Source organism: Pseudomonas sp. CFII68 (genome assembly GCF_000416195.1).
GTDB classification, from domain to species: Bacteria; Pseudomonadota; Gammaproteobacteria; order Pseudomonadales; family Pseudomonadaceae; genus Aquipseudomonas; species Aquipseudomonas kilonensis.
This window is the reverse complement of sequence record NZ_ATLN01000117.1, coordinates 1-104,978: the sequence shown is the minus strand read 5'-3', so window position 1 is coordinate 104,978 and position 104,978 is coordinate 1. Positions and strand designations below refer to the sequence as shown.

General features: G+C 58.7%; 87 protein-coding genes and 2 pseudogenes. 78 read left to right on the top strand and 11 right to left on the bottom strand.

The features are described from left to right. The 54 genes and pseudogenes from flgJ to CFII68_RS05710 all read left to right on the top strand — a co-directional run. The coding region (gene flgJ, locus CFII68_RS05455; protein WP_018611842.1) for a flagellar assembly peptidoglycan hydrolase FlgJ at positions 1–708 on the top strand (708 nt) is incomplete at its 5' end. Between the two features lie 10 nt (positions 709–718). After that, positions 719–2,785: a flagellar hook-associated protein FlgK gene (gene flgK / locus CFII68_RS05460; RefSeq protein WP_033062845.1), complete on the top strand. Its 2,067-nt coding sequence runs from the start codon at positions 719–721 to the stop codon at positions 2,783–2,785. 13 nt (positions 2,786–2,798) lie between these two features. Then, positions 2,799–4,364 (top strand): flagellar hook-associated protein 3, encoded by a 1,566-nt coding sequence (locus CFII68_RS05465; RefSeq protein WP_018611838.1) that lies wholly within the window; start codon positions 2,799–2,801, stop codon positions 4,362–4,364. A gap of 95 nt (positions 4,365–4,459) precedes the next feature. Further along, complete coding sequence (locus CFII68_RS05470; protein ID WP_018611835.1) at positions 4,460–8,032, top strand: glycosyltransferase; 3,573 nt, start codon at positions 4,460–4,462, stop codon at positions 8,030–8,032. Between the two features lie 235 nt (positions 8,033–8,267). After that, entirely contained in the window at positions 8,268–9,041 is a 774-nt protein-coding gene (rfbF, locus tag CFII68_RS05475; RefSeq protein ID WP_018611833.1) for a glucose-1-phosphate cytidylyltransferase, read from the top strand. Beyond that, complete coding sequence (gene rfbG, locus CFII68_RS05480; RefSeq protein WP_018611831.1) at positions 9,032–10,105, top strand: CDP-glucose 4,6-dehydratase; 1,074 nt, start codon at positions 9,032–9,034, stop codon at positions 10,103–10,105. Before rfbF ends, rfbG begins: the two co-directional genes overlap by 10 nt. Beyond that, positions 10,102–10,662: a dTDP-4-dehydrorhamnose 3,5-epimerase family protein gene (locus CFII68_RS05485; protein ID WP_018611829.1), complete on the top strand. Its 561-nt coding sequence runs from the start codon at positions 10,102–10,104 to the stop codon at positions 10,660–10,662. Before rfbG ends, CFII68_RS05485 begins: the two co-directional genes overlap by 4 nt. Beyond that, on the top strand, positions 10,659–11,885 hold the full coding sequence (locus CFII68_RS05490; protein WP_018611826.1) for a class I SAM-dependent methyltransferase: 1,227 nt from the start codon (positions 10,659–10,661) through the stop codon (positions 11,883–11,885). The genes CFII68_RS05485 and CFII68_RS05490 overlap by 4 nt, the downstream gene beginning before the upstream one ends. Then, positions 11,882–12,739, top strand: coding sequence for an NAD(P)-dependent oxidoreductase (locus tag CFII68_RS0126185; RefSeq protein WP_033062842.1), 858 nt, complete (start codon positions 11,882–11,884; stop codon positions 12,737–12,739). Before CFII68_RS05490 ends, CFII68_RS0126185 begins: the two co-directional genes overlap by 4 nt. Beyond that, the gene (locus tag CFII68_RS05495) at positions 12,729–13,799 is read left to right on the top strand and encodes a class I SAM-dependent methyltransferase (protein WP_018611821.1); all 1,071 of its coding nucleotides are present in this window, start codon (positions 12,729–12,731) and stop codon (positions 13,797–13,799) included. Before CFII68_RS0126185 ends, CFII68_RS05495 begins: the two co-directional genes overlap by 11 nt. Before the next feature lie 17 nt (positions 13,800–13,816). Beyond that, positions 13,817–14,554 (top strand): cephalosporin hydroxylase family protein, encoded by a 738-nt coding sequence (locus tag CFII68_RS05500; protein ID WP_018611820.1) that lies wholly within the window; start codon positions 13,817–13,819, stop codon positions 14,552–14,554. A gap of 50 nt (positions 14,555–14,604) precedes the next feature. Continuing rightward, positions 14,605–17,538, top strand: coding sequence for a TIGR00180 family glycosyltransferase (locus CFII68_RS05505; protein WP_018611818.1), 2,934 nt, complete (start codon positions 14,605–14,607; stop codon positions 17,536–17,538). Between the two features lie 26 nt (positions 17,539–17,564). Further along, on the top strand, positions 17,565–18,566 hold the full coding sequence (gene pseB, locus CFII68_RS05510; protein WP_018611817.1) for a UDP-N-acetylglucosamine 4,6-dehydratase (inverting): 1,002 nt from the start codon (positions 17,565–17,567) through the stop codon (positions 18,564–18,566). Next, positions 18,563–19,723 (top strand): UDP-4-amino-4,6-dideoxy-N-acetyl-beta-L-altrosamine transaminase, encoded by a 1,161-nt coding sequence (gene pseC, locus CFII68_RS05515; RefSeq protein ID WP_018611815.1) that lies wholly within the window; start codon positions 18,563–18,565, stop codon positions 19,721–19,723. Before pseB ends, pseC begins: the two co-directional genes overlap by 4 nt. Before the next feature lie 6 nt (positions 19,724–19,729). Next, positions 19,730–20,431, top strand: coding sequence for a pseudaminic acid cytidylyltransferase (pseF, locus tag CFII68_RS05520; protein WP_018611813.1), 702 nt, complete (start codon positions 19,730–19,732; stop codon positions 20,429–20,431). After that, positions 20,428–21,933, top strand: coding sequence for a UDP-2,4-diacetamido-2,4,6-trideoxy-beta-L-altropyranose hydrolase (gene pseG / locus CFII68_RS05525; protein WP_018611812.1), 1,506 nt, complete (start codon positions 20,428–20,430; stop codon positions 21,931–21,933). The genes pseF and pseG overlap by 4 nt, the downstream gene beginning before the upstream one ends. Further along, positions 21,926–22,978: a pseudaminic acid synthase gene (gene pseI, locus CFII68_RS05530; protein WP_018611810.1), complete on the top strand. Its 1,053-nt coding sequence runs from the start codon at positions 21,926–21,928 to the stop codon at positions 22,976–22,978. The genes pseG and pseI overlap by 8 nt, the downstream gene beginning before the upstream one ends. Before the next feature lie 197 nt (positions 22,979–23,175). After that, on the top strand, positions 23,176–24,102 hold the full coding sequence (locus tag CFII68_RS05535) for a ketoacyl-ACP synthase III (RefSeq protein WP_018611808.1): 927 nt from the start codon (positions 23,176–23,178) through the stop codon (positions 24,100–24,102). 83 nt (positions 24,103–24,185) lie between these two features. Further along, the gene (locus tag CFII68_RS05540; protein ID WP_018611806.1) at positions 24,186–25,478 is read left to right on the top strand and encodes a motility associated factor glycosyltransferase family protein; all 1,293 of its coding nucleotides are present in this window, start codon (positions 24,186–24,188) and stop codon (positions 25,476–25,478) included. Continuing rightward, positions 25,475–25,744 carry a hypothetical protein gene (locus CFII68_RS05545; protein ID WP_018611804.1) on the top strand — a complete coding sequence of 90 codons (270 nt, stop codon included), beginning with the start codon at positions 25,475–25,477 and terminating at the stop codon, positions 25,742–25,744. The genes CFII68_RS05540 and CFII68_RS05545 overlap by 4 nt, the downstream gene beginning before the upstream one ends. 254 nt (positions 25,745–25,998) lie before the next feature. Next, positions 25,999–26,850, top strand: coding sequence for a flagellin domain-containing protein (locus CFII68_RS05550; protein ID WP_024617493.1), 852 nt, complete (start codon positions 25,999–26,001; stop codon positions 26,848–26,850). Positions 26,851–26,922: 72 nt separating this feature from the next. Further along, positions 26,923–27,288, top strand: a complete 366-nt coding sequence (locus tag CFII68_RS05555) for a flagellar protein FlaG (protein ID WP_018611800.1) — start codon at positions 26,923–26,925, stop codon at positions 27,286–27,288. Between the two features lie 83 nt (positions 27,289–27,371). Then, the gene (gene fliD / locus CFII68_RS05560; RefSeq protein ID WP_018611798.1) at positions 27,372–28,808 is read left to right on the top strand and encodes a flagellar filament capping protein FliD; all 1,437 of its coding nucleotides are present in this window, start codon (positions 27,372–27,374) and stop codon (positions 28,806–28,808) included. Positions 28,809–28,939: 131 nt separating this feature from the next. Further along, the gene (gene fliS / locus CFII68_RS05565; protein WP_014337156.1) at positions 28,940–29,335 is read left to right on the top strand and encodes a flagellar export chaperone FliS; all 396 of its coding nucleotides are present in this window, start codon (positions 28,940–28,942) and stop codon (positions 29,333–29,335) included. A gap of 11 nt (positions 29,336–29,346) precedes the next feature. Then, complete coding sequence (locus tag CFII68_RS05570; RefSeq protein WP_014337157.1) at positions 29,347–29,643, top strand: hypothetical protein; 297 nt, start codon at positions 29,347–29,349, stop codon at positions 29,641–29,643. A gap of 169 nt (positions 29,644–29,812) precedes the next feature. Then, positions 29,813–31,288, top strand: a complete 1,476-nt coding sequence (locus tag CFII68_RS05575; protein WP_003199076.1) for a sigma-54 dependent transcriptional regulator — start codon at positions 29,813–29,815, stop codon at positions 31,286–31,288. A gap of 110 nt (positions 31,289–31,398) precedes the next feature. Further along, the gene (locus CFII68_RS05580) at positions 31,399–32,607 is read left to right on the top strand and encodes a PAS domain-containing sensor histidine kinase (protein WP_024617496.1); all 1,209 of its coding nucleotides are present in this window, start codon (positions 31,399–31,401) and stop codon (positions 32,605–32,607) included. Positions 32,608–32,612: 5 nt separating this feature from the next. Continuing rightward, positions 32,613–33,981, top strand: a pseudogene (locus CFII68_RS0126180) (sigma-54-dependent transcriptional regulator). A gap of 147 nt (positions 33,982–34,128) precedes the next feature. Then, on the top strand, positions 34,129–34,455 hold the full coding sequence (fliE, locus tag CFII68_RS05585; RefSeq protein ID WP_003199082.1) for a flagellar hook-basal body complex protein FliE: 327 nt from the start codon (positions 34,129–34,131) through the stop codon (positions 34,453–34,455). Between the two features lie 15 nt (positions 34,456–34,470). Next, positions 34,471–36,255 carry a flagellar basal-body MS-ring/collar protein FliF gene (gene fliF, locus CFII68_RS05590; RefSeq protein WP_018611789.1) on the top strand — a complete coding sequence of 595 codons (1,785 nt, stop codon included), beginning with the start codon at positions 34,471–34,473 and terminating at the stop codon, positions 36,253–36,255. After that, positions 36,248–37,267 carry a flagellar motor switch protein FliG gene (gene fliG, locus CFII68_RS05595; RefSeq protein ID WP_018611787.1) on the top strand — a complete coding sequence of 340 codons (1,020 nt, stop codon included), beginning with the start codon at positions 36,248–36,250 and terminating at the stop codon, positions 37,265–37,267. The genes fliF and fliG overlap by 8 nt, the downstream gene beginning before the upstream one ends. 7 nt (positions 37,268–37,274) lie before the next feature. Further along, on the top strand, positions 37,275–38,120 hold the full coding sequence (gene fliH, locus CFII68_RS05600) for a flagellar assembly protein FliH (RefSeq protein WP_018611785.1): 846 nt from the start codon (positions 37,275–37,277) through the stop codon (positions 38,118–38,120). Further along, complete coding sequence (gene fliI, locus CFII68_RS05605; RefSeq protein ID WP_018611783.1) at positions 38,110–39,468, top strand: flagellar protein export ATPase FliI; 1,359 nt, start codon at positions 38,110–38,112, stop codon at positions 39,466–39,468. Before fliH ends, fliI begins: the two co-directional genes overlap by 11 nt. Positions 39,469–39,474: 6 nt before the next feature. After that, positions 39,475–39,924, top strand: a complete 450-nt coding sequence (gene fliJ / locus CFII68_RS05610) for a flagellar export protein FliJ (RefSeq protein WP_003199091.1) — start codon at positions 39,475–39,477, stop codon at positions 39,922–39,924. 102 nt (positions 39,925–40,026) lie between these two features. After that, positions 40,027–40,332 (top strand): STAS domain-containing protein, encoded by a 306-nt coding sequence (locus tag CFII68_RS05615; protein WP_014337164.1) that lies wholly within the window; start codon positions 40,027–40,029, stop codon positions 40,330–40,332. A gap of 5 nt (positions 40,333–40,337) precedes the next feature. Beyond that, positions 40,338–42,044: a fused response regulator/phosphatase gene (locus tag CFII68_RS05620; protein ID WP_018611780.1), complete on the top strand. Its 1,707-nt coding sequence runs from the start codon at positions 40,338–40,340 to the stop codon at positions 42,042–42,044. A gap of 31 nt (positions 42,045–42,075) precedes the next feature. Further along, positions 42,076–42,420: an Hpt domain-containing protein gene (locus CFII68_RS05625; RefSeq protein ID WP_018611778.1), complete on the top strand. Its 345-nt coding sequence runs from the start codon at positions 42,076–42,078 to the stop codon at positions 42,418–42,420. An 88-nt stretch (positions 42,421–42,508) separates the two neighbouring features. Beyond that, positions 42,509–43,882, top strand: coding sequence for a flagellar hook-length control protein FliK (locus CFII68_RS05630; protein WP_033062841.1), 1,374 nt, complete (start codon positions 42,509–42,511; stop codon positions 43,880–43,882). Between the two features lie 232 nt (positions 43,883–44,114). After that, entirely contained in the window at positions 44,115–44,618 is a 504-nt protein-coding gene (gene fliL / locus CFII68_RS05635; RefSeq protein WP_018611775.1) for a flagellar basal body-associated protein FliL, read from the top strand. A gap of 9 nt (positions 44,619–44,627) precedes the next feature. Further along, positions 44,628–45,596, top strand: coding sequence for a flagellar motor switch protein FliM (gene fliM / locus CFII68_RS05640; RefSeq protein ID WP_018611773.1), 969 nt, complete (start codon positions 44,628–44,630; stop codon positions 45,594–45,596). A 60-nt stretch (positions 45,597–45,656) separates the two neighbouring features. Continuing rightward, on the top strand, positions 45,657–46,115 hold the full coding sequence (gene fliN, locus CFII68_RS05645) for a flagellar motor switch protein FliN (RefSeq protein ID WP_003199107.1): 459 nt from the start codon (positions 45,657–45,659) through the stop codon (positions 46,113–46,115). Further along, positions 46,116–46,553, top strand: a complete 438-nt coding sequence (gene fliO / locus CFII68_RS05650; RefSeq protein WP_018611769.1) for a flagellar biosynthetic protein FliO — start codon at positions 46,116–46,118, stop codon at positions 46,551–46,553. Next, a complete protein-coding gene (gene fliP / locus CFII68_RS05655) occupies positions 46,553–47,302 on the top strand; it encodes a flagellar type III secretion system pore protein FliP (protein ID WP_018611767.1) in 750 nt (249 codons plus the stop codon). The genes fliO and fliP overlap by 1 nt, the downstream gene beginning before the upstream one ends. Before the next feature lie 23 nt (positions 47,303–47,325). Beyond that, a complete protein-coding gene (gene fliQ / locus CFII68_RS05660) occupies positions 47,326–47,595 on the top strand; it encodes a flagellar biosynthesis protein FliQ (RefSeq protein ID WP_018611765.1) in 270 nt (89 codons plus the stop codon). A 10-nt stretch (positions 47,596–47,605) separates the two neighbouring features. After that, positions 47,606–48,382 (top strand): flagellar biosynthetic protein FliR, encoded by a 777-nt coding sequence (fliR, locus tag CFII68_RS05665; RefSeq protein WP_018611759.1) that lies wholly within the window; start codon positions 47,606–47,608, stop codon positions 48,380–48,382. A gap of 3 nt (positions 48,383–48,385) precedes the next feature. Then, positions 48,386–49,522, top strand: a complete 1,137-nt coding sequence (flhB, locus tag CFII68_RS05670; protein ID WP_018611758.1) for a flagellar biosynthesis protein FlhB — start codon at positions 48,386–48,388, stop codon at positions 49,520–49,522. 198 nt (positions 49,523–49,720) lie between these two features. Continuing rightward, positions 49,721–50,209, top strand: coding sequence for a type VI secretion system tube protein Hcp (locus tag CFII68_RS05675; protein ID WP_018611756.1), 489 nt, complete (start codon positions 49,721–49,723; stop codon positions 50,207–50,209). Between the two features lie 81 nt (positions 50,210–50,290). Continuing rightward, positions 50,291–50,746, top strand: a complete 456-nt coding sequence (locus CFII68_RS05680; protein WP_018611753.1) for a type VI secretion system amidase effector protein Tae4 — start codon at positions 50,291–50,293, stop codon at positions 50,744–50,746. Then, complete coding sequence (locus CFII68_RS05685; RefSeq protein WP_018611750.1) at positions 50,743–51,192, top strand: hypothetical protein; 450 nt, start codon at positions 50,743–50,745, stop codon at positions 51,190–51,192. Before CFII68_RS05680 ends, CFII68_RS05685 begins: the two co-directional genes overlap by 4 nt. Continuing rightward, positions 51,186–51,698, top strand: coding sequence for a type VI secretion system baseplate subunit TssE (tssE, locus tag CFII68_RS05690; protein WP_018611748.1), 513 nt, complete (start codon positions 51,186–51,188; stop codon positions 51,696–51,698). Before CFII68_RS05685 ends, tssE begins: the two co-directional genes overlap by 7 nt. After that, the gene (gene tssF / locus CFII68_RS05695; RefSeq protein WP_018611745.1) at positions 51,695–53,554 is read left to right on the top strand and encodes a type VI secretion system baseplate subunit TssF; all 1,860 of its coding nucleotides are present in this window, start codon (positions 51,695–51,697) and stop codon (positions 53,552–53,554) included. Before tssE ends, tssF begins: the two co-directional genes overlap by 4 nt. Continuing rightward, positions 53,518–54,567 (top strand): type VI secretion system baseplate subunit TssG, encoded by a 1,050-nt coding sequence (gene tssG / locus CFII68_RS05700; RefSeq protein ID WP_018611744.1) that lies wholly within the window; start codon positions 53,518–53,520, stop codon positions 54,565–54,567. Before tssF ends, tssG begins: the two co-directional genes overlap by 37 nt. Continuing rightward, positions 54,560–57,250: a type VI secretion system ATPase TssH gene (gene tssH / locus CFII68_RS05705; protein WP_018611742.1), complete on the top strand. Its 2,691-nt coding sequence runs from the start codon at positions 54,560–54,562 to the stop codon at positions 57,248–57,250. Before tssG ends, tssH begins: the two co-directional genes overlap by 8 nt. Positions 57,251–57,409: 159 nt before the next feature. After that, a complete protein-coding gene (locus tag CFII68_RS05710; RefSeq protein WP_018611740.1) occupies positions 57,410–59,350 on the top strand; it encodes a type VI secretion system tip protein VgrG in 1,941 nt (646 codons plus the stop codon). A gap of 207 nt (positions 59,351–59,557) precedes the next feature. Here the strand turns inward: CFII68_RS05710 and CFII68_RS05715 are convergent, their stop codons facing one another. The 5 genes from CFII68_RS05715 to CFII68_RS05735 all read right to left on the bottom strand — a co-directional run bounded on the left by CFII68_RS05715 (position 59,558) and on the right by CFII68_RS05735 (position 62,465). Next, a complete protein-coding gene (locus tag CFII68_RS05715; RefSeq protein WP_018611737.1) occupies positions 59,558–59,821 on the bottom strand; it encodes a hypothetical protein in 264 nt (87 codons plus the stop codon). Then, positions 59,818–60,084, bottom strand: coding sequence for a hypothetical protein (locus tag CFII68_RS05720; protein WP_256211739.1), 267 nt, complete (start codon positions 60,082–60,084; stop codon positions 59,818–59,820). The genes CFII68_RS05715 and CFII68_RS05720 overlap by 4 nt, the downstream gene beginning before the upstream one ends. Before the next feature lie 66 nt (positions 60,085–60,150). Then, complete coding sequence (locus CFII68_RS05725; protein WP_018611734.1) at positions 60,151–60,684, bottom strand: hypothetical protein; 534 nt, start codon at positions 60,682–60,684, stop codon at positions 60,151–60,153. After that, positions 60,681–61,976, bottom strand: a complete 1,296-nt coding sequence (locus CFII68_RS05730; RefSeq protein WP_018611732.1) for a PAAR domain-containing protein — start codon at positions 61,974–61,976, stop codon at positions 60,681–60,683. The genes CFII68_RS05725 and CFII68_RS05730 overlap by 4 nt, the downstream gene beginning before the upstream one ends. Before the next feature lie 54 nt (positions 61,977–62,030). Beyond that, positions 62,031–62,465, bottom strand: a complete 435-nt coding sequence (locus CFII68_RS05735; protein ID WP_018611730.1) for a DUF1795 domain-containing protein — start codon at positions 62,463–62,465, stop codon at positions 62,031–62,033. Between the two features lie 275 nt (positions 62,466–62,740). On the opposite strand from CFII68_RS05735, the gene CFII68_RS05740 reads away from it, so the two are divergent. The 13 genes from CFII68_RS05740 to CFII68_RS26335 all read left to right on the top strand — a co-directional run bounded on the left by CFII68_RS05740 (position 62,741) and on the right by CFII68_RS26335 (position 78,512). Further along, complete coding sequence (locus CFII68_RS05740; RefSeq protein ID WP_018611728.1) at positions 62,741–64,672, top strand: type VI secretion system Vgr family protein; 1,932 nt, start codon at positions 62,741–62,743, stop codon at positions 64,670–64,672. Between the two features lie 18 nt (positions 64,673–64,690). Then, positions 64,691–65,125: a DcrB-related protein gene (locus tag CFII68_RS05745; protein WP_018611726.1), complete on the top strand. Its 435-nt coding sequence runs from the start codon at positions 64,691–64,693 to the stop codon at positions 65,123–65,125. 410 nt (positions 65,126–65,535) lie between these two features. Continuing rightward, positions 65,536–69,909 carry an RHS repeat-associated core domain-containing protein gene (locus CFII68_RS05750; protein WP_018611724.1) on the top strand — a complete coding sequence of 1,458 codons (4,374 nt, stop codon included), beginning with the start codon at positions 65,536–65,538 and terminating at the stop codon, positions 69,907–69,909. Further along, complete coding sequence (locus CFII68_RS05755) at positions 69,902–71,050, top strand: ankyrin repeat domain-containing protein (protein ID WP_018611722.1); 1,149 nt, start codon at positions 69,902–69,904, stop codon at positions 71,048–71,050. The genes CFII68_RS05750 and CFII68_RS05755 overlap by 8 nt, the downstream gene beginning before the upstream one ends. A 262-nt stretch (positions 71,051–71,312) precedes the next feature. Then, the gene (locus CFII68_RS05760) at positions 71,313–71,747 is read left to right on the top strand and encodes a tetratricopeptide repeat protein (RefSeq protein ID WP_018611720.1); all 435 of its coding nucleotides are present in this window, start codon (positions 71,313–71,315) and stop codon (positions 71,745–71,747) included. A gap of 121 nt (positions 71,748–71,868) precedes the next feature. After that, on the top strand, positions 71,869–72,492 hold the full coding sequence (locus CFII68_RS05765; protein WP_018611718.1) for a hypothetical protein: 624 nt from the start codon (positions 71,869–71,871) through the stop codon (positions 72,490–72,492). Between the two features lie 125 nt (positions 72,493–72,617). Continuing rightward, entirely contained in the window at positions 72,618–73,028 is a 411-nt protein-coding gene (locus tag CFII68_RS05770) for an SMI1/KNR4 family protein (RefSeq protein WP_018611716.1), read from the top strand. A gap of 252 nt (positions 73,029–73,280) precedes the next feature. Continuing rightward, on the top strand, positions 73,281–73,946 hold the full coding sequence (locus CFII68_RS05775) for a hypothetical protein (protein WP_033062839.1): 666 nt from the start codon (positions 73,281–73,283) through the stop codon (positions 73,944–73,946). A gap of 174 nt (positions 73,947–74,120) precedes the next feature. Further along, entirely contained in the window at positions 74,121–74,600 is a 480-nt protein-coding gene (gene comJ, locus CFII68_RS05780; RefSeq protein ID WP_018611710.1) for a competence protein ComJ, read from the top strand. 103 nt (positions 74,601–74,703) lie between these two features. Beyond that, positions 74,704–75,225 (top strand): SMI1/KNR4 family protein, encoded by a 522-nt coding sequence (locus CFII68_RS05785; protein WP_018611708.1) that lies wholly within the window; start codon positions 74,704–74,706, stop codon positions 75,223–75,225. A 230-nt stretch (positions 75,226–75,455) separates the two neighbouring features. Further along, complete coding sequence (locus CFII68_RS05790; protein WP_018611707.1) at positions 75,456–75,926, top strand: hypothetical protein; 471 nt, start codon at positions 75,456–75,458, stop codon at positions 75,924–75,926. 127 nt (positions 75,927–76,053) lie between these two features. After that, positions 76,054–77,064 carry a hypothetical protein gene (locus CFII68_RS05795; RefSeq protein WP_018611705.1) on the top strand — a complete coding sequence of 337 codons (1,011 nt, stop codon included), beginning with the start codon at positions 76,054–76,056 and terminating at the stop codon, positions 77,062–77,064. Positions 77,065–77,306: 242 nt separating this feature from the next. Beyond that, on the top strand, positions 77,307–78,512 hold the full coding sequence (locus CFII68_RS26335) for a hypothetical protein (protein WP_018611703.1): 1,206 nt from the start codon (positions 77,307–77,309) through the stop codon (positions 78,510–78,512). Positions 78,513–79,216: 704 nt separating this feature from the next. On the opposite strand, the gene CFII68_RS27135 is transcribed toward CFII68_RS26335, so the two are convergent. The 3 genes from CFII68_RS27135 to CFII68_RS27585 all read right to left on the bottom strand — a co-directional run bounded on the left by CFII68_RS27135 (position 79,217) and on the right by CFII68_RS27585 (position 82,525). Next, complete coding sequence (locus tag CFII68_RS27135) at positions 79,217–79,822, bottom strand: HNH endonuclease (protein WP_018611701.1); 606 nt, start codon at positions 79,820–79,822, stop codon at positions 79,217–79,219. Continuing rightward, positions 79,806–81,134, bottom strand: coding sequence for an AAA family ATPase (locus tag CFII68_RS05800; protein ID WP_256211737.1), 1,329 nt, complete (start codon positions 81,132–81,134; stop codon positions 79,806–79,808). The genes CFII68_RS27135 and CFII68_RS05800 overlap by 17 nt, the downstream gene beginning before the upstream one ends. 206 nt (positions 81,135–81,340) lie before the next feature. Next, positions 81,341–82,525, bottom strand: a complete 1,185-nt coding sequence (locus CFII68_RS27585) for a hypothetical protein (RefSeq protein ID WP_156886110.1) — start codon at positions 82,523–82,525, stop codon at positions 81,341–81,343. An 821-nt stretch (positions 82,526–83,346) separates the two neighbouring features. Between CFII68_RS27585 and CFII68_RS05810 the strand changes: the two genes are divergently transcribed. From CFII68_RS05810 to CFII68_RS05835, 6 genes are all read left to right on the top strand, one after another. Beyond that, positions 83,347–83,601, top strand: a complete 255-nt coding sequence (locus CFII68_RS05810; protein WP_018611692.1) for a hypothetical protein — start codon at positions 83,347–83,349, stop codon at positions 83,599–83,601. Positions 83,602–84,195: 594 nt separating this feature from the next. After that, positions 84,196–84,555, top strand: coding sequence for a DUF6124 family protein (locus CFII68_RS05815; RefSeq protein ID WP_018611690.1), 360 nt, complete (start codon positions 84,196–84,198; stop codon positions 84,553–84,555). 284 nt (positions 84,556–84,839) lie between these two features. Then, on the top strand, positions 84,840–85,466 hold the full coding sequence (locus CFII68_RS05820) for a hypothetical protein (protein WP_235862380.1): 627 nt from the start codon (positions 84,840–84,842) through the stop codon (positions 85,464–85,466). 778 nt (positions 85,467–86,244) lie between these two features. Continuing rightward, positions 86,245–87,276 carry a histone deacetylase family protein gene (locus CFII68_RS05825; RefSeq protein WP_018611687.1) on the top strand — a complete coding sequence of 344 codons (1,032 nt, stop codon included), beginning with the start codon at positions 86,245–86,247 and terminating at the stop codon, positions 87,274–87,276. An 11-nt stretch (positions 87,277–87,287) separates the two neighbouring features. Continuing rightward, the gene (locus CFII68_RS05830) at positions 87,288–88,388 is read left to right on the top strand and encodes a polyamine ABC transporter substrate-binding protein (RefSeq protein ID WP_018611685.1); all 1,101 of its coding nucleotides are present in this window, start codon (positions 87,288–87,290) and stop codon (positions 88,386–88,388) included. A gap of 139 nt (positions 88,389–88,527) precedes the next feature. Then, a complete protein-coding gene (locus tag CFII68_RS05835; RefSeq protein WP_018611682.1) occupies positions 88,528–93,129 on the top strand; it encodes a dermonecrotic toxin domain-containing protein in 4,602 nt (1,533 codons plus the stop codon). A gap of 36 nt (positions 93,130–93,165) precedes the next feature. On the opposite strand, the pseudogene CFII68_RS0126165 reads toward CFII68_RS05835, so the two are convergent. Continuing rightward, positions 93,166–94,648 (bottom strand): annotated as a pseudogene (locus tag CFII68_RS0126165) (PLP-dependent aminotransferase family protein). A gap of 100 nt (positions 94,649–94,748) precedes the next feature. Here CFII68_RS0126165 and CFII68_RS05840 point away from each other — a divergent pair. Genes CFII68_RS05840 through CFII68_RS05850 form a run of 3 tightly spaced genes read left to right on the top strand, consistent with a single transcriptional unit; the run spans position 94,749 to position 96,536 of the window. Next, entirely contained in the window at positions 94,749–95,390 is a 642-nt protein-coding gene (locus CFII68_RS05840; RefSeq protein WP_018611679.1) for an FMN-binding negative transcriptional regulator, read from the top strand. Positions 95,391–95,392: 2 nt separating this feature from the next. After that, positions 95,393–95,839 (top strand): GNAT family N-acetyltransferase, encoded by a 447-nt coding sequence (locus CFII68_RS05845; RefSeq protein WP_018611678.1) that lies wholly within the window; start codon positions 95,393–95,395, stop codon positions 95,837–95,839. 10 nt (positions 95,840–95,849) lie between these two features. Then, on the top strand, positions 95,850–96,536 hold the full coding sequence (locus tag CFII68_RS05850) for a GNAT family N-acetyltransferase (protein ID WP_018611676.1): 687 nt from the start codon (positions 95,850–95,852) through the stop codon (positions 96,534–96,536). 123 nt (positions 96,537–96,659) lie between these two features. Here CFII68_RS05850 and CFII68_RS05855 read toward each other — a convergent pair whose 3' ends face one another. Both CFII68_RS05855 and CFII68_RS05860 read right to left on the bottom strand, forming a co-directional pair. After that, positions 96,660–101,984: a dermonecrotic toxin domain-containing protein gene (locus CFII68_RS05855; RefSeq protein WP_033062837.1), complete on the bottom strand. Its 5,325-nt coding sequence runs from the start codon at positions 101,982–101,984 to the stop codon at positions 96,660–96,662. Between the two features lie 244 nt (positions 101,985–102,228). Further along, positions 102,229–103,128 (bottom strand): homocysteine S-methyltransferase family protein, encoded by a 900-nt coding sequence (locus CFII68_RS05860; protein ID WP_033062836.1) that lies wholly within the window; start codon positions 103,126–103,128, stop codon positions 102,229–102,231. A gap of 113 nt (positions 103,129–103,241) precedes the next feature. Between CFII68_RS05860 and CFII68_RS05865 the strand changes: the two genes are divergently transcribed. Beyond that, a complete protein-coding gene (locus CFII68_RS05865; RefSeq protein WP_024619058.1) occupies positions 103,242–104,063 on the top strand; it encodes an ABC transporter substrate-binding protein in 822 nt (273 codons plus the stop codon). After that, the gene (locus tag CFII68_RS05870) at positions 104,060–104,893 is read left to right on the top strand and encodes an amino acid ABC transporter permease (protein WP_024619059.1); all 834 of its coding nucleotides are present in this window, start codon (positions 104,060–104,062) and stop codon (positions 104,891–104,893) included. Before CFII68_RS05865 ends, CFII68_RS05870 begins: the two co-directional genes overlap by 4 nt. Positions 104,894–104,978: the final 85 nt, after the last annotated feature.

Below are 104,978 nucleotides of genomic sequence, written 5' to 3'. Positions count from 1 at the left end.
GCCGGCCTGGTGCCTTCGGCGTCGGCCAATGCCGATGTGCCTGCGCAGAACCTGCTGCCGGATCGCGCCATCGCCGCCGTCAAGCCGGCCACCGGCGAACTGGCCAATGGCGACTGGCTGGCCGCGCTCAAGGCTTCCGAGCCCAAAGGGGACCTGCAGGTCTATGGTCGCGCCGTGGCACAGCCACCGCTGGCACCGGCGCGCAAGGCCTTCCGCGATGCCGATGAATTCGTCAACGCCATGCTGCCAATGGCCAAGGAAGCGGCGGACCGCATCGGTGTCGACCCGCGTTACCTGGTGGCCCAGGCCGCCCTGGAAACCGGTTGGGGTAAATCGGTCATGCGCCAGCCCGATGGCAACAGTAGCCACAACCTGTTCGGCATCAAGGCCAGCGCGAATTGGAAGGGCGATTCGGCGCGGGCGATCACCAGCGAATTCCGCAATGGCGCGATGGTCAAGGAGACGGCCGAGTTCCGTTCCTACGCCTCGTACCGCGACAGTTTCCATGATCTGGTCAATCTGCTGCAAAGCAACAGTCGCTATCAAGATGTACTGAAGTCGGCCGATAACCCGGAACAGTTTGTACGCGAGTTGCAGAAGGCCGGTTACGCCACCGACCCGAACTACGCCAGCAAGATTTCGAACATAGCCCGGCAGATGACGAGTTACCAAAACTACGCTTCTGCAGGCGCCACCACGACTTTATAAGGTCTGAACCATGAGTTTGCTCAATATAGGGATGTCGGGTCTGTCAGCAAGCCAGACTGCGTTGGTGACCACGGGTAACAACATTGCCAACGTCGATACCGCCGGTTATTCGCGCCAGCAGACCGTGCAGACCACCAAGGCGTCGAACCAGTACGGCAACGTGTTCATCGGTTCCGGCACGACCCTGGCCGATGTACGTCGGGTGTATAACGCCTTCCTTGAAGCACAACTGAAAACCACCACCTCGCTCAACAGTGACGCAGCGGCCTATCAGGGCCAGATCACTCCGCTCGACTCCCTGTTGTCGGACAGCGGCACCGGTCTCAACGGCGCGCTGACCAAGTTTTTCGCCTCGGTGCAGAACGTCAACGCCAAGCCGGGTGACGATGCATCCCGCCAGCTGCTGCTCAGCGATGCCCAGGCCTTGAGCAACCGTTTCAATTCGGTTGCCAACCAGTTGACGGAGCAGAGCCAGAACATCAATGGCAACCTGTCGAACATGGTCGACCAGGTCAATAACCTGGCCGCCACCGTTGCGCAGTTGAACAAGAAAATCGCCGAAGTCTCCAACGCCGGCGGCGCGCCCAATGACCTGCTCGACGCCCGCAGCGAAACCATTCGCCAGCTCTCGACGTTCACCGGCACGCAGGTCGTCGAGAGCGGCAGCAGCCTGGACATCTACCTGGGCTCCGGCCAGCCGTTGGTGATGGGCAATATCGTCAATACCTTGCAAGCGGTGCCGGACAAGAACGATCCGGGGCGCATTGGCATTCAGCTCAACAGTGGTTCCAGCTCCATGGACCTGACGTCGGTGCTCACCGGCGGCGAGATCGGTGGCCTGATGCGCTACCGCAGTACCGTGCTCGACCCGGCCATGAACGAGCTGGGTCGCGTGGCCCTGGTGGTCGCCGACCAGATGAACAGCGTCCAGGCCTCGGGCATCGACATGAACGGGGCCTTCGGCTCCAACCTGTTCACTAACATCAACAGCGCCGCGCAGATCAGCCAGCGCAGCGTTGCGTCGTTGAACAACAGCGCCGGCTCCGGCAACTTCAACATCGCCATCAAAGACTCCGGCAAGCTGACCACCAACGACTACAAGGTGACGTTCACCACCGGCACGGACTACACCGTCCAGCGCCTGCCCGACGGCACCTCGATGGGCGCGTTCAACACTGCGACCACGCCGCCGCCGGTGATCGACGGTTTCTCGATGACGTTCGCCAACGGCACCGCTGCCGCCGGCGACACGTTCAAGCTTACGCCGACCCGCAACGAGGCGGCCAACATCAAGACTGAGATGACCGACTCCAAGCGGCTGGCGATTGCTGCCCCGCTGGGCGCCGCCATCACGCCGGGGGGCAGCGGTACGCTGACCATCCCGGCCAGCGGTCAGCCGAGCATGACCACGAAGCTGGACATCTACGACGCCGCCACCACGACCATCATCCAGAACGGCATCAAGAACTCCATGCCGGTCAAGGTGGTGTTCGGTGCGACGGCCGCCAGTGGCGCCAGCCAGGCGTACCAATTGCTGGATGCCAAAGGCGGTCTGATCAGTAGCGGCACGATCAAGCCTGGAGAAAGCAACACCCTGAGCCTGAGTGTTCCGCTCAAGGACGCCACTGGCGCGCCGATTTTTGATTCGTCCGTGCCACCGGTACAACGTACCGTCACGTTTGACATGTCCATTGCCGGTGCTCCATCCGAAGGAGCGTCCATCAGTATCGGCCTCAGCCAGCCCGGCAGCCTGGACAACCGTAACGGCACTGTCCTGGCCGGTTTGCAGACCGCCAAGACTGTGGACACCGGTTCCTCCAGCAAGGGTATTTCCCTGAACGACGCCTACGGCAAGCTGGTGGAAGGCGTCGGCGCCAAGGCCGCCCAGGGCAAGCTCGACAGCGCCGCCACCGGTGCGATCCTGGACAACGCCAAGAACGCCCGCGACTCACTGTCGGGCGTGGACCTGGATGAAGAGACCGGCAACCTGGTCAAGTTCCAGCAGTACTACACCGCGTCTTCGCAGATCATCAAGGCTGCGCAGGAAATTTTCAGCACGCTGATCAACAGTCTTTAAGGAGCCGTAGCCCATGCGCATTTCCACCTCCCAGTTCTACGAAAGCACGGCTGCGAACTACCAGAAAAACTTCGCCAACGTGGTCAAGACCAGCGAAGAGGCCAGCAGCCTGGTGCGCGTGAACACCGCTGCCGATGATCCGGTAGGGGCCTCGCGTCTGCTGCAACTGGGCACGCAAGCGTCGATGCTGGCTCAGTACGAAACCAATGCCAACACCATCAAGGCAACCCTGGGCACCACTGAAGCGGTGATGACCAGCATCGGCAACGTGCTGCAACGCGCCAAGGAATTGGCCGTCGGTGCCGGTAACGCCGGCTACACCGATGCCGACCGCCTGGCCAACGCCTCGGAGCTGGCACAGATCGAAGAACAACTGCTGAGCCTGATGAACAGCAAGGACGAAAATGGCAAGTACATTTTCGCCGGCTCCAAGGGCGACACCATTCCGTTCACCCGCAACAACGATGGCAGCTACAGCTATAACGGTGACCAGGTGACCCTCGACCTGCCCGTCGGCGACACCATGTCGATGGCCACCAACAGCACCGGCTGGGAAGTGTTCCAGCAGGCCGTCAACACCAGCCGCAGCCTGGTCACCCTGACCGCGCCTGCGGTGGATGATGGCCGCGTAGTGCTGTCCAACGGCCAGGTGTCGTCCAGTGTCAGCTACAACAGCAAATTCCGCAGTGGCGAACCGTACACCGTTGAATTCACCAGCGGCACGCAACTGAGAATCACCGACTCCGGCGGCAACGACGTCACCGCCGAAGCCAGCCAGGGTGGTGCTTTTGATCCCAACAGCAAAAGTGGTCAGGCGGTACAGTTCCGTGGCCTGGAACTGACCCTGAACATCAACCTGCAAACCGGTGATACCGCGGGCACTGTGTTGCCTGGCCACACCTTCACCCTGGCCGCCAAGCCGGATACTTTTGTCACGACCCGCAGCCCGGGCAACCCGACCACGGTCCAGGTCACTGGCAGCGAAATCACCGACCCGGTGGCCTATCACGCCAGTTTCCCTACCGGTGCGGCCGTATTGAAGTTCACCAGTGCCACCGATTTTGACCTCTACTCCGCGCCGCTGACCGCCAACAGCCAACCGGTGTCCAGCGGTACCCTGGCCGGCAACGTGGCCACCGCCTCGGGCGTGAGCTTTACCCTGGACGGTACGCCTGCCGCTGACGATCAGTTCAGCATCGCGGTCAACACCCACGAAACCCAGAACATTCTGGACACCGTGAACCAGCTGAAAACCGCGCTGAACACGCCGACCAACAACGATCCGATTGCGCTGCAAAAGCTGCAGGCTTCGCTGGCCTCCGGCATCGGCAACCTGGCCAGCGGCACCGATCAGTTGTCCAGTGCCTTGAGCTCGGTAGGTGGGCGTGGCCAGGCTCTGGAAAACCAGAGCGACACGAACCAGAGCCTGTTGTTGGCCAATAACCAGACTCAATCGTCGATTCGTGATTCCGATGCGGCCGAAGTGATGACTCGCCTGACCTTGCAGCAGACCATGTTGCAGGCCTCGCAACTGGCTTTCAGCAAGATTGCCCAGTTGGGTCTGTTCAACAAGATCTGAGCCGGTATCGACCGAGCCGCCAACCGTCTTTTTTTTAAGCGGTTCCGGGGCTCCGACCTGAAAAGGCCGGAGCCCGCCGCTCGAGAGTTTTAACCGTGAAGTCACTTCCGCTCGTCAGTATCGTTATCCCCGCCTACAACCCTCGGTTCTTCGACCAGGCGCTGCTCAGTGCGCTGGCCCAGACTTACGAACACATCGAGATCATCGTTTGCGATGATTCGCCTGGTGATGATATTCGCCAGATCGTCGACTCTTTCACTGAACCGTCCCATCCGATTCGCTATTTGCGAAACCCGCAGCGACTGGGGCTTCAGGGCAACCTGTTGCGGTGTGTCGAAGAGGCCAGCGGTGAGTTCATCAAGGTGCTGTGCGATGACGACCGTCTATTCGCACCGAGCATTGCGATGCAGGCCCAGGCGTTGATGGATCATGCTGACGTGAGTGTGGTGTTTGCGCTTCGGCTGTTGTGCGACGCAGGCAACTTCATCTTGCCACCTCGGGTGGATAACTGCCGCTTCTCGCCGAATGACGCCTTGCTCAAGGGCGACGACATGCTGGCGATTTTCGAGAGCACGCCAACCAACTTCATTGGCAATTTCAGTTCGACCCTGATGCGTCGAGCCGATGTGCTGGAATTGTTGCCCGCCCTGATTCAGGACGGTGCCGGTTTTGTTGCGGTGCTCGATTTTGCTTTGTTTGTCTGCTTGATGCGGCGCGGCAACCTGATTGCCTTGAATACCGTGTTGAGTATCGAGCGTCTCTACCCGGAGCGTTTGAGCAAGACCCCGGAAATGCTCAAGGCTGCCAAATCAGAGTGGGAATGGCTGGCGCAGATGCTTGTTGCGCGCAGCGGTGAAGCGGCTCCAGCCTCGGGTTGGGTGCGCTGCGTTGATCTGGACAAAGTCACTGACCAGCCTCATGCCTGGCAGGAACTCTGTGTGACCCGCGTACTGGGCAACCGCAATACCGTCGTGAACGGCCGGGTAGGGGCGCAAAGTGAGAGCTATGCCGACTTTTACCGTGAGTGGCTGGCCGTCCGCCGGTTCACCGAGGTTGAACAGCGTGTCATGCCTGCGCGCATCGATAGCTGGCCGTTTCGGCCAAACATCGTAACTGTGATCATCGACGCTCTCGGCGATGCGCCGGCTGTTGCGGCGACGTTACGTAGCATCAAGGATCAGTTGTATCCAGCCCAGGCCGCAGTGGTGCTTTGCGATGCTCATTGCGAAGTGGACGAGCGAGTACTGCAACTGCCTTATCAGTCCGACTGGCCGAGTCAGCTCAATGCCATCGTTGCGCAGCTGGAAGGCGCGCACTGGTTCTACCTGTTGCGAGCGGGCGACGTCTTGCGCGATTCGGCGTTGCTGATCCTGGCCGAGCGCGTTGCCGGGAGGCAGGGCATTCTTTGCGTCTACAGTGATGAAGGGGCGTTGGTGGGCGGCGAGTCCTTCGAACCGGTGTTCAAGCCGGACTTCAACCTGGACTTGATGCGCGCCTACCCTTATGTCGGTCGGACCCTGGCTTTCGAGCGTGAACGATTCATGACTCTCGGCGGCTTCGAGTCGGATCACGGTGAACTGGCGCCCCACGATCTGCTCTGGCGGCTGGTGGAAGAGGCCGGCCCTCAGACCATCGAGCACATCGCGGAAATTCAGGTCGAGTCTGTCCTGAGCTTCGCCCAATGGTTGTCGCTGTCCGAGGTCATCGATGGGAATGCCCGCTTGGTTGGCGCGCACCTGGACCGTATCGGCATCGATCATAATATCGTTCCGGACACGTTGCCGTTGATCAACCGCGTCAATTATCGACACGGCGAACGCCCGCTGGTATCGATCATCGTGCGTACCGGTGATTCGCTTGCAGCTTTGCAGCGTTGCATCGAGAGCCTGATCGAACGCACGGCCTACACCCATTATGAAATCCTGATCGTGGACAGCGGCGTCCGGGATCCGGCGATGCTCGACTGGCTGGAGAACATGTCGCAGCTGGGCGCGAGCATGTTGCGGGTGCTGCGTCATGTCGGCGAGGACAATGATGCCGCGGTGCGTAATTTCGCCGCTGCCCAGGCTCGGGGCGAGTACCTGCTATTGCTCAGTCCGCACATGGTTGCTTGCGAAAATGACTGGCTGGACGAGATGATCAATCATGCTCTGCGTCCTGAGGTCGCCGTGGTGGGTTCCAGGATACTCAGCCCCCAGGGTACGATTGTTGGCGGCGGGCAGATACTAGGCCTGGCGGGGCCGGTGGGCACGCCGTTCTATGGTGAGGCGGCGGCCTCTCGTGGTTACATGCAGCGTTTGCATACAACGCAGAACTGGAGTTCGGTCAGCAGTGACTGCCTGATGATCCGCAGGCAGGTGTTCGATGAACTCGGCTGCCTGGACGATGCGTCCTTCACCTTCGGCCTCAGCGATGTCGACTTGTGCCTGCGCGCAGGCAAAAGCGGCTATCTGGTGGTCTGGACGCCTTACGCCACGGTCATGAAGGTCGACCTACAATCGACCGCTGCCCAATCTGATGAACCCCCGTTGGTGGAGCGCGAGCGCGAAGTCTTTTATCGCAAATGGCTGCCGCAGATCGCCCGGGATCCGGCCTACAGTCCTGCGTTGAGCCTGGGGGCGTCCAGTTTCAGTCTGGAACCGTCGCTGCGTAATAATTGGAACCCGTTTTGCACCCGGGCGCTGCCCTTGGTACTTGGCTTGCCCGTCAACGCCACCGCGGTTGGCCATTATCGTGTCACGGCCCCGTTGGCCGAGTTGGAAGCCGCCGGACGGGTAATCGCCCGGGTCGCCTACGAGTCGCCTTCGACCGTTGAGATCGAGCGCTTGTCGCCGGATACGATTGTATTGCAGGGGCGCTACAGCGAAGGGGCCGCCGGCGATATTCTTAGAATGAAGAAATACTCCGGTGCCTTGCGGATCTTCGAACTTGACGATTACGTTGTTAAGGCGCCCAAAAAAAACACTCATGCGCGCAACAAGCCGGCCAATATCGAACAGATGCTGCGCGAAGGAATCGGGTTGTGTGATCGCGTGGTGGTGACGACACCTTCGCTCGCTGATGCGTTGTCCAGTATGCACAATGAAATCCGCATCGTACCCAACATGTTGCCGGCCGAGCCGTGGGCGAAGCTGACCAGCCGGCGCGGCACGTCCTCCAAGCCTCGGGTGGGTTGGGGAGGAGGGACCAGTCACAGCGGCGATCTGGAGATCATTGCGGACGTGGTTCGCGAGCTGGCCAATGAAGTGGAGTGGGTGTTCTTCGGTATGTGCCCGGATGTATTGCGGCCCTATATCCATGAGTTCCATGGCTCAGTCGCTTTGACCCACTATCCGTTCAAACTGGCCAGCCTGAACCTCGACTTGGCGCTGGCTCCCCTGGAGTTCCACATCTTCAACGACTGCAAGAGCAACCTGCGTTTGCTGGAATACGGCGCCTGTGGCTACCCGGTGATCTGCACCGACACCAAGGCCTACGACGGCTTCCTGCCATGTACCAAAGTACGCAGCAACAGCACAGAGGAATGGATCGCAGCGATCCGCATGCACCTGGCCGACCCCGACGCCAGTTACCGCATGGGCGATGAATTGCGTGAAGCGGTGTTGCGGGATTACATGCTCAACGGTAAGAACTTGCAGCATTGGTTGTGGGGGTGGTTGCCGGACTGATGGAGGGGCAAATCCCCTCACCACAAAAACAGTGCTCAGTTTCCTTTCTGACCTCAATGCCCCCGAAACGCTGCCTTCTGAGCTGGCGCGTTTCCTGCAAGCCCCCCTCATATCGCCATAAAACGAGCGCTCGCGGCCCATCGCAGCGCCCGGATCGGCATTGAAGGTGTAATCCCCGCGCCAGCAAAGCGAAACAACGCTTGGCCGAGCCCGGTGATGAACAAGAGGGGAGACGATGAAGGCAGTTATCTTGGCAGGTGGTCTCGGCACGCGGATCAGCGAGGAGTCGCACCTCAAGCCCAAGCCGATGATCGAGATCGGCGGCAAGCCAATTCTTTGGCACATCATGAAGCAGTATTCCGCCCATGGAATCCACGACTTCGTGATCTGCCTGGGCTACAAGGGCTATGCCATCAAGGATTTTTTCGCCAACTACTTCCTGCATACCTCTGACGTCACCTTCGATATGTGCAACAACCGCATGGACGTTCACCAGAACTACAGCGAGCCGTGGCGCGTGACTCTGATCGACACCGGCGAAGACACCATGACCGGTGGGCGTCTGCGTCGGGCGGCGCGTTATCTGGAAAATGAAGAGGCGTTCTGCTTCACCTATGGTGATGGCGTGTCGGACCTCAATATTGGCGCGCTCGTAGATTTTCATTTGTCTCACGGCAAGCTTGCCACCGTGACGGCAGTCCAGCCCCCCGGGCGTTACGGTGCGTTGGAGCGCGACGGCGATAGCGTTCTGGGTTTCACCGAAAAACCTCGAGGTGACGGTGGCTGGATAAATGGGGGCTTCTTTGTGCTCTCGCCAAAAGTCTTGCCTTTTATCACCGATGACCAAACGTCCTGGGAGGCCGAGCCGCTGGCGGCGTTGGCGACCGAGCAGCAGCTCCAGGCGTTCCAGCACGATGGTTTCTGGCATCCAATGGACACCTTGCGGGATAAAAACCACCTCGAAGCCCTGTGGCAAAGCGGCGAGGCCCCATGGAAACAATGGTCTTGAATCCGGAATTCTGGCGTGGCAAGCGCGTACTGGTCACCGGCCATACCGGCTTCAAGGGCAGTTGGCTGACGCTGTGGTTGCAAAGCCTGGGGGCCAAGGTCAGTGGCTTTTCCCTTGACCCGGCCACCCAGCCAAACCTGTTCGAGCTGGCCCGCGTGGGCGAGGGCATCGATGACCGGCGCGGTGACTTGCGCGACCTCGGCGCCTTGTTGGAGCTGCTGGCCGACGTGCAGCCGGAGATTGTCCTGCACCTCGCGGCGCAGCCGTTGGTGCGCGAAGGTTATCGCGACCCATTGGGCACGTATTCCAGCAACGTCATGGGGACTCTTAACCTGCTGGAAGCGGTTCGCCAGGTAGGTGGTGTCAAGGCGTGTGTACTGGTCACCACCGACAAGGTCTACGCCAACCAGGAATGGTTATGGCCCTACCGCGAAAACGAGGCCTTGGGCGGTCACGATCCCTATAGCAGCAGCAAGGCCTGCTGCGAATTGCTGGCGCAGTCTTATGCCGCCTCATTCTTTTCGGCTGAGCGCTATGCCGAGCACGGCCTGGCCCTGGCCACGGCGCGGGCCGGCAACGTGCTGGGGGGCGGTGATTTCGCTCCCGAGCGCCTGATTCCCGACGTGCTTAAAGCCTGGTCGGCAGACGAGCCGGTGACACTGCGTTATCCACAAGCCGTTCGTCCATGGCAGCACGCCCTGGAACCATTGGCCGGTTACCTGCAATTGGCTGAGTGTCTGTATCGACAAGGCCCTGAATTCGCCGGTGCCTGGAACTTCGGTCCAAGTGAAGCCGACATGTGCAGCGTCGGCGAAGTCGTCCAGCTGTTGGCCGAGCGCTGGCCGCAAGCGCCGGGCCTGCGCATCGAGCCAAGCGATTTGCACGAGGCCGGCCTGTTGCGTCTGGACAGCAGCCGTGCCCGGCAGCTGCTCGGTTGGCAGCCGCGCTGGTCGTTGCAACAGTGCCTGGCCCAGACCCTGGATTGGCACTTGGCATGGCAGAACGGCGACGACATGCGGCAAGTCACCCTCGGCCAACTGAACCTGTACCGAGGCGCGTTGTGAGCGAGTTTTCCTTGAAGGCATTACCGCTGGCCGATCTGTTCAGCGTCCAGCACAAACGCTTCGAAGACCCGCGCGGGCATTTCGCCCGGCTGTTCTGCGAAGGTAGCCTGAGCGCATTCGGCCAGCCGTTCCATATCCGTCAGATCAATCATTCCTGCACCCATGAGCGCGGTAGCGTGCGTGGGTTGCATTATCAGAACGCGGCGCAACCGGAAGCCAAACTGATTACCTGTCTGCGGGGCGAAGTTTGGGATGTGGCCGTGGATTTGCGTCCCGATTCCGAGACTTTCCTGCATTGGCATGCCGAGCACCTGAAGGCTGGCGATGGTCGCAGCCTGTTGATCCCGGCCGGGTTCGCCCATGGCTTCCAGACACTCACCGACGATGCCGAACTGCTTTACTTGCATAGCGCCGACTACGCCCCGGAGCATGAGGGCGGGCTGTCGGTGACTGATCCGTGGCTGGCGATTTCCTGGCCGCTGCCTGTCAATAATCTGTCGAGTCGGGACAGCAACCATCCCTTGCTCGACGAGCGTTTCGCTGGAGTGCGTCTATGAACTGCCGAGGTTGCGGGACTGCCCTGGCTTTGCCACTGATCGATCTCGGTACTTCACCGCCGTCCAACGCCTATGTGCGGGCCGACCAATTGGATCAGGCCGAGCAGTGGGTGCCGCTCAAAGTCGCGGTGTGCCAGCAATGCTGGTTGGTGCAGACCGAGGATTACACCCGCGCGGACACACTGTTCGACGCCGAGTACGCCTATTTCAGCTCTTTTTCCAGCACTTGGCTGGCCCACGCCGAGCGCTATGTTGCCGAGATGGCCGAGCGCTTCGAACTGAGTGCTGACAGTCGCGTGGTGGAAATTGCCGCCAACGATGGCTACCTCTTGCAGTACGTGGCCAAGCGCGGTATTCCCTGCCTGGGCGTCGAGCCGACGCGCAGCACCGCCGAGGCCGCCCGTGCCAAAGGCCTGGAGATCCGTGAGTTGTTCTTTGGTCGCGAAACGGCCACGCAGCTAAACAGCGAAGGCTGGGCAGCGGATTTGATGGCGGCCAACAACGTATTGGCCCACGTGCCGGACATCAATGATTTCCTCGCCGGTTTTGCGATGCTGCTCAAGCCAACCGGCGTCGCTACTTTCGAGTTTCCGCAACTGCTCACATTGATGGCCGGCCAGCAGTTCGACACGCTGTACCACGAACATTTTTCCTACTTGTCGCTGACGTCCGTGCAAACCCTGTGTGAGCGCAATGGGCTGGAAGTATTCGATGTCAGCCAACTGTCGACTCATGGCGGTTCGTTGCGAGTTTTCGCCCAGCGTGCCGACGGCGTTCGTCGCCCGATCCAGGCCTCCGTGCAACAGCAGTTGCAGGCCGAACTGGATGCCGGCGTGAAAACCGCCGCGTACTACACCACCCTGGCGCCGGCCGCCGAGGCGATCAAACATGGTCTGTTGCGCTTTTTGTTGCAGGCCAAGGCCGATGGCAAGCGTGTGGTCGGTTATGGCGCGGCCGCCAAGGGCAACACGTTGCTCAACTACGTCGGGGTCAAGCCTGACTTGTTGGCGTGGGTGGCCGATGCCAATCCGCACAAACAGGGTAAATATTTGCCGGGCAGCCGGATTCCTATCGTGTCGCCCGAGCATATCGCGACAGAGCAACCCGACTACGTTCTCGTCCTGCCCTGGAACTTGCTGAGCGAAGTCAGCCAGCAGTTGGCTGAGGTTCGCCAATGGGGCGGGCAATTCGTCATCGCAGTGCCTGAGTTGACGCTGCTATGAAGGTTTTAGTGACCGGCGCCACCGGGTTTGTCGGCCGTCATCTGGTCACGGCCTTGCTCGCGCGCGGTTGTCAGGTCCGGGCCGTTGCACGCCGGGTGGAACCGGCCAGGGCATTGCCCTGGTTCGACCGGGTTGAATTCGTCGCGACCGATGCCCACGCAGAAAAACTGGACGTCGCTGCCTTGGTCGAGGGAGTCGATGCCTTGGTGCATCTCGCGTGGCCGGGGCTGCCGAATTACCAGGCACTGTTTCATTTCGAACATAACTTGCTGGCCGATTATCAGTTCATCAAACAGGCTGTCGTGGCGGGGGTTGGGCAGGTGCTGGTCACCGGTACTTGTTTCGAATACGGCCTGCAGAGTGGACCGCTCAATGAGCAGACTGCGCCGCAGCCGGCCAACCCTTACGGCTTGGCAAAAAATACCTTGCGCCTGTTTCTTGAGCAGCTGCAATGCGAGCACCCGTTTACCTTGCAGTGGGCACGTTTGTTCTACCTGCACGGTGTCGGTCAGAACCCCAACAGCCTGCTTGCGGCGCTGGACCGGGCCATCGATGCCCAAGCCCCGGTATTCGACATGTCCGGGGGCGAGCAACTGCGCGATTACCTGGCAATCGAAACAGCGACTGCTTATCTGGCGGGGCTGGTGTTGCGGCGCGAGTTCAATGGTGTCGTCAATTGCTCAAGTGGCGTACCAGTGTCGGTTCGCTCGCTGGTGGAAACACGGCTGCGCGAGCGTGGCGCGGCCATTCGCCTGAACCTGGGCCATTACCCATACCCGACTCACGAGCCCATGGCGTTCTGGGGCGTGGCCGAACGCTTGCACACCTTGCTGGGAGCCGAACATGACGCGTGAGTTGTACCGGGCCACCGGCCTTCCGGTTCTGCAGAACCGTACCTTCGCCGATGAACAGTCGGCCAGAACCTCCGCGTGTGCTGATATGGTCCTGGTCCAGGACGAAGTGAGCGGTTTGGTCTTCAATCAGGCATTCGATGCGGACAAGCTCTGCTATGACAGTGATTATCAGAACGAACAGGCCCACTCTGGGCAGTTCCAGCGGCACCTGGCTGATGTGGAGGGCATCATTGCTCGACATTTCAGCGGCCAGGAACTGATCGAGGTCGGTTGTGGCAAAGGCTATTTCCTGGAGCTGCTCAAAGAACGGGGCTATGCCATCACTGGAATCGACCCGGCCTATGAAGGCGACAACGCTGACGTGATCAAGGCGCCGTTCACTCGCGATTTGGGCCTATCAGCTGACGCGGTGGTGCTGCGTCACGTGCTTGAGCATATCCAGGACCCGGTGGCTTTTCTTGCTGAAATCGCAGCGGCCAACCAGGGCGGGCAGATTTACATCGAAGTGCCGTGTCTGGACTGGATCCTGGACCATCGTGCCTGGTTCGACCTGTTCTACGAGCACGTCAACTATTTCCGCCTCGATGACCTGCGTCGGATGTTCGACACGGTACATGAGGCCGGACACCTGTTCGGCGGTCAGTACCTATACATCGTTGCCGATCTGGCCACGTTGCGTCTGAAGCCGGAACAGCCCGTTCCAGCCTTGCAATTGCCCGCTGAATTCACCGCCAGTCTCGGGCGTGCGGTGCAGATTATCCAGGCTGCGCCGCAGCAGGGTTCGGCGATCTGGGGGGCGTCCTCCAAGGGCGTGATCTATTCGCTGTTCCTGCAACGAGCCGGGGTTGCTGTGGACTGCGTGGTGGATATCAACCCGGCCAAGCAGGGACGGTATCTGCCGTTGAGTGGTGCGCGGGTTTCCTCGCCGGAGGAGGCGACGCAGGCTCTGCCTGAAGGGGCGCACGTATTTGTAATGAATTCCAATTACCTCGAAGAGATCAAGCGGATGACCGGTGGGCGCTACGTCTACCACGCCGTTGACAGCGCTTCGTTCCAATAACCGCGAGATTCGAAAAAATGACCGACAACACTATCCATAAAGCTTTCGAAGCCCAATGCCAGACCGAAATCGCCGGTCAAGGCCAAGACCAGAAACTCGTCGGCTTGGCCAAGGAGTTTTTCAACGAATCGGCTCGCCACAAGTACAGCTACCATTTTTCATGGATGGGTCGGCCAATCATCCAACTGCCACAGGACATGATGGCGATGCAGGAGTTGATCTGGCAGATCAAGCCTGACCTGATCATCGAATGCGGCATCGCTCACGGCGGTTCGATCATTTATTACGCCTCGTTGCTGGAGCTGCAAGGCCATGGCGAAGTGCTGGGCATCGACCTGGATATTCGCCCTCATAACCGCGAAGCCATCGAGAGCCACCCGATGAGCAAACGCATCTCGATGATCGAGGGTTCGAGCATCGATCCGGCCATCGCCGAGCAGGTCCATGCAGCGGCCAAAGGCAAGAAAGTCATCCTGGTGCTCGATTCCAACCATACCCATGATCATGTGCTCGAAGAGCTGCGCCTGTACGCGCCGCTGGTCTCGGTGGGCAGCTATTGCGTGGTGATGGACACCGTGGTCGAAGACATGCCAGCGGACTTTTTCCCGGATCGCCCATGGGGCCCTGGCGATAATCCGAAAACCGCCGTATGGAAATACCTTGAGGGAAACGCTGATTTTGAAATTGACCAGCAATTGCAGAACAAGCTGCTGATCACCGTTGCTCCAGACGGTTATCTGCGTCGGGTTCGTTAATCCATCCGTTTCAAGTCATTGGCGTCTGGCAGGTTGTGGGGACAGGAAATATGCAGGTTCGAAACAATATTCAAAACAACGTGGCACCGCTGAACGAGCGGTTCACCGTGGTGGTGATCTCCCACAACCGCAGCGCATTCCTGCGGCGTACATTGCATTACTACAGCAGCTATCCGTGTTCGGTACTGGTGCTTGATTCGTCGGTTGAGCGCGATGAGCAAATCGCCCGGGATTTTCCCTCGGTCGATTATCGACACTTGCCTCAGTTCACCTACAAGGGGCTGCAGGACAAACTGGTGTACGGCGTCAATCAGGTCACGACGCCGTACATGGTGTTTGCCGCCGATGACGATTTCCTGCTGCACGATGCGTTGACCGAATCGGTGGAGTTTCTCGAGGCCAACCCCGACTATGGCCTGTGCCATGGCTACGGGATCATGTATCTGTCCTGCGCGACTGAAGTGAATTACTTCCGTCGCGATCGCAAGGTGCATGAGGATTACAACAGCGAGCTGGCCGAAGACCGGGTCATCCGCTTCATGGATCAGTTCCTGCCGCCATTTTATGCCGTGACCCGCACTGATCTGCTGCAACAGTGGTATGGCCTGTTGCCGCCGGGCACCAGTTTCGAATGGCAGGAGATCGGCCACACCTTTTATCTGCTGGCCTGCGCCAAGGCGCGGATCCTGCCGATTCCATTCGCCGTTCGTGAACTCAACTACGGCGGTTCGGAACACAACACCAACGTGTTGACCGTGCTCAGCTACAAGGACGCAAAAAGCGTTGCCGAGCGTGAGCAATTCGCCGAGTTCCTGGCGTCCCTTCCAACACCGCTGCGCGAGCAGGCTCCGGGGCGGGTCAAGCAGATTGCCCTGGACAGCTTCGCGGCCATGGCTGACTGCCTGCTGCAGGGGCGCTCACTCAAAGGCACTCAGATCATTCGTTCGGCCTGGTTGGAGGCCGGTGGCGAGCCGGTTCGTTCGTTTGGCCCGCAACAATTTGTCGAGATGCCTTTTTACAACCTGCGTGTATTCGATCTTTTGACCGAGTTTGAATTCCTGTTGCACGCCATGCCGGCCGGTCGCCTGCAGCTTCAGCAGTTGGAAGGTATTTTGCTGCGCCAGCATGAACTGATGCGCGTGCACCCTAATGACAACGAGCGCACGGTGCGCAGTCGTTTGTGGGAGGCCCAAGGCCTGTATGCGTTCAACCGTACCGTGGTCAAGCGCTTGGCCGAATCGTTGAAGAGCAGCGATGAGCCTGAGGAGGCGGTGAAGTTGCAAGCCTGGGCCGAGCGACTGGACGCGCTACCGGGTCAGCAGGATCGCCTGTTGCTGGAAAACATGCACTCCGGTCGTCTGTTGAACTGGCTTGAGGCACGTAGTCCAGATGCACAACAGCTCAAGTCCATCGCGGCTCACCTGGCTGAGCACCAAGGTGGACCGCGATTCGGCATCCTCTTGCTGGATCTGGACGCTGACATGTTCAAGCTGCAGGCCACCTTCGACAGCCTGGTCAACGGCCACTGCAAGGCGTTCAATGTGGTGGTATTCACCACCGGCGCTTTACCAGCGACCACCTCGGTACATGACACCGTGCACTTCGTTAAAGTCAGCACGACTAATTATGTCGATCGCATCAACCAGGTCATTGAACAGTCCACCGCCGACTGGATGGTGCTGGTCGAGGCCGGTGATCAGTTCACCCAAAACGGCCTGCTGCGCGCCAGCCTAGAGTTGATCGGTGCCGAAGGTGTGCGCGCCGTGGCCATGGATGAAATCCAGCGCAAGGCTGACGGCAGCCTCACCGACGTGTTCCGTCCGGGCGTCAACCTCGATCTGCTGCAATCGGTGCCCTCGTTGATGGCGCGTCACTGGCTGATTCGCCGTGATGTACTGGCCCAGGCTCGCGGCTTTACCGCTGAATACACTCAGGCCCTGGAGCTGGATCTGTTGTTGCGCCTGATTGAAGACGCAGGGTTGGGCGGCCTGGCACACCTGGCCGAGCCGTTGTTGATCTGCAATGCTCCGGCAGAGGAAGAGAATCCTCAGGAGCGTCAGGTCCTGACACGTCACCTGGCTGCCCGAGGATATCGTGCCCAAGTCACCTCGGCACAGCCGCTGACGTACCAGATCGATTACCAGCACGCCGAGCGGCCCTTGGTATCGATCATTCTCGAAAGTCGGGACAACTTTGAACAAGTCCAGCAGGCTCTGGTCAGCGTGTTGCAGCGCACGCGCTATCATCGCCATGAAATTCTGATCGCGGACAATCATAGCCAGTCCGAAGCGTTGGCCCAGTGGCTAGACAGTCTGGAAGGGAAGGGCGATCGGATCCGCATCCTGCGCAGCGACCGACGCCTCAGTGCCTCGGCCCTGAACAACTGGGCGAGTGCCCAGGCCAAAGGGGAGTACCTGGTCCTACTGTCGTCCCAGGTGCAGGTGGTCAATTCCAACTGGCTCGACAGTCTGCTCAATCAGGCCCAGCGGCCTGAAGTGGGGATCGTCGGCAGCAAACAAATGGAGATACGCGGTATCACGACCCAGGCTGGCCTGGTGCTCGCTCCCGACGGCCAGGTGAACTCGGTATTTGTGGGCGAACGCAAGGACGCCAAGGGTTACCTCAACGGCCACCAAGTGGAGCAGAACTACTCGGCGGTGTCCGGCGTTTGCCTGATGATCCGCAAGGATTTGTTCGAAGCCGTTGGCGGCCTGGACGAGGAACATTTCGGCGAGGCCTTTGCCGATGTCGACCTATGCCTGAAAATCGCCGACGCGGGTTATCTCACGGTCTGGACACCCCAGGCCCAGATGCTGCACGCAGGTACGTTCCCCGACGCGCCGGAGGCGGCCGATGCCTTGCGCAAAAAGTGGCAGGCGCGCTTCGACCATGACGCGGCTCGTAATCCGAACCTTGCCTTGACCGGCACCGGTTTTGCGCTGGGCACCGCCACGGTTGTCGACTGGGCGCGGTTGCTCGCATAAGCCTGCCAGGCAAAAGGAATCAGGGTATGTTCAACGGTAAATCGATTTTCATCTCAGGCGGCACTGGCTCGTTCGGGCGCAATTTCATCCGCCGGTTACTGGAGCAATACCAGCCCAAGCGTGTGGTGGTGTTTTCCCGCGACGAACTCAAGCAGTACGAGATGCAACAAACCTTCAATGCCCCGTGCATGCGTTATTTTCTGGGGGACGTGCGTGACGCCGATCGTCTGCGCCAGGCCATGCGTGGCATCGATTATGTGGTGCATGCGGCGGCCCTCAAACAGGTGCCGGCGGCGGAATACAATCCCACCGAGTGCATTCGCACCAACGTCAATGGCGCAGAAAACATCATTGCGGCGGCCATCGACAACGGCGTGACGAAAGTCGTTGCGCTGTCCACTGACAAAGCGGCCAGCCCAATTAACCTGTACGGCGCGACCAAGTTGCTGTCAGACAAACTGTTCGTGGCGGCCAACAATATCGCGGGTGAACAGCAGACCCGGTTCGCCGTGGTGCGCTATGGCAATGTCGCCGGTTCGCGAGGCTCGGTGGTGCCGTTCTTCAGCAAGTTGATCGCAGAGGGTGTGACGGAGCTGCCAATCACGGATGAACGCATGACCCGTTTCTGGATCACTCTCGACCACGGCGTGCAGTTTGTGCTCGATAGCTTTGGCCGCATGCACGGCGGTGAAGTCTTTGTGCCGAAAATTCCGTCGATTCGTATTGTCGATCTGGCGTTGGGCATGGCTGGGCATTTGCCTCACAAGAACGTTGGGATTCGTCCTGGCGAAAAACTTCATGAGCTAATGGTGCCGCTCGATGACGCGCGCATGACCATCGAGTTTGCCGATCACTACACCATCCAGCCGTCGATTCGCTTTACCAGCGTGGATGTGGATTTCGCGCTGGACAATCTGGGTGAGTGCGGCAAGCCTGTGGCGGAGGATTTCGAATATCGCTCCGACACCAATCCGCACTTTTTGTCGGTGGATCAGATTGCCGACCTTCATGCCCGGTTGCCGACATGATTCCCTACGGTCGGCAAAGCCTCGATCAAGCTGACATCGATGCGGTGGTCGCGGTATTGCACTCCGATTGGCTGACCCAGGGGCCGACTCTTGAGCGTTTCGAACAGGCCATGGCCCTCCGTTGCCAGGCCGATCACGCCGTGGCGGTGTGCAATGCGACCGCCGCGCTACATATAGCCTGCGTGGCGGCGGGGCTAGGGCCAGGTGATCGTTTATGGACTACCCCCAATACCTTCTTGGCTTCGGCCAACTGCGGGCGTTATTGCGGCGCGCAGGTCGATTTTGTCGATATCGATCCGCTGACCTGGAATCTCGATGCCCACGCCCTTACCACAAAGCTTGAAGAGGCCGAGCGCGATGGGAGTCTGCCCAAAGTGTTGGTGGCGGTGGCATTCTCGGGACAAAGCTGTGACATGCGCAGAATCGGCCAGCTATCCGAGCGATACGACTTCACAGTGATCGAGGATGCTTCCCATGCAGTGGGGGCGTCTTATGCGGGCCGACCAGTGGGCTGTGGCGAATTCGCGGACATGACAGTGTTTAGTTTCCATCCGGTGAAAATCATCACGAGCGCCGAAGGCGGCATGGTCCTGACCAATCGCCCGGACCTGGCACAGCGCCTGCAACGCCTGCGCAGCCACGGAATGACCCGCGACGCCGGTCAAATGACCGAGCCCAGCCATGGGCCGTGGTACTACCAGCAAGTCGAGTTGGGTTTCAATTACCGCATGACAGACCTGCAGGCCGCGCTGGGGCTCTCGCAGTTGAACAAGTTGGATGCGTTTATCGCACGGCGCCGTGAGTTGGCAGCGCGATACCATCGTTTGCTGGGCGGTTTGCCATTGACCTTGCCGGGCTTCCAGCCCGAGGCGGAGTCGGCCTGGCATTTGTATGTGGTGCGCTTGCAACTTGATGGCATCACCCTCAGCCACCTTCAGGTATTCGAGGGCTTGCGCGCGGCCGGGATTGGCGTAAACCTGCATTACATTCCGGTTCATTTGCAACCGTATTACCGTGACCTGGGATTCGCAACAGGTGATTTTCCCCAGGCCGAACGTTATTACAGCGAAGCGATCAGCTTGCCCATGTTCCCCTCCCTCAGTGATGAACAGCAGGACTATGTGGTCGAGCAACTACACCGATTGCTTGAGGAGTAACGACACGTGAGCGCAGTCGCGATCATTCCTGCCCGTGGCGGCAGCAAGCGGATCCCGCGCAAGAACCTGAAGCTGTTCGATGGCGTCCCGATGATCGTTCGCTCGATTCGTACAGCCCTGGCGTCACGGTTGTTCGATGATGTGATCGTCAGTACCGACGACGAAGAGCTCGCTGAGCTGGCGCAGGTCCATGGTGCGCAGGTGCCGTTCATGCGACCGGCGACGTTGGCCGATGATTTCACGGGGACGGCGGCGGTGATTGCCCATGCCTTGGGCGAATTGCATGAGCGCTCGTTCGATTTTGCCTGTTGCATCTATGCCACTGCGCCGCTGCTGCAGGCTCGGTTTCTGCAGCAGGGACTGGAGTTGTTGCGTGAGCATCCTGACAAGTCGTTCGCATTCTCGGTGACGGGCTTCGGTTTTCCCGTGCAACGCGCTTTGACCCTGGATGAGCAAGGGGCGCTGACCCCGCTTTATCCGCAGTTTCGCGACACGCGTTCCCAGGACCTGCCCGAAGCGTTTCAAGACGCCGGCCAATTCTACTGGGGGCGCCGGGAGGCTTGGTTGCGCGGTGATAAATTGTTTTCACCCAGCAGCTTGCCGGTGGTCCTGCCTCGCCATCTGGTGCAGGACATCGACACACTCGAAGATTGGAAGCGGGCCGAATACCTCTATGCGGCATTGAAAGCTAGCGGTGAGCTGCAATGAGAATTCTGATCCGCGCCGACGCTTCGCTAACCATCGGCAGTGGACACATTGCCCGCTGCCTGACCTTGGCTCGCGTGTTGCGTGAGCAGGGGACGCATGTCGCGTTTGCTTGCCGCCAGTTACCGGGGCATCGTCTGCAAGCGTTGGCGTCCGAGGGCTTCGAGACGTTTGCCCTGCCGGATTCTTATCCTGGGGAAGACCCGCAGCAGGCCATCGAGTCCTTGTTGCCCTGGCAGGCGGACATCACGGCGTTGGAGCAGGCACTAGGCGGCCAGTCTGGTTTCGACTGGATCATCGTCGACCATTACGGCCTGGATCATCGTTGGCAAACTGCCGCCCGGCGCTTTGCGCCAAGGATCATGGCAGTGGACGACTTGGCCACCCGCACTTATGACGTTGATTTACTGCTCAACCAGAACCTGTCCGGGACCCGCGCTGCCTACTCGGGTTTGTTGCCAGAGCATTGCCAGGCGCTGCTGGGGCCGCGTTATTCGCTGTTGCGAGATGAGTTTCGCAGCGGGGCGATTACCATAAAACCCAAGGCCAGGCGCGTGCTGGTGAACTTCGGTGGGTTTGACGCGGCGATGCAGACCCACCGTGCCATGCTCGCGCTGGCGGATTTCGATGAGCTTGAAGTCGATTTTGTCGCGGGTGCCGACAACCCGGCCTGGGCTCAGATGCAGGGGATGGCGGCGAGTCGACCTTATTGGCGCCTGCACAGCTTTGTCAGCCATTTCCATCAGCTCATGATCGACGCCGATCTGTTCATTGGCGCCGGTGGTGGTACCAGTTGGGAGCGCGCCGCAATGGGGTTGCCAACAATTTGCATCGCGGTATCGAATAATCAGCAGGCCAATGGTGAAGTGATGGCGATCTCCGGAGCCCATATTTATCTCGGTCGCCACGAGGAGGTCAGTGTCGAACAGTTACGGCAGGCCATTGGGTTTGTCGCAGGCAATCAAGACCTGCGCAGAAGTTTGGCCGAGCGCTCCCGGCAACTGGTCGATGGCTTGGGCGTCCAACGGGTCGCTGTCGCGTTGGCCGGTGCAGTGTTGCGAGTTCGCCCGGCCACACAAGACGACGCCCAATTGCTTTTTGATGGCCGTAACGCCGAGGCTGTGCGCCGTGTATCGTTGGATACATCGGTGATCGACTGGAGCCGCCATTGCCAATGGCTGCAAACAAGCCTGATCAATGCGCAACGCCTGTTACTGATCGGCGAAGCGGCAGATGGCCCGGTGGGCGCATTGCGTTATGACCTGCAGGGTGACGAGGCGCTCGTGTCGATTTATCTGTTCGAAGACCGGATGGGGCTGGGGTGGGGCAAAGCGTTGCTGGCCCGTGGCGAAGCGTTTGCTGCTGTCCACTGGCCTCAACTGCGGGCTCTTACCGCGCACGTCCTGCCGGCCAATCAAACCTCCCTGAGCCTGTTTCGCCAGGCCGGTTTTATTCAGAGTACTTGCGTGCTCACGCGCGTATTGAAGGACCACCCTCATGAGTAGTTTCAAAGTCGGCCACCGTACCATCGGGGCGGAGGCGCCGCCGTTCATCATTGCCGAGATGAGTGGCAACCATAACCAGTCCCTGGAGTTGGCATTGCAGATCGTCGAGGCCGCTGCCCGGGCAGGGGCACACGCCTTGAAGCTGCAGACCTACACTGCCGATACCATGACGCTGGATCTGAGCGAGGGCGAATTTTTCATCAAGGACCCTAACAGTCTCTGGGCTGGAACGTCGCTTTATGATCTGTATGAAAAAGCCCATACGCCCTGGGAATGGCATGCGCCGATTTTTGCCCGGGCCAAGGCGTTGGGCATGCTGGCGTTCTCGACCCCGTTCGACGAAACAGCGGTGGATTTTCTTGAAAGCCTGGATGTGCCGGCCTACAAAATCGCCAGTTTCGAAAACACTGACCTGCCACTGATCCGCCGGGTCGCCGCTACTGGCAAACCGCTGATCATTTCCACCGGCATGGCCAGCATTGCCGAACTCGACGATACCGTGCGCGCCGCCCGGGAGGCCGGTTGCAAGGACCTGGTGTTGCTCAAATGCACCAGTACCTATCCGGCCACGCCGGCCAACAGCAATGTGCGCACGATTCCCCATCTGCGAGAGCTATTCGGTTGTGAAGTGGGATTGTCTGATCACTCCATGGGCGTCGGAGTGTCTGTTGCCGCCGTGGCATTGGGCGCGACCGTGGTGGAAAAGCATTTCACCCTTGATCGCGCGGCCGGTGGGGTGGACGCCAGTTTTTCCCTGGAACCGTTGGAACTGGCGGCGCTGGTCGTCGAAACCGAACGCGCCTGGCAGGCCATGGGGCAGGTGCACTATGGCGTGACTGAGGCCGAGCGCAAGTCGCTGGTCTACCGCCGTTCGCTGTACGTGACGCAGGATATGAACCCCGGCGAAGCCTTCACGCCGCAAAACGTCCGGGCTATCCGCCCGGGCCTGGGACTGGCCCCCAAACATGCGGATGCGTTGATGGGGCGTCGAGCTCGCGAGGCCATCAAGCGTGGTACGCCAGTGGCCTGGTCGCTGGTTGAATAGCTTTTTGAGTGAGCTTTATCGGCAAAATAGCGTGACCTGCGAGTCATAACGCGCATCTTCACTGTATTGTATTGACCGGGAAGATGGCGCCTGGCCCTTATCAGGCCCAGTGATAGCCCTTTACACTTCCCGTTTGTCGGCGCCCCTCGATTCCTTGCGAGCGGTGGTATTGGGCTGTTTTTGATTGGGAAGCCGTAATGATTGGCATAAAAAGCATTGCGAGCTACGTTCCTGTAGCCGGCGTGGACAATTACGCACAAGGTGCGAAGTTTGAAAAGGATGAAGAGTTCATCCTGGGCAAGATCGGTTCGGCCTTCTTGCCACGCAAGGATGACGGGCAGGAAACCTCGGACCTGTGTGTCGAAGCGGTCAATGCGCTGTTTGCCAACAACCCCGGCCTGAAACGCGAATCCATCGACGTGCTGATCGTTGTCACCCAGAACGGCGATGAAGAAGGCTTGCCGCACACGGCGGCTATCGTCCAGGACAAACTCGGCTTGCCGACCACCGTGGCGGCGTTCGACATCTCCCTGGGGTGTTCGGGTTATGTCTATGGCATCTACGCCATCAAGGGCTTCATGGAGGCCGCTGGCCTGAAGAATGGCCTGTTGGTGACGGCTGATCCGTATTCGAAAATCGTCGACCCGGAAGACCGCAACACCACGATGCTGTTTGGCGACGCCGCCACCGCCACCTGGATGGGTGAAGATGCGCCGTGGCAACTGGGTAAGGCCAAGTTCGGCACCGACGGTTCCGGCGCGCCGCACCTGAAGGTCAGCGACGGCGTGTTCTTTATGAATGGCCGCCAGGTGTTCAACTTCGCCTTGCTCAAGGTGCCGGCCCATCTGCATGAGTTGCTCGCCGATTCCGATCTGCAAGCCAGCGACATTGATGCGTTTTGCATTCACCAGGGCAGTGCGGCGATTGTCGATGCCGTGGCGCGGCGTTTCGAGGGCGAGCCGGAGAAGTTCATCAAGGATATGGTCGAGACCGGGAACACCGTGTCGTCGAGCATTCCGTTATTGCTGGAAAAGCACGTGCTCGATTCCGATTGGAAACGCGTAGCCTTGAGTGGTTTCGGCGTAGGCCTGTCCTGGGGCTCGGCGATCATCTATCGCCCGTGAGCCACTAAAACCCGGGCACAAAAATAGCGTCCAAGGTGTAACCTTGAACGCTATTTTTTTGCCTGATCGAAAAGCGAGGCGCCATGAGCGAGTTTTTTCAGCGCAATCTCCAGGTGATCGAGCAACGCTGGCCGGCGCTGGCCGAGCGGCTGCTGCTGGAGGATGCTGGTGCGTTGCAGGCGGATCTGGTCGAGGGGCTTGGATCGACCTTGAGCATCAATGGCATTCAGTTGACCAGCCGCCATGACCGTCTCGCCGAGGCTGACCTGCAAGCCGCCAGCCTACCGCCGGACGCCGCCGTTGTGCATGTCTATGGCACCGGATTGGGGGACCTGCAAAACCATATGCTGGAGCGGGCAGGGGTTGAACGCCTGTACGTGCATATCCTCAATGGCTCAGTGTTTGCCCTGGTGCTGCAGTTGCTGGATCAATCGCCATGGCTTGCCGACTCGCGGGTCGAATTGCTCTATGCAGGCGATCTGGCGGAAATCCAGCTGCCGTTTTTCGCATTACCCGCCGAGTTGGTGCTGGCCGATGATTTCAATGCAAAAATTCGCGACCGATTGATCAGTGAAATCCATCTGGCCTTCAGTAACCGGGAATTCGACCCCAAGGCGCCGGAGATCATCGAGCGCCTGCAAGCCACTTTCAATCTCGTGCAAACGGATCACGACGTCACCGAGCTGTTTGGCTCCTTCAATGGACGGGAGGCGTTTGTCATTGCCACCGGACCCAGCCTTGAGCAGCACTTCGAAACATTGCGCAAGCTGAATGACCAGGCCGAGCGGCCGCTATTGATTTGCGTCGATACGGCCTACCGACCGTTGATCAACCACGGCATTCGACCGGATGTCGTGGTCAGCATTGATCAACGCATCTCGGCGCGCCATCTCCCCCCTGAAGACACCGGCGATATTGCACTGGTTTACCTGCCAATGGCTGACCCCTCAGTGATTGAAGCCTGGCAGGGGTCACGTTATGTTGGTTATTCCGCCAGCCCCATCTATCACCAGATACGACAGCTACTGCGCCGAGGCGAGCTGTACGTGGGCGGGAGCGTGATTCATCCGGCGGTGGACCTGGCGGTGAAAATGGGCGCGGCGCAAATCACCCTCTTCGGCGCTGACTTTGCTTTTCCCCATGACAAAACCCATGCCGGCTGGGGCGACGGTGATCTGGGGCCACAACTGGGCGTGGCAAAACACTGGGTGCTCGATGGTCATGGGCAGCGGGTCAAGACTCAGCTCAACTTCCGTAGTTATCTGTGTGAGCTGGAGCGATTTATCGCCGGGCATCCCCAAGTGCGTTTCTATAACAGCAGTCGGGACGGGGCGCGGATCGTCGGCGCTGATTTCCATCCGGAGTACGTGCAATGACCGGGTTTCAAGGGGTAATCGATGATGCGCGTGAGTGCGCACGGCTGTTTCGCCTGGGGCGGGATGTCGAGGCGGGGCTGGCGATGGTTGCATTGGTCGAGGCGGCTCAGCCGTTGGTCGCGCTTATGCCGAGCGACGTCCAGTCATCGTGGAACGGGCTGCTGGGGCTGATGTTCAACGATCAGCAGGCTCAGAACTGGCTTTCGCTGGCGGACTATCTTGAATACGAATGGGCTGAACTGTTGACCGCTGGTCAGGCGGTGTAATTCCTTTTCTTGATGAGCTGGCGCCGCTGCCCAAGCGAATCGCGCCCCCGGCATTTCCCTGGCGTCATTTTTTCACCTGTCGATCGCTGCCAAGCCCTTGATTTATGAGGGGTGGCACCCTGATGGCAAAATTTTTGAAAAAACCGCTAAAGCAAGTTCCGATTACGACGATAACTATTACGAAGGTTCTCTAGGCCACACCCGGCGGTTGCCAGGGCCGGAAGCCGCAGTACCCAACCAACGAGGAATTCGTCATGGCTTTAACAGTAAACACTAACGTCACATCGTTGAACGTTCAGAAGAACCTGAACAAGGCTTCCGATGCTCTGTCCACTTCGATGACCCGTCTGTCTTCCGGCCTGAAAATCAACAGCGCCAAAGACGACGCCGCCGGCCTGCAGATCTCTACCCGTATGACCTCGCAAATCCGCGGTCAGACTGTTGCGATCAAGAACGCCAACGATGGTATCTCCATCGCTCAGACCGCTGAAGGCGCTCTGCAGGAATCCACTAACATCCTGCAGCGTATGCGTGAACTGGCTGTCCAGGCTCGAAACGACAACAACGGCACTGCTGACCGTGATGCTCTGAACAAAGAATTTGCTCAGATGTCGGACGAACTGACCCGTATCGCTGATTCGACCAACCTGAACGGCAAGAACCTGATCGACGGTTCCGCTGGCACCATGACCTTCCAGGTCGGCTCCAACACCGGTGCTACCAACCAGATCACTCTGACCCTGAGCGACAGCTTCGACGCTGCGACCCTGAGCGTTGACTCTGCTGCCATCGCGATCAGTGCTGCAGACAGTGCTGAGGCTGAAACCAACACTGCAGCTGCAATCGACGCGATCGACGCTGCTCTGGCGACCATCAACGCCAGTCGTGCGGACCTCGGTGCTGCCCAGAACCGTCTGACCAGCACCATCTCCAACCTGCAGAACATCAACGAAAACGCCGCTGCTGCACTGGGTCGCGTACAAGACACCGACTTCGCTGCTGAAACTGCCCAGCTGACCAAGCAGCAGACTCTGCAACAGGCTTCCACTTCGGTTCTGGCCCAGGCCAACCAACTGCCATCCGCTGTACTGAAGCTGCTTCAGTAATAGCCGGATGAGTTTTAGCGGGGGAGTGCGCTTGCGTACTCTCTCGCTTTTTCCGTTCAAGAGGTGATGGACATGGATATGAGCGTGAAGCTGAACTTGTCTTATCCAGCTGCGAAGCCGGCGACGACATTTGCCGACAAACCAGTGGAAAAGCCTCGAGCCGATGCTGCCACCGTGGTACCGGTCAAGGATGAGCCGAAAGACGCTGTGGCCGAGCAAGAGAAATTGAAGAGGGCGGTTCAGGAAATTGAAACCTTCGTTCAGTCGGTCAAGCGCAACCTGGAGTTCTCAATCGATGAGCCTTCAGGCAAAGTAGTTGTCAAAGTGATTGCCAGTGGTTCCGGTGAAGTGATTCGCCAGATCCCTAATGAAGAAGTGCTTAAACTGGCGAACAGTTTGAATGATGCAAGCAGCCTGTTGTTCAGCGCGCAAGCCTGACAGCTGGCACGAATTTTGTTCTTTGGTTCTTTTGAGCGGTTGTAAAGGTCAAAAGGCCGGCGGCACACTGAAGGGAGTCCCATATGGCAAGTCCAATTCTACCTGGCTTGGGTCTAGGCTCTGGCCTTGATACCGGTGCTATCGTCAAGGCATTGGTGGATTCTGACAAAGCAGCCAAGCAAGGTCAGATTGACCGTGCCACCAAGATCAATACCTCCAATATTTCCGGGATTGGCACCCTGAAGTCCCTGTTGGCTACCTTCCAGTCTACGTTGAAGGCCTTGGGCAGCACGACCACCCCTCAATTTACCGGCGTTGCCGCCACTTCGGCCAATACCAGTGCATTGACGGTGACGGCGGGCAACTCGGCGGTAAGCGGTACCTACACGGTAAACGTCACGCAACTGGCCACCTCTTCAAAAGTAGCGACGGCTGCTTTTGCCGGTGGGGCTAGCAGTGCGGTGGCGACCGGTACGCTGACTATCAGTCAGGGGGGGACGAATTACGCCCTTGATATCCCAGCTGATTCGACGCTGCAGTCGGTTCGGGACGCCATCAACAGCAAGTACTCGTCCAGCGGTCTGACTGCCAACATCGTGACCGACAGCTTTGGTTCACGCCTGGTGGTCGGCTCGACTAAAACCGGTGCGGGTAATGATATCTCCCTCAGCGGTATTGCCAGCCTTGCGGCTGACGGCTCCGTTCCAATGGTCTCGCCACCTACCGCGAATTCTTCAGGGTCTCTGGGGCTTGCCCAGGACGCCAAGTTCACAGTTGACGGTCTGGAGATGAGCAGCCCGACCAACAAGCTGGATAACGTGGTCTCGGGCTTGAGCATGACGTTACTCGTCGAGGACACTGGCCCGACAATCGTTACCGTCGCTACCAACGCCGACGGCCTGAAAGCTTCGATCCAGAAGTTCGTCGATGCTTATAACGCTGTTGCGAAGGCCGTGACGTCCCTGACCAAGCCGACCACAGATGCTGAGGGTAACTCGGTTCCAGCGGCCTTGACCGGTGACTCGTTGCCTCGCTCGCTTTTGGCGGCCATTCGCGCACCTTTGTCTGAGGCTGGCGCAGGTGACAAGCTGACCGTTCTTTCCCAGTTGGGAATCACCACCAATCAGACGACCGGAGCGCTGGATTTCGACAGTGGGAAATTCACCACTGCGTTGAATGACAAGCAGTTGGGTGGGGAGATCCAAACACTGTTCGTAGGTGAGAATGGCCTGCTTGAGCGCATGGATAAGGCCATCAAGCCGTACACTGAAGGCAAAACGGGTGCGGGTGGTATCGGGGGCTCAGAGGCCATCCTGACTACTCGCTCCAAGAACCTCGACATCATCAAGACGAAGCTGTTCGAAGATCAGCAGGCTCTTGATCGCCGCATCGAAACCCTCACCGCCGTACTGACCAAAAAGTACAACGACATGGACACCCTGGTCGGCAGGCTGAAAGCCACCGCCAGCAACATCACCTCCATGTTCGAAGCGATGACGGCACAGCAGAAAAACAGCTGATTTTCGACCGATGCAAAAAGCCCGGCAACGTTTTGACAACGTTCCGGGCTTTCGGCTTTTCGACCTAAAGTTTTTTGACGCAGCGTCGATACGCTGTTTATACGAACCGAAGTTTTTTGATGAGGTAGAACATGAATCCGATGTTAGCCCTTCGCCAATACCAGAAGATTGGCGCCCAGGCGCAAACCTCCGAAGCAAGTCCCCATCGTCTGGTGCAGATGCTGATGGAGGGTGGGCTGGATCGCATTGCCCAGGCCAAGGGTGCGATGGAGCGCAAGGATATCGCCAACAAAGGCGTACTGATCAGTAAGGCAATCGGCATTATCGGCGGTTTGCGTGAAGGCTTGGACCTGGAAAACCAGGCCGAGTCGGTAACCGAGCTGGATAACCTCTACACCTACATGATGAAACGCCTGGCCGAGGCCAACGCCAAGACCGATCCGAAGATCCTCGATGAAGTCGCCGATCTGCTGGGCACGGTCAAGGAAGGTTGGGATGCCATCGCTGTACCGGGTCCGCAATTCTAAGGAGTGCTCTCATGAGTCTTGTCCTGCAGCGAATCGAACAAACCCGTGATGCCTTGGTTGATGCCTTGGCCGAGCGTAACTGGGAAGCCATCGGTCAGTTGGACCTGGCTTGCCGTTCCTGCATGGAAGACGTCCTGAGCGAGTCCCAGGTGGATGAGGCGGCGTTGCGGATCAATCTTGAGGAATTGCTAGGGGTCTATCGGCAATTGCTGGAGGCGGCGACGGGAGAGCGTCAGGCGATCGTCGACGAGATGCAACAGATCCATCAAGCACAGAACGCGGCAAAGGTTTACCATCTGTTCGGTTAATGCTCAGTTAATCCGAGCCTGTTGCGCCATAAATTTGACTGTGCACGGTTTTTTGACTTTACTAGTAGCTGTTTACAGATTGAAGGCGTCTACAGGCATGACAAGTCTGCAAGCGTCTAGCTTGCCCCCTAATTTCGGGCATTGGGTTGACTAGGGAAGTTGCTATTGCATGTGGCGTGAAACCAAAATTCTCCTGATCGATGACGATAGCGTCCGCCGCCGCGACCTGGCGGTGATCTTAAATTTTCTTGGTGAAGAAAATTTACCCTGCGGAAGCCATGACTGGCAGCAGGCCGTCGGCTCTTTGTCGTCCAGTCGCGAGGTCATCTGTGTCCTTATCGGGACCGTGAATGCCCCCGCAACGCTTTTGGGCTTGCTAAAGACACTCTCAACCTGGGATGAGTTCCTTCCGGTTTTGTTAATGGGCGAAAATTCTTCCCTTGACCTGCCTGAAGACCAGCGTCGCCGAGTACTTTCCACGCTCGAAATGCCGCCCAGCTACAGCAAGCTGCTTGATTCGCTGCATCGCGCGCAGGTTTATCGCGAGATGTACGACCAGGCCCGTGAGCGCGGCAGGCATCGCGAACCCAACCTTTTCCGCAGCCTTGTCGGCACCAGCCGGGCGATCCAGCACGTGCGCCAGATGATGCAGCAGGTGGCCGATACCGACGCCAGCGTGCTGATCCTGGGCGAGTCGGGCACGGGCAAGGAAGTGGTTGCGCGCAATCTGCATTACCACTCCAAGCGCCGCGAAGCGCCGTTCGTGCCAGTCAACTGTGGCGCGATTCCGGCCGAGTTGCTGGAGAGCGAGCTGTTTGGCCATGAGAAGGGCGCCTTTACCGGCGCGATCACCAGCCGCGCCGGGCGTTTCGAATTGGCCAATGGCGGTACGCTGTTTCTCGACGAAATCGGCGACATGCCGTTGCCGATGCAGGTCAAGCTGTTGCGGGTCTTGCAGGAGCGCACCTTCGAGCGTGTGGGCAGCAACAAGACCCAGAGCGTCGATGTGCGAATCATTGCTGCCACGCACAAGAACCTCGAGAGCATGATCGAGGTTGGCAGCTTCCGCGAAGACCTCTATTACCGCCTCAACGTTTTCCCGATCGAAATGGCGCCACTGCGTGAGCGCGTCGAAGACATCCCGTTGCTGATGAACGAGCTGATCTCGCGCATGGAGCACGAAAAGCGCGGTTCGATCCGCTTCAACTCGGCGGCGATCATGTCCCTGTGCCGCCATGGCTGGCCGGGCAACGTCCGTGAGCTGGCCAACCTGGTGGAGCGCATGGCGATCATGCACCCGTACGGGGTGATCGGCGTGAATGAATTGCCGAAGAAATTCCGCTACGTCGACGATGAAGACGAGCAAATGGTCGACAGCCTGCGCAGCGATCTGGAGGAGCGGGTGGCAATCAACGGCCATACGCCAGATTTCACCGCCAATGCCTTGTTGCCACCGGAAGGCCTGGATCTCAAGGATTACCTGGGAGGCCTGGAACAAGGGCTGATCCAGCAGGCACTGGACGATGCCAACGGCATCGTGGCCCGCGCCGCAGAACGCTTGCGCATCCGTCGCACCACCCTGGTGGAGAAGATGCGCAAGTACGGCATGAGCCGTCGCGAAGGAGATGAACAGGCGGATGATTGACGCCTGTTTTCCAACCGCCTGATTTTCAGGCGGTTTTTTTTCGGCACGGGTATTGCTATAGCCCTCGCAACGTTCCGTTTAACTGACGGTCAGCCAAGCGAGAGAGCACGATGACCCAAGCCGCCCAGATGTCTCCTGTCCCTGAGCCGGGACACATGCCGTCCGTCGAGCAGGCAAGCCGGCTTGGACTTGAGCAGGCATTTTCGCTGTTCAACCAGATGTCCAGCCAACTGACTGATTCCTACAGCCTGCTCGAAGCCCGGGTCACCGAGCTCAAGGGGGAGCTGGCCGTGGTCAGCGCCCAGCGCATGCAGGAGCTGGCGGAAAAGGAACGCCTGGCTAATCGTCTGCAAAATCTCCTCGACCTGTTGCCCGGTGGCGTTATCGTCATCGACGCCCACGGTCGTGTGCGCGAAGCCAACCCCGCGGCTTGCGAGTTGCTCGGCCTGCCGTTGGAAGGCGAGCTGTGGCGGCATGTCATCGCCCGCTGCTTTGCGCCCCGTGAAGACGACGGCCATGAAGTGTCCCTCAAGGACGGTCGGCGCCTGTCCATCTCGACGCGCTCGCTGGATGCCGAGCCGGGGCAGTTGGTGCTGCTCAATGATTTGACTGAAACCCGGCACCTGCAAGACCAGCTGGCTCGCCACGAGCGCCTGTCTTCCCTGGGGCGGATGGTAGCGTCGCTGGCCCATCAGATTCGCACGCCGCTTTCTGCCGCGCTGCTCTATGCCAGTCATTTGACTGAACAGCAATTGCCGATGGAAACCCAGCAACGCTTCGCCGGACGCTTGAAAGAGCGCCTGCATGAGCTGGAACACCAGGTGCGCGACATGCTGGTATTCGCTCGCGGCGAGCTGCCGTTGACCGACCGTGTGACCCCCAAGGTTTTATTGCAATCGTTGCAGGCAGCGGCGCTGACCCATGTACAGGATTTGCCGATCCGCTGGCAGTGCGACAGCCATGTCGGCGAAGTGTTGTGTAATCGCGACACCTTGGTGGGCGCGGTGTTGAACCTCATCGAAAACGCGATCCAGGCCAGCGGCGGCGACGTCCGGCTGAAAGTGCACTTATATACACGCGACAACACCTTGCGCCTGTGTGTCAGCGACAGCGGCAGCGGTATCGAACCGGCCGTGCTGGCACGCCTGGGCGAGCCATTTTTCACCACCAAGACCACTGGCACCGGCCTGGGCCTGACCGTGGTCAAGGCTGTGGCCCGTGCCCATCAGGGAGAATTGCAACTGCGCTCGCGGCTGGGCCGTGGCACCTGTGCGACGGTGTGCTTGCCGCTGTTTTCCAACGCGCCAGGGGTGGAGTGAAAGTAATGGCGATCAAGGTGTTGCTGGTTGAGGATGACCGGGCCCTGCGTGAGGCGCTGGCCGATACGCTGGTGCTGGCCGGGCACGACTACGCTGCCGTCGGTTCGGCGGAAGAAGCGCTGCTGGCGGTGGGCCGCGAAGCGTTCAGCCTGGTGGTCAGTGACGTCAATATGCCGGGCATGGACGGCCATCAATTGCTCGGCCTGTTACGTGCCCGTCAGCCGCAACTACCGGTTTTGCTGATGACCGCTCACGGCGCCGTCGAGCGCGCGGTGGATGCCATGCGCCAGGGCGCCTCGGATTATCTGGTCAAGCCGTTCGAGCCAAAAGCCCTGCTGGACCTGGTGGCGCGTCATGCCCTGGGCAGTCTTGCGGTCGAGGGCGAAGGCCCGGTGGCCATCGAACCGGCCAGTGCGCAACTGCTGGAATTGGCCGCGCGGGTGGCGCGCAGCGATTCAACCGTGTTGATTTCCGGCGAGTCCGGTACGGGCAAGGAAGTGCTGGCGCGCTACATCCATCAACAGTCCCGGCGCGCCAGCGAACCGTTCATCGCGATCAATTGCGCGGCAATTCCTGACAACATGCTCGAGGCGACACTGTTCGGTCACGAAAAGGGTTCGTTCACGGGGGCCATCGCGGCCCAGGCTGGCAAGTTCGAACAGGCCGACGGCGGCACGATCCTGCTCGATGAAATTTCCGAAATGCCGATGAGCCTGCAGGCCAAGCTGTTGCGGGTCTTGCAGGAGCGGGAAGTGGAGCGGGTCGGTGCGCGCAAGCCCATCAGCCTGGATATCCGCGTGGTGGCAACCACCAACCGCGACCTGGCCGGCGAAGTGGCGGCGGGGCGTTTTCGTGAAGACCTTTATTACCGCTTGTCGGTATGAGCGCACCGCCGATATCCTGCCGCTGGCCGAGCGTCTGCTGAGCAAGCACGTCAATAAAATGAAGCATGCGGCTGCGCGGTTTTCAGCGCAGGCTCAGGCCTGTCTGATTGCCTACCCGTGGCCGGGTAATGTCCGAGAGCTCGATAACGCCATCCAGCGGGCCTTGATCCTGCAACAGGGCGGCTTGATCCAGCCGGAGGATTTCTGCCTGGCCGGCCCGGTGGCCTGCGCGCCATTGCCTGCATTGTCGCCGGTGCCGGCAGCGGCCTTCGCGCCCGCGGTGGAAGTGGAGGGCGAGTCGGCCGGCGCGTTGGGCGACGACCTGCGTCGTCGCGAGTTCCAGATGATCATCGACACCCTGCGCGCCGAGCGCGGACGGCGCAAGGAGGCGGCCGAACGCCTGGGGATCAGCCCGCGCACCCTGCGCTACAAGTTGGCGCAGATGCGTGACGCCGGCATGGATGTCGAGGCCTATCTGTTCGCCAGTTGAATAATGTGCACCGACCGCCTTCGCGAGCAAGCCCGCTCCCACATGCATTTGTTTTTTGCGGCCATGGAGCTGGCACCCTTGTTGCTAATACCTGAATACCCGCTGAGTAAGTGTCAAAAAAATGCGGGCCGCCAGAGAGAGTAGACCATGAGCCAAGGTATTGAATTTAATCGGTTGATGTTGGACATGCGGGCCATGCAAATGGACGCCATGGCCCAGCCTAAATCGGTCGCGGTCCCCCAAGTGGGTGGCAGCAGCTTTTCCGACATGCTCGGTCAGGCCGTCAATAAAGTGAACGATACCCAGCAGGCATCGAACCAGTTGGCCAGTGCTTTCGAGATTGGCAAAAGTGGCGTCGACCTGACGGACGTAATGATCTCCTCGCAGAAAGCCAGTGTCTCGTTTCAGGCGTTGACCCAGGTTCGCAACAAACTGGTTCAAGCCTACCAAGACATCATGCAGATGCCGGTTTAAGGAAGTTATTGAGTCATGGCAGAAGCAGCCGTAGATAACGTTCCGGCCAAGGCCACTCCGGTAGACGGCAAACCGCCGCTGTTCGGTCTGTCCTTCCTGGAAAATCTCTCCGAGATGACCATGCTGCGTCAGGTAGGCCTGTTGGTCGGCCTGGCTGCCAGCGTGGCGATTGGTTTTGCCGTAGTGCTGTGGTCCCAGCAACCGGACTACCGGCCGCTGTATGGCAGCCTGGAGGGCATGGACGCCAAGCAAGTCATGGAAACCCTGGCTTCCGCCGATATTCCTTACACCGTCGAACCCAATTCCGGCGCGTTGCTGGTCAAGGCCGACGACGTTGCCCGTGCGCGCCTCAAGCTCGCAGCCGCTGGCGTGACGCCGACCGATGGCAACATCGGTTTCGAGATCCTCGACAAGGACCAGGGCCTGGGCACCAGCCAATTCATGGAAGCGACCCGTTATCGTCGCGGCCTGGAAGGTGAGCTGGCGCGGACCATTTCCAGCCTGAACAACGTCAAGGGCGCCCGTGTGCACCTGGCGATCCCGAAAAGCTCGGTGTTCGTGCGCGATGAGCGCAAGCCCAGTGCTTCGGTATTGGTCGAGCTGTATTCGGGCCGCTCCCTGGAGCCAGGTCAAGTGCTTGCCATCATCAACCTGGTGGCGACCAGCGTGCCTGAGCTGAGCAAATCGCAGATCACCGTGGTCGACCAGAAAGGCAACCTGCTGTCCGATCAGGCGGAAAACTCCGAACTGACCATGGCCGGCAAGCAATTCGATTACAGCCGTCGCATGGAAGGCATGCTGACCCAGCGAGTGCACAACATCCTGCAACCGATCCTGGGTAACGACCGCTACAAGGCCGAGGTGTCGGCCGATGTGGATTTCAGCGCCGTCGAGTCGACGTCCGAACAGTTCAATCCCGATCAGCCTGCGCTGCGCAGCGAGCAGTCGGTGACCGAGCAGCGTACCGCCAGCAATGGTCCCCAAGGTGTACCGGGAGCCCTGAGCAACCAGCCGCCGTCGCCGGCCAGCGCACCGCAAACCACCGGTGGCGCCACCGCAGCCGCCGGCATGGTGCAGCCAGGCCAGCCGCTGATCGATGCCAACGGCCAGCAGATCATGGACCCGGCCACCGGCCAGCCGATGCTGGCGCCGTACCCGGCCGACAAGCGTCAGCAGTCGACCAAGAACTTCGAGCTTGACCGTTCCATCAGCCACACCAAGCAGCAACAAGGTCGTTTGAATCGCCTGTCGGTCGCCGTAGTGGTGGACGATCAGGTCAAGGTCAACGCGGCCAACGGCGAAACCAGCCGTGCGCCATGGAGCGCCGACGAATTGGCGCGCTTCACTCGCCTGGTGCAGGACGCCGTCGGTTTCGACGCCAGCCGTGGCGACAGCGTCAGCGTGATCAACGTACCGTTCTCCCTGGAACGCGGTGAGGTGGTCGCCGATATTCCGTTTTATTCGCAACCCTGGTTCTGGGATGTGGTCAAGCAAGTATTGGGTGTGCTGTTTATCCTGGTACTGGTGTTTGGCGTGCTGCGCCCGGTGCTCAACAACATCACCGGTGGCGGCAAGAACAAGCAATTGGCAGCTTTCGGCGATGTCGAGCTGGGCGGCATGGGCGGCCTGGATGGCGAATTGGCCAACGATCGCGTCAGCCTCGGCGGGCCGCAGAGCATTCTGCTGCCAAGCCCGAGCGAAGGCTATGACGCTCAGTTGAACGCCATCAAGAGTCTGGTGGCAGAAGACCCGGGTCGTGTGGCCCAGGTCGTGAAAGAGTGGATTAACGCAGATGAGTGATAATCGAGCCGCTGTTGCCAAATTGTCTCGGGTCGACAAAGCCGCGATCCTGCTGCTGTCCCTGGGTTCGACCGACGCTGCCCAGGTGCTGCGTCACATGGGGCCCAAGGAGGTCCAGCGCGTGGGCGTGGCCATGGCACAAATGGGCAACGTGCACCGTGAGCAGGTCGAGCAGGTGATGAGTGAGTTCGTTGACATCGTCGGCGATCAGACCAGCCTGGGCGTCGGTTCCGATGACTACGTGCGCAAGATGCTCACCCAGGCACTGGGCGAGGACAAGGCCAATGGCCTGATCGACCGGATCCTGTTGGGCGGCAACACCAGCGGCCTGGACAGCCTCAAGTGGATGGAGCCGCGTGCGGTTGCCGACGTGATTCGTTACGAGCACCCGCAGATCCAGGCGATCGTGGTGGCTTACCTCGACCCGGACCAGGCCGGTGAAGTGCTGGGCAACTTCGACCACAAGGTGCGCCTGGACATCATCCTGCGGGTGTCTTCGCTCAACACCGTGCAGCCGGCGGCCCTGAAAGAATTGAACCAGATTCTCGAGAAGCAGTTCTCGGGCAACTCCAATGCTGCGCGCACCACCCTGGGCGGCATCAAGCGCGCGGCGGACATCATGAACTTCCTCGACAGTTCGATCGAAGGTCAGTTGATGGACTCGATCCGCGAGTTCGACGAAGACCTGTCCGGTCAGATCGAAGACCTCATGTTCGTGTTCAACAACCTGTCCGATGTCGACGATCGTGGCATCCAGGCGCTGTTGCGCGAAGTGTCGTCCGACGTGCTGGTACTGGCCCTCAAGGGCTCGGACGAAGGCGTCAAGGAAAAGATCTTCAAGAACATGTCCAAACGGGCGGCCGAACTGTTGCGCGACGATCTCGAGGCCAAGGGCCCGGTACGCGTCAGCGACGTGGAAACCGCACAGAAGGAAATCCTCACCATCGCCCGCCGCATGGCCGAAGCCGGGGAGATCGTTCTCGGTGGCAAGGGCGGCGAAGAGATGATCTAAGGTCGTTATGTCTGCCAAGAGTGATGAAGCACCCAGCGACCTGATCCGCGCCCGTGACGTCGGTGGTTTCGACGTCTGGTCGCTGCCCAGCTTCGACCCCCATGTTCCCGAGCCTGAGCCGGAACCGGTGGAAGAGCTGCCGGAGCCGGAGGAAGTGCCGCTGGAGGAAGTCCAGCCACTGACCCTCGAGGAAGTCGAGGGCATTCGCCAGGAAGCCTACAACGAAGGCTTTGCCGTGGGTGAAAAGGAAGGCTTCCACAGCACCACGCTCAAGGTCCGCCAGGAAGCCGATGTGGCGCTGACGGCCAAGCTTCGTGCGTTGGAATCGCTGATGCTCAACCTGTTCGACCCCATCGCCGAGCAGGACACCCAGATCGAGAAGTCCCTGGTGGGGCTGGTGCAACACATCGCCCGGCAAGTGATCCAGCGCGAACTGGCCATCGATTCGACTCAGATCGAACATGTCATGCGCGAAGCGCTCAAGTTGTTGCCATTGGGCGTGGGGAACGTGCGGCTGTACATCAATCCTCAGGACTTCGAGTTGGTCAAGGCCTTGCGCGAGCGCCATGAAGAAACCTGGCGCATCGTCGAGGACGCTGCGCTGCTGCCCGGCGGTTGCCGTGTGGAAACCGAACACAGCCGCATCGACGCTACCGTTGAAACCCGCATCAGCCAGATCATGGCCAAATTGTTCGACCAATTGCACGAACAGGCCCTGCACCCGGCTGCCGCCGACCTGAGCCTGGAGTTGCCGGACGAACCTCTGGTGGGGGCTGATACAGCGTCGGCCGATGCTGGGTTGGAGATGCCTGAACTGGACGCTTCTGCACTGGACAGCCGCGATGCGCCTTGAGCGAACCAGCTTCGCCAAGCGCCTGGGCAGCTACGCCGAGGCCAGCGAACTGGCCGGCCAACCGATCCTGGAAGGACGCCTGCTGCGCATGGTCGGCCTGACCCTCGAAGCCGAAGGTTTGCGTGCCGCCATGGGCAGCCGCTGCATGGTGATCAACGACGACAGCTACCACCCGGTGCAGGTCGAAGCCGAAGTCATGGGCTTCTCCGGCAGCAAGGTGTTCTTGATGCCGGTGGGCAGTGTCGCTGGCATCGCCCCGGGTGCGCGCGTGGTGCCCCTGGCCGACAACGGCCGCCTGCCCATGGGCATGAGCATGCTCGGGCGCGTGCTGGACGGGGCCGGACGAGCCCTGGACGGCAAGGGCGGCATGAAGGCTGAAGACTGGGTGCCGATGGACGGCCCGACGATCAACCCGCTCAAGCGCGACCCCATCAGCGTACCGCTGGACGTGGGCATCCGCTGCATCAACGGTTTATTGACGGTCGGTCGCGGCCAGCGCCTGGGCCTGTTTGCCGGTACCGGGGTGGGCAAGAGCGTGCTGCTGGGCATGATGACCCGCTTCACCGAAGCCGACATCATCGTGGTGGGGCTGATCGGCGAGCGGGGTCGTGAGGTGAAGGAGTTCATTGAGCACATCCTTGGCGAGGAGGGGCTCAAGCGTTCGGTGGTGGTGGCTTCGCCAGCGGACGATGCGCCATTGATGCGTTTGCGCGCGGCCATGTATTGCACGCGTATTGCCGAGTACTTCCGCGACAAGGGCAAGAACGTCCTGTTGCTGATGGATTCGCTGACCCGTTTCGCCCAGGCCCAGCGGGAAATCGCCCTGGCTATTGGCGAGCCGCCGGCCACCAAGGGTTATCCGCCTTCGGTCTTCGCCAAGCTGCCGAAACTGGTGGAGCGCGCCGGCAATGCGGAAAAGGGCGGCGGTTCGATCACTGCTTTCTATACCGTGCTGTCTGAAGGCGATGACCAGCAAGACCCCATCGCCGACTCGGCCCGGGGCGTACTCGACGGGCACATCGTGCTGTCCAGGCGCCTGGCCGAGGAAGGGCATTACCCGGCCATCGACATCGAGGCTTCCATCAGTCGGGTCATGCCGTCGGTGATCAGTGCCGAGCACATGAAGCGGGCCCAGCAGTTCAAGCAGTACTGGTCGCGCTACCAGCAAAGCCGCGACCTGATCAGCGTCGGCGCCTACGTCCCCGGCGGTGACCGCGAGACCGACACCGCTATCAGTCTTTACCCGGCCATGGCCGTTTACCTGCGCCAGAGCCTGAACGACAACATCGGCATGGGCGCCAGCGAAGCGCACTTGCAGAGTATTTTCACCCCGGTTGCCGGCGGGTAACCGGCCATGGCCACGAGTCGTGCGGCACGCCTGGCGCCAGTGGTGGACATGGCGGAAAAGGCCGAGAAGACCGCTGTCCAGCGTCTGGCGTATTTCCAGGGCCAGGTCAAAGTCGCCGAAAGCAAACTGGCTGACCTCGAGAACTTTCGACTCGAGTATCAGGAACAGTGGATCGCCCGTGGCGCCCACGGGGTTTCCGGGCAGTGGTTGTTGGGTTACCAAGGGTTTCTTGCGCAGTTGGGAACCGCTATCGACCAGCAGCGCCAGAGCCTGGTCTGGCACCAGAACAACCTGGAGAAGGCCCGCCAGAGCTGGCAAGAGGCGTTTGCCCGGGTCGAGGGGCTGCGCAAGCTGGTGCAGCGCTATATTGATGAGGCACGGCAACTGGAAGACAAGCGCGAACAGAAACTGCTCGATGAATTGTCCCAGCGCCTGCCGCGGCAGAACCCCTATTGATGCGAAACCAGGATTTTGTCGGTTGAATGAGGCAAACCCTTGCTCAGACCTTTACCAGATGCTACACCTTGTACACGTATGTCCATGACAAGGAAGCCGATCATGTCAGTCGTTACCGAAGTATCCCCCGATGGGCACAAGCTGACGATTTCGATCAAAGGTCGATTCGATTTCGGGCGGCATCAGGAGTTTCGTGAGTCCTATGAACGGCTCAATCAGAAACCTGACTCCATCGTGGTGGATTTGAAAGAAGCCACTTATCTCGACAGTTCCGCCTTGGGCATGCTCCTGCTGTTGCGCGATCATGCCGGTGGCGATCAGTCGGATATCCGGGTCGTCAACAGCAGCAATGACGTCAAGAAAATCCTCGCGATCTCCAATTTCGACAAGCTGTTCGATATCAGTTGATCGCCATGCAATCGTCGTCGGAGTCGCTGACGGTCCTGATTGCCGAAGACAGTGCCGCTGATCGACTGCTGTTGTCGACCATTGTCCGCCGTCAGGGGCATCACGTGCTCACTGCGGCCGATGGCGCCGAAGCGGTCGAGGTCTATCTGGAACAGCGTCCGCACCTGGTGCTGATGGATGCGATGATGCCAGTGATGGACGGCTTCGAAGCTGCGCAGAAAATCAAGCAGTTGGCCGGGGACCAGTTGGTCCCGATCATTTTCCTCACCTCATTGACTGAGAGTGAAGCCCTGGCCCGTTGCCTGGAAGCGGGCGGCGACGATTTCCTGGCCAAACCCTACAACCAAGTGATCCTGGCGGCCAAGATCAAGGCCATGGACCGCTTGCGTCGATTGCAGGCCACGGTGGTGGAGCAGCGCGACCAGATCGCCCGGCACCACGACTACCTGCTCAACGAGCAGCGGGTCGCCAAGGCCGTATTCGACAAGATCGCCCACTCCGGCTGCCTGAGCGCGCCGAACATCCGGTACTTGCAATCGCCTTATGCCTTGTTCAATGGCGACCTGCTGCTGGCGGCGTTCAACCCGGCCGGCGACATGCACATCCTGCTGGGGGATTTCACCGGCCACGGTTTGCCGGCGGCGGTCGGTGCGATGCCGCTGGCGGAAGTGTTCTACGGAATGACAGCCAAGGGCTACGGCCTGGCGCAGATCCTGCGAGAAATGAATGCCAAGCTCAAACGCATCCTGCCCGTGGACATGTTCTGTTGCGCAACGTTGTTATGCCTGAGCTTCCAGCGTTGCACGGTGGAAGTCTGGAACGGCGGCATGCCCGATGGGTACCTGCATGACAGCCTCAGCGGCGTGCGCACGCCGTTGCCGGCGCGGCACCTGCCGTTGGGCGTGCTTACACCTCAATTATTCGATGACCGCACCGAAGTGCATCCGATGTCGTTGGGGGACCGGGTGTTCCTGTTGTCTGACGGCGTAATCGAGACCAGTGACCGCGACGACCAGCCATTTGGCGTGGAACGGTTGCAGCAGGTATTTTCAGCCAACCGTGAACCTGACCGTCTTTTTGAGGATATCCAGCAGGCCCTGCAGGATTTTCGCGGTGAGGCCCGTGACGATTTCAGCATGGTCGAGGTGCGACTGGTCGCACCGACGCAACTCAATCCGCCACCACCGGTCTATTCCGATAGTGGCCAGTCCAGCCCGCTGGATTGGTCGGTGAGCTTCGAGTTCCGGGCGCAGACGCTCAAGCGCTTCAATCCGATGCCCTACCTGCTGCAATTGCTGCTTGAGGTCCATGGGCTCAGGGCGCAGAGTGGCGCCCTTTACAGCGTCATGTCGGAGCTGTATTCCAATGCCCTGGATCATGGGGTGCTCGGGCTCGACTCGAGTCTCAAGCGTGACGCGGCGGGTTTCGCCCGCTACTACCGGGAGCGCAATACGCGCCTGGATGAACTGAGCGACGGTTACGTGCGGGTGCACTTGCATGTCTCGCCAGATGGCGAGGGTGGTCGCCTCGCCATAGAGGTCGAAGACAGTGGCGAGGGGTTTGATGTCACCAGGGTGCTGGCGCGGCCCGTGGACTGTGATCGGTTGTCGGGGCGCGGCGTGAGCCTGGTACGCCAGTTGAGCCAGCGGGCCAGTTGGTCAGACGATGGTCGTAGTGCGCGCGTGGAGTTTTTCTGGGAGGCTCCGGCATAATCGGGGCTACTCTTGATCAGGGAGCGAACAAGTGAACGAGATTCATCTGGACCGCGACGTGCTCAGCACGTTGAAAGAAGTCATGGAGGAGGGGTATCCGGAGTTGCTGGATACGTTTCTCAACGACTCCGAGGCTCGCCTGCGCGTGCTGCATGAGGCCCGGGACGCGGAAAAACTGAGCGCCACGGCCCACAGCTTCAAGGGTAGCAGCAGCAACATGGGCGCTATCCGCCTGGCCGAGCTGTGCGGCGAACTGGAACAGCGTGCCAAGCAGCCGTCATTGGGCGGTATCGAGAAGCTGGTCAACGAAATCGACAGCGAATTTGCTTATGTTCGCAAGCTTTGCAGGGAAGAGCGCGAGGGCTTTCACTGCTGAGATTTGACGGTCGGGCAGACGTTGGCCCGTGCCTTGCATTGCCTAGTCTCGACTGTACCTATGATTCCAGTGCAGCGGAGACCTTTTTATGCCCGTTACCCCTAATACACTGCTTCAGGCCTCTGTCCAGGCCAAGCCTAAGGCCGCCGTCAATTCACCGGCAGCGGCCCCGGATCTCGGGGATAGAGCCTCCAGCTTCGCTCAAGTCTTCGCCAAGCAGGCGCCGGCCAAAACGTCGGCAGCCCCTGAGCCAACGGTGAAAGCGGCGCGCGACAAGGCTGCCGACAACACCGTCAAAAAAGACACCGGCAACGAAACTCCTGCCGCCCCGGAGCCGACGGTTGCCGATAGCGGCAAACCCTTGCCCGCGGACAAACCGGCCAGCGCCGACGACCAGGCTGCCAGCGCCGACGATGCCGACTCGGCGCAAGCACCAGTAGCGGATGCTGCACCTGTCGATCCGAGCCTTGATCCAGGGCTGCTTCCAGACACGACGGTGCCGCTCGCGTCAGCCGCAGTGGAGCCTGCACCTGTGGTGGTTACGGCTGAGGCCCAGATGAGCACGGCAGTTGCAGCGCCGGTTGTCCCTCCGGCCACACCGCTCCCGGCTGCGGTCCCGGTGGACGATCCTGCCTTTGACCCTGAAGCCGACCCGCTCGACGCATTGCCCGCCTTGCGTTTGGCGATGGAGCAGGGTGGTCATGTTTCCGCCGCCAGCCAGGCCCAGCCCAAGAACGCTGCCCCGGCGTCGCTCGACGGTGAGCCGACTTCGGCGCAGACCTTTGCCGCCGGTATGGCAAGCATGCTTAGCGTGCAAGCCGATCAGAACAGTACCGAGTCCGGCAGCCAGGGCGGCGACAAGGCCTTTGGTGGCTTGATCAGCGAAGGCCTCAAGGACTTGGGCGGCGCTTCCAGTGACACGCGGGTGGACGATTTCGCCAACCGCTTGGCCGCCCTGACCCAAGCCGCAACGCCCAAAACCGCCAACGCGGTGCCGGTCAACCAGCCTATCGCGATGAATCAGAGCGGTTGGACCGAAGAAGTGGTCAACCGGGTGATGTACCTGTCCAGCGTCAATCTCAAGGCGGCCGACATCCAGTTGCAGCCTGCCGAACTCGGGCGCCTGGATATCCGGGTGAACATGGTTCCGGATCAGCAGACCCAGGTCACGTTCATGAGCGCCCACTCCGGCGTTCGCGAAGCCCTCGAAGGCCAGATGCATCGCCTGCGGGACAGTTTTGCCCAGCAGGGCATGGGGCAGGTCGACGTCAGCGTATCTGATCAATCCCGTGGTTCGCAGAACCAGGAGCAGCAGGCCCAACAGCAGGCCCGGGCCGGGCGTACGACATCCTCCGGTGGGTCGATGGATGCCGCGGATGAAGCTGTTCCGGCGAGCATCGCTGAAGTGGCCGCCAGCACGACCAGCGTCATTGGCACCAGCGCGGTCGACTTCTACGCCTGATCCAACGACGTTTTCCCCTGTGGGAGCGGGCTTGCTCGCGAAGGCGGTGTGTCAGTTAACAACTATGTCGACTGACACAACGCCTTCGCGAGCAAGCCCGCTCCCACACTGGTTTATGGGGGATTGGAGATCGCATCTGCCCGTCATCCTGAGTACCGACACTTCTGGCATAACACTTGCTCCAGCCTTGCCGTGCATCAGTGAAAACCCCGATTAGTGACGGATTATTGGCATGGCGAAGAGTGAAGCAGCAGCTGTAAAAGACCCTGCAACCAAAGGCAAACTCAAGCTGATCATCATGATCGTGGTGGGTTTGCTCCTGGCGGTCGGTGTGTCCGTGGGGGCGACCTGGTATTTCATGCACAGCGCCCAAAGCAAGCCGGCGGTGGTAGCCGACGCCGCGCCAGTGGGCAAGCAGCCGGCGATTTTCGAACCGATGGCGCCAGCCTTCGTGGCCAACTACACCCAGAACGGTCGTCAACGCTACATGCAGGTGAGCATTACCCTGCTGGGTCGCAACCAGGCTGACCTGGAGGCGCTGCGGGTGCATATGCCGCTGATCCGCAACAATCTGGTGATGCTGTTTTCCGGACAGAGTTTCGACACCCTGGCCACTCCGGTCGGCCAGGAAATGTTGCGTCAGAAAGCCACGGCCAGCGTGCAGGAAGTCGCTCAGAAAGAGCTTGGCAAAGTGGTGATCGAACAGTTGCTCTTCACTAACTTCGTATTGCAGTAGGAACACGACATGGCCGTGCAGGACCTGCTGTCCCAGGACGAAATCGATGCGCTGTTGCATGGTGTCGACGATGGCCTGGTGCAGACCGAAAACGCTGCTGAACCGGGCAGCGTCAAAAGCTACGACCTGACCAGCCAGGATCGCATCGTTCGCGGACGCATGCCGACCCTGGAAATGATCAACGAGCGTTTCGCCCGCTACACCCGTATCAGCATGTTCAACATGCTGCGCCGTTCGGCCGACGTGGCCGTCGGTGGCGTGCAGGTGATGAAGTTCGGTGAGTACGTGCACTCGCTGTACGTGCCCACCAGCCTCAACCTGGTGAAGATCAAGCCGTTGCGTGGCACCGCGTTGTTCATCCTTGACGCCAAATTGGTGTTCAAGCTGGTGGATAACTTCTTCGGTGGCGACGGTCGTCACGCCAAGATCGAAGGTCGTGAATTCACCCCGACCGAGCTGCGGGTCGTGCGGATGGTGCTGGAGCAGGCCTTCGTCGACTTGAAGGAGGCCTGGCAGGCGATCATGGAAGTGAACTTCGAGTACATCAACTCGGAAGTGAACCCGGCCATGGCCAACATCGTCGGCCCGAGCGAGGCCATTGTGGTCTCGACCTTCCACATCGAACTCGATGGCGGTGGCGGCGATCTGCACGTGACCATGCCGTACTCGATGATCGAGCCGGTGCGTGAAATGCTCGACGCCGGTTTCCAGTCGGACCTCGACGATCAGGACGAGCGCTGGATCAACGCTTTGCGCCAGGACGTGCTGGATGTCGACGTGCCGGTCGGCGCTACAGTCGCTCGGCGCCAACTGCGTCTGCGGGACATCCTGCACATGCAGCCGGGGGACATCATCCCCGTCGAGATGCCGGAAGAGATGATCATGCGCGCCAATGGCGTGCCGGCCTTCAAGGTCAAGATGGGCTCTCACAAAGGCAACCTGGCGTTGCAGGTGATCGAGCCGATCGAACGCCGCTGAGCGGTGTCGAATTTTTAAGTTTGCGTTTTTAACTGATTTTTTGCCCGCCGAGGACAAATGATGGCTGACGATATGAATACCCAGGATGACCAGGCGCTGGCCGATGAATGGGCTGCGGCCCTGGAAGAAACCGGCGATGCCGGGCAAGCAGACATCGATGCCTTGCTGGCGGCCGACACTGGCGCCCATGCGTCCAGCCGCTTGCAAATGGAAGAATTTGGCAGCGTGCCGAAGAGTCATGAGCCGGTGACGCTCGATGGCCCGAACCTGGATGTGATCCTCGATATCCCGGTGTCGATCTCCATGGAAGTGGGCAGCACCGACATCAACATCCGCAACCTGCTGCAGCTCAACCAGGGTTCGGTGATCGAGCTGGACCGCCTGGCCGGCGAGCCGCTCGACGTGCTGGTCAACGGCACCTTGATCGCCCATGGCGAAGTGGTGGTGGTCAACGAGAAGTTCGGCATTCGCCTGACGGACGTGATCAGCCCGAGCGAACGCATCAAGAAGCTGCGCTGAGTGAAAGGTTTCTTCGCTGCAGTCGCGATGCTGCCATTGAGCGTGCTGGCGGCCGAACCGGTTGCCACGGCCGCCGCTGCGCCGGCGGTGGGCAGTGGTGTCGCCGGGCAGTTGGCGCAACTGGTGCTCGGCTTGCTGCTGGTGCTGGGCTTGATCTTCTTTCTCGCCTGGCTGTTGCGGCGCGTGCAACAGGCGGGGCCGAGCGGCAAGGGGCAGGTCATCGACATCGTCGGTTCCCGCGCGCTCGGGCCGCGCGACCGGCTGGTGCTGGTGCAGGTCGGCAACGAGCAGATCCTGCTGGGCCTGAGCCCGGGCACCATCACCGCCTTGCACGTCCTCAAGGAGCCGGTGCAGGTACCCTCCACCGAACCGGCCAGCCCCGAATTTGCCCAGCGCCTCATGGAGCTGCTGGGGAAAGACCAGAAGGATAAAAAGTAATGCCGTTGCGCATTCTGTTGGCATTGGCCCTGATGCTGGCCGCACCGTTGGCGTTCGCCGCCGACCCGCTGTCGATCTCGGCGATCACCCTGGGGACTAATGCCGAAGGGGCCCAGGAGTACTCGGTCAGCCTGCAGATCCTGCTGATCATGACCGCGCTGAGTTTCATTCCGGCGTTCGTCATGCTGATGACCAGCTTTACCCGGATCATCATTGTCTTTTCGATCCTGCGCCAGGCCCTGGGCCTGCAACAGACCCCCTCGAACCAGATCCTCACCGGCATGGCGCTGTTCTTGACCATGTTCATCATGGCACCGGTGTTCGACCGGGTGAACCAGGATGCGCTGCAGCCCTACCTGGCGGAAAAACTCAGCGCCCAGGACGCCGTGGCCAAGGCCCAAGTGCCGATCAAGGACTTCATGCTGGCCCAGACTCGCAGCAGTGATCTGGAGCTGTTCATGCGCCTGTCCAAGCGCACCGATATCCCCAGTGCTGACCAGGCACCGCTGACCATCCTGGTGCCGGCGTTCGTGACGTCCGAGCTGAAAACCGCGTTCCAGATCGGCTTCATGATTTTCATTCCGTTCCTGATCATTGACCTGGTGGTCGCCAGCGTGTTGATGGCCATGGGCATGATGATGCTCTCGCCGCTGATCATTTCCCTGCCGTTCAAGATCATGCTGTTTGTGCTGGTGGATGGCTGGGCGCTGATCATCGGGACCCTGGCGGGCAGTTTCGGCGGTGTTTAGGCCTTTTGTGCGGGGAGGGCGATATGACGCCTGAAGTAGCGGTAGACCTGTTCCGTGAAGCGCTCTGGCTGACGACCATAATGGTTGCCATCCTGGTGATCCCCAGCCTGCTGGTGGGGTTGCTGGTGGCGATGTTCCAGGCCGCGACCCAGATCAACGAACAGACCTTGAGCTTCCTGCCGCGCCTGCTGGTGATGCTGGTGACGTTGATCGTCGCCGGCCCCTGGATGGTACAAACCTTCATGGAATACATCCTGCAGTTGTACGGCAGTATTCCGCAGTTGATCGGCTGACCTCATGTCGATGCTCGAGCTGACGGACACCCAGATCAGTTCCTGGGTGGCATCGTTCATCCTGCCGATGTTTCGCGTCGCCGCGGTGCTCATGAGCATGCCAGTGTTCGGTACGAGCCTGGTGCCGACCCGCGTGCGGCTGTATTTCGCCTTGGCCATCACGGTGGTCATTGCGCCTGGGTTGCCACCGATGCCGCCGGTCAATGCCTTGGATCTCAGCGGCCTGATGTTGATTGCCGAGCAGATCCTCATTGGTGCCTTGATGGGGTTTTCGCTGCAGCTGTTCTTCCAGGCTTTCGTGGTGGCCGGGCAAATCATCTCGATCCAGATGGGTATGGCCTTCGCGTCCATGATCGACCCTACCAACGGCGTCAACACAGCAGTGATCGGTCAGTTCCTGACGATGCTGGTGACTCTGTTGTTTCTCGCCATGAACGGGCATCTGGTGGTGTTCGAGGTCTTGACCGAGAGCTTTACCACCATGCCGGTGGGCAGTGCGTTGCTGGTCAATCATTTCTGGGACATCGCCGGCAAGCTCGGCTGGGTCCTGGGCGCGGCGATGGTGTTGGTATTGCCGGCGATCACCGCGTTGCTGGTGGTCAACATCGCGTTTGGCGTGATGACCCGGGCGGCGCCGCAATTGAATATTTTCTCCATTGGCTTCCCGCTGACCCTCGTGCTGGGCATGGTGATTTTCTGGGTCAGCCTGGGGGATATCCTCAACCAGTATCAGCCGCTGGCCACCCAGGCCTTGCAGCTTTTACGCGACATGGCACAGGCACGCTGAACCATGGCCGAGAGCGAGAGTGGTCAGGACAAGACAGAAGACCCCACGGAAAAGCGCCTGCGCGAGTCCCGGGAAAAGGGTGAGATTGCCCGATCCAAGGAGCTCAACACGCTGGCGGTGATGCTGGCCGGGGCGGGCGGGTTGCTGATCTATGGTGGCGGTTTGGCCCTGGACCTGCTGGATATCATGCGCCTGAACTTCTCCCTGCCTCGTGAGGTGCTGCTCAGTCCGGGCGCGATGGGTCAGTATTTGCTGCACTCAGGCAAAATCGCGATTCTGGCGGTACAGCCGGTGCTGATATTCCTCCTGCTGGCAGCCATCATTGGTCCTATTTCTTTGGGTGGCTGGTTGTTCGCCGGGAAGAGCCTGGCGCCGAAATTCAGCCGGATGAACCCGGCCAGCGGCCTCAAGCGGATGTTTTCCACAACAGCCTTGATGGAGCTGCTCAAGGCTCTTGGAAAATTCTTCCTGATTCTTTTCGTCGCGTTGACGGTTTTACAAGCCGACATCGACGACCTGCTGCGCATCGCTCACGAGCCGCTTGAACAGGCGATCATCCATAGTGTGCAGTTGGTGGGCTGGAGTACGTTGTGGATGGCCTGCGGCCTGATCCTGATCGCTGCCATCGATGTGCCGATCCAGCTCTATCAGAGCAAGCAGAAGTTGATGATGACCAAGCAGGAAATACGCGACGAGCACAAGGACCAGGAGGGCAAGCCGGAGGTCAAGCAGCGGATCCGTCAGTTGCAGCGCGAGGTCTCCCAGCGGCGGATGATGGCGGCGATCCCCGACGCCGATGTGGTCATCACCAACCCGACTCACTACGCCGTAGCCCTCAAGTACGACCCCGAAAAAGGCAACGCTCCGGTGTTGCTGGCCAAGGGCAGTGACTTCCTGGCGCTCAAGATCCGTGAGATCGCCGTGGCCAATGAGGTGATGCTGCTCGAATCCCCGGCGCTGGCGCGGTCGATTTACTACTCCACCGAACTCGACCAGGAAATCCCTGGCGGCCTGTACCTGGCCGTGGCCCAGGTGCTGGCCTACGTCTACCAGATCCGCCAGCACCGCGCCGGCAAGGGCAAGCGCCCCGAACCGCTAAAAGACCTGCCGATCCCGCCGGATTTGCGCCGCGATTCCTGAGCCGAGTTGACCACAATCTTCTGTGGGAGCGGGCTTGCTCGCGAATGCGTCAGGTCAGTCGGCTGCGATGTTGGATGATCCACCGCATTCGCGAGCAAGCCCGCTCCCACAGGTTCGGTGTCTTGACTGACATTCAAAGTAATTTCGCAAGGTCAGCGTCAACCAAACAATGTGGTAGAGACCACACAGGGAGAAAACATGGCTGTTGATATTTTCATCAAGATTGGCGACATCAAGGGCGAGTCCATGGACAAGGCCCACAAGGACGAGATCGATGTCCTGAACTGGAGCTGGGGCATGTCCCAGTCCGGCAACATGCACGTGGGCAGCGGCGGTGGTGCGGGCAAGGTCAACGTCCAGGACCTGTCCCTGACCAAGTACGTCGACAAGGCGTCGCCGAACCTGATGATGCACTGCGCCAGCGGCAAGCACATCGACAAGGTCAAGCTGACCGTGCGCAAGGCCGGCGGTGAAAGCCAGGTCGAGTACATGATCATCAACCTGGAAGAAGTGCTGGTTACGTCCCTGAGCACCGGCGGCTCGGGCGGCGATGATCGCCTGACCGAAAACGTCACCCTGAACTTCGCCAAGGTGCTGGTGGACTACCAGCCACAGAAAGCCGACGGCACCAAGGAAGGCGGTCCGGTCAAGTTCGGCTGGAACATCCGTCAGAACATCAAGGTGTAATCGAACACGCCCCCGGTGCCACGCGCCGGGGGTGTTTGGTGCTTGCTCGCAACCAATCCTTTCCCTTCCGGTGTCTGAGCCATGGCCAAGCCTTCGTTTATCAATTTGTGGAAAGCCTATTCCGATTTGCTGGTGACCTATCCCGACGCGAAACCTTGCGACGGTCATTGGGCAAACCAATGCGCGATTCGCATGAGCATCACGCTCAATACCGAGCTGACCGTCAAAGTCAACAAGTCCACCTACACCGAACCCAAGTGCGCCCATGGGCATGCACGAGGGGCCGAGTCATTGGCAAATTGGCTGTGGAAACATCATCTGGGTCGCCCGTTGATCCTCGGTGGAACTGCCGCGGACCGACGCAAGCTGCAAGACAAGACTGGCCTGATTTTTTTCAAGGATTGTTTCCAGCAAGTGGGAGAGGCCTCGGAAGGTCGCACCGGCGATCATATCGACCTCTGGAACCGTGGCCTAACCCTCGGGTATGACGATCCGGGCTATCGATCCCGAGCGATCTGGTTCTGGGAACTCGTATGATCAAGACTCACTGCGCGATATGGGTAGGCTGCCTGTTGACCAGCCTGACCGCCTGTGCCCAACAGCAATCCCCGTCGACAACGGCCTCCGTAGCGGTGGAACAGGTCGTCTCGATGGGCGGGCAAACGTTGAGGCTGGAAAACGACCAGGCGCGCTGCGTGTTGCGCAAGCCCGACCAGACCCTGATGCCACTCGACTTGGCTTGGCCCTGCCAGTTCACGGTCGATCGACAAGGCAAACCCCACGTCGAGACCTTCGGTAGGGTGCCTATTGTCATCGTTGTCCACGTATCTGCTGGCCCCCATAACAATCAGGAATGTCGCTCCGAGTACCGCGCCGTGCGCCAGATCAATGGGCAGCTCGAACCCTCGGTTATCGCGCGCAACGCCAGTTGCATGCGCGGCACAGGTGACCAGAAGAATTACACAGGCCTTTTCACGTGGTAACCGAAATCGCCACCCGTGATCGCCTCCAACCCTCCCTATTGGACCGGTTGACCGACGACGATCCGACCAACCCGAAGGAAAGCGCCGACAAGCGCGTGCTCTCCTTGACCCAATTAAAAGCCTCGGTGCTGCGTGACCTGGCGTGGCTGCTCAACACCACGTCATTGCTCAGCGCCGATGCCACGCTGCATACCCCGGCAGGCACGTCGGTGGTGAATTTCGGCCTGCCGGCACTGGCCGGCAACAGCGCGTCGAACGTCGATGTCTCGGCCCTGGAAACCTTGATCCACCAGGCCATTGCCACCTTCGAACCGCGGATCCTGCGGCACAGCTTGCGAGTGCGGGCCCGGGCGACGGCCGAGATGAACCACAACGCGCTGAGCTTCGAGATCGAAGGCGATCTCTGGGCCCAGCCAGTGCCGCTGCGCCTGATGCTGCAAACCGACCTGGACCTGGAAACCGGTCATGTGCGCGTGGTCAACGCCGACCAGCGGAGACGCTCATGAACCCCCGCCTGCTGGAGCTGTACAACCAAGAACTGCACCACGTGCGCGAAAGCGCCGCGGAGTTCGCCAAGGAATACCCGAAGATCGCCAGTCGGCTGACGTTGTCCGGCATGGACTGCGCCGACCCGTATGTCGAGCGCCTGCTGGAGGGCTTCGCCTACCTGACGGCGCGGGTGCAGCTCAAGCTCGACGCCGAGTACCCGACCTTCACCCACAACCTGCTGGAAATCGCCTACCCGCATTACCTGGCGCCAACGCCGTCGATGACCGTGGTGCAATTGCAGGCCGACCCGGACGAAGGCTCGCTGAGCAGCGGTTTCCCGCTGCCGCGCGATACCGTCCTGCGTGCCGCCCTGGGGCGTGAAACCCAGACCTGCTGCGAGTACCGCACCGCCCACGCGGTGACGTTGTGGCCGTTGCAGGTCAGCCAGGCCGAGTACTTCGGCAACCCGTCCGCCGTGCTCGGGCGTCTGGCCGCCAGCGAACCGAAAGCCAAGGCCGGCCTGCGCCTGACCCTGCGCACCGGCGCCGAACTGCCGTTCAACAGCCTGGCCCTGGACAACCTGCCGCTGTACTTGAGCGGTGCCGACGAACAGCCCTTCCGTCTCTACGAACAACTGCTGAGCAACGCCTGCGCGGTGTTCGCCCGCAAGCCCGGCGGCGACTGGGTGGAGCGGCTGCCACAGGATGCGTTGCGCTCGCGCGGCTTCGACGATGCCGACGCCGCGCTGCCGGTGGTGCCGCGAGCCTTCCAGGGCTATCGCCTGTTGCAGGAATACTTCGCCCTGCCCCACCGTTTCCTGTTCGTCGACTTCACCCAGCTTAGCCGCGCGGTCAAGCGTTGCGACGGCCAGGAACTGGAGCTGATCGTGCTGTTCGACCGTCACGATCCGAGCCTGGAAGGCAGCGTCGGCGCTTCGCAGTTCCTGCCGTTCTGCACCCCGGCCATCAACCTGTTCCCCAAGCGCCTGGATCGCATTCACTTGTCGGATCGGGTCAACGAACACCACGTGATCGCCGACCGTACCCGGCCGATGGATTTCGAAGTGCATTCGCTGAACGGCCTCACCGGCCACGGCACCGGGCCGGAGCAGCCGTTCCTGCCGTTCTACGCGGTGCGCGATCCGTCTCGCTACGGCCGCGACCAGGCCTACTACACGGTACGGCGCGAACCGCGCGTGCTGTCCAGCGACCAGCGGCGCAACGGCCCGCGCTCGACCTACATCGGCAGCGAAACCTTCGTCAGCCTGGTGGACAGCCAGCAAGCACCGTACCGTCACGACCTGCGCCAACTCGGTGTGACTGCGCTGTGCACCAACCGCGACCTGCCGCTGTTCATGAGCGTGGGCAACGGCAAGACCGACTTCACCCTCGCCGACAGTGCGCCGGTGGGCGCGGTGCGCTGCGTGGCAGGTCCGAGTCGCCCACGGGCCAGCCATGCCCACGACGCCAAGGCCTGGCGACTGATCAGCCAGTTGTCGCTGAACTACTTGTCGTTGAGCGAACAAGGCCAAGGCGCGGCCGCCCTGCGTGAACTGCTGCGCCTGTACGGCGACAGCAACGACGCGGCGCTGCAATTGCAGATCGAAGGCCTGCGCGAAGTCAGCAGCAAAGCCTGCACCCGGCGCTTGCCGATGCCCGGCCCGATCGTATTTGGTCGAGGCCTGGAAATCACCCTGGAATTCGATGAAAACGCGTTTCGCGGCACCGGGGTGTTCCTGCTCGGCGCGGTGTTCGAACGCTTCCTGGCACGCTACGTGTCGATCAACAGTTTTACCGAGACGGTGATCCGTACCACCGAACGCGGCGAGATCATGCGATGGAAAGCCAAGCCCGGACGTCGTCCGACCCTGTGAGTACCCTGGAGGCGATGCACCAGGAACCCTGGGAATACGATTTCTTCCAGGCGTTGCGGCGTATCGAGTGCGAATCCCCCGAGCTGCCGCGCCTGGGCCATTCCCTGCGCCTGGCCGACGACCCGCTGCGCCTCGGGCAACGGGCCGACTGCACCTTCGCCCCGGCCACCCTCGCCTCGGTGCAACCGGGCAGCGACGGTGCGCCGGCACGCCTGGAGCAATTTTTCTTCGGCCTCGGCGGCCCCAACGGCCCGATGCCGCTGCACATCACCGAATACGTGCGCGAACGCCAGCGCAACAACGCCGACAGCACCAGCAAGCGCTTCCTCGATGTGTTTCACCATCGCCTGCTCAGCCTGTTTTATCGGGCCTGGGCCGAAGCGCGGCCGACGGTCAGCCACGACCGCCCGGACGATGACTATTGGTCGGCGCGCCTGGCGGCACTCAGCGGTCGGGGCATGCCGAGCCTGCTCAACCAGGGGCTGATCCCCGACACGGCGAAGCTGCACTACAGCGGCCACCTGGCGGCGCAAACCCGCTACCCGGACGGTTTGAAGGCGATTCTCGGCGAGTACTTCGGCCTGCCGGTGGAGATCGAAGAATACGTCGGCCAATGGCTGGAATTGCCCGAACGCAGCCGAATCGGTGTCAACGCCCAACTGGGCGTGGACTTCTGCCTGGGCCGCTTCGTGTGGGATCGCCAGCACAAATTCCGCATTCGCCTGGGGCCACTCAAGCTCGTTGACTACATGGGCATGCTGCCCGGCAGCCAACCGTTCAACGAGCTGGTGGCCTGGGTCGCCGAATACCTGGGCCATGAACTGGACTGGGACCTGAACCTGGTCCTGGAACAGCCCGAAGTCCCGGCACTGCAACTCAATGGGCGTTTCCGCCTGGGTTTCAACACCTGGCTGGGCCGCCCCGAAACAGATGCCAACGATTTAATACTGGCCCGGCATTACGCCGAACAGGCCAACACCTCACAGACCTCAAGGAGCCATGAGCATGGGTGAAATCAGTCGCGCCGCGTTGTTCGGCAAACTCAACAGCGTGGCCTACAAAGCCATCGAAGCCGCCACCGTGTTCTGCAAGTTGCGCGGTAACCCTTATGTGGAACTGGCCCACTGGTTTCACCAGTTGCTGCAACTGCAGGACTCGGACCTGCACCGCATCATCCGCCAGTTCAACATCGAGCCGGCACGCCTGGCCCGTGACCTGACCGAAGCCCTGGACCGCCTGCCACGGGGTTCGACGTCCATCACCGACCTGTCGTCCCACGTCGAAGAAGCCGTGGAACGCGGCTGGGTCTACGGCAGCCTGATGTTCGGCGAAAGCCAGGTGCGCACCGGTTACCTGGTGCTGGGCATCCTCAAGACGCCGAGCCTGCGCCACGCGCTGCTGGGCCTGTCGTCGGAGTTCGACAAGGTCAAGGTCGAAGCCCTGAGCGAGCGCTTTGACGAATACGTCGGCGACTCGCCGGAAAACGCCCTGACCGCCAGCGACGGCTTCAATGCCGGCGCGGTGCCGGGCGAAGCCAGCGGCGCCATGGCCCCAGCCGCCATGGGCAAGCAGGAAGCCCTCAAGCGCTTTACCGTCGACCTCACCGAGCAGGCCCGCAGCGGCAAGCTCGACCCGATCGTCGGCCGTGACGAAGAGATCCGCCAACTGGTGGACATCCTCATGCGCCGCCGGCAGAACAACCCGATCCTTACCGGTGAAGCCGGCGTGGGCAAGACCGCCGTGGTCGAAGGCTTTGCCCTGCGCATCGTCGCCGGCGACGTACCACCGGCCCTCAAGGACGTGGAACTGCGCAGCCTCGACGTGGGCCTGTTGCAGGCCGGCGCGAGCATGAAAGGTGAATTCGAACAGCGCCTGCGCCAGGTCATCGAAGACGTCCAGGCCTCGCCCAAGCCGATCATCCTGTTCATCGACGAAGCCCACACCCTGGTGGGTGCCGGTGGCGCCGCCGGCACGGGCGACGCGGCCAACCTGCTCAAACCGGCACTGGCCCGTGGCACCTTGCGCACCGTGGCCGCCACGACTTGGGCCGAGTACAAGAAGCACATCGAAAAAGACCCGGCCCTGACCCGCCGTTTCCAAGTGGTGCAAGTGGCCGAGCCGTCGGAAGACAAGGCCTTGCTGATGATGCGCGGCGTGGCCTCGACCATGGAAAAACACCACCAGGTGCAGATCCTCGACGAAGCCCTGGAAGCCTCGGTCAAGCTGTCCCACCGCTACATTCCCGCACGCCAGCTGCCGGACAAATCCGTGAGCCTGCTGGACACCGCTTGCGCCCGCGTCGCCATCAGCCTGCACGCCGTACCGGCCGAAGTGGACGACAGCCGTCGGCGCATCGAAGCGCTGGAAACCGAGCTGCAAATCATCGCCCGTGAACACGCGATTGGCGTGGTCATCGGCACTCGCCAGACCCACAGCGAAAGCCTGCTGAGCGCCGAGCGTGAACGCCTGGCCGAGCTGGAAGGCCGCTGGGCCGAAGAGAAAACCCTGGTGGACGAACTGCTCGCCACCCGTGCCACCTTGCGCGAACGCGTTGGCGTGGTGGACAGCGAAGACAACAGCGAAGCTTCTGACAACGAAAGCCACCAACTGCGCGAGAAACTGGTGGACCTGCAACAGCGCCTGACCGCCCTGCAAGGCGAAACCCCGCTGATCCTGCCGACCGTGGATTACCAGGCCGTGGCCTCGGTGGTCGCCGACTGGACCGGTATCCCGGTGGGCCGCATGGCCCGCAACGAACTGGAAACCGTGCTCAACCTCGACCAGCACCTGAAGAAACGCATCATCGGCCAGGACCATGCCCTGCAGATGATCGCCAAGCGCATCCAGACCTCCCGCGCCGGCCTCGACAACCCGAGCAAGCCGATTGGTGTGTTCATGCTTGCCGGCACTTCCGGCGTGGGCAAGACCGAAACCGCCCTGGCCCTGGCCGAAGCCATGTACGGCGGCGAGCAGAACGTCATCACCATCAACATGAGCGAGTTCCAGGAAGCCCACACCGTGTCGACCCTCAAGGGCGCGCCACCGGGCTACATCGGTTATGGCGAAGGCGGCGTGCTGACCGAAGCCGTGCGGCGCAAACCGTACAGCGTGGTGTTGCTGGATGAGGTCGAGAAGGCGCACCCGGACGTGCATGAAATCTTCTTCCAGGTGTTCGACAAAGGCGTGATGGAAGACGGCGAAGGCCGGGTGATCGACTTCAAGAACACCTTGATCCTGCTGACCACCAACGCCGGCACCGAGTTGATTGCCCAGGTCTGCAAAGACCCGCAGAACGTGCCCGAGCCGGAAGAAATCGCCAAGGCCCTGCGCCAGCCGCTGCTGGAGATTTTCCCGCCGGCCTTGCTGGGTCGCCTGGTGACGATCCCGTACTACCCGCTCAGCGACGAGATGCTCAAGGCCATCACCCGCCTGCAACTCAACCGCATCAAGAAGCGCGTGGAGAGCACCCACAAAGTGGCCTTCGACTACGACGACGCGGTGATCGATTTGATCGTTTCGCGTTGCACCGAAACTGAAAGCGGCGGGCGCATGATCGACACCATCCTGACCAACAGCCTGCTGCCGGACATGAGCCGCGAGTTCCTGACCCGCATGCTCGAAGGCAAGGCTTTGGCCGGGGTGCGGATCAGCGCCGTGGACAACGAATTGCAGTACGATTTCAGCGACGCGGCCTGACTGTTAGGAACACCTCTATCCCCTGTGGGAGCGGGCTTGCTCGCGAATGCAATCTGTCAGCGACATTGATGTTGGCTGACACACCGCTTTCGCGAGCAAGCCCGCTCCCACATTGGGGGATTGCGCTCCTTTAGCTATTCAACCTGCACGAGACACTCGATGTTATTCAACCAAGCCACCCGCCTGGCCAAGATCACCAGTCCCCTCGGACCTGAGGTGCTGTTGCTCAAGGACATGGGCGGCGGTGAAGAATTGGGGCGGCTGTTCAACTACGAGCTGCAGCTGCACTCGCTGGACAACGCCATCGACCTCAACAAGCTGCTCGGCAAGCCCATGTGCGTGAGCCTGCAGCTCGATGGCGGTGGTGAGCGCTATTTCCATGGCATCGTCGCCCGTTGCAGCCAGAACGTCGACCAGGGCCAGTTCGCCAGCTACCAGGCCACCTTGCGTCCATGGTTGTGGCTGTTGACCCGCACCTCCGATTGCCGGATTTTCCAGAACCTCACCATCCCGCAGATCATCAAGCAGGTGTTCCGCGACCTGGGCTTTTCCGATTTCGAAGACGCCCTGAGCCGGCCTTATCGCGAGTGGGAATACTGCGTGCAGTACCGCGAGACCAGCTTCGATTTCGTCAGCCGCTTGATGGAACAGGAAGGGATCTACTACTTCTTCCGCCATGAGCAGGGCCGCCATGTGCTGGTGCTGGCCGATGCCTATGGCGCCCACACCCAAGCGCCCGGCTACGGCTCGGTGCCGTACTACCCCAAAAATGAGCAGCAGCGCGAGCGCGATCATATTCATGATTGGCACTTGGCCCAGGAAGTCCAGCCCGGCTCCCTGGAACTCAACGACTACGATTTCCAGCGCCCGAGTGCGCACATTGATGTGCGTGCGGCCATGCCGCGTCCGCATACCGCTGGCGACTATCCGCTGTACGACTACCCCGGCACTTATGTGCAAAGCGCCGACGGCGAACACTACGCCCGCACCCGCATCGAAGCCTTGCAAACCCTGCATGAACAGGTCGAGCTGGCGGGCAACGCCCGGGGCCTGGGGTCGGGGCATCTGTTCAGCCTCACCGGCTTCAGCCGCCAGGACCAGAACCGCGAATACCTGATCGTCGGCGCCCGCTACTACATTTCCCAGGAAAGCGGCGAAACCGGCGGCGGCGCGCCTTCGGCGCAGTTCGAAAGCAGCCTCACCTGCCTCGACGCCCAGAAAAGTTATCGCCCGCTGGCGACTACCCACCGCCCCATCGTCAAAGGCCCGCAAACCGCGTTGGTGGTCGGCCCCAAGGGTGAGGAAATCTGGACCGATCAATTCGGCCGGGTGAAGGTGCATTTCTACTGGGACCGTCACGACCAATCCAACGAAAACAGCTCGTGCTGGATTCGGGTGTCGCAGGCTTGGGCCGGCAAGAATTGGGGCTCGGTGCAGATCCCGCGCATCGGCCAGGAAGTCATCGTCAGCTTCCTTGAAGGCGACCCGGACCGGCCGATCGTCACCGGTCGCGTGTACAACGCCGAACAAACCGTGCCTTATGCGTTGCCCGCCAATGCCACTCAGAGCGGCACCAAAAGCCGTTCGAGCAAGGGCGGCACGCCAGCGAATTTCAACGAAATCCGCATGGAAGACAAGAAAGGCGCCGAACAGCTGTACATCCACGCCGAGCGCAACCAGGACATCGTGGTCGAGGTGGACGAGAGCCATTCGGTGGGCCACGACCGCAACAAAAGCATCGGCCACAACGAAACCGCACGGATTGGCCAAGACCGACTGCGGGCGGTGCAGCGCAACGATGCCCTGGTCGTCGGCGGCACCAAGAGCGACAGCGTCGCGACCCAGTACCTCATGGAGGCGGGGTCGCAGATTCGACTGGTGTGCGGCAAAAGCGTGCTGGAGTTCAATGCCAGTGGCGAGATCAACATCTCGGGCACCGCGTTCAACATCTACGCCAGTGGCAATGGCAACATCGACACCGGCGGCCGTCTGGACCTCAACTCCGGCGGCGCCAGCGAAGTGGATGCCAAAGGCAAGGGCATCAAGGGTGTGATTGATGCGGCGGTAAAAGCGTTGTTCCCGACAAAGGCCAAACGCTGAGGTTCATGGCAGAACGCTGTTCACTCAAGAAAGCAGATGAACCCGTGGCGAGGGAGCTTGCTCCCGCTTGACCGGGCTGGCGCTCCAGTGCGAAGCGCTCACAAAAGGAGCTGCTGCGCAGCCCAGCGGGAGCAAGCTCCCTCGCCACGGGGTCTATCTACAGCCTCAAAGTGAGCAGCATTACAGCCTCAGCAGCCCTTTCGACGATCAGATGGCCGTGCCGCGATTCGTTCCCGGCGGGACAATCAACAACTCGTCCAGCTCGCGCTTTCTGCAACGCGCCACAAACGGCAGCGCGGCATCCGGGTCACGCCTGAACAGCTCAAAGGTTGCACGGTCGATTGCATAGTATTCCTCGTAATCGACCATGCCGTTGCTGACCGGTATGCAGACGTAGAATCGACCCGAGTCCAGTTCGGTCCCCACACAGAACCTATGTTCGCGGTGGACCAAGGCATCTTGAAATTTCACTCGTTCGTAAGCCGATATTGACCAGGCTGCGTCCACGCGACTCGCAAGTACTTGCCGCTCAGCAGTTGCTCGTCACGAAGATATTCGAACACTTCGCAGGGGCACCATTCCTTGCCCGCCGAAAAGGCCACGCCCAATGAACGGAGCTCATCGAATACCTTAGCCTTCTGCTTGTTATCCGCGACCTGAAAAACGTAGACATCTTTCTCTGCCGCATTCGAAAACCCGATAGCGCGCAGGGAAAAATCCAGCGCGCTATCCATGATTCGAACACCAATCGAGTCACCGTCGGCTCTTTCCACGTAGGCCTTCAACACACCATCAATCACTCAGAGATTGGCCGGCACAAAGTCAGGGCCGCCCAGCTTATCCCGGACAACCAGGGCGGTGCGCATCAGCGGCCCCCACAGACCGTTCTGGCTGTTCCAAGTACCGCCCGCCCACCGCGTGTCCTGGACGAGCTCCGCCTTGTTGAGCTCAAGCTGGCGCTGGAGGGCCAGCGCCACAGCCCCCATATCAACCTCGAACAGGTCGGCATAGAGCCCCTCGGGTTGTGCCTGCTTTTTGCTCAGGCAAAACCGGTAGTACCAGACCCACACCGCGGCGACATAAATCGCCCGATTACGATCAGGATAAGTCGCGAGAATCTTGAGCAAAGCCGCCACGAAGCGCCCAGGAAACTGGGGGTCGCGGGTCTGTTGCCAGTAACGCAGCACCAGCAAATCGAAAGCCGCGACGATGTTCTGCGGCTCTTCGTTATCGTTCTGGGCTTCCTGGAAATAGAACGGCTCGCCGACAAGGAATTTATCCAGCTCATCATTGGCCAGGGCCAACAGCAATACGTTATCTAAGGTGGCACTCATTGGATTCTCACTACATCCGGGTTCGCGAGCAGGAAATTGATGTCGTTATTGTGTGGGATGGCCACCTTATCCAATACCGCTTCACGCATACCGCCGGGATGGGTCAGGCCGCCAGGGCGCCATAACGGGTTCGCTCCGCGCTCGTTACCGGAGGGCATGACAACCTTGGGATTTTCCAGGTTCATCATGTAAATCTCCTTGCCGGTGAAGCTGCCCGGTTCATAACCCAAAGCGGTCTCCAGAATGGAAAGATCACCGGTTTTCTTAAACTCGGCGACCACACCGTGCAGGTCTGACTTGGCCATGACGTACTTAGTGTCGCTAAAGGTTCCATACATGGGGTTGGCAATGTCATCGGGGGTAAACAGAAACGCACCGCCCTCATCCTGAAAGACTTTGAGGTGCTTGTCGATATAGGAGGCCTCAAGGTAATCGGCAGGATTGGGCCGGCTTAACTTGGGTATCGCAGCGATATCCTCTGACGTGTAGCCCGGTTTGAAGCTCACCGAGCGCGGTTTGGGCGCCGTACCGATTTTTGCCATTTTCGGGCCCAGGCCCAAAAGCGCCATTCCCGCGACGCCCTGCAGCAGGTCCCGGTAACCCGGCCCCAAGCGATCCCCCAAATCCCCCAGCAACGCCATGCCAGCCATCATCGTGCCGCCGATCACCACAAAACCGACCAGAGCGGCAACGCCAGCCATGGCCGCGAGAATCGCCGCGCCCCCCATGGCCAATAATCCTAATGCTTCCAACCCGGTGTGCATCCAGCCTTCGATGTCCAAGACAAACGCCACCGACACCGTCGGCCCACCGATGAACGTATTCGGGCTACCGCTCTTGATGTGCGCACCGCAAACCATTTTGCTGTGCAAGCGCGCCGCCGGTTTGCCGTTGATGAAGACCGTGGCGCTGCCTTCGGCGATCAGCACCGGGAAGGGCCAGATCGGGTGGTTCATCGGCAACCCGGTGCAGGAATATGACGTGTCTTCGCCCGCCCGCATGGCATTGCGGTCGTTGATGTAGACGTTGAAGCTGCCCATTATCAACGCCCCCGTGGTGGGCTCGGGCAGGTTGAAAATGGTGGAGAGGCCCTTGACGATCTGGAACATCGACAAGCCGCCAGCCGCAATCGAGCCGGCCATGATCGCCAGGGCCACGCCACCCGTGGCGACAGTCGCGGCAACGACCGCGGCGCCGATCAAGGCACCGGCCACGGCGCCGGCGACCATCGCGGCCAACCCGAACCCGTGGGCTATTTCGTCACCCAGACGTGCTGCTGCCTGTGCATCCATTGCGCGCATCTACCTTACTGATTCGTATGACTGCTCAGTGGGACGTGTCGATGCTCAGACAATCGGCGGCTGTGGCTGGAACGAATGCATCGCCAGCTTCCAGGCCGGCTCGTGATAGGTGAAATCATTCGGTGTCGTGGTCAAGGTGGTGATCAGCACCGAGGGCTTACGCTCGATGAACACCTGGCGCAGCATCAGGTCGCGCCCCTCGCGTTGCCAGGTGTAATCCAGCAACGTGGTGGTGTGCCCCTGCAGCACCGTGTCCCAGCGCTGCACCAGCTTGAAGCCCGGCAGTTGCTGCTCCGCGCTTTTGAGTTGGCGGTCCACGTACTCGGCAAAAGGAGCGTCGCCCTGGCTGGCATCGCGGCTGATGACGAAACTGGCTTCTTTAGCAGGACCGACTGCCGGCAGCTTGAAAATATTGATGCTCTGGTCCTGCCAGGTATCGGGGATTTCGAGATCGGCTTCTTGAATGCGGTAAGAGGTCACAGTAATCGCTTTCCATGGACGTGAGGTGACGCGCGAAGGAGCAGATATTCAAGTAATGCCTGGTAACAATCAAGAACCGGGTTCCTCTGCCTCACGTAAGGCACTACATTATGCGATCAGCGTCACTACTCTAGCTATCAAGCGCCCCGTAGGAGCTGCCGAAGGCTGCGATCTTTTGATCTTTCGCTTTAGACTCAAGGGTCTGGGCAAAGATCGCAGCCTCGCGTTGCTCGACAGCTCCTACAGGAATGCAAGGCATCAACAAGGGATAATTGATGTTATTCAACCAAGCCTCACGCCTGGCCAAGGTCACCAGCCCCCTGGGACCTGAGGTGCTGTTGCTCAAAGACATGGGCGGTGGCGAAGAGCTGGGGCGGCTGTTCAACTACGAGTTGCAGTTGCACTCGCTGGACAATGCCATCGACCTCAACAAGCTGCTCGGCAAGCCCATGTGCGTGAGCCTGCAGCTCGATGGCGGTGGTGAGCGCTATTTCCATGGCATCGTCGCCCGTTGCAGCCAGAACGTCGACCAGGGCCAGTTCGCCAGTTATCAGGCCACGCTTCGGCCGTGGTTGTGGCTACTGACCCGCACCTCCGATTGCCGGATTTTCCAGAACCTCACTATTCCGCAGATCATCAAGCAGGTGTTCCGCGACCTGGGCTTTTCCGATTTCGAAGATGCCTTGAGCCGCCCCTATCGCGAGTGGGAATACTGCGTGCAGTATCGCGAGACCAGTTTCGACTTTGTCAGCCGCCTGATGGAGCAGGAAGGGATCTACTACTTCTTCCGCCATGAGCAGGGTCGGCATGTGTTGGTGCTGGCCGACGCCTATGGCGCGCATACCACGGCCCCCGGCTACGGTTCGGTGCCGTACTACCCGAAGAATGAGCAGCAGCGCGAGCGCGACCACATCCACGACTGGCACCTGGCCCAAGAAGTCCAGCCCGGTTCGCTGGAACTCAACGACTACGATTTCCAGCGCCCCAGCGCGCGCATCGACGTGCGCTCGGCCATGCCACGCCCACACACCGCCGGCGACTATCCGCTGTACGACTACCCCGGCACTTACGTGCAGAGCCAGGACGGCGAACACTACGCCCGCACCCGCATCGAAGCCTTGCAGAGCCTGCATGAACAGGTGGAATTGGCGGGTAACGCCCGGGGCCTGGGCTCGGGGCATCTGTTCAGCCTCACCGGCTTCAGCCGCCAGGACCAGAACCGCGAATACCTGATCGTCGGCGCTCGCTACTACCTCTCCCAGGAGAGCGGCGAAACCGGTGGTGGCGCGCCGACCGCGCAGTTCGAAAGCAGCCTGACCTGCATCGACGCCCAGCAGAGTTATCGTCCGCTGGCGACTACCCACCGCCCCATCGTCAAAGGCCCGCAAACCGCGTTGGTGGTCGGCCCCAAAGGTGAGGAAATCTGGACCGACCAATTCGGCCGGGTGAAGGTGCACTTCTACTGGGACCGTCACGACCAATCCAACGAAAACAGCTCGTGCTGGATTCGTGTGTCGCAATCCTGGGCCGGGAAAAACTGGGGCTCGATGCAGATCCCGCGCATCGGTCAGGAAGTGATCGTCAGTTTCCTTGAAGGGGATCCCGACAGGCCGATCATCACCGGTCGCGTGTACAACGCCGAACAGACCGTGCCCTACGACCTGCCCGATAACGCGACCCAGAGCGGCATGAAAAGCCGTTCGAGCAAGGGCGGCACGCCGGCGAACTTCAACGAAATCCGCATGGAAGACAAGAAAGGCGCCGAGCAGCTGTACATCCATGCCGAGCGCAACCAGGACATCGTGGTCGAGGTAGATGAAAGCCACTCGGTGGGCCATGACCGCAACAAGAGCATCGGCCACAACGAGACGGTGACCATCGGCAACAACCGCCTGCGCATCGTCAAGCAGGAAGACATCCTCTCGGTGGGCCAGCGCAAGACCGACAGCATCAGCCAGAGCTACGTCATCGAAGTGGGCGAGAACCTGCGCCTGGTGTGTGGTGAAAGCATCCTGGAGCTCAACGCCAGCGGCCAGATCAACCTGACCGGCGTGCAGATCAGCTTCTACGCCAGCGGCGATGCCGAGTTCAACACCGGCGGCGTGCTGCACCTGAACAACGGTGGCGGCCCCGGTGCCACGCCGGACGGCCAGGGCGTCAAGGGCAGCATCGACGCCAACATCAGCGCCGCGTTCCCCAAGGGCTAACTTCGAGATTTATGCGCCATGACTTACCGCCTCAATGAGTTCCAGCTCCAGCTGCCGCCCAGCGAATTGCTGGACGCGACAATCAACATCCTCAAGTTCCCCGAACTGGGCACGTCCTTGATCGTCAGCCGCAGCTTGCTGGCCGAGGGCGAGACCCTGCAAAGCAATCTCGACGACCAGCTCAAGCGCCTGGAAAAACAGGTCCAGCAACTGCGCTGCCAACCGGGCGCCAGCCTGCGCGTGGGCGCCAACCAGGAGGTCGAAGCCATCGAATTGCGCAGCCAGTTCAACAAGGGCAATGAAAAGGTCTTCCAATATCAGCTCGCACTGGTACTGCCCGGCACCCGCAAGATGCTTGCCCTGAGCTACGTGAAAGCCGAGAAACTGGGCGATGCCGAAGCGGCGCATTGGGCGACGATCAAGGGCTCGCTGGTGTTCGACATCCCGGCCTGACGACCATCCCTGCTCGCGATTGCGGTGGGTCAGCTATATGAGTGCCGGATGTACCGACGCCTTCGCGAGCAAGCCCGCTCCCACAGGGGATTAGCGGCGGCCAGGGAATTCGAACTCACCCCGGATCAAATGTGGGAGCGGGCTTGCTCGCGAAAGCAGTGGGTCAGACGCTGATGAGGTTGACTGATCGGGCCCCATCGCGAGCAGGCTCGCTCCCACAGGGGATTGACGGTGGTTGGGAAGTTGAAGATAGAACAAAAAGCACCCGCTCTGGAATCGCCTCAAACCGAAGCGGATCAAGCGCCTGAAAATGGCATTAACGAGCATGCCGTAACCCACAAGGACAACAGGCGCAATGGAAGGCATCAAATTGCTTGAACACACTGTCATCAGCCACCTGAGCGACCTGCATGTCTGACGCGCTCTGGGCCGCCCGCCTGGGCGATGCACTCAACCACACCTCGATGATGGCCGACATCCTTGGCGGCGTACTGGAGGTGGCGGCGAACATCGCGATCACCGCCCTGGCGACCGCCGCCGTGGTCGCGGCCACCGGTATCACCGTGGTCACCGGCGGCCTGGGCTGCTTCGTCCTGGGCCTGGTGGTGGGCACCATCGTCGGCCTGGCCATGAGCAAGACCGGGGCCGACAAAGGCCTGAGCAATATATGCGAGGGCATCGGCAACGCCCTCTTTCCGCCCACGGTGCAGGCCAACATCCTCACCGGCTCCAAGGACACCCTCACCAATAATATCCCCGCGGCCCGCGCCGCCGGGGCGATTGAATCCCATGTCGCCCCGGCCGGCACCGAGCTTGAAGCCCCCGAGCCTGAAGAAGAGCCCAGCTACCTGGACATGGCCGGGAATTTCTTCTCGCAAATGTGGCGCCCCACCGTCGCAACACCCGCCCCCGGCGCCGTGCCCAAGCCGGAAGACCTGGTGATCTGCACCAAGCATCCACCGATGCCGCCGCAGTTCATGGCCGAAGGTTCGGACAAGGTCACCATCAACGGCCAGCCCGCCGTGCGCAGCGGCGACCGCAGCACCTGCGACGCGACCGTGGTGTCGGCCGGGCTGATTTCGCCCAACGTGACCATTGGCGGCGGTTCGGTGGTGGTGCGCGAGATCCGCAGCGGCAAGACCCCGGGCGTAGGCCTGGCGGTCACCGCGCTGCTGATGCTCAAGGGCAGCAAGGGCAAATTCTTCAGCAAACTGCCGTGCATGCTGGTGGGCGGCGCGGTGTCCATGGCCGCCAGCAGCGCGGCGAACGCGGCCGCCAACGCCGCCGTGGGTTCGTCGAACCCGGTGCATGCCGCCACAGGCGCCAAAGTATTGGGCGGTGACGAGGAACTGGATTTCGCCTTGCCCGGCATCCTGCCGATTGACTGGCAACGCGTCTACAACAGCCGCGACGAACGCCGCGACAGCCTGTTCGGTACCGGCTGGAGCGTGGCCTACGAAGTCCAAGTGCAAATCCAGCCCCACCCCGAGGGCGGCGAAACCCTGGTCTACACCGACGAACAAGGCCGGCCCATCGACATGGGCTCCATCCCGTTGGGCGGCGCGGTGTTCAGCGCCGGCGAAGGCCTGGCCGTGCGCCGCCATGTGAACGGGCAATTGCTGATCGAAAGCGACGACGGCCTGTACCGTTTGTTCGAACCTTCGCCCGCCAACCCATCACACCTGCGCCTGAGCCAGCTGGGTGATCGCAACGACAACCGCATCCACCTCGACTACGACGACGCCGGACGCCTGGTGCGGCTGCGCGACACCTTCGACCTGGTGCAAGTCGAGCTGATCCGCGCAGGCGAACGCGTCACCCACATCGAGCGCCTCTACCCCGACCAATCGCGGGAAGTGCTGGTCAGCTACGCCTACGACGCGGCGAACACCCTCGCCGAAGTGCGCGACGCCACCGGCCAGGTGCAACGGCGCTTCAGCTACGACGCCGGGCAACGGATGGTCGAGCACCAGTTGCCCAGCGGCCTGCACTGCTTCTACGAATGGGCCCTGATCGACGACCAGGAATGGCGCGTGGTCCGGCACTGGACCGACGAAGGCGACGCCTACCAGTTCGACTATGACCTCAAGGCCGGCATCACCCGCATCAGCGACAGCCTGCAACGCGTCAGCACCCGGCACTGGAACAGCCAGCACCAGATCACCCAGTTCACTGACAACCTCGGCCAGACCTGGTTGTTCGAATGGAACGATGAGCGCCAGTTGCTCAGCGCCACCGGTCCACAGGGCGGCCAGTACACATTCAGCTACGACGAAGCCGGCAACCTGCTCAGCGAAACCGACCCGTTGGGCCGTAGCGGTTCGACGTTATGGCTCGAACACTGGGCCCTGCCGCTGGTGGACACCGACGCCGCCGGCCACAGCTGGAAATACCGCTACGATCAACGCGGCAACTGCACCGCGGAAACCGACCCGCTGGGCCACATCACCCGCTACCGCTACGACACCCATGGCCAAGTCGTGGAGATCATCGACGCCACCGGCAAAAGCAAAAAGCTGCGCTGGAACCCGTTCGGCCAATTGGTGGAACACGTCGATTGCTCGGGTTACCCGACGCGCTTCAGCTACGACGCGCGCGGTTACCTGCAAACCATCACCGACGCCCTCGGCGAGCGCACCCAATTCCGCTACGACGCCCAGGGGCGTCTGCTCAGCAGCCAATTGCCGGACGGCCGCACCGAACACTACCAGCGCGACACCGCCGGCCAACTCACCGGCTACACCGACCCGGCCGGGCACACCACGCGCTACCAACACAACCGCCGTGGCCAGGTCCGCCAACGCACCGACGCCCAAGGCCGGCAGGTGCAGTTCGCCTACGACAGCTTCGGCCGGCTGCAAGCGCTGACCAACGAGAATGGCGAGAGCTACCGGTTTGCCTGGGATATCGGGGATCGGTTGATCGAGCAGCAGGACCTGGACGGCAGCGCCAAGCGCTACGACTACGACCGCCTCGACAACGTCGCGGCAGTGACGGCGATGCCCGCGCCCTACGGCACCGGCCTGGCGCTCGTTCCCGAAGCCCCACCGCCCCCCACCGTCCATCGCCTGGAACGCGACGCCGTGGGCCGGCTGATCGCCAAAGTCACCGACGATGGCCGTACCGAATACAGCTACGACCCGCTGGACCAACTCACCGCCGTCACCTTCACCGACCTGCAGGGCAACGCCCAGACCCTGAGCTTCGCCTACGATGCCACCGGCCAGTTGCTCGCCGAAAACAGCGCCGCCGGCAGCCTGCAACACCACTACGACGAACTCGGCAACCTGATCCAGACCCAACTGCCCGATGGCCGCTGGGTCAACCGCCTGTACTACGGCAGCGGCCACCTGCACCAGATCAACCTCGACGGCCAGGTCATCAGCGACTTCGAACGCGACCGCCTGCACCGCGAAGTGCTGCGCACCCAAGGGCAGATCAACACCCGCAGCGAATACGACCGCAGCGGTCGCCTGCGCGCACGGCAACGCCGTCACAGTAGCCAACCCTCGCTGCTGCCGGCGGCGGTGCAAAAACACTTCGAGTACGACCCCGCCGACAACCTCATCGGCAAACTCGACCAGCAACCCGCCGCGCAACAGCGCCAGCTCCTGCACTACGACGCCACCGGCCGCATCATCGCCAGCCAGGACAGCCTGCACGGCCAGCGCGAGACCTTCACCTACGACGCCGCCGCCAACCTGCTGGACGGCCCAGCGCCCGGCGCCGGATTGGTGGTGCACAACAAACTGCTGACCTACCAGGACAAGCGCTACCGCTACGACGCCTTCGGCCGGATGATCGAAAAACGCAGCGCCAAACGCGGCGTGCAGCACTTTGCCTACGACGCTGAAAGCCGCTTGATCGAGGTGCGCAACGACGACGGCAGCGTGGTCAAAATGGCCTACGACCCGCTGGGCCGGCGCATCGCCAAGGCCGAGCACGACAACAATGGTTACCCGCTGGGCGAAACCCGCTTCACCTGGGACGGTCTGCGCCTGTTGCAGGAACATCGTCACCAGCAAACCAGCCTGTACCTCTACGAAGACGACGGCTACGAACCCCTGGCCCGCGTCGACGGCAGCGGCCCGCTGCAAAAGATCCGCTACTACCACAACGACCTCAACGGCCTGCCGGAACAACTCACCGAAGCCGACGGGCACAATGTTTGGCAGGCTACGTATCGGGTTTGGGGCAATACGCTGGAAGAGGTGCGCGAGCCGTACTACATCGAAGAGCAGAATTTGCGGTTCCAGGGGCAGTACCTGGATCGGGAAACGGGGCTGCATTTCAATACGTTCAGGTTTTATGATCCGGATGTGGGGCGGTTTACTACGCCGGATCCGATTGGGTTGGCGGGAGGATTTAACTTTTATCAATATTCGCCGAACCCCATCGGATGGACCGATCCTTTAGGTTTGGAAACATGCCGTCTGTCCAAGGCGGATAAAAACGCCATGGGGCCAAAACCCTCGGCTGCTGTCATGGACAGAGCCCACCGCCATCACATCGTGCGTGAGAAGGCACCCAAGAACTGGTCCGACAGCAATCGCCGGTATGTCGCCCATTCCCAGGCGATCCTGAAAAAATTTGGCATTGGCTTGAACGACAGCCCTCACAATTTCGTATGGGCACCCAACGGCAGCGGGAACCACACCATTGCCAGCGCCCGAAAAGTCTCTCAAACGCTCGCAGAGGCGCGAAAAGGTGGCAAGAGCAAAGTGATTGAAGCGCTGAACGCGATGGGTGAAAAAATGAAAAACGGTGAATTTTTAGATGACTAGCCTGGAAAAAACATACGGAACAAACGCCTCTCTAATACGGGACCTTTATGCGCGGATAGAGGCGGGAGACGTCGAATTCCTGCGTACTCAACTGAACAGTCATCCCGAGCTGCTTGCACCACCCCGTTATGACTTAGTGAGTTATCCAGGCCTTTTGCACCATGCGGCCGAAAAGAATCAGGTCGCAGTGTGCGCCTTGCTAGTTGTCTTAGGCATGGACCTTGACCAACCTACCGTAGGCTCCGGCAACACGACCGCACTTGCATTGGCGGCAAAAAACGGTCATCTGGAAACCGTACGCTGGCTTCTTGAGGCAGGTGCTGACGTCAATGGTTCACCCCTGTCAGTCACGACCCCATTGATCACCGCTGTTACTTTTGGGCAGAAAGAAACCGTTGAACTGCTGCTCACATATCACCCAGACGTTAACAGGCTACACGCCAAGCTCAATCGCACCGCCCTTGATCTGGCCCAGAGCTGGAACTTCCCTCACATTTACGAATGCCTGAAGGCACACGGCGCCGTCTCTGCCCTCGAAACAGCGACTGACGAAGAAGACCTGCCAGGGTACGGGATTGTCGATTTCGTGAGCAGTACGGCAGGCTGGGTATTACCTAAGGCATTGACCCCTCAACCTGACGCTGCGGATGTGAGCTTCAGAGTCAGCTGCATCGCCAACAAAACCGACTTCAAGATTTTATTCACCGTGGGTCTTTTTGTGGCAAAGGCACGCACGGAGCTGTTCATTTGCCTTCCAGGAAACTGGCGGCTACCCAAACAAGGTTTTACCCGCGACAGCCAATGGATGTTCCCTCAAGCGTTACTGATGGTGTTGGCGGAAAAAACGTTGGGCGGTGCACCGCTGGAGGAAGGCCGGATCATTTCAAAAATAGATAAAGACTTCGCCCAGCTCAGCTGGCCGAGCGATACCGACGCGCTGTTGGTCGTGGACAAAATTTGGAACACCACCGAAGAACCCGTGGATGAACACCATGAGGACTCGGTAAAGCTCTACGTTCTGGTTCCCTTCAAGCTACCGAAGAAAGGGCTACCTGAGGGCGACGCTTTAGCCTCGCTCTTGGAGAAAAAACGAAAGGCGAGCTGGAAAAGTATCGCGTTGACTTCACCGCTACAGAGTTAACGCGTAGAGGATGAATCTGGAGGGATCGGAGATGTAACGTGCTGCCGCCATCGCGAGCTCGCTCCCACAGGGATTGATGGTGGCGCCCGGTCAGTGATCTCTCGGGATGAACGACACTCTCTCGGTCCGAAAGGATCACCACGCCACACCGCCCCGGCATCCAGTCATTGTCGACAAGCCGCCAAAGGCTCGCTCCCGACAGATAGAGATAGGACCCCGGTGATTTTATTGGCCCGGCAGAAAAGCCGTAACAGGAACGTCTATGAAAGGCTTGGCAGATGAAAGCCCGACGCTGGCAGACGAAATAATGCGCATCATGGCGTCGGGTAATGAGCTCGATGAGCAAAACAAAAAAAATGAAGCTCAAGCCCTGTACCAAAAAGCTTGGGAATTGCTTCCTGAACCGAAGCTGGAATGGACACCTTTGTCAGCCTGGGTCACAGGTTCTTTTTTCAACCTGCATTTTGACAATGGGGATTTCGAGGCTGCTAAAGACTGGGCACAAAAGACCTTGGATGGCCGGGAATCGGATATCGATACAGGGCCGCTGATTAACCTGGGAATGGTCTATTTTGAGCTGGGAGACCACGCGCAGGCTTATAGGTACTTTGATGACGCCTACAGCTTCGGCAAAGCTCGAGCCTTTCAAGAAAGACCCAAAAAATATCTGAAGTTTTACTTGGAAAAAAAGACCTGACCAAAGCATGGCTCTAGAGCCCTCGGTTTCTAGCCCGGACAAGCTTTGACATTTATATGCCGATCGAGCCAACGGATGAGCATGAAGTGATTGCCCCACGAGACTCGCTCAGGTCTACGTCATGAGTGTGGAAATTCGCAAGCACCTGGAAGCGGAGTTACTGGCGGCGCTGAAGCAAACAACGTCCCCCCACCTTGACCTGAAGGCCAGCAAAAATAAACTTGACCTGCTCGCTGCCAAGGAAAAGCTTGGGGAAATCTACGTTCAACACTTGACCAAGGCCGACGGTTATTACGCGGGGTTGGAGATCTATACGTGCGAGGCCTTTAGCTTCTGTAAAGAGCAATCTCCGCCCTACGAGAGCCGGCTGCTGAATTCATCATTTTTGTCGAAGAGCTCCTTGTCGGAGGAAGCAAAACAGTTCGGTGACGAGCTGGGCGGCATCATCAGAACTCCGTCCCCTCAAGCCATCAGCGCAACCGTCAAAAAAATAACCGAACGGCTCGAGAAATTTTACCTGCCCAAGGCAGAGCACAGCGTTCTTGGCTCCCCCGTATTAATCGATGACGTGTTGGCCGAGCCGGATAACTATGCGTTTCCATTCCTGACGATTGTCTTTGCAGCGCACAAAAACAATCTGAGCCTGGATTCGGATGTGCTCAAGAAAGCCCTGGCGACTAAATCAATATTTGGGAACAAGCCGTTCGATCTGGCGCTTGCGAACAAATTACTAGGCGCAGGTTAAGCGCAAATTCCCGTGGCGAGGGAGCTTGCTCCCGCTGGGCGGCGAAGCCGCCCCAAAAGGAACGTCATATTGAAGACTTGGCGAAAGGTCAGAACACTTCAATAGCTGAAAAAAGGAGCATCCAAATGCGGTTGGCCCTCGAAGAATCCGAACGCACCCTCTCTGTGCAAGAACTGAATGAGCTCCAAGAAAAATTCAATGTGGAATTACCGACAGCCTTTAGGCAATTTTATCTAAAGCACAACGGCGGCGATTTGTCTGAGAGCAGTAGCGAGAATGATTTCTTGCTGGGTGGGTTCACTCCGATCAAATACGGACAAGCCCCTATCGAAACGGTCTATCGCGACTTGACGGACGACGCTCCGTCACTAAAACAAATGATCCCCTTTGCGTACGATCACGGTGGCAATTCCTTCCTCTTATCCGTTAAGGAAGCTGACTTCGGGAATATTTACCTGTACTTGATGGATGAAGAGGATCTGGCGTTCGTATGCGAATCATTTGAAGAATTCCTCGCTGAACTCACAGGCCAATAGAGCCATGTGTCATCGCTGGACAGGCTTACCATGCTGCCTGGAAATAACCTACCCACGAGCCTGTGAAGCGATTGCCTCACGAGGCTCGCTCAGGTCTACGTATGAGTATTGGATTTCAAGAGGACGTTACGAATCCAGAGTCATCAAAAAAGTGCCGGCCGGCCCAGGTGCTCGTTGGAAAATCGAGCATTGGGAGCGAAGAAACGCGAATCGACGCAGGCAGGAACTAGACCCAGCGAGGCATTCAAGACCATGATCTTAAAAGAAATTTACCTATACCCCGACCTGGGCGAATTCAGCGACGAAATTATTCATCCGTTTCGCGACCAAAGCCGATCGATCTGCAATTTTCTTGAGCGCAGCCTGAGTGCAGAAAAATTCGAAACGCCCAACTTCAAGAAAATCTGCTTTGTCGGCACCCGCCAAGCCGTCAATGAGCCCTATGTAAACTCCAGTGGCGCGCTCATCGTCAATGTCGGCCTGGATACCGAACTGTATAAAAAATGCACATCGGCCAACGAGCTCAATGAGTTTTTTATACAACTGTTGCTGGAAGGCCTGGAAAAATGCCGCCCACACATTGCCTTGCCCCTTGATCTGCTGAAAAACTCAATGGATGAGTTCCGCCGCAACCACTATAAAAACGAGTGGACCTTCAAGCAGAAAAAAATAAAAGGGTCTGACTATGTCTGCGCCCTGGAGTGCCAGTTAACCATCGACTGCTTCCTCATGAACCTTAAGGTCTTGAGGAAAGACACACCGGTACTCGACAAAGAAATTCTGCGGACCGCACCCGACGAAATAGCGTTCGGTCCGTACCTCAAAGACCTCAAGGAAGAAGGCGGCAGAATAAAAGTCATCGACAAGTCGGGCGTGGCCTTCTACACCACCACGGTTTCTAGCCTGGACAAGCTTTGACATTTATATGCCGATCGCGGGGTTGGCCGACGGCATTGTTCAAGGAAGGTGGTACCCGGCCGGCGCCAGCGTCAAGTACATCGATTCTAGCGACAATCGGGGGGCCGGCTCGAGCATCGGCAATGTCCTGTCCGACCTGCCCAATGGGACCAGAGTTAAAATCGAGGTTTACTGATGAAAAACACCGCTCAATCTGTGGATCTATTGATATCTCATAGCCAAATCCAATTCCGCTCACGACCCTTCGACGAAACCTCGAGCCAGTGGGGCAAGATTAATCTGGAGCAAGGCGCAATAATTCATAGCGACTATGTTGTATTCGACCCCCTACCTGAAGACGCTTTCGGTGCGAACGTCCATCTGAAACTGGAAGACAGCTTCAACCTCGACCCCACCGCCCAGCGCTGCATCGTCGTGTCCTTCCATATCACCGATCCCAGCCACGTGGAAATCGCCTCTGCAGCGGAAAAATTCAAGGTCGAACTTGATTTAGAGAAACGCGACTACGCGTTGCACTTCGAGGTATGCGAGGGCGAAGAGATTTTCTACAAAATCACGCTGGTCCCATCGGACAGCCGGGTGCCTGCAAGATATCTGCTGGATGATCCTTGGGGCGGAGAAAAAGACAAGGCATTGCTCGAGGGGTTTCATTAACGAATCGTCTCTCCCGCAGCATGGGCTAGCCGATCCAGTCGGTACGCCCATTTCCCATTCTTGCTTAACGTGCTTTCACGCGATCCTGGCAATGGAATATGTGATGAAGCGACAAAAAGCGCGATACATACGGCCCAGCCAGAGGACAGCGATGCTGGAGAATAAATTTCTAGATCATGAAACAGCCATTACCTCAACGGACCTGGATCATCTGGAGTCCGTCATCGGCAAGAGGCTACCGGCTCCCTTTCGAAACCATTACCTCAAGTACAACGGCGGCATGCCGGAACGAGCTTATTGGGTCAGCGAAGACTTTTTCGATCCCATCGAAGTGGCTACCTTCAAGCCGATTGCTCACGGTGAATCCACGGTGCTATCCACCTACCAGTTGATGCTGAAAAAACAGGTACTGCCTGCGCACCTCTTGCCTTTCGCAAACGACTGGGGCGGCAATTTCTTTTGCCTGAACCTTGATACCGAAGCCGTTAGCTATTTCACGACTGATAGCTTTGATAGCGACCTCAGCCCTGAAGAGAATCAGGCTCAATCCGAAAAGCTGGTCTGCTCGAATTTCCTCCGTTTCGTTCAAGGGCTGATCGATGAGGAAGATTTGGACGAGGAATAAATCAGCGGACGCCACAGGATTTGCTCCGAAACGCAAATCCCGTGGCGAGGGAGCTTGCTCCCGTTGGGCGGCGAAGCCGCCTCAAAAAAAGGCCGGCGCATTCCTACAGAAAACTGCTGCGTCACCGAGCCGGAGCAAGCTCCCTCGTCACGGTCGGCATACATCTTGAAGTCAGGTATGTATGTGCTGCCGCCTTCGTAAACGGCACGTTAATGTACGGTGGAATTTAAATGATTGATTTTGCAGCCGACATAAAATCCAAGCATTCAATTGCGAACATCTTATTGCAAGACAATATCTCGACCTACATGCATGAGCTCTATGAGCATCATAAAATCGAGATAAAGAGCTACACGCTACCTGACGGCGAAACAAGAACAGCGTACGTAATCGATAGCACGCTCACCCTCTCGACCCTTCCTGACGGAACAATTTTCTCAATAGGTTGTAACGCGCGCTACAAAGGGCTTTACCAAAATACGCTTTCCACAGGAATGCCTTTTGACCAGATAAAAAAGCTGACCGAACGCCAGCGCATATTTAATGGCGTCATAATCCTCAACGAGGATTTCGGTCTCTGCTATGCCCTACCAGCGCCTTATGACGAGATAGCTGACAGCATCGAAAACATACCGCCGACGCTAACGTTGGATGAAATTTACGTATCCGACTTTTCTTCCTGGCTTCATAAATCGCAATAAAACAAATCATCAACTATCCGTCTGAATGCCAGCTAGAAAGAAGCACAACCTACACACCACAACAAGCACAAGGCCAAATACAGCAACGAACATCTACCCCGCAATACGAAACGGCAGGCTTAAAGCAATGGATGTACTCGAACTTCTCTCATACAAGCTTGAAAATTTCCTGAACGTCCGGCCGTATCCGAAGGCGTTGGGTGCTGTTTTTTACGAAGAAGACGAGCCTGCCCTGCTGTCCGTCGTCGCGAGAAAACACAATGGCGCGCCCTTCAGCGTTAGCCGCTGGCAGGATTTGTTTTCCACCAGCGCTTTCGAAAAAGCCATGTTGAAGAACGGCTTCACGGAACCAGACTGCTACGCCCTCCTCCTGGTCCTGTCGCGTTTTGGCTATCTGCTTGAAATCGACAACCGGCAACGAACCAACAAGGATTACTTTATTTTCTTCTACCTGATCCAGCTGATCAGCTTGAAGAACAGCGCCCTGGATGCGGATGCGCGCCTTCGGAACTACATGCTCAGGTTCCTCCTCTTCGAATTGAGCATTGATGACGAGGCGTATCGTCGGTTCAGCATCGAGGGCAATCAGCTGATGATGGCGACCGATGGGCTGGGGCCGGTGGCTTTTCTGGATGTGATTGATCTGGTCTACAAAGCGATCAAGGCCGACAGCAGGAAAGAGCATGAACTGCTCAGCACGTTGAAAACGTTTCAAACAAGCACAGTCAGTTTACTCACCGAACCCGACGATACCCAGTACCGCTTCGCGATCAATGATCGCCACAGCGAGCTTATGTACCCCGACGTTTTTTTGCCCACTTATGCTCAGGACAGGCAAAAAATATTTGATGCATTGATCGATGCGGTCAATCCGCTTCAGTCAACGGAGAACCTATTCGTCTCCAACATGGTTGTGATGAATTACGCCTTTCACGTCCTGAGAGACAAGCCGCGCGAAATTCTGAAATTGAAAAAGTACGTCCGTGATGAGGCGCTGTTCGGTCAATTGCTGGAGGTGATCATCATGCGTCGGATGGCGGTCAATAAAGCGCTGTTCGAAAAAATCCCCACGGGTCACGATCTGTCTTTGATCGAGGATGGGCAAGCCTCGTTCTACAACATCTTGTACAGCCAGTAGATACCTAACGATGCATTGCGCTCGTGTCTGGCGCTTGCGAATAAATGACCAGGCGCAGGTTTAGCGCAAATCCCCCGTGGCCAGAGATTGCGCCCGCTGGGCTGTGCAGCAACCCTCTGCTTGCTGAAAAAATCCATCCTGGATAAGCCTCTCGAAATTCTTTTGCCCGGCGCGGTCGCAGACATCGATTCCATGAGCTATGCCAAAGTGCCACCATCGCCAAGCAAAGGGAGCTATGCGCCATGAAGGGGACCTTATTAGCTTTCATCATTATGTCTATCGCCGGATGCGCCAACCTGAACAGTATCTATCGGACATTTGATATTTCTCGTGGGGAAAGCACCATGAGCGATATTCGACAGAGAGCCATACTGGTAGCCCCCAATGAGACCATAACCAAAAAATACGACACGACCGGAAAGTACGTGCGGGAAGAGCAGATAAAGAAAGAGACGGTTGTGTGTGCAGAACCGAGCCCCGACGCAATGGCCTCCCTTGCTTATGAGTTGGCGGCAAAAGGGGGGTATCCAGGTAAGGCAAGCGGTGAATTGGCTTTCGCCATGCAGGACGGGGCGGCATTCACCGGCATACGCACGCAAAGCATTCAGTTGCTACGTGATTTCGGTTATCGCCTGTGTGAGAGCTACCTGTCTGGCGCCATAAGCGCCGCTCAATATGACCTCCTCATGAGGCGCTTTCAAAAAAACACAGTCGCCCTCTTGGCGATTGAACAGCTGACCGGAACGGTCAAAGCTCCTCCGATAGCCCTCACGACAAGTGGGCGAGCTGAAGCGACAAAATCACTTTCCGAACAAAGAGCCGAAAGAGAGAAGGTCAGCGATAGAATTTCTGCCCTGGAAGCAGAGAAGACGGCCGTAGACAAAAAAATCAGTGATGCAAAAAAAGCGGACCCCAAGGCTGATACGTCGGAAATGGATCAAACCGCATCGGACTTGGCGGAAAAAATTAAAAATCTGAAAGACGATAGAACAGTTATCGACAGCGCAATAGCCGAAACAAAAAGCGTACTGGTCGATGGCGAAACCAAGGTACGCATAGAAACCACGGGCATGGGCAGCCAACGATCAGATGCCCACATAAAACAAGTAGCAAAAACAGTCGAAGGCATTGTTAATAACATTGTGCTTTCCGATGATGAACAGCAACTGTGCATGTCTGCTCTCTTATTGTCAGACCCGAACGACGGTCAGATAAAATTCTCGACTTGGTGCATCGAGGTATTGAATACCAAAGCTAAAGCCCGAGAGTATTTGCTGAGCGATGCAAAGTCAAAGCTGGAACAAGCACAGGCAGTTTTACAAAGTGGAGCCAGCGCGAAAAAAAAAGAAGAAGCAGCAAAGCAAGCTGAGACCCAGTTGAAAAGGATTGACAGCATTGAGAGCGGCACAAAGCTATATAGCGAAACCATAGAGTTGATAACACATTAAAAAATTGCGCACCTGTCGATATTTACCGGTGCACATGGATAGACAAAGGACAGGGGTACAAAACGAGGCGTTGGGGACCGAACTCTCTCGACGCTTTTTATTGATCACACTTAACTATTTCAGAAAACGTGAATTTATTGCCGGCGAACGAGTGCTGGATAACGTCGCCCCACGCTAGCATCCAAGGGCAAAAGAAAAAGGCATATCAATTCAATTGATATGCCTTTTCTATTCCCATCTCCTCTCCGCCAAGGGCTATCCGCAGTAGCTCGACTTGAGCAGTCAAAAAGGGGGGCTGACGACTTAAGAAAAAATCCGCATAATTGGCTCAAATCAAGACTCTCTTGGCGCACCGAAAAAAATCTATGCCAAGGGCAGAGAATAAGAATTTTCTACATAAACACTGTTGGATGCGCGTGGATTAAAGGAGTCGTAAAAGACATCGAGGATACAGTCAGAATAAATCTGAAGTCAGTTTCGCGATATCCCGACTGACATAACCTCTTTCCATTTTGTCCAATGACGAATCTTCCTCTCACCACAGATATCAGTCGACCAAAAGCGGTTGCTCTTTCGTGATCGTTTCCACAGCTATTTGACCTCTGCGAAGGGCAGCAAAATGCAAGTTTCATGTAGCTGTAATCGATTTTTTTTAATCAGGCCGAAGCCCTGTTTCATAGTGCCGGAAAGATTAATAAGAACAATCAAGGTTGCTCAGGAGCTATGCCGTCTTCAAAAAATCGCTCTGCTTGTTCCGCTAGGGCGACATCGTTAACTAACTCGTCGCAGCGTCCAAATCTTCTGAAAAATCGATTTAGGTTGCAAATATAGATTGTGTATCCGCCCTTGTCGGAACATTCAACATAAAGCCGATTGAATTTCGCGATATGATTATCGTACGAGTCAAAATGAGGGTGAACGATCCTATACAGAGCAGAGTTTCTTGGGTAGTTAACTCTGTTCGCCGTCAGCACTGGATTTACTAAAGACTCTCTATTCGACTTGAATTCATTGCAGTCGGGACAAATCACACATAAGTTTTCAGGTTCAAACATGAAGTGCAGATGTTGGGATTTTGGGACAATGTGTTCAACTGGTGCTCCTGCTGCCGAATGGGCCGAAACCGATCCCAAGCAATAGACACATACGAGCCTTTGAACATTTCGATAATGCTCTCGAATCTCACGGCGTACTGGCTGAAGATCTTCATCACCCCAGTTGGCGTGCGAAAAGTTAGCAGTTGCCTTTTTCTGCTCTATGAGTACTAGCGAAGCGTCGCTAAGGACTATTGGGTTATCGATTATCGGCATAGCTTTCACACAGCATAGAAACGGATCGAATCAACTCTTTAACAGGGTCATTCTCATCAAGTTGCTGGTCAAATTTTTGCAACCGAATTAACTCTGCCAATGAATCCGAATCAAATTTCTTGCTATGCTTTACCTTCGCAAGCAAATTAAAAGCCAACCTTGAAATGTATTCATTCATAATGCCTGGGGCATCGAATAGCTCTGCCAGTTGAAAGTCAGCCGACTTTTCGTGAAACTCCTCAGCATCGTACAGTTCTCTTCTCGATAGGGATGCGATATAGCAGCCTTTACCACTTAACCGGGCGATGACTTGCGGTGAGTGCGTAGCAATAATAAACTGACATTTATAATAACCCGAAAAAGATGACATAAGTAAAGTCATAAACTCCTCCTGCCAACGTGGATGCAGGCTAATCTCAGGTTCATCAATTAAAACTACAGATCCATTTGTGATATGGCCTGCAATTCCCAGAATGAGTACCAGTAGGCATTGCTCACCCGAGCTCGCCTTCTTCAAAGAAAGCTTTCCAAACCCCTTTTTATTAAGTATCAAGTCCATAAGCCTTATTAAGCCGACATCCATCAAAACAATAATTGCACGAATTATTGTGCTGTCAGCCGTGTATTCACCAAGTGATAACCGTGACTCTGAGAAATTTGCTCTTAACTCTATTGCTCGCCGCTGCGTGAGAATTTCGTTGATTTTAACCATTGAACTAAGAACTTCTAAGCGTCTTCCTAGAGGCAAACCCTCAAGTAGGTCGAAATACCGTTCGTCCACCTGAATACCGTGTTCACGGTCCAGACTTCTTAATTCGATTGCTAGACTGCTACCTTCTACTCTTGATATTTGATATTCATCGCGGCCGACTCGTAGGTATCCGGGCTTTAATACGAAGTCAGCTACAGGTAAGAAATCTAATGCTTCGAATACTGCGTTTAGGTCTCGGGTTCCATTATCGTCAGATAGTTTTTCCAGAAGACCTTTAGCAGCCGATGAAATTAGTGAAACTGAAGATGAGGATTGATAAATTCCTTCACTTCGCATTCCGACATATCTATAGCTTGCTGGAGCCTGACCGGAGCGCCTACGTTGAGTGGGAAATTTGTCAAAAGGGCTTGTAGAAGCAGCAATTATTTTTGCCAGACTATTCATACCAACTTTAGCCAGTTCGGCGAGAAGCCTACTTTTACCAATGCCGTTCTTTCCAACAATTACAGTGAAACAATTATTCACGCCTTCAGGTAAAACTTCAGGTGTAAGCTGCACATGTGCGCCATCAAAATCCAAACTTACCAATCTTGTTGTCATTTTAGTCAACACCTGTCGTATGTTTTTCGTCTTGGCACGACATAGGGAAATCACCAATATAAGCCAAATCTCTTCGTTGGCCCGTCCATTTCCATAGGGGATAGATTTTCTAAAAGTGCCATGCTCATCTTACAGGTACAGACATCATCGTTACGGTAAAAAACATAATCCCCGCAAGCGGAAGTCTGCGATATTACTAAACATATCTACTCTGTAGCTTTAGCAAAACCGAACATCTTTGTTCCTTGATTTACAAAGTAGTCATGAGTAAACGAAATTATTTCAAGTGCATCTTCGTAGATTATATGCAACTGATTGCTGTAATGTTCAGAGCGTGGGAAAACACGCCAGTGAATTGGGGTTCCTATGAACATGTCAAGTCCTCCATCGCTTCGTAGAACAATAATGCGGTCCTCCATTTCCAAGACAGTTCCAAAGGGAGCCGTTCCTGTAGCTATGATCTCAGAGCTGGGTGTGAAGTTAAAATGGCCTATCTGCTCGAATCTTTCATCAGGCTGACTTGCGCTACCTGCCGCTTCGTAACTAGCAACAGTAATATGGCCTGCTGAAAACCGATACATTTTTTCTCGGCTACCCCAAACAACATCATTTGCGCTTGTCTGAGCTGTGCCAAATATCTCTGAAGAGTCAATAATTTTATTGAATACGCGCAGTTTCTTCTTAGACTCCAAGTCCTTGAACTCCCTGAAACTTGCAAGAAAAGCCAACTGTGAACTCCATCCCATGATGCTTTGGAATGCCCAGTCGCAGGCATTGCAAGCCCGAGTAGCAACCTGTCGAGGGTCGCCAATTCTTCTCCGATCATTAGGATTACGCGCTAATAAGAAATCGAACAATCCGTCTTTACCCGTGGCGGTCGCTATAGCGCTGAATCTATCAGATGCTTTGACTTGAAAGACTGAGGCGTCGTGGTGTTTATCAAGTCGACTTCTTACTTTGCTAAGGCTTGCGCTTCTGGGGAAGGAGAACAGCCCGGCTTCGCCACCGGCGTAAATTTCATTATGATAAATTTCAGTGTCTATTGGTAAGAAATCAAATGGGCTATCGTGATGCTGCGACTGCCCCGCAAGTTCGATAGCCTCTGTTTCCAGACGAAGATCTGCCAGCTTATTTAACTGATTTTTTATAGGGTGTTCAATTTGCGGATCCCGTAAAACCTTTCTAACTTTGGGATTGTAGAAGAGATCACTATCTGAAAATGCTACGCGGATTGCTGTCTGCACCTCTGGATGCTTGTTTGCGATTCGATCAACGAAAGCTGACCAATCGACCCGTTGAACGGAACCATCATCCCCGAAGATAATTAATTCACCAGAGTAAATTTGTGAGTCCCAATAACTTCCGGGAATCCGGAGCTTCACAGAGCGCATTTTTTGCCTCGCAGGATCCTAGCGAATTGGGGCCTGGTGATAATTCCATTGCTGGCCCACCCCTTAAGTACGCCTTCAGGTGGTTTATCCCAAGGGGCTACCCAGTGAGCGACAGGATAGCCATGCCAATTTTGCAGGGTATCTCCGACAAATTTAGCGAAATGAACGGGGCAGCTATAGGGAGGTGGAGCGATGCCAACCGGTCGCAGGGAGGATCGATCGAGGCAGAAACCCCAATAGCAATCATTACCAAACCAAGATGCATTAATGGCCGTTTTAAAGCAGTCGATCTCCTCGGGGACAGTGATCGTCCACTGCGACTTCTGTGCAGAGAATGAGTTGTTGCGGTGCTGTGGATTTGGCGTGTAATTCACTCTTCCTCCTGAAGACTGTCCTCCGAGGTATAGCAAAATGCCTCCCTACTGAAAAAGCGTCAAGTAGCTAATTGAATCTCCTTGGCGCCTGTAAATACTTGGTGGTCAGTCTAGCAGCGATCCTGAGGGGAGCGTCCGCTCTACTGGCCCGCTAACAGTCAGATTGTTTGTTCTGCCGGGCAACCTCGCCTGGATGCCCCATTGCGAAACCGTCACTAAATACACCGCCACATCCCCGCTTGCTGGGCGCCCCTGCGACACTTGTAAGAAGCGCAAATCAGCGGACGCACACTGGCGACAAAACGCGAATGTGAATGGGTCGACCATGCACTGGCACGGATCACCCAACAGCTGCGCGATGAAGAGCGCTACCTGGCAGGACGGGGCGCGCCCAATGGGCGTAGCGAAAGCTCCATCAACATTGCGCTCATCCGTGAGGTCGACAAGATGCACAATACGCGCGCGCATCTGGCTACGCTGCGCACCGCGTCGGTCAGTGAAAAAGACGTTTACGGAAGCTTGGCGGAACAACCCGAGCAACTGGCACACAACCTGGCCCGTTGGCAGGCACACCCGGAGAACAGGGTGGCTGAGCAACTGGCGATGGCGCCGGCCATGGATGACGATAGCGAGTTGATCCGTGGTGCTCATGGGTATGCCATTGGTAAACCCTACACGCTGGATCTTGATTCCATCATCTGATCGACGCGCCGTTCTCCACACCTTCAGGTCAGGTATGTAACGTGCTGCCGCCATCGCGAGCAAGCTCGCTCCCACAGGGGGTGGTGGGCGCTCATTCCTGAGTTGCGCCTGTAGGAGCTGTCGAACGAAGCGAGGCTGCGATCTTTCCCCAAGCACTTGAGTCTCAAGCGAAAGATCGCAGGCTTCGCCAGCTCCTACAGAGCCGACCGGGGCAGGCTCTGGCCATGAATTCCAGGACAATTCAGAGGCTTGTTTATTCTCCCTGCGCAACGCTTCCGCCAAGCTACGAATCCTTGCGCCATTGCCTACAACTACGCCAGAATCCGCCCGCTTGTGCGCCTTGCCCATGGGTTCTATCGTTTCCCTGCCACTGCCCATCAGTGGTCGGGTTTAGTAGCCCTGGTTGGAAATACATAATGGTTGCATGAGTCTCATCAGTCAGGCGTCGCCTGCATTTGATGGTGGCTGTGCGCATGGCGCCTTCGGGCGCGCCGGGTTTTTATGTATTTTCCACCGGTCTACTAACTTGCGCACAGCTGCCACCCCTTCGTTTAGTAGCGAGATGGTTGCGGCCTACTAGAAGGAAAAATGCATATGTTCAAGATAACTCCGAACCCTCCGGAAACTGACTCAACCTCTACCCATTCCGGTCGCAAAAACAAGCAGCACGACGAAACCACCAAACGCGTCTTGGATCACTACCTGCTACCCAAACCGGAAAAGTCCGAAGAAGCATCCAAACCAGACCAGCTCTTCACCGTGAAAAAAAACGCCGACAACGAATGCCTGCTCGCCAACCTCAGCGAAAACCTGGCATCCGCCGACGCGATGATCAGCAACCTGGCTTTCGACCTGGAAGGCCCCCGCCGCCATATCGCCCTTGGCATCCAGCAATTGATCGAACTGAGTTCAATGCTGGCCAGCCGTGTGCTGGATAACGTCGACCCGCGCTAACCGCAGCACCAACAACCCCGTGGCGAGGGAGCTTGCTCCCGCTCGGCGGCGCAGCGACCGCAAGATTTTAGGGCCGCTTCGCAGCCCAGCGGGAGCAAGCTCCCTCGCCACGGGTTGTAAGGCGCGTCTGACGGATTGCTCAGCCCTTCCGCCAAGCCACGCATCCTTGCACCTTTGCCTACAACTACACCGGAACCCGCCGACTTGTGGGCCATACATTCAACCCCTATCGTCTCCTCGTCGCTGACATCAGCGAACGGCTTGGCGGCCAATCCCGTCAGTAATTGCTGAAACACTTTAAGCATCACATTCTTCTAGAGGGGGGTGCGAAAAAAGTTGATATCAAGGATTTGGAAGTGGGGAAAGTTATACGGCGCAAATATGAGGAATGGCGGGCTTATGCCTGTGCGGCCCGTACAGCTTCCAACGAGCTATTGACGTTGCTAGCACAAGAACCAGCAGATCCTGAACGAGCGTCTGGTGTTGATTTTGCACTGGTGCGCTTCGGCAACATCGATGCTGATGCGCTCGAACAATTTAATCTATGGGAATCAGACCATGGCTTCCCCTGGCATGACTCTCCAGAGGTCATCAAAAGCGATGCCCGACATCTTGACCTTGCGCTGTGGTACGGGAATCTACTGTGCGGTCTATGCTTCGCCACACCCAGCGGCAAACGCACCGTTGTACGGATCAAACTACTGGAAGGCCATCCCAAGCGGGAGAGTGGTTCACACCCGTTGAAGAGAAGAGTCATCCAGCTTTGCGTGCTTGCCGTTACTCAGTACTGCAAGATCATTGGTGCGGAACTCATTGAAATAGATAGCCCGTTACCCGGTGCAGTCCCTATATACGTCGAAAATGAATTTCAGATGGTAAACGGTGCCCTTGTGTTGACTCTTGATGAGTAATAGCATCATTTCAGAGGTGATCGAAAAATGAGCAAATTGAAAGCAACCCAACGCGGGAAGGCCGGCAAACATAAAGGGCAGGACAACTTTGACTGCTTGTACGTACGCGGCTTGCGCAAAGCTCGTGTCACAAGCTCAATGGATTTGCGGATACTCGACCGCATCCGTCGTGGGTCCTCCGATGAGCCTGATGGTGCACTCGCAGGCTCGCGCTTGGTCAAGCTATCTGCCAGCGCGTAACCCCCACAAAGTAAGCATTAGGCGGCCCATCGGCCGCTTTTTTATTTAGCGGCTGGCAACAAAAAAACGAAGCTGGCTTTCAAGCTGGAAGGCTCGCTTCAGCACTTCGCTACCCCGTCATTATATGGCCTCAGATAGCCCTGGTTCCCAACGCCCCGAACCAGCGCAAACCCGCGCCAACAAGGGGGCGATTTACGGTCAAAGTTTTCGATCGTTCCCACGCTCCTGCGTGGGAATGTCGCCAGGGACGCTCCGCGTTCCGCTTCTGGAACAGATATCTCGTGGACGTCGCTCTAGTTCCTTGCGCGACAGCGCAGCGTCGAAGACGTGGCGGGGACTCCCTCGCCACAAAATCATCGCGTCGCCATCTAAGCCGCCCTTATGCCCCAACCCCGCGCACACCCGCGCCAACAAGGGGCGATTTACGGTCAAACCTTTTGGCCATTTCGATCCCCTTTTGGCCTCTCCTGCCGTTCTCTGAAACGCCCCACACCGCAAGACTGTGTTCAAACCGACCAGCCTTGCGGAGAACAAAAAAATGCTGACGATCTACTCAGACGATCACCACCTGCACCACGGCCGCTGCGAGTTGATGGACGGCCAATTGATGCCCTGTTTCGAGATGCCGTCCCGGGCCGATCATGTGTTGGAGCGCGTCAAGACGCAGGGGCTGGGGCCGGTGGAGGCGCCGCAGGATTTTGGCTTGGGGCCGATCCAGCGTATCCACAGCGCGGCGTACCTGGAGTTTTTCAAAGGCGCCTGGGACCGTTGGGCCAAGTGCAACCGCGAGGGCGATTTGTTGCCCTTCACCTGGCCGGCGCGGACCTTTCGCACGGTCATCCCCACCAGCCTGCACGGCCAGTTGGGTTATTACAGTTTCGACGCCGGCGCGCCGATCACCGCTGGCACGTGGCAGGCGGCCTACAGCGCCGCACAAGTGGCTCTTACCGCCCAGGCGGATATCCAGCGCGGTGCGCGCAGTGCCTTTGCCTTGTGCCGCCCACCGGGGCACCACGCCGCTGGCGATTTGATGGGCGGTTATTGCTACCTCAACAACGCTGCCATTGCCGCCCAGGCCTTTCTCGACCAGGGCCATAAGAAGGTCGCGATTCTGGATGTGGATTACCACCACGGCAACGGCACCCAATCGATTTTCTATGAGCGCAGCGACGTGTTGTTCGCGTCGATCCACGGCCATCCGGAGGCGGAGTTTCCGTTCTTCCTGGGGTATGCCGACGAGCGTGGCGAGGGAGCCGGTGAGGGCTTCAACTTCAACTACCCTTTGCCGGCCGGCTCAGGCTGGGACACCTGGAGCGCGGCGCTGGAGCAGGCCTGCGGGCAAATCCGGGGGTACGACGCCGATGTCATCGTCGTGTCCCTGGGCGTGGACACTTTCAAGGACGACCCCATCTCGCAATTCAAGCTCGACAGCCCGGATTACCTGGCGATGGGCAAGCGCATCGCGGCGCTCGGCAAGCCAACCCTGTTCGTGATGGAAGGTGGCTACGCGGTGGCAGAAATCGGCATCAATGCCGTGAACGTTCTTGAAGGTTTCCAAAGCGCCCCATGAGGAATCACAGCATGAACAGACTCAAGCGTTTTATGGCTCCAGCCGTGTGCGCCGCGCTGCTTTGCGGCGCGGTCCAGGCCGAGGAGCGCACCTTGCGCGTCTACAACTGGTTCGACTACATCACGCCCAAGGCCCTGGAGGATTTCAAGGCGCAGAACAGCCAGGTCAAGCTGGTCTACGACATCTTCGACACCAACGAGGCCCTGGAGGCCAAGCTGCTGACGGGCAACTCCGGCTATGACGTGGTGGTGCCGTCCAATGTGTTCCTGGCCAAGCAGATCGAAGCCGGGGTGTTCCAGCCCCTGGACCGCAGCAAGCTGCCGAACTGGAACCACCTCGACCCCAAGCTGATGAAGCTGATCGAAGCCAACGACCCGGGCAACAAGTTCGCCGTGCCGTACATGTACGGCACCATCCTGATCGGCTTCAACCCGGACAAGGTCAAGGCCGCCCTGGGCAACAACGCACCCGTGGACAGTTGGGAGCTGATCTTCAAGGAAGAGAACATCAGCAAGCTCAAGCAGTGCGGCGTGGCGCTGCTCGATTCGCCGTCGGAGATCCTGCCCCTGGCCTTGCAGCACCTGGGCCTGGACCCCAACAGCAAGAAGCCGGCGGACTATGCCAAGGCTGAAGCGCTGATGATGAAGGTGCGCCCGTACATCACTTACTTCCACTCGTCCAAGTACATGGCCGACATCGCCAACGGTGAGATCTGCGTGGCGGTGGGTTACTCCGGCAGCTTCTCCCAGGCGGCCAACCGCGCCAAGGAAGCCAAGAACGGCGTGACCGTGGACATGCGCCTGCCCAAGGAAGGCGCGCCGATCTGGTTCGACATGCTCGCCATCCCCAAAGGCGCGAAAAACCCGGACGACGCCTACACCTTCATCAACTACTTGCTGCAACCGCAGGTGATCGCGCCGGTGAGTGATTTTGTCGGCTACCCGAACCCGAACAAGGACGCCACCGAAATGGTCGACCCCGCGATCCGCGGCAACCCCAACCTGTACCCGACCGCAGCGGCCATGACCACGCTCTACACTTTGCAACCGTTGCCCCGGGATGCCGAGCGCGCGCGTACGCGGGCCTGGACGCGGATCAAATCCGGCCAGTAAAGGCCATTGTGGGAGCAAGCTTTGCTCCCACCAGCGTATACATAGTTACCACCTGCCCCGTCCCTTGCCTCTCTAGCATGCAAACCCCGAAGCATTCGGCTTCGGGGTTTTCATCCATCTCGAGACAGGGACAACTCAGATGACATCAGACCCTACCGGCACCGACCCGGCATTCAACGCGAGTATCAGGAGCACGCTGCTCAACCAGTTGCTCGCTGGCCCCACCTACCCGGAAGTGGCGGCCATACTCCTGCGGGACGCGCTCAAGAAGCTGTACCCCTCACTGGATCTCGACCCGCATACCACCGTCATCGGCGAACCAGCCTGGGACATCGTCGGCGGCGAGATCGTAGCGCGCCCCACCCGTTATGAATCGCTCAGCGATTTGCTCGCCTCGCGGGTGGACCAGAGCAAACCCACGTTGTTGATTGAAGGGCTGCACTTCCTGACCCAATTGCCGATCACCGTGCCCGAGGTGCATTTGCCGGTGCGCATCGACCAGATCGGCCGTTTGATCAACGAGCTGTTACCGGCCATGTTGCCGGCCAGCCAAGAGCAACAACTGGCGTACTGGAACACGCCGTTCGGCAATTACGGCCCACGCTGGCATGAACTCTCCCACACGCTGCGCATGCTCTGGGACGTCAAGCAGATCGAGGGCTGGACGGCGGCTGAATGCGACATGGCCCGGCAACTGTTCCTGTACCCCGATCCACAGGACCGTAAGGACAGCTATGACAGCCACGCGTATCTGGTCGACATCGAGAAGGTCGACGGCGACGAGGTCAACCGCGTGAATGAAAACTCGCTGGTGGTGCTGATTGGCCAGATTGACAACAAGGAGGTCATCCTGGCGCACTCGTTGCTCAACGGTTATGAAAAGTTCGCTTCACGGCAGGCGTTGGGACAAGCCCTTTCAGAGCATCTGGGCATCCTGGTCCATCCGACGACAATTCGCTGGCAGCTCTATGAGCCCAACGGCAATATTTTCGACAGCAAGGCCTGCGCGATCATCGCCGTGCAGGTCAAGATCCTTGGCATCCCCAACATCAACTTAAATCCGACCTTTGTTGACGACGAACCATCGGCCCCCAGCGGAATGGACATAGGACCTGGCGAAAGCTGGTTTCAAAAACAGTTGCCCGAGTGGCTGCAGACAGCATCGATCTCCGACCAGATCCTGTTCGCCCAATACATGAAGAATCTTTCGGCGCTGAGCAGCTCCCACGCCGGCAAAACCTACCTGGACGACATTCCCCCCATCAAAACGTATGCGTCGCAGGCGCTGAAAACGCAGATGCAATCCGACCACGACGACGCTTCGACGCTGGACCCGGAAAAAATCGAAATCGAGATAAAAAGCCCGGTTGTCTGGGGCTCCTTCGTTGTGCCCTTCAAGTTGGATACCACCCAGTTCAACCTCGTCGATCTGGCGTTGCAAAACCTGATTGCCCTGCCCACGGGCAGCAAGACGGTGAGGTCCCTCGACGCAACCGTGTTGCCCGCGTGGTTAACGGTAGACTACGTCGAGAAGCTCATCACCCAAGTCGATATCGGTCGCGTTTATCCCGACCTGATCAAGCGCAAACTGCTCGATGACCCGGCGGAGTCGACCCGCCGCGAAAACCTGTACACCTCACAGTTGCGCATACAGCTGCCCATGCTTGCGCTGGAAGGCAAACTCCGTGGGTGGGGCAATATCGATGAGCGCGGTTGTCGTTATGTCGCGGCGCTGATGGAGCCCCAGGAAGACGACCGCAAAGTAGACGGGCAAACCATCGTCCTGCGCAAACTGGCCTTCGTGCCCGAGCTGCAGTTGGGGCTTTCGGAGGACATCGTCGCCAACATGTTCGTGATCGGCCCGCAGACGCCAAGTGCCGGTCCTTGCCTGCTTTATCGCCCGTTGCTTGAACCGCAGCTGTGGCAGTTCCCGTCGTTCAGCAACTTGCTGTACACCATCAGGCAAAACGCACCCTTGCGCCAATCGGTACTGGCGTGGCTGCCCGATGGGGTACGAGAAACCTACGGCCGCGATGTCTTTCCAGGCGCCCTGCCCTCGCCCTGGACCATCGTGGAGTTCGCGGCATCCCCACTGGAGTCCTTGTCCAATAACGGTCCTGTCAATCTTAGTGACGAGACCCTGGGTGCCGACTTCCTGCCACTGTTGTTCCGGGCCAACGCCAATGCCTTGGTCACACTCGCCGATCATCAGTCGGTCTCCAATCGCGAAAGCCGTTGGGAGTCTTTCAAGCAGGCCGGCTGGCTGATTTTCAATCTGGCGCTGCCCTACCTCGGCACCACGGTGGCCACCGCGACCTGGCTCTGGCAGATCCTGGACGACCTTGAACAGCTGACGCAGAGTGACGAAGAAACCAATAGCCAGGACAAGTGGGCGCTCTTTGTCGATGTGTTGTTGAACGTCTCCTTGGGGATCATCCATTACGTGATTGACGGCACCAGGGCGAGCAAAGGTAGCCGTCCGACAGAAGCCCCGGAGATTGCCCCGCCACAAATCCCGCCAGTGCCCAAACCCAAGCTCACGATCGAAACGCTCGCGCCGCTCACCAAGCCAGAGCTGCCGCAAGAGCACTACGAGGTCGTTCATACCAGTGGTGCGTTGATCGGCAGGTCGAGCAAGCGCGCCAATCTGCTCGATAGCTTCAGCATCGCGGCCCCCGATTCCCCTGGACAACCCAGGACCGAAGGCGTGCTCAAGGGTCTCTATGAGAAAGAGGGGAAGTGGTACGCGAAAATGACGGGGAAATGGTTCGAGGTCACCGTAGAGGGCGACCAGGTCTGCATCATTGATGGAGCCCGCACCGGCCCTCCGCTGATCCATGATGCGCACGGCCAGTGGCAGATCGATACCCGCTTGCGCTTGCGCGGCGGCGGCTCAAAAGGTGCTCGGCAGAAGGTCGTCGCCGAGGCACGACGCCGCAGCGTGGAGCTGCTGGCCGAACTCAACCAGTTTGAAGAACAGAAACCGGCGAACCAGACGTTGCTGACCATGGACGCGCAGGAAATGAACCAGGCGTCCGGCGCGGCCCGGGAAACCAAGCGTGTGGAGTACCTGACGACCCTGGAAGCCCAGCGAGAAAACTACGAAAAAGCGCTGAAGACGTTGATTGAATGGCCGGTCTTCCAGTCACGGCCCGATTACCCTCGCGTCAGCCTTGGTTACCTGAACGCGCAAGTGAATTTCACCTTTGCGGAAATGGATGTATTGCGAGAGCGCTTTACGCCTGCCATTACCGATGCCATGGGCATGATCACGTCCGAGGTCAAGGTGCTGGAGCAACAACACATCGATGCGGCCAATACCATGATCAACGCCGGTCACGACATGATCGAGCGCCTGGACTACATGGAGACCCGTTTTTCCAGGCTCAAGGAGTTGGGACGCGAAGGCTTTGAGTTTGTCCGCCAGTACCGTGGAAAGATGCCGACCTACAACAGTGACGATCTGCGACTTATCCAGCTGGATATGTACCGCCACCTCTGCCTGTCTCTTGAAAGCGTCGAGACGATGCCTGAAGGCTGGGTGGAAATTAACCGGATTGTCGACAACGCGACGGTGGCCTTCCAAAGCCTGCGCGACGCCGTGGATGAGCGAAGCATGATCCGGCTGGATGAACAAATCGATGCACTGGGCAGCCTGACGGAACAGTTCGCCGCCATCGAAGAACATCTCGACTACATGGGTAGCGAATACCAGGACAGCGCCAGCCCTGCACAACTCACTCGCCTGACCCGGCAGATAGGCGATTGTAGAAGACGAGCGTTGCGCCAGTTGGCCCAAGCCCTCGATGAGCGAAGCAACCGGCGAAGATCAGGCCGCGCTCATGAGCCACGTCCACGGCCCAGGAAAAAATTCATCAGGGCCCGCTTCTGGGGCGTCATCAGTGGCGAGCCTCGCTTATCGCAGCTGCACGAGGAAACGGATTGGGTCGATGTGAAGAATCCGTTCTCGGATGAAATCATCGCCTCGTTCCACCGCAAGGAAACCGGCGAATGGGCGCCCCACGTGATGTCCGACCCGCCTCCCCTGGTAGTCCCTTCACTGGACACGAGCGTTCGCAAAGGCCAAGCCCTGATCGACGGGCTGACTGCGTTCAAGGCGCAAATTGAACAAGACGTGGAAAAGCCAGGCCGGACACCGGCCGGTGTGGCAATGATCCTCAACGCCCACGCCAGCAGGATGGAGAAGGTCGGCATCGCGATCAGGAAGGCACTCGACCAGGCACAAGGCGTTGCCACCAACGAAACGATTGAAATATCAGAGGCGCAGCAGCGCTCGGCCGAAGCCTTGCGATTGCGCCTCAAAAGAGAATCGAAGTCGCTCTATGAACAGGAATTCGAAACCGTACTGAACATCATCAAGCAGAGCCCTCCGACCATGAGTGGCGTGATCTGGCTGAAAGACCGTAACCGTATTTCCATCACCAAACGGATCAACCGCCAACGCATCAAGGGCCGCACACATGGTTACCTCGACAGGTATGAAATCAAGGACAAGAAGACCGGCAAGACCCTCTGGTTCGCCGACTTCCTCTACTCCACGAACTGGGTGCCTGCCCGTACGTTCCTTGCGGCACGCCTGAAAACAGTGGAGCAGGTGCTGCTGGGGGTTGCCGAGATCTCTACAAAGGGCTTTAGCCAGCGTCAGTTGATCAATCATTACCGCAGCGAAATTGCCGTGGACCAGGCCCAGCAGGTGTTCTTTCCAAAGGAGCGGCCATAAGGCCGGGGTCGCCGCCGATGCCCCGGCGGCGCGCCCTCAGGGTTTCCAGACCTTCGACAGGTTCGCCAGCGCGGTGCCAATCGCCGCTGGCGGGACCGCCGCAAACCCCAGCACCAAGCCGGCGCGCACCTGCGACGGCGTGGTGGGCAACCAATAGCTGCTCAGGCCATTGATCTCCACACCCACATTCGTCGCTTGGGCGATCAGTTCGCGCTCGCGCTCGATGCTCTCCACAGGAACAGCCCGCCAGCAACGCATCGCGCCGAACCAGGGCGGCCCTGCGCATCCGCCGGATATGCCGCTGGAAATGCCCGGCGGCCATGAACTCGGCCATCACCGCCTGAGTGCTGACTTCGGAGTGGCGCACGTCCACGGCGCGCCGTCGGGCGAAGGCGTTGACCAGGCCTGGCGGCAGCACCAGGTAGCCCAGGCGCAGGGCCGGGAACGCCACTTTGCCGAACGTGCCGACGTAAAGCACCCGCCCCTGGCGATCCAGAGCAGCCAGGGGCGCCAGTGGCGCGCCGCTGTAGCGGTACTCGCCATCGTAGTCATCCTCGACGATCCAGCCGTCGTTGCGCTCGGCCCAAGCCAGCAGTTCCAGCCGCCGTGGCAGGCTCATGACCACCCCGGTCGGGTATTGATGGGACGGGGTGACGTAGGCCAGCCGACAGTGGCGCAACGCGCCCAGCGCGGCGCAATCCAAGCCATCGCCATCCACCGGCACGCCCCTGACATCGGCACCGGCAACGGCGAACGCATGCCCGGCCGCGCGATAGCCGGGATTTTCCACCGCCACGACGTCGCCCGGATCGACCAACAGCTGTGCACAAAGGCTGATGCCCTGCTGTGCGCCACTGGTGATCACAATTTGTTCAGCCGTGCAGTGCAGCCCCCTGGAGCTGCGCAAGTACGCCGCGATCAACCCGCGCAAGCGCGCATCGCCCTGGGAATCGCCATAACACAGCTGCTGCAAGTCCGGCTTGCGCCAGAAAGCCGCATTCAGCTTGGCCCAGACGTCGAAAGGGAACAGATCGAAAGCCGGGACACCGACCCGAAACGCTCGCGGAGGGCCGCTGGGCGGTTGGGCCAAATGGTGTTTTTCGACGCGGTTTAGCGCGTCGCTGTGGATAACTTTACTGGATGGACCCACAGGTAAATCGAGCCAATCTGTGGATAAGGCTGTGGGTAAGCCTGTTGAAAACCCTGTGGATACTTTTGTGGATATGTTTTTCAGCGGCAACGTCGTGGAGGACAGTTTTGCCACATAAGTGCCGTCACCGACCCGCCCTTCGATGAAACCCTCGGCGTAGAGCTGGTCATAGGCCCGCACCACGCTGTTGCGCGAAATCGACAAGGCCGCCGCCAGGTCACGGCTGGCAGGCAGGCGCGTGCCGCTGGCCAGGCGTCCATCGAGCACCCGAGTGCGCAACGCCTGGTAGAGCTGGCGGCTGAGCCCCTGGCGGCGGTCCAGCTCGATGCCTGCGGGGTTGAACGACAATGGCGGCGCGGCGTTGTGCATGACAGCCCTCGTGAATGGACCTATCGAATTGGCCGGAAGTGGCTCTTACAACAGACCAATAGCCTGCCTAGGATGCTCGCATTCGCCAAGGAAAATCATCATGTACAACCCAAAAGCCTTTGCCGTCGAAGACCTGCCCGAACTGCACCAGATGATCGGCGATTGCCGCCTGGCCGTATTGGTCACCCAGGGTGAACACGGTTTGCAGGCCAGCCATTTGCCGCTGTTGCTGGACACCCAACAGGGGCCGAACGGCAGCCTCTACGGCCACATGGCCCGGGCCAATCCACAATGGCGCGACCTGGAAGCCGGCGCCGAGGCCCTGGTGATATTCGCCGGGGCCGATGCCTACGTCAGCCCAGGGTTGTACGCCAGCAAGGCCGAACACGGCAAAGTCGTGCCGACCTGGAACTTCGTGGCCGTCCACGCCTACGGCAGCGCCGAGGTGTTCAGCGACGCCCATCGCCTGCGCAACCTGGTGGGCGCCCTCACCGACCGCCACGAAACCGGTCGCGAGCAGCCGTGGAAGATCGATGACGCTCCGCCCGAGTACATCGACAGCATGCTCAAGGCCATCGTCGGCTTTGCCCTGCCCATCCAACGCCTGGAGGGCAAGCGCAAGCTCAGCCAGAACCGTAGCCCCGCGGATGCCGCCGGCGTACGCAATGGCCTCGCCGCCAGCCACGACCCGCAGGACCGGGCGCTCGCCCACCTGATGCCTGAACAATTGTCCAAGGAGTGAACATGAGCCAGCCTGAAATCCGCCTCGTCAGCGCCGACGATCACGCCGCCTGGCTGCCGCTGTGGCAAGCCTACCTGCGGTTCTATAAAACCGAATTGCCGGACGCCGTCAGCCAAAGCACCTGGCAACGCTTGCTCGATGAGCATGAACCGACCCATGCTGCCCTCGCCTGGGATGGCGACACGGCGGTGGGCCTGGTGCACTTTATTTATCACCGTTCGAACTGGAGCATCGAGAATTCCTGCTACCTGCAAGACCTGCTGGTAACGGAACAGAGCCGTGGCACTGGGGTGGGTCGCCAGCTCATCGAATTCGTCTACGCCACCGCCAAGGCCGATGGTTGCTGCAAGGTGCACTGGTTGACCCACGAAACCAACGCCACGGCGATCCAGCTGTACGAGCGCATCGCCGAGCGCCCAGGCTTCATTCAATTTCGCAAAGCCCTTTAAGGAGCGCAGCATGTCGACTTCACTCGCCGATTGGAAAGGTGTCCCGGCGCCCTCTGCACAGGTGCTCGAAGGGCGTTTCATCCGCCTGGAAAAACTCGACCCGGCGCGGCATGCCGATGGCCTCTGGCAAGCCCTCGAAGGCCCCGGCGCCGACCCGAAGCTCTGGGATTACTTGCCCTATGGTCCGTTCACGGATCGCGGCGCGTTCGATGCCTGGCTGAACAACCATGCAGCCAACACCGACCCGTATTTCTTCAGCGTGATCGACCGCGCCAGTGGCGAGGTGCAGGGCATTCTCAGCCTGATGTCCATCGTCCCGGCCCAGGGCCGCATCGAGATTGGCCACGTGACCTTCGGCGCGCCGATGCAGCGTTCGCCGAAAAGCACCGAGGCGGTTTATTTGCTGGCCAAGGAGTCTTTCGCCCTGGGTTATCGTCGGCTGGAATGGAAGTGCAACAACGGCAATGCCCGCTCCAAATACGCGGCCGAACGGCTGGGGTTCACGTTTGAAGGGGTGTTTCGCCAGCACATGGTGGTCAAGGGCCAGAACCGAGATACGGCGTGGTACTCAATACTGGATTCGGAATGGCCGGTGATCGCGGCAGGATTCGAGCAGTGGTTGAGTGAGGAGAATCAGAGCGAAAGTGGGCAAGTGCGCGGGCTAGTAGCGTGTCGGACATCCGCTATCGGTGGCTGATGGCCCGTTTCGGCGAGCAGACTCGGCGTCCATCACGTAGTTGACGACCCCACCGCCATTCCTTGCGGGGAATGGCGATGGGGCTACTTGCATCTGAACTGTAAGTAGCTTGCGATTAAGCGATCAAGGTTTCTTTTTGGCTCCAAATGGCTGGAGCGTTTCGCGCGTGACGCCCTGCCTCAGGTATTGCCAGGCCCAATCGGGCACCGCCATGTAGCCTTCCACATACAATGCAAAGTCCAAAAGCCTGTGGCCCAAACGATAGGCTGGGAACTCAAAATTGTAGAGATATTGTTGAGCCTGTCGCTGGCCAACACCGAGTGAATCTCTAATGATTTGGTTCGCGCGCGCCCCGTCCCCGCCAAGCCCAACTCTTAACGCCCTTGCAATATCCAACTCTGAACGAAGCGAGCCAGGTTGCCTGAGCGCGGCTCGAACAGTGGCATCGCTGAAATACGGCCCAACGAGGTCCTCCCATATTTGTATCGCGTGATTCCTCGGGAAGCGTTGGAGCAAATTAAAAATATTCGGTGTATTTAATAAAATCGAAACCCTGATATTAGAAACAACTTGTCCCGAACTGCTAAACAAACCTACCACTGCTGGCGTTTCGGCGTTCGATTGTACCCACCCCAGAAACTCTACAAATCGCGTCAGGCTGTCTTGCTGCCGGACAATACTGTTCAGATTCTGATCATCGAACGGCTGCATCCAGTCAATACTTATCGTGCCGTCGTCAATCACTTCGGTGTAGCGGGTATTGGCATATTCCGCAATGATTCCAAGCCGCGTCTCAGACAGCTTCGGATCACGTAGCCACCTGGCAAGGACATTGACCGGCAGCATGCCGCCGAGGTTCGAGGAAATCACCGTTGAGCGAAGCAGCAGATTAGCCCGTCGCTGCAAATCGGGAAACCGCTCGAGGGCAACGCTGAGCAGATCGATGGTGTCTTCTACGCGATCGTAATACATGAACTGGTTCATTAACTCGGCATCGTCATTAATGGTGACGCCCGACTCACGTTGATACCTTTGCTTTACTTCATTCAGATCGGCCTGATCCACCAGCTCAGCACCTTCCAGTAAATCATCCAGTTGATCATCGTCCAAATGGCCGTGCAGGGTCTCATTGTATTTTACGTAAGCCAGCTCATTCCTTGGATGATGGTCGGTCAACTGTGGAGCCCTGATACCATACTCAAGCATGATATGGATCACATCCTGAGAAAGTTGAAGGTATTCGTTATTGAGCAGGTCGGTCAGATGCAAATCATCGATGGGACCCAGCAGCACGTCTTCGAAGAACCTGCTCAAGGATTGCGTTTCCTGAGTGTAAAAGGGAGCGCTACTTGGCATCAGGCGCTCCGGAGACCGAACCGATAGATGATGCCCGATCTCCTGCAACATCTCCGGCGGCAGGATGGCGTCCCGCGCTGCGTCCAGCGTCCTTCGGCCCAAGCTGTTGGCGTGACGGTCAAGGTAATCCAGAACCGGCTGGAACAAGCGATGTGGGTTGGGGGCGTTGTAGACAATCCGAGTGAGATCAGAGAGCGCTGCCTCCTCCAAGAGCTCTTGCAACCAAGGCGCGATGTCGGAGAGCGCCAATTGCAAGCCGGAGGCCGGCGGCATCATGAAGTGGCTGATTTCCGGGTGTCCATCGATATAATCGGCAGCTGCATTACGCAGCCCTTGCATCGTGAAGGCTTCCTGCGCTTGCCCTTCATTGAGCCCACGGGCGACGGCATTGAAAAAACAATCGCCATCGGCGGGAATCCCAACGACCCGTCTACCCAAGATCAAGCTGTAGTGATTTTCAGCCGTTCGCCTCAAGACGATATCCGTGGGTGATCTATCGGGGTGCTGACTCATCGGATAGAAACGCTCGTATTGCCCCGGTGTGAAGCGTACTGACCAACTACTCCCTGCGGTTATTTCGTCCATGATCAGCAAGCTCCGGTTCTGCGGCCAGCTCGGAAGACGAGTCATGACAGAGGGGACCAGATCCATGATGTCGTTGTCCCAATGACCAGCAGTCCGTACCAATTCGGAGGCACGAGGCGACAGAGCAGGCACTTTGGGTTCGGAAGGGCCTGGTTGTGTAGAGCTACCTGCCGGGCGTTTCCCGCCGCCCTGACCAAATCCAACCGCACGCCACTCTCCGTCGGGCATCCGGGCAACGGTACTTCGCATCACGCCACTGGAGCGGATACTCGACCCGGTGCCAGGGTCGACAAGGGTGGCTTCGGTTGCATTCAATCTCGTATGGTCATGAACCCGGAATACGGTCCCGTCGGGTTGCTGTATGTAGACGGGTCGGGAACTGCCCCCAGCAGCAGAATTGAGCGTGGGGCGATAGAAGCCCTGGGCATCTGCAGCCAACCCTCGCAACAGTGAAGTGTCGGTCACCGCATAACGGTTATAGAGTGCCGCTTCCAGGGGCAACCCGGCCAGTGCATCACCCTGGCTCTGGCGCGCCGTAACCGCCAGGAAAGACGACTGGCCTCGGACCGGAACCGTGGCCCCTGCGGCAAGTTCCTGTCCGCCATGATTAGCCACTCTGTAGACAAATGCCAGGGTGTCCAGGTCCATCGGAACAGCGCCGGTCCTGGCCACGAGCAGGCCCGTCTTGACAGCACGCCTGAGTATTTGGAAACCGGGTATCAACAGCATGCCGGCCAAGTCCATGAACACTTCCATGGCTACCATGACCATCCTTACTGCTGTTTCACGACGTATATCCGCGTTGCTGTTGGAGCGGTGGTCCGCATAAGCGCTATGGAAATCAACGTGCGCTCGGTGAAGCGCTTCAAGCAGATCGCCTGTGATAACGCTTGCGCGAATCAAGGGACGACCACGGTGCTGCCCCAGTACACGTTTTATTTCTTCGGGATTGACCGCGCAAATGCGTGAACGGAAGTAGTCCTGCCATGGCTCTTGTCGTAGAAGCCCCCCGACCCCATCGGCCAGATTGGCAAATTCGTGAAAGTCTTCTCCGTCGGGACTGTCTGGAAAATAAACACCTACGGTTCCCTTAATATCCGGCCCGTCCTGATCGGAAAAAATCAAGGCGCCGTCAACGCTGACTGCGTTACCCATCGTCCCGTGCTGGCCTCCAGCCCCTACACTGCCACCCAGCAAAAGGCCATGTACCTGCACGTTTTTTCCCATGACCTGTGGACGCGTTTTTGCCTCTGGCGATTGCAGCACGGCGTCTAGCCAGAGCGTGACCAGTTTTTTGACTTTAGGTGGCTCGAAGGCTTTATCGAGTCGGGTGACCTTGAATATTTCATCCCCCCTGAGCAGGGTCTCGTAACCTTTGAATTTCATACTGGCCGTATACGCTTTTTGCCAGGCTGCTTTGTAATCCGGCTTGTTCATCTGTGCCCTGAGCAGGGTTTCATAACGTGCGCCAGCGTCGATACTTGTCGCCATCGTGGCGAGTTCGCGCCCTTTCAATGTCATCAGCAAGCCACTCACCGGATGTCGTATCCGCTTGCCATCTTTATCGACAAGGTGAACAGCCATGACCTCTCGCATTGCATTGGGGTACTGCCGCGGGCGCAAGTTATCGAGTATCAGCTGGGTCAGGCTGGTAATACGAGACTGCCTCGGGTTGGCACCCTTTGCGAAAGCAAGCGTCACCATCGTTTTGTCTGGATCGGGTTTTATCGCGTGATGCAGGGTTCGCTGCAGGTATTGCTGGATCTTCTGGCGGGTAAATTGATGCAGCGTCTGGATACCGTCACCCAAATCTGAAACAGCTTGGAGGACATCTTGCTCCAAGCGACGATAACGGGTCTGTTCTGAAAGCGTTGCGGTTTTATAGAAATGAGGACGGTTGTTTTCAATCAAGGTTTGCTGACGAGTCGCCAATGCACCGGCAAGAGATAACGTAGGCAGGCGCAATGCATCTTCGGTCCGTTGAGCAAAAGTCCTCAGGGCTACCGTTTCGTTTTCTGGCGCATTCAGGACGGCTTCGAGCGCGTTGCTTTGCAGTTGGAGCAGTTCCGATGCCGCCACTTCGAACACATCCCCGGACAGCTCAGTCGAAATATCCCGTATCGTGCGCTGATGCCCTGCATGGGCGACCTGTACTTTTTTGACCATGTCTTGAAAAGAATCGAACCGTTGAATGCCGCGTTCCATGGAATAGAGAAACAGTGGCGCTTGATCGGTTCGTTTGATCACCATCGCGGCAGGCCATTTCTGAGATGCCGCCGTATCCATATCGAGCATCACAGCGTAAACATTGGGAACAGGTGCTCTCAGCAGAGTGTTTCTTTGCGCCTTGGAAGGATGGGTCGTGATGATATCCAGCAGCCGGTCTTCCTCACGTTGCCGAGCGTTCACACTGTCGGTGGGTTGCGCAGGGTTGCGATCAGCTTTATATAAATCGGAGAGAAGCTGAAATCGCCGGGAAAGCAAATGGGCGAATGTCTCTTGCGCTGTGGCTGGGCTATCTGCATCGTTTTTTTTATTACGAAACAGTGCCAGCGCTTCATGAAACTGGCGCTTCAGTTTTTCGTTTGTCGTGGGGTTGGCAATATAAAACACCGCCTCCATGGCGCTTAATATTTGCTTTTCCACCGGGATGGCAAAGAAGCTGCTTTCCTCATCCATGCTGCCCGGACGGTTGAAGAAGCCTACGTCAGCTGATGTATAAAGAGGGGCTGTATCGGTCAATAGGCCATGCCACATGACCTCGGTAAAACTCTGCGAGACGGTACATAAACGCTTACCGCTTGAATCCGTAGAAAAGCCATTGACATAACAATGATCGGGATCAATATTTTCTTGCAACGTCGCGCGAAATTTTCGCCGAGGAATCTTGGCGTGAATCGCCTCGACCAGCAAACCCTTGATAACCGCATCAAACGTGGGTAGACCGGCAAACAAGCGCGCCAGCTTTACTTGATTGGCGTCCAAAAGCGCTATTTGCTTTAGTTGTTCATTTTCCTGACCGCGCAGTAACTTTCCTTGGACATCCATTTCAATAACCGAGGATTCCTCCGGGCCTTGATAATTGCCTGGAATACCGGCTTTTAGCTGCTGTTGAATAGCTTGCGACAACGGCTCGTCGCCCACCCGAAGTGACGAGAAATCCAGCGACATATGGCTGCGATGTGGGTAGCGCCAACCTTCACGTGGGGAATGGTTGCCGGAATGAAAAACATCTTTGCTTTGGTGGGTAATTATAAAGCCTTGTGTCACTGCGTCACGCAGCGGCACCGATGAGGTTTTTCTTTGAGCGGCCGAATCGACTGTCTCGACCTCTTGATAGGTGACCTGTACCCGCGTATCGCCGATAAGGCCCCATTGATTTAGCCATTGATCGGCGAATTCATGAGGTTGAAATCGAATACCGTGGGGTAACAGGCTGATGGGTTTGAGCTGTGCGCCGGCAGCATGCGGCGTCACGCCAGGTGCATTTTCAGGGAAGGCAGTCATTCAGGTGTCCCGGTGATGAGTAGGACTGGGACCCTATCGCGCCGTTTCAGCGGGAATGACGTACATATGTATAGGTGTGGCTACGGGCTTTGGAGAAAGCGTAAGCCCAAATGTCAGCAAGTTCTCACGGATCCGTGACGAGGGAGCTTGCTCCCGCTCGGTTGCGCAGCAACCGCAAATTTCTTGGGGCCGCTGCGCAGCCCAGCGGGAGCAAGCTCCCTCGCCACAGGTTATTTCATCAAGTTCAGACCAGCTTTTGCGCCAACACCGCAATATGCTCCGGCCCGATCCCGCAGCAGCCGCCCAGATGGCTGGCACCGCGTTTTTGCCAGTCCGTCGCCCACTGGAGATAGCCTGGTGGGTCGAGGTCTTCGCGTAGCGGGTCCAATCCGTCGTTGGCCGTCGCTTCCTTCGGTTGCGGCGGGAAGGCGTTAGCGTAGGCACCGATGTGGATCTTCACCCCCAGGCGCTCGAAGGTATCCCGCGCCGCGTCGATCGCCGCGCCGATCACTTCCGGTTGGCTGCAGTTGAACAGCAGCACCTCAACGCCCAGTTCCGCCGCCACCGCCGCGGCATCCGCCACCGGTTCGCCGGAGCGCAGGCGTGGCACTTCATCGGTGTCTTCGTCTTTCAGGGTGAACGACAGCCAGAACGGCTTGCCGTCCTTCGGCAACCCGGCGTGAATCGCCCGTGCTTCGACCGTGGAGCTTTGGGTCTCGGCCAGCCACACGTCGACATGGGGCGCCAGGCCGTTCACCAGGGGCGCGAGCAATTCACTGGCGCGGGAGGCGTCGAACAGATCCGGCCGATAGGAACCGAACAGTGGCGGCAGCGACCCGGCCACACGCACTGCTTTGCCCGAAGCGTGCACTGCCCGCTGCGCCAACTCGCCCGCCAGCGCGGCCAGGGCCTGGCCTTCTTCGGCGAAACGCGCCTCGCCAATATGAAACGGCACCACGGCATAGCTGTTGCTGGTGATTACGTTGGCGCCGCTGGCAATATAGGCCGCGTGCACGGCCTCTACCGCCTGGGGCGCTTCGCTCAAGGCCAGCGCCGACCACTCGGGCTGTCGGAACGGAGCGCCCCGGCGTTGCAGTTCGCGGCCCATGCCGCCATCGAGAATGACTGTCGTTGCTGAGCCCATATGCGATTCACTCATAAGCTTATGAAAAATACTCACTACCGGAGTTGTTCTTATAACTATTTAATACGCACCATTCGGTGAACTACAACTTATTTTTCTATCAGGGCCCTCACATGAAACTACAACCATTGCTGGCCCTGGGCCTGACTCTGCTGGCTGCCTCTTCGCAAGCCTTCGCCGGCGCCACGCTGGATCGCATCGAACAGAAAAAAGAACTGGTTGGCGTGCTGATGGAAAGCTATCCGCCCTTTTCATTCCTCAACGATCAGAACCAGCTCGACGGTTTTGACGTGGACGTCGCCAAGGCCGTGGCGCAGAAACTGGGCGTGAAGCTGCGCCTGGAAACCCCTTCCTGGGACGTGATCGCGGCCGGCCACTGGAGCGGACGCTATGACATCTGCATTTGCTCCATGACGCCGAGCAAGGCACGCGCCGAAGTGTTCAATTTCCCGGTGCAGTACTACGCTTCGCCAGCGGTGATCGTAGTCAACGCCAAGGACGACCGTATCCATGGCGCCAAAGACCTGAGCGGCAAGAAGGTCGGCCTGACCAGTGCCTCCAGCTACGAGAGCTACCTGAACAAGAACCTGGTGATCGAAGGCGCCGAGGATACTCAACTGAGCTATCCATTCGAAGACGTGCAGATCGCCCCGTACGACACCGACAACGTGGCCTTCCAGGACCTGGGCCTGGGCGCCGGGGTGCGCCTGGACGCGGTGCTGACCAACCTGGTGACCGCACAGCCGCGCCTGACCGAAGACAAGCGCTTCAAGCTGGCCGGCGAGGCGCTCTACTCCGAGCCGAACTCGGTGGCCATCGAAAAGGGCGACGCCCAGTGGGACAACAAGGTGCGTGAAGTCTTTGCCCAGTTGAAACAGGACGGCACCTTGAGCAAACTCTCGCAGAAATGGATCGGCGCCGACATTACCCAATGACTTCTTTTCCACCCCCTCAGCCACCGCCACCGGTGGCTGAGTCACGCTTGCAAAAAATCTTCGGTTTTCGCACCCGGCTGTACCTGACCTGGGCGGCCATGCTGGTGCTGTTCGCGAGTTTCTTCCTGAGCTTCGACCTGAAGTTCTCCATCATCCTCGACAAATTGCCGAACCTGCTGGGTGTGCACCTGGCGCCCAATGGCTTTTTGCAAGGCGCGGTGCTGACACTGTTCCTGTGCTTGTGCTCGATCGTCGCTTCGTCATTGCTGGGCTTCATCACCGCCCTGGCGCGGCTGTCCAGCAGTGCGGTGGCGTTCGGTATCGCCAGTTTCTATGCGTCGTTCTTTCGCGGCACGCCGCTGCTGATCCAGATCCTGCTGATCTACCTGGGCCTGCCCCAACTGGGCGTGGTCCCGGGCGCCATCGCCGCCGGGATCATTGCCTTGTCGCTGAACTACGGCGCCTACCTGAGTGAGATCTTCCGCGCCGGGATCCTCGGCGTCCCCAACGGCCAACGCGAAGCTTCCCTCGCCCTGGGCCTGAGCGAAACCGTGATCTTCTGGCGCGTCACCCTGCCCCAGGCGATGCGCACCATCATCCCGCCGACCACCAACCAGTTCATCTCCATGCTCAAGGATTCTTCGTTGATTTCGGTGATGGGGGTTTGGGAGGTGATGTTTCTGGCGCAGTCTTATGGGCGTTCCAGTTATCGTTATATTGAGATGCTGACGACGGCGGCGATTATTTACTGGTTGATGTCCATTGCGTTGGAGCTGATTCAGGCGCGGATGGAGCGGCATTATGGGAAGGCTTATTTGAATAATCGTTGAGTTGGGGTTTTAAGGTTGGTGGGTATATCCGTTGCTGCGGTAACGGCGGCTGGCGGTTTCGCCCTTACGGCGAGTCACTTTCGAA

What these genes read in the sequence shown, in the direction of transcription:
- CFII68_RS05815 (WP_018611690.1), top strand. Translation starts at nt 84,196, where the DNA reads ATGTTCAAGATAACTCCGAACCCTCCGGAAACTGACTCAACCTCTACC.
- CFII68_RS05770 (WP_018611716.1), top strand. Translation starts at nt 72,618, where the DNA reads ATGCGGTTGGCCCTCGAAGAATCCGAACGCACCCTCTCTGTGCAAGAA.
- CFII68_RS05505 (WP_018611818.1), top strand. Translation starts at nt 14,605, where the DNA reads ATGCAGGTTCGAAACAATATTCAAAACAACGTGGCACCGCTGAACGAG.
- pseG (WP_018611812.1), top strand. Translation starts at nt 20,428, where the DNA reads ATGAGAATTCTGATCCGCGCCGACGCTTCGCTAACCATCGGCAGTGGA.
- CFII68_RS05685 (WP_018611750.1), top strand. Translation starts at nt 50,743, where the DNA reads ATGATCAAGACTCACTGCGCGATATGGGTAGGCTGCCTGTTGACCAGC.
- CFII68_RS05535 (WP_018611808.1), top strand. Translation starts at nt 23,176, where the DNA reads ATGATTGGCATAAAAAGCATTGCGAGCTACGTTCCTGTAGCCGGCGTG.
- pseB (WP_018611817.1), top strand. Translation starts at nt 17,565, where the DNA reads ATGTTCAACGGTAAATCGATTTTCATCTCAGGCGGCACTGGCTCGTTC.
- CFII68_RS05710 (WP_018611740.1), top strand. Translation starts at nt 57,410, where the DNA reads ATGTTATTCAACCAAGCCACCCGCCTGGCCAAGATCACCAGTCCCCTC.
- fliE (WP_003199082.1), top strand. Translation starts at nt 34,129, where the DNA reads ATGAGCCAAGGTATTGAATTTAATCGGTTGATGTTGGACATGCGGGCC.
- CFII68_RS05555 (WP_018611800.1), top strand. Translation starts at nt 26,923, where the DNA reads ATGGATATGAGCGTGAAGCTGAACTTGTCTTATCCAGCTGCGAAGCCG.
- fliL (WP_018611775.1), top strand. Translation starts at nt 44,115, where the DNA reads ATGGCGAAGAGTGAAGCAGCAGCTGTAAAAGACCCTGCAACCAAAGGC.
- CFII68_RS05755 (WP_018611722.1), top strand. Translation starts at nt 69,902, where the DNA reads ATGACTAGCCTGGAAAAAACATACGGAACAAACGCCTCTCTAATACGG.
- CFII68_RS05745 (WP_018611726.1), top strand. Translation starts at nt 64,691, where the DNA reads ATGACTTACCGCCTCAATGAGTTCCAGCTCCAGCTGCCGCCCAGCGAA.
- fliR (WP_018611759.1), top strand. Translation starts at nt 47,606, where the DNA reads ATGCTCGAGCTGACGGACACCCAGATCAGTTCCTGGGTGGCATCGTTC.
- CFII68_RS05860 (WP_033062836.1), bottom strand. Translation starts at nt 103,128, where the DNA reads ATGGGCTCAGCAACGACAGTCATTCTCGATGGCGGCATGGGCCGCGAA.
- CFII68_RS05495 (WP_018611821.1), top strand. Translation starts at nt 12,729, where the DNA reads ATGACGCGTGAGTTGTACCGGGCCACCGGCCTTCCGGTTCTGCAGAAC.
- CFII68_RS05740 (WP_018611728.1), top strand. Translation starts at nt 62,741, where the DNA reads ATGTTATTCAACCAAGCCTCACGCCTGGCCAAGGTCACCAGCCCCCTG.
- CFII68_RS05855 (WP_033062837.1), bottom strand. Translation starts at nt 101,984, where the DNA reads ATGACTGCCTTCCCTGAAAATGCACCTGGCGTGACGCCGCATGCTGCC.
- CFII68_RS05490 (WP_018611826.1), top strand. Translation starts at nt 10,659, where the DNA reads ATGAACTGCCGAGGTTGCGGGACTGCCCTGGCTTTGCCACTGATCGAT.
- tssH (WP_018611742.1), top strand. Translation starts at nt 54,560, where the DNA reads ATGGGTGAAATCAGTCGCGCCGCGTTGTTCGGCAAACTCAACAGCGTG.
- CFII68_RS05575 (WP_003199076.1), top strand. Translation starts at nt 29,813, where the DNA reads ATGTGGCGTGAAACCAAAATTCTCCTGATCGATGACGATAGCGTCCGC.
- CFII68_RS05830 (WP_018611685.1), top strand. Translation starts at nt 87,288, where the DNA reads ATGAACAGACTCAAGCGTTTTATGGCTCCAGCCGTGTGCGCCGCGCTG.
- CFII68_RS05765 (WP_018611718.1), top strand. Translation starts at nt 71,869, where the DNA reads ATGAGTGTGGAAATTCGCAAGCACCTGGAAGCGGAGTTACTGGCGGCG.
- CFII68_RS05835 (WP_018611682.1), top strand. Translation starts at nt 88,528, where the DNA reads ATGACATCAGACCCTACCGGCACCGACCCGGCATTCAACGCGAGTATC.
- CFII68_RS05790 (WP_018611707.1), top strand. Translation starts at nt 75,456, where the DNA reads ATGATTGATTTTGCAGCCGACATAAAATCCAAGCATTCAATTGCGAAC.
- CFII68_RS05795 (WP_018611705.1), top strand. Translation starts at nt 76,054, where the DNA reads ATGGATGTACTCGAACTTCTCTCATACAAGCTTGAAAATTTCCTGAAC.
- fliP (WP_018611767.1), top strand. Translation starts at nt 46,553, where the DNA reads ATGCCGTTGCGCATTCTGTTGGCATTGGCCCTGATGCTGGCCGCACCG.
- CFII68_RS05845 (WP_018611678.1), top strand. Translation starts at nt 95,393, where the DNA reads ATGAGCCAGCCTGAAATCCGCCTCGTCAGCGCCGACGATCACGCCGCC.
- CFII68_RS05870 (WP_024619059.1), top strand. Translation starts at nt 104,060, where the DNA reads ATGACTTCTTTTCCACCCCCTCAGCCACCGCCACCGGTGGCTGAGTCA.
- CFII68_RS05620 (WP_018611780.1), top strand. Translation starts at nt 40,338, where the DNA reads ATGCAATCGTCGTCGGAGTCGCTGACGGTCCTGATTGCCGAAGACAGT.
- tssF (WP_018611745.1), top strand. Translation starts at nt 51,695, where the DNA reads ATGAACCCCCGCCTGCTGGAGCTGTACAACCAAGAACTGCACCACGTG.
- CFII68_RS27585 (WP_156886110.1), bottom strand. Translation starts at nt 82,525, where the DNA reads ATGCGCTCTGTGAAGCTCCGGATTCCCGGAAGTTATTGGGACTCACAA.
- CFII68_RS05725 (WP_018611734.1), bottom strand. Translation starts at nt 60,684, where the DNA reads ATGAGTGCCACCTTAGATAACGTATTGCTGTTGGCCCTGGCCAATGAT.
- fliN (WP_003199107.1), top strand. Translation starts at nt 45,657, where the DNA reads ATGGCTGACGATATGAATACCCAGGATGACCAGGCGCTGGCCGATGAA.
- CFII68_RS05750 (WP_018611724.1), top strand. Translation starts at nt 65,536, where the DNA reads ATGTCTGACGCGCTCTGGGCCGCCCGCCTGGGCGATGCACTCAACCAC.
- CFII68_RS05500 (WP_018611820.1), top strand. Translation starts at nt 13,817, where the DNA reads ATGACCGACAACACTATCCATAAAGCTTTCGAAGCCCAATGCCAGACC.
- comJ (WP_018611710.1), top strand. Translation starts at nt 74,121, where the DNA reads ATGAAAAACACCGCTCAATCTGTGGATCTATTGATATCTCATAGCCAA.
- flgK (WP_033062845.1), top strand. Translation starts at nt 719, where the DNA reads ATGAGTTTGCTCAATATAGGGATGTCGGGTCTGTCAGCAAGCCAGACT.
- CFII68_RS05630 (WP_033062841.1), top strand. Translation starts at nt 42,509, where the DNA reads ATGCCCGTTACCCCTAATACACTGCTTCAGGCCTCTGTCCAGGCCAAG.
- CFII68_RS05840 (WP_018611679.1), top strand. Translation starts at nt 94,749, where the DNA reads ATGTACAACCCAAAAGCCTTTGCCGTCGAAGACCTGCCCGAACTGCAC.
- CFII68_RS05545 (WP_018611804.1), top strand. Translation starts at nt 25,475, where the DNA reads ATGACCGGGTTTCAAGGGGTAATCGATGATGCGCGTGAGTGCGCACGG.
- CFII68_RS05680 (WP_018611753.1), top strand. Translation starts at nt 50,291, where the DNA reads ATGGCCAAGCCTTCGTTTATCAATTTGTGGAAAGCCTATTCCGATTTG.
- CFII68_RS05810 (WP_018611692.1), top strand. Translation starts at nt 83,347, where the DNA reads ATGCACAATACGCGCGCGCATCTGGCTACGCTGCGCACCGCGTCGGTC.
- CFII68_RS26335 (WP_018611703.1), top strand. Translation starts at nt 77,307, where the DNA reads ATGAAGGGGACCTTATTAGCTTTCATCATTATGTCTATCGCCGGATGC.
- fliM (WP_018611773.1), top strand. Translation starts at nt 44,628, where the DNA reads ATGGCCGTGCAGGACCTGCTGTCCCAGGACGAAATCGATGCGCTGTTG.
- CFII68_RS05850 (WP_018611676.1), top strand. Translation starts at nt 95,850, where the DNA reads ATGTCGACTTCACTCGCCGATTGGAAAGGTGTCCCGGCGCCCTCTGCA.
- fliD (WP_018611798.1), top strand. Translation starts at nt 27,372, where the DNA reads ATGGCAAGTCCAATTCTACCTGGCTTGGGTCTAGGCTCTGGCCTTGAT.
- tssG (WP_018611744.1), top strand. Translation starts at nt 53,518, where the DNA reads ATGGAAAGCCAAGCCCGGACGTCGTCCGACCCTGTGAGTACCCTGGAG.
- CFII68_RS05785 (WP_018611708.1), top strand. Translation starts at nt 74,704, where the DNA reads ATGAAGCGACAAAAAGCGCGATACATACGGCCCAGCCAGAGGACAGCG.
- fliJ (WP_003199091.1), top strand. Translation starts at nt 39,475, where the DNA reads ATGGCCACGAGTCGTGCGGCACGCCTGGCGCCAGTGGTGGACATGGCG.
- fliS (WP_014337156.1), top strand. Translation starts at nt 28,940, where the DNA reads ATGAATCCGATGTTAGCCCTTCGCCAATACCAGAAGATTGGCGCCCAG.
- fliQ (WP_018611765.1), top strand. Translation starts at nt 47,326, where the DNA reads ATGACGCCTGAAGTAGCGGTAGACCTGTTCCGTGAAGCGCTCTGGCTG.
- rfbF (WP_018611833.1), top strand. Translation starts at nt 8,268, where the DNA reads ATGAAGGCAGTTATCTTGGCAGGTGGTCTCGGCACGCGGATCAGCGAG.
- CFII68_RS05775 (WP_033062839.1), top strand. Translation starts at nt 73,281, where the DNA reads ATGATCTTAAAAGAAATTTACCTATACCCCGACCTGGGCGAATTCAGC.
- CFII68_RS05800 (WP_256211737.1), bottom strand. Translation starts at nt 81,134, where the DNA reads ATGACAACAAGATTGGTAAGTTTGGATTTTGATGGCGCACATGTGCAG.
- rfbG (WP_018611831.1), top strand. Translation starts at nt 9,032, where the DNA reads ATGGTCTTGAATCCGGAATTCTGGCGTGGCAAGCGCGTACTGGTCACC.
- fliH (WP_018611785.1), top strand. Translation starts at nt 37,275, where the DNA reads ATGTCTGCCAAGAGTGATGAAGCACCCAGCGACCTGATCCGCGCCCGT.
- fliF (WP_018611789.1), top strand. Translation starts at nt 34,471, where the DNA reads ATGGCAGAAGCAGCCGTAGATAACGTTCCGGCCAAGGCCACTCCGGTA.
- CFII68_RS05730 (WP_018611732.1), bottom strand. Translation starts at nt 61,976, where the DNA reads ATGGATGCACAGGCAGCAGCACGTCTGGGTGACGAAATAGCCCACGGG.
- CFII68_RS05580 (WP_024617496.1), top strand. Translation starts at nt 31,399, where the DNA reads ATGACCCAAGCCGCCCAGATGTCTCCTGTCCCTGAGCCGGGACACATG.
- pseI (WP_018611810.1), top strand. Translation starts at nt 21,926, where the DNA reads ATGAGTAGTTTCAAAGTCGGCCACCGTACCATCGGGGCGGAGGCGCCG.
- flhB (WP_018611758.1), top strand. Translation starts at nt 48,386, where the DNA reads ATGGCCGAGAGCGAGAGTGGTCAGGACAAGACAGAAGACCCCACGGAA.
- fliI (WP_018611783.1), top strand. Translation starts at nt 38,110, where the DNA reads ATGCGCCTTGAGCGAACCAGCTTCGCCAAGCGCCTGGGCAGCTACGCC.
- pseC (WP_018611815.1), top strand. Translation starts at nt 18,563, where the DNA reads ATGATTCCCTACGGTCGGCAAAGCCTCGATCAAGCTGACATCGATGCG.
- CFII68_RS05570 (WP_014337157.1), top strand. Translation starts at nt 29,347, where the DNA reads ATGAGTCTTGTCCTGCAGCGAATCGAACAAACCCGTGATGCCTTGGTT.
- CFII68_RS05615 (WP_014337164.1), top strand. Translation starts at nt 40,027, where the DNA reads ATGTCAGTCGTTACCGAAGTATCCCCCGATGGGCACAAGCTGACGATT.
- CFII68_RS05550 (WP_024617493.1), top strand. Translation starts at nt 25,999, where the DNA reads ATGGCTTTAACAGTAAACACTAACGTCACATCGTTGAACGTTCAGAAG.
- CFII68_RS0126185 (WP_033062842.1), top strand. Translation starts at nt 11,882, where the DNA reads ATGAAGGTTTTAGTGACCGGCGCCACCGGGTTTGTCGGCCGTCATCTG.
- fliG (WP_018611787.1), top strand. Translation starts at nt 36,248, where the DNA reads ATGAGTGATAATCGAGCCGCTGTTGCCAAATTGTCTCGGGTCGACAAA.
- CFII68_RS05720 (WP_256211739.1), bottom strand. Translation starts at nt 60,084, where the DNA reads ATGGATAGCGCGCTGGATTTTTCCCTGCGCGCTATCGGGTTTTCGAAT.
- CFII68_RS05465 (WP_018611838.1), top strand. Translation starts at nt 2,799, where the DNA reads ATGCGCATTTCCACCTCCCAGTTCTACGAAAGCACGGCTGCGAACTAC.
- CFII68_RS05825 (WP_018611687.1), top strand. Translation starts at nt 86,245, where the DNA reads ATGCTGACGATCTACTCAGACGATCACCACCTGCACCACGGCCGCTGC.
- CFII68_RS27135 (WP_018611701.1), bottom strand. Translation starts at nt 79,822, where the DNA reads ATGCCGATAATCGATAACCCAATAGTCCTTAGCGACGCTTCGCTAGTA.
- CFII68_RS05540 (WP_018611806.1), top strand. Translation starts at nt 24,186, where the DNA reads ATGAGCGAGTTTTTTCAGCGCAATCTCCAGGTGATCGAGCAACGCTGG.
- CFII68_RS05675 (WP_018611756.1), top strand. Translation starts at nt 49,721, where the DNA reads ATGGCTGTTGATATTTTCATCAAGATTGGCGACATCAAGGGCGAGTCC.
- CFII68_RS05865 (WP_024619058.1), top strand. Translation starts at nt 103,242, where the DNA reads ATGAAACTACAACCATTGCTGGCCCTGGGCCTGACTCTGCTGGCTGCC.
- CFII68_RS05760 (WP_018611720.1), top strand. Translation starts at nt 71,313, where the DNA reads ATGAAAGGCTTGGCAGATGAAAGCCCGACGCTGGCAGACGAAATAATG.